Annotated in this window: 94 protein-coding genes (2 of these 94 running past the window's edge); 56 read left to right on the forward strand and 38 right to left on the reverse strand. The window is 74.4% G+C overall.

Going from position 1 to position 115343, the window contains the following annotated elements:
- Positions 1-337 carry the 3' portion of a hypothetical protein gene (locus HNR61_RS30965; RefSeq protein ID WP_182846682.1) on the forward strand. The gene continues 287 nt to the left of window position 1, outside the view, so the window shows 337 of its 624 coding nt (coding positions 288-624); its start codon lies beyond the left edge, outside the window; its stop codon occupies positions 335-337.
- 576 nt (positions 338-913) lie between these two features.
- Here HNR61_RS30965 and HNR61_RS30970 read toward each other — a convergent pair.
- On the reverse strand, positions 914-1090 hold the full coding sequence (locus HNR61_RS30970) for a DUF397 domain-containing protein (RefSeq protein ID WP_312898178.1): 177 nt from the start codon (positions 1088-1090) through the stop codon (positions 914-916).
- Positions 1087-1860, reverse strand: coding sequence for a helix-turn-helix domain-containing protein (locus HNR61_RS30975; protein ID WP_182846684.1), 774 nt, complete (start codon positions 1858-1860; stop codon positions 1087-1089). The genes HNR61_RS30970 and HNR61_RS30975 overlap by 4 nt, the downstream gene beginning before the upstream one ends.
- On the opposite strand from HNR61_RS30975, the gene HNR61_RS30980 reads away from it, so the two are divergent.
- The 4 genes from HNR61_RS30980 (at position 1859) to HNR61_RS30995 (ending at position 4683) form a co-directional block, all read left to right on the forward strand.
- Entirely contained in the window at positions 1859-2449 is a 591-nt protein-coding gene (locus tag HNR61_RS30980; protein ID WP_182846685.1) for an ATP-binding protein, read from the forward strand. The two genes, HNR61_RS30975 and HNR61_RS30980, sit on opposite strands and share 2 nt — an antisense overlap.
- Positions 2446-2658, forward strand: a complete 213-nt coding sequence (locus HNR61_RS30985) for a hypothetical protein (protein ID WP_182846686.1) — start codon at positions 2446-2448, stop codon at positions 2656-2658. Before HNR61_RS30980 ends, HNR61_RS30985 begins: the two co-directional genes overlap by 4 nt.
- 19 nt (positions 2659-2677) lie before the next feature.
- On the forward strand, positions 2678-2947 hold the full coding sequence (locus tag HNR61_RS30990; RefSeq protein ID WP_182846687.1) for a hypothetical protein: 270 nt from the start codon (positions 2678-2680) through the stop codon (positions 2945-2947).
- A 101-nt stretch (positions 2948-3048) separates the two neighbouring features.
- Entirely contained in the window at positions 3049-4683 is a 1635-nt protein-coding gene (locus tag HNR61_RS30995; RefSeq protein ID WP_182846688.1) for a carboxylesterase/lipase family protein, read from the forward strand.
- Here the strand turns inward: HNR61_RS30995 and HNR61_RS31000 are convergent.
- Positions 4674-5360, reverse strand: a complete 687-nt coding sequence (locus HNR61_RS31000) for a TetR/AcrR family transcriptional regulator (protein WP_182846689.1) — start codon at positions 5358-5360, stop codon at positions 4674-4676. The two genes, HNR61_RS30995 and HNR61_RS31000, sit on opposite strands and share 10 nt — an antisense overlap.
- A 125-nt stretch (positions 5361-5485) precedes the next feature.
- Between HNR61_RS31000 and HNR61_RS31005 the strand changes: the two genes are divergently transcribed.
- The 4 genes from HNR61_RS31005 (at position 5486) to HNR61_RS31020 (ending at position 10053) form a co-directional block, all read left to right on the forward strand.
- Positions 5486-6910 (forward strand): MFS transporter, encoded by a 1425-nt coding sequence (locus tag HNR61_RS31005; RefSeq protein WP_182846690.1) that lies wholly within the window; start codon positions 5486-5488, stop codon positions 6908-6910.
- 60 nt (positions 6911-6970) lie between these two features.
- Positions 6971-8215, forward strand: a complete 1245-nt coding sequence (locus tag HNR61_RS31010; RefSeq protein WP_312898179.1) for a serine hydrolase domain-containing protein — start codon at positions 6971-6973, stop codon at positions 8213-8215.
- 103 nt (positions 8216-8318) lie between these two features.
- The gene (locus HNR61_RS31015; RefSeq protein WP_182846691.1) at positions 8319-8876 is read left to right on the forward strand and encodes an RNA polymerase sigma factor; all 558 of its coding nucleotides are present in this window, start codon (positions 8319-8321) and stop codon (positions 8874-8876) included.
- Positions 8869-10053, forward strand: coding sequence for a CU044_5270 family protein (locus HNR61_RS31020; protein ID WP_182846692.1), 1185 nt, complete (start codon positions 8869-8871; stop codon positions 10051-10053). Before HNR61_RS31015 ends, HNR61_RS31020 begins: the two co-directional genes overlap by 8 nt.
- An 81-nt stretch (positions 10054-10134) precedes the next feature.
- Here the strand turns inward: HNR61_RS31020 and HNR61_RS31025 are convergent, their stop codons facing one another.
- The 6 genes from HNR61_RS31025 to HNR61_RS31050 all read right to left on the reverse strand — a co-directional run bounded on the left by HNR61_RS31025 (position 10135) and on the right by HNR61_RS31050 (position 17093).
- Positions 10135-11064, reverse strand: a complete 930-nt coding sequence (locus HNR61_RS31025; protein WP_182846693.1) for an RNA polymerase sigma-70 factor — start codon at positions 11062-11064, stop codon at positions 10135-10137.
- Positions 11065-11900: 836 nt separating this feature from the next.
- On the reverse strand, positions 11901-14348 hold the full coding sequence (locus HNR61_RS31030; protein ID WP_182846694.1) for a HelD family protein: 2448 nt from the start codon (positions 14346-14348) through the stop codon (positions 11901-11903).
- 95 nt (positions 14349-14443) lie between these two features.
- On the reverse strand, positions 14444-15205 hold the full coding sequence (locus HNR61_RS31035) for an SDR family NAD(P)-dependent oxidoreductase (protein WP_182846695.1): 762 nt from the start codon (positions 15203-15205) through the stop codon (positions 14444-14446).
- Positions 15202-15912, reverse strand: a complete 711-nt coding sequence (locus tag HNR61_RS31040; protein ID WP_312898180.1) for an acetoacetate decarboxylase family protein — start codon at positions 15910-15912, stop codon at positions 15202-15204. Before HNR61_RS31040 ends, HNR61_RS31035 begins: the two co-directional genes overlap by 4 nt.
- A gap of 31 nt (positions 15913-15943) precedes the next feature.
- Complete coding sequence (locus HNR61_RS31045) at positions 15944-16447, reverse strand: SRPBCC family protein (protein WP_182846696.1); 504 nt, start codon at positions 16445-16447, stop codon at positions 15944-15946.
- A 46-nt stretch (positions 16448-16493) separates the two neighbouring features.
- Positions 16494-17093: an HD domain-containing protein gene (locus tag HNR61_RS31050; RefSeq protein WP_182846697.1), complete on the reverse strand. Its 600-nt coding sequence runs from the start codon at positions 17091-17093 to the stop codon at positions 16494-16496.
- 138 nt (positions 17094-17231) lie between these two features.
- On the opposite strand from HNR61_RS31050, the gene HNR61_RS31055 reads away from it, so the two are divergent.
- Together HNR61_RS31055 and HNR61_RS31060 are read left to right on the forward strand one after the other, a co-directional pair.
- Positions 17232-22091: a DUF4132 domain-containing protein gene (locus HNR61_RS31055; RefSeq protein ID WP_182846698.1), complete on the forward strand. Its 4860-nt coding sequence runs from the start codon at positions 17232-17234 to the stop codon at positions 22089-22091.
- Positions 22092-22216: 125 nt separating this feature from the next.
- A complete protein-coding gene (locus tag HNR61_RS31060; protein WP_182846699.1) occupies positions 22217-24091 on the forward strand; it encodes an outer membrane protein assembly factor BamB family protein in 1875 nt (624 codons plus the stop codon).
- Positions 24092-24102: 11 nt separating this feature from the next.
- Here the strand turns inward: HNR61_RS31060 and HNR61_RS31065 are convergent, their stop codons facing one another.
- Both HNR61_RS31065 and HNR61_RS31070 read right to left on the reverse strand, forming a co-directional pair.
- Entirely contained in the window at positions 24103-25230 is a 1128-nt protein-coding gene (locus tag HNR61_RS31065) for a glycosyltransferase family 4 protein (protein WP_182846700.1), read from the reverse strand.
- Between the two features lie 98 nt (positions 25231-25328).
- Positions 25329-26624, reverse strand: a complete 1296-nt coding sequence (locus HNR61_RS31070; RefSeq protein WP_182846701.1) for a nucleotide sugar dehydrogenase — start codon at positions 26622-26624, stop codon at positions 25329-25331.
- A 232-nt stretch (positions 26625-26856) separates the two neighbouring features.
- Here HNR61_RS31070 and wecB point away from each other — a divergent pair, with 232 nt between their 5' ends.
- Genes wecB through HNR61_RS31085 form a run of 3 tightly spaced genes read left to right on the forward strand, consistent with a single transcriptional unit; the run spans position 26857 to position 30816 of the window.
- Positions 26857-27924 (forward strand): non-hydrolyzing UDP-N-acetylglucosamine 2-epimerase, encoded by a 1068-nt coding sequence (wecB, locus tag HNR61_RS31075; protein ID WP_182846801.1) that lies wholly within the window; start codon positions 26857-26859, stop codon positions 27922-27924.
- Positions 27917-28648, forward strand: a complete 732-nt coding sequence (locus tag HNR61_RS31080) for a hypothetical protein (RefSeq protein WP_182846702.1) — start codon at positions 27917-27919, stop codon at positions 28646-28648. The genes wecB and HNR61_RS31080 overlap by 8 nt, the downstream gene beginning before the upstream one ends.
- Before the next feature lie 29 nt (positions 28649-28677).
- A complete protein-coding gene (locus HNR61_RS31085; RefSeq protein WP_182846802.1) occupies positions 28678-30816 on the forward strand; it encodes a glycosyltransferase in 2139 nt (712 codons plus the stop codon).
- On the opposite strand, the gene HNR61_RS31090 is transcribed toward HNR61_RS31085, so the two are convergent.
- A complete protein-coding gene (locus HNR61_RS31090; protein ID WP_182846703.1) occupies positions 30806-34216 on the reverse strand; it encodes a bifunctional glycosyltransferase/CDP-glycerol:glycerophosphate glycerophosphotransferase in 3411 nt (1136 codons plus the stop codon). The two genes, HNR61_RS31085 and HNR61_RS31090, sit on opposite strands and share 11 nt — an antisense overlap.
- Positions 34217-34349: 133 nt before the next feature.
- Positions 34350-36590, reverse strand: a complete 2241-nt coding sequence (locus tag HNR61_RS31095; protein ID WP_182846704.1) for a bifunctional glycosyltransferase/CDP-glycerol:glycerophosphate glycerophosphotransferase — start codon at positions 36588-36590, stop codon at positions 34350-34352.
- 646 nt (positions 36591-37236) lie between these two features.
- Between HNR61_RS31095 and HNR61_RS31100 the strand changes: the two genes are divergently transcribed.
- Positions 37237-38811, forward strand: coding sequence for a hypothetical protein (locus HNR61_RS31100; RefSeq protein ID WP_182846705.1), 1575 nt, complete (start codon positions 37237-37239; stop codon positions 38809-38811).
- 58 nt (positions 38812-38869) lie between these two features.
- Here the strand turns inward: HNR61_RS31100 and HNR61_RS31105 are convergent, their stop codons facing one another.
- From HNR61_RS31105 to HNR61_RS31120, 4 genes are all read right to left on the reverse strand, one after another.
- The gene (locus HNR61_RS31105) at positions 38870-39880 is read right to left on the reverse strand and encodes a CDP-alcohol phosphatidyltransferase family protein (protein ID WP_182846706.1); all 1011 of its coding nucleotides are present in this window, start codon (positions 39878-39880) and stop codon (positions 38870-38872) included.
- Between the two features lie 289 nt (positions 39881-40169).
- Positions 40170-41285, reverse strand: a complete 1116-nt coding sequence (locus tag HNR61_RS31110) for an acyltransferase family protein (protein ID WP_182846707.1) — start codon at positions 41283-41285, stop codon at positions 40170-40172.
- An 85-nt stretch (positions 41286-41370) separates the two neighbouring features.
- Complete coding sequence (locus HNR61_RS31115; RefSeq protein WP_182846708.1) at positions 41371-42804, reverse strand: LCP family protein; 1434 nt, start codon at positions 42802-42804, stop codon at positions 41371-41373.
- A gap of 58 nt (positions 42805-42862) precedes the next feature.
- The gene (locus HNR61_RS31120; protein WP_182846709.1) at positions 42863-43717 is read right to left on the reverse strand and encodes a TIGR03089 family protein; all 855 of its coding nucleotides are present in this window, start codon (positions 43715-43717) and stop codon (positions 42863-42865) included.
- A gap of 118 nt (positions 43718-43835) precedes the next feature.
- Here HNR61_RS31120 and HNR61_RS31125 point away from each other — a divergent pair, with 118 nt between their 5' ends.
- The 3 genes from HNR61_RS31125 to HNR61_RS31135 are packed head-to-tail and all read left to right on the forward strand — an operon-like array spanning position 43836 to position 47990.
- Positions 43836-45854, forward strand: a complete 2019-nt coding sequence (locus HNR61_RS31125; RefSeq protein WP_182846710.1) for a hypothetical protein — start codon at positions 43836-43838, stop codon at positions 45852-45854.
- A 55-nt stretch (positions 45855-45909) separates the two neighbouring features.
- Complete coding sequence (locus tag HNR61_RS31130) at positions 45910-46818, forward strand: glycosyltransferase family 2 protein (RefSeq protein ID WP_067821273.1); 909 nt, start codon at positions 45910-45912, stop codon at positions 46816-46818.
- Positions 46818-47990 (forward strand): glycosyltransferase family 4 protein, encoded by a 1173-nt coding sequence (locus HNR61_RS31135; RefSeq protein ID WP_182846711.1) that lies wholly within the window; start codon positions 46818-46820, stop codon positions 47988-47990. The genes HNR61_RS31130 and HNR61_RS31135 overlap by 1 nt, the downstream gene beginning before the upstream one ends.
- On the opposite strand, the gene HNR61_RS31140 is transcribed toward HNR61_RS31135, so the two are convergent.
- Positions 47963-48910 carry a lysylphosphatidylglycerol synthase transmembrane domain-containing protein gene (locus HNR61_RS31140; protein WP_312898181.1) on the reverse strand — a complete coding sequence of 316 codons (948 nt, stop codon included), beginning with the start codon at positions 48908-48910 and terminating at the stop codon, positions 47963-47965. The two genes, HNR61_RS31135 and HNR61_RS31140, sit on opposite strands and share 28 nt — an antisense overlap.
- Before the next feature lie 67 nt (positions 48911-48977).
- Between HNR61_RS31140 and HNR61_RS31145 the strand changes: the two genes are divergently transcribed.
- The 8 genes from HNR61_RS31145 to HNR61_RS31180 all read left to right on the forward strand — a co-directional run bounded on the left by HNR61_RS31145 (position 48978) and on the right by HNR61_RS31180 (position 59259).
- The gene (locus HNR61_RS31145; protein ID WP_182846712.1) at positions 48978-49688 is read left to right on the forward strand and encodes a class I SAM-dependent methyltransferase; all 711 of its coding nucleotides are present in this window, start codon (positions 48978-48980) and stop codon (positions 49686-49688) included.
- 72 nt (positions 49689-49760) lie between these two features.
- Positions 49761-50933, forward strand: a complete 1173-nt coding sequence (locus tag HNR61_RS31150; protein WP_182846713.1) for a glycosyltransferase family 4 protein — start codon at positions 49761-49763, stop codon at positions 50931-50933.
- An 11-nt stretch (positions 50934-50944) separates the two neighbouring features.
- Positions 50945-52015: a mannose-1-phosphate guanylyltransferase gene (gene manB / locus HNR61_RS31155; protein WP_182846714.1), complete on the forward strand. Its 1071-nt coding sequence runs from the start codon at positions 50945-50947 to the stop codon at positions 52013-52015.
- A 65-nt stretch (positions 52016-52080) separates the two neighbouring features.
- Positions 52081-52923, forward strand: coding sequence for a DNA-3-methyladenine glycosylase family protein (locus HNR61_RS31160; RefSeq protein WP_312898182.1), 843 nt, complete (start codon positions 52081-52083; stop codon positions 52921-52923).
- A 396-nt stretch (positions 52924-53319) separates the two neighbouring features.
- A complete protein-coding gene (locus tag HNR61_RS31165; protein WP_182846715.1) occupies positions 53320-54519 on the forward strand; it encodes an RNA-guided endonuclease InsQ/TnpB family protein in 1200 nt (399 codons plus the stop codon).
- A 73-nt stretch (positions 54520-54592) separates the two neighbouring features.
- Positions 54593-55576 (forward strand): LysR family transcriptional regulator, encoded by a 984-nt coding sequence (locus tag HNR61_RS31170; protein WP_182846716.1) that lies wholly within the window; start codon positions 54593-54595, stop codon positions 55574-55576.
- Between the two features lie 89 nt (positions 55577-55665).
- A complete protein-coding gene (locus tag HNR61_RS31175; protein ID WP_182846717.1) occupies positions 55666-58227 on the forward strand; it encodes a bifunctional FO biosynthesis protein CofGH in 2562 nt (853 codons plus the stop codon).
- A 24-nt stretch (positions 58228-58251) separates the two neighbouring features.
- Positions 58252-59259 (forward strand): substrate-binding domain-containing protein, encoded by a 1008-nt coding sequence (locus tag HNR61_RS31180; RefSeq protein WP_182846718.1) that lies wholly within the window; start codon positions 58252-58254, stop codon positions 59257-59259.
- A 24-nt stretch (positions 59260-59283) separates the two neighbouring features.
- Here the strand turns inward: HNR61_RS31180 and HNR61_RS31185 are convergent, their stop codons facing one another.
- Positions 59284-60570, reverse strand: a complete 1287-nt coding sequence (locus HNR61_RS31185; protein WP_182846719.1) for a coenzyme F420-0:L-glutamate ligase — start codon at positions 60568-60570, stop codon at positions 59284-59286.
- The gene (cofD, locus tag HNR61_RS31190; RefSeq protein WP_182846720.1) at positions 60567-61520 is read right to left on the reverse strand and encodes a 2-phospho-L-lactate transferase; all 954 of its coding nucleotides are present in this window, start codon (positions 61518-61520) and stop codon (positions 60567-60569) included. Before cofD ends, HNR61_RS31185 begins: the two co-directional genes overlap by 4 nt.
- A 144-nt stretch (positions 61521-61664) precedes the next feature.
- Between cofD and HNR61_RS31195 the strand changes: the two genes are divergently transcribed.
- The gene (locus HNR61_RS31195) at positions 61665-62606 is read left to right on the forward strand and encodes a hypothetical protein (protein WP_182846721.1); all 942 of its coding nucleotides are present in this window, start codon (positions 61665-61667) and stop codon (positions 62604-62606) included.
- A gap of 226 nt (positions 62607-62832) precedes the next feature.
- Positions 62833-63096, forward strand: coding sequence for a WhiB family transcriptional regulator (locus HNR61_RS31200; RefSeq protein ID WP_067821232.1), 264 nt, complete (start codon positions 62833-62835; stop codon positions 63094-63096).
- Between the two features lie 353 nt (positions 63097-63449).
- On the opposite strand, the gene HNR61_RS31205 is transcribed toward HNR61_RS31200, so the two are convergent.
- The 3 genes from HNR61_RS31205 to HNR61_RS31215 form a co-directional block, all read right to left on the reverse strand.
- Complete coding sequence (locus tag HNR61_RS31205) at positions 63450-63917, reverse strand: hypothetical protein (protein WP_182846722.1); 468 nt, start codon at positions 63915-63917, stop codon at positions 63450-63452.
- Between the two features lie 633 nt (positions 63918-64550).
- Complete coding sequence (locus tag HNR61_RS31210; protein WP_182846723.1) at positions 64551-65435, reverse strand: esterase/lipase family protein; 885 nt, start codon at positions 65433-65435, stop codon at positions 64551-64553.
- A 137-nt stretch (positions 65436-65572) separates the two neighbouring features.
- Positions 65573-65989 (reverse strand): metallopeptidase family protein, encoded by a 417-nt coding sequence (locus tag HNR61_RS31215; protein ID WP_312898187.1) that lies wholly within the window; start codon positions 65987-65989, stop codon positions 65573-65575.
- A 354-nt stretch (positions 65990-66343) separates the two neighbouring features.
- On the opposite strand from HNR61_RS31215, the gene HNR61_RS31220 reads away from it, so the two are divergent.
- The 8 genes from HNR61_RS31220 (at position 66344) to HNR61_RS31255 (ending at position 74504) form a co-directional block, all read left to right on the forward strand.
- Positions 66344-68173, forward strand: coding sequence for a substrate-binding domain-containing protein (locus HNR61_RS31220; RefSeq protein ID WP_182846725.1), 1830 nt, complete (start codon positions 66344-66346; stop codon positions 68171-68173).
- Positions 68161-69447 carry a sensor histidine kinase gene (locus tag HNR61_RS31225; protein WP_182846726.1) on the forward strand — a complete coding sequence of 429 codons (1287 nt, stop codon included), beginning with the start codon at positions 68161-68163 and terminating at the stop codon, positions 69445-69447. Before HNR61_RS31220 ends, HNR61_RS31225 begins: the two co-directional genes overlap by 13 nt.
- Positions 69448-69508: 61 nt before the next feature.
- Positions 69509-70243 carry a response regulator gene (locus tag HNR61_RS31230; protein ID WP_182846727.1) on the forward strand — a complete coding sequence of 245 codons (735 nt, stop codon included), beginning with the start codon at positions 69509-69511 and terminating at the stop codon, positions 70241-70243.
- Between the two features lie 107 nt (positions 70244-70350).
- Positions 70351-70728, forward strand: coding sequence for a DUF3499 domain-containing protein (locus HNR61_RS31235; protein WP_067833323.1), 378 nt, complete (start codon positions 70351-70353; stop codon positions 70726-70728).
- Between the two features lie 128 nt (positions 70729-70856).
- Positions 70857-72206 (forward strand): phosphomannomutase/phosphoglucomutase, encoded by a 1350-nt coding sequence (locus tag HNR61_RS31240; protein ID WP_182846728.1) that lies wholly within the window; start codon positions 70857-70859, stop codon positions 72204-72206.
- Positions 72203-72385 (forward strand): Trm112 family protein, encoded by a 183-nt coding sequence (locus HNR61_RS31245; RefSeq protein ID WP_182846729.1) that lies wholly within the window; start codon positions 72203-72205, stop codon positions 72383-72385. The genes HNR61_RS31240 and HNR61_RS31245 overlap by 4 nt, the downstream gene beginning before the upstream one ends.
- The gene (locus HNR61_RS31250; RefSeq protein ID WP_182846730.1) at positions 72382-73527 is read left to right on the forward strand and encodes an SIS domain-containing protein; all 1146 of its coding nucleotides are present in this window, start codon (positions 72382-72384) and stop codon (positions 73525-73527) included. The genes HNR61_RS31245 and HNR61_RS31250 overlap by 4 nt, the downstream gene beginning before the upstream one ends.
- Positions 73528-73529: 2 nt before the next feature.
- Positions 73530-74504, forward strand: a complete 975-nt coding sequence (locus tag HNR61_RS31255) for a cation diffusion facilitator family transporter (protein ID WP_182846731.1) — start codon at positions 73530-73532, stop codon at positions 74502-74504.
- A 67-nt stretch (positions 74505-74571) separates the two neighbouring features.
- Here the strand turns inward: HNR61_RS31255 and HNR61_RS31260 are convergent, their stop codons facing one another.
- Positions 74572-75852: a WD40/YVTN/BNR-like repeat-containing protein gene (locus tag HNR61_RS31260; protein ID WP_182846732.1), complete on the reverse strand. Its 1281-nt coding sequence runs from the start codon at positions 75850-75852 to the stop codon at positions 74572-74574.
- A gap of 482 nt (positions 75853-76334) precedes the next feature.
- Between HNR61_RS31260 and HNR61_RS50140 the strand changes: the two genes are divergently transcribed.
- Entirely contained in the window at positions 76335-77891 is a 1557-nt protein-coding gene (locus HNR61_RS50140) for a sensor histidine kinase (protein ID WP_312898184.1), read from the forward strand.
- On the forward strand, positions 77866-78561 hold the full coding sequence (locus HNR61_RS31270; protein WP_067833520.1) for a response regulator: 696 nt from the start codon (positions 77866-77868) through the stop codon (positions 78559-78561). Before HNR61_RS50140 ends, HNR61_RS31270 begins: the two co-directional genes overlap by 26 nt.
- Here the strand turns inward: HNR61_RS31270 and HNR61_RS31275 are convergent.
- On the reverse strand, positions 78507-81671 hold the full coding sequence (locus HNR61_RS31275; RefSeq protein WP_182846733.1) for an AfsR/SARP family transcriptional regulator: 3165 nt from the start codon (positions 81669-81671) through the stop codon (positions 78507-78509). The genes HNR61_RS31270 and HNR61_RS31275 overlap by 55 nt on opposite strands.
- Positions 81672-81754: 83 nt before the next feature.
- Here HNR61_RS31275 and HNR61_RS31280 point away from each other — a divergent pair, with 83 nt between their 5' ends.
- From HNR61_RS31280 to HNR61_RS31295, 4 genes are all read left to right on the forward strand, one after another.
- Positions 81755-82339 (forward strand): SDR family NAD(P)-dependent oxidoreductase, encoded by a 585-nt coding sequence (locus HNR61_RS31280; RefSeq protein WP_182846734.1) that lies wholly within the window; start codon positions 81755-81757, stop codon positions 82337-82339.
- Complete coding sequence (locus HNR61_RS31285; RefSeq protein WP_182846735.1) at positions 82336-83532, forward strand: MFS transporter; 1197 nt, start codon at positions 82336-82338, stop codon at positions 83530-83532. The genes HNR61_RS31280 and HNR61_RS31285 overlap by 4 nt, the downstream gene beginning before the upstream one ends.
- Before the next feature lie 11 nt (positions 83533-83543).
- Complete coding sequence (locus HNR61_RS31290) at positions 83544-84632, forward strand: alkene reductase (protein WP_182846736.1); 1089 nt, start codon at positions 83544-83546, stop codon at positions 84630-84632.
- 65 nt (positions 84633-84697) lie between these two features.
- The gene (locus HNR61_RS31295) at positions 84698-85072 is read left to right on the forward strand and encodes a hypothetical protein (protein ID WP_182846737.1); all 375 of its coding nucleotides are present in this window, start codon (positions 84698-84700) and stop codon (positions 85070-85072) included.
- 15 nt (positions 85073-85087) lie between these two features.
- On the opposite strand, the gene HNR61_RS31300 is transcribed toward HNR61_RS31295, so the two are convergent.
- Positions 85088-85867, reverse strand: coding sequence for an ABC transporter permease subunit (locus HNR61_RS31300; protein ID WP_182846738.1), 780 nt, complete (start codon positions 85865-85867; stop codon positions 85088-85090).
- The gene (locus HNR61_RS31305) at positions 85864-86565 is read right to left on the reverse strand and encodes an ABC transporter ATP-binding protein (protein WP_182846739.1); all 702 of its coding nucleotides are present in this window, start codon (positions 86563-86565) and stop codon (positions 85864-85866) included. Before HNR61_RS31305 ends, HNR61_RS31300 begins: the two co-directional genes overlap by 4 nt.
- A 91-nt stretch (positions 86566-86656) precedes the next feature.
- Between HNR61_RS31305 and HNR61_RS31310 the strand changes: the two genes are divergently transcribed.
- Both HNR61_RS31310 and HNR61_RS31315 read left to right on the forward strand, forming a co-directional pair.
- On the forward strand, positions 86657-87748 hold the full coding sequence (locus HNR61_RS31310) for a sensor histidine kinase (protein WP_182846740.1): 1092 nt from the start codon (positions 86657-86659) through the stop codon (positions 87746-87748).
- A complete protein-coding gene (locus HNR61_RS31315; protein ID WP_182846741.1) occupies positions 87745-88389 on the forward strand; it encodes a response regulator in 645 nt (214 codons plus the stop codon). The genes HNR61_RS31310 and HNR61_RS31315 overlap by 4 nt, the downstream gene beginning before the upstream one ends.
- A 19-nt stretch (positions 88390-88408) precedes the next feature.
- Here HNR61_RS31315 and HNR61_RS31320 read toward each other — a convergent pair whose 3' ends face one another.
- On the reverse strand, positions 88409-88753 hold the full coding sequence (locus tag HNR61_RS31320) for a MerR family transcriptional regulator (RefSeq protein ID WP_067832665.1): 345 nt from the start codon (positions 88751-88753) through the stop codon (positions 88409-88411).
- A 156-nt stretch (positions 88754-88909) separates the two neighbouring features.
- Here HNR61_RS31320 and ahcY (HNR61_RS31325) point away from each other — a divergent pair, with 156 nt between their 5' ends.
- Positions 88910-90340: an adenosylhomocysteinase gene (ahcY, locus tag HNR61_RS31325; RefSeq protein ID WP_182846742.1), complete on the forward strand. Its 1431-nt coding sequence runs from the start codon at positions 88910-88912 to the stop codon at positions 90338-90340.
- Between the two features lie 88 nt (positions 90341-90428).
- Positions 90429-91685 (forward strand): adenosylhomocysteinase, encoded by a 1257-nt coding sequence (gene ahcY / locus HNR61_RS31330; protein WP_182846743.1) that lies wholly within the window; start codon positions 90429-90431, stop codon positions 91683-91685.
- Positions 91686-91868: 183 nt separating this feature from the next.
- Here ahcY (HNR61_RS31330) and HNR61_RS31335 read toward each other — a convergent pair whose 3' ends face one another.
- Positions 91869-92732 (reverse strand): DUF2339 domain-containing protein, encoded by an 864-nt coding sequence (locus tag HNR61_RS31335; protein WP_182846744.1) that lies wholly within the window; start codon positions 92730-92732, stop codon positions 91869-91871.
- Entirely contained in the window at positions 92729-93052 is a 324-nt protein-coding gene (locus HNR61_RS31340) for a PadR family transcriptional regulator (RefSeq protein WP_220509989.1), read from the reverse strand. Before HNR61_RS31340 ends, HNR61_RS31335 begins: the two co-directional genes overlap by 4 nt.
- A 134-nt stretch (positions 93053-93186) precedes the next feature.
- Between HNR61_RS31340 and HNR61_RS31345 the strand changes: the two genes are divergently transcribed.
- On the forward strand, positions 93187-95121 hold the full coding sequence (locus HNR61_RS31345; RefSeq protein ID WP_246444004.1) for a heavy metal translocating P-type ATPase: 1935 nt from the start codon (positions 93187-93189) through the stop codon (positions 95119-95121).
- 67 nt (positions 95122-95188) lie between these two features.
- Here HNR61_RS31345 and HNR61_RS31350 read toward each other — a convergent pair whose 3' ends face one another.
- The gene (locus tag HNR61_RS31350) at positions 95189-96850 is read right to left on the reverse strand and encodes a serine/threonine-protein kinase (RefSeq protein WP_182846747.1); all 1662 of its coding nucleotides are present in this window, start codon (positions 96848-96850) and stop codon (positions 95189-95191) included.
- A 91-nt stretch (positions 96851-96941) separates the two neighbouring features.
- On the opposite strand from HNR61_RS31350, the gene HNR61_RS31355 reads away from it, so the two are divergent.
- Positions 96942-97532: a hypothetical protein gene (locus HNR61_RS31355; protein WP_182846748.1), complete on the forward strand. Its 591-nt coding sequence runs from the start codon at positions 96942-96944 to the stop codon at positions 97530-97532.
- On the opposite strand, the gene HNR61_RS31360 is transcribed toward HNR61_RS31355, so the two are convergent.
- Together HNR61_RS31360 and HNR61_RS31365 are read right to left on the reverse strand one after the other, a co-directional pair.
- Positions 97529-98926, reverse strand: a complete 1398-nt coding sequence (locus tag HNR61_RS31360; RefSeq protein WP_182846749.1) for a cellulase family glycosylhydrolase — start codon at positions 98924-98926, stop codon at positions 97529-97531. The two genes, HNR61_RS31355 and HNR61_RS31360, sit on opposite strands and share 4 nt — an antisense overlap.
- 150 nt (positions 98927-99076) lie before the next feature.
- Positions 99077-100108: an RDD family protein gene (locus tag HNR61_RS31365; RefSeq protein WP_182846750.1), complete on the reverse strand. Its 1032-nt coding sequence runs from the start codon at positions 100106-100108 to the stop codon at positions 99077-99079.
- A gap of 100 nt (positions 100109-100208) precedes the next feature.
- On the opposite strand from HNR61_RS31365, the gene HNR61_RS31370 reads away from it, so the two are divergent.
- The gene (locus HNR61_RS31370) at positions 100209-101204 is read left to right on the forward strand and encodes a stage II sporulation protein M (RefSeq protein WP_182846751.1); all 996 of its coding nucleotides are present in this window, start codon (positions 100209-100211) and stop codon (positions 101202-101204) included.
- Between the two features lie 22 nt (positions 101205-101226).
- Here the strand turns inward: HNR61_RS31370 and HNR61_RS31375 are convergent, their stop codons facing one another.
- Genes HNR61_RS31375 through HNR61_RS48410 form a run of 5 tightly spaced genes read right to left on the reverse strand, consistent with a single transcriptional unit; the run spans position 101227 to position 106622 of the window.
- Positions 101227-102519, reverse strand: coding sequence for a DUF58 domain-containing protein (locus HNR61_RS31375; RefSeq protein ID WP_182846752.1), 1293 nt, complete (start codon positions 102517-102519; stop codon positions 101227-101229).
- Positions 102519-103520, reverse strand: coding sequence for an AAA family ATPase (locus HNR61_RS31380; RefSeq protein WP_067825528.1), 1002 nt, complete (start codon positions 103518-103520; stop codon positions 102519-102521). Before HNR61_RS31380 ends, HNR61_RS31375 begins: the two co-directional genes overlap by 1 nt.
- Positions 103517-104683, reverse strand: a complete 1167-nt coding sequence (locus HNR61_RS31385) for a DUF4350 domain-containing protein (protein WP_182846753.1) — start codon at positions 104681-104683, stop codon at positions 103517-103519. The genes HNR61_RS31380 and HNR61_RS31385 overlap by 4 nt, the downstream gene beginning before the upstream one ends.
- Positions 104677-105429 (reverse strand): DUF4129 domain-containing protein, encoded by a 753-nt coding sequence (locus tag HNR61_RS31390; RefSeq protein ID WP_182846754.1) that lies wholly within the window; start codon positions 105427-105429, stop codon positions 104677-104679. Before HNR61_RS31390 ends, HNR61_RS31385 begins: the two co-directional genes overlap by 7 nt.
- The gene (locus HNR61_RS48410; protein ID WP_182846755.1) at positions 105426-106622 is read right to left on the reverse strand and encodes a hypothetical protein; all 1197 of its coding nucleotides are present in this window, start codon (positions 106620-106622) and stop codon (positions 105426-105428) included. Before HNR61_RS48410 ends, HNR61_RS31390 begins: the two co-directional genes overlap by 4 nt.
- 347 nt (positions 106623-106969) lie before the next feature.
- Here HNR61_RS48410 and mtrA point away from each other — a divergent pair, with 347 nt between their 5' ends.
- The 7 genes from mtrA to HNR61_RS31430 all read left to right on the forward strand — a co-directional run.
- On the forward strand, positions 106970-107647 hold the full coding sequence (gene mtrA, locus HNR61_RS31400; RefSeq protein ID WP_067825520.1) for an MtrAB system response regulator MtrA: 678 nt from the start codon (positions 106970-106972) through the stop codon (positions 107645-107647).
- A 41-nt stretch (positions 107648-107688) separates the two neighbouring features.
- On the forward strand, positions 107689-109359 hold the full coding sequence (gene mtrB, locus HNR61_RS31405; RefSeq protein WP_182846756.1) for an MtrAB system histidine kinase MtrB: 1671 nt from the start codon (positions 107689-107691) through the stop codon (positions 109357-109359).
- A complete protein-coding gene (locus tag HNR61_RS31410) occupies positions 109356-111155 on the forward strand; it encodes an LpqB family beta-propeller domain-containing protein (protein WP_182846757.1) in 1800 nt (599 codons plus the stop codon). The genes mtrB and HNR61_RS31410 overlap by 4 nt, the downstream gene beginning before the upstream one ends.
- 258 nt (positions 111156-111413) lie before the next feature.
- Positions 111414-111983 (forward strand): ComF family protein, encoded by a 570-nt coding sequence (locus HNR61_RS50145; protein WP_312898185.1) that lies wholly within the window; start codon positions 111414-111416, stop codon positions 111981-111983.
- 685 nt (positions 111984-112668) lie between these two features.
- Entirely contained in the window at positions 112669-113358 is a 690-nt protein-coding gene (gene hpf, locus HNR61_RS31420) for a ribosome hibernation-promoting factor, HPF/YfiA family (RefSeq protein WP_067825510.1), read from the forward strand.
- A gap of 313 nt (positions 113359-113671) precedes the next feature.
- The gene (locus tag HNR61_RS31425) at positions 113672-114430 is read left to right on the forward strand and encodes a response regulator (RefSeq protein WP_425544520.1); all 759 of its coding nucleotides are present in this window, start codon (positions 113672-113674) and stop codon (positions 114428-114430) included.
- 74 nt (positions 114431-114504) lie between these two features.
- Positions 114505-115343 carry the 5' portion of a winged helix-turn-helix domain-containing protein gene (locus HNR61_RS31430; protein WP_182846759.1) on the forward strand. Its footprint extends 367 nt past the window's final position, so only the first 839 of its 1206 coding nucleotides appear in the window; its start codon is at positions 114505-114507; its stop codon lies off the right edge, out of view.

The raw sequence follows: 115343 nt of genomic DNA on the forward strand, positions 1-115343 counted from the left end.
CCAACTGGACATTGAGGATGTGTCCGAACGCTGGGCGGCCGGGCTGGTCCACCATCCCTTCCCGATCGCGCTGTGGTCGCTGCAGTTCAACTGGCGCTACATGAAGGACCACGGCGTCCGCGCGTTCTACGAGATGACCACCGGCTACATCGAAGCCCTGATCTCCAGCCACGACCGCTGGGCGGCCGCTTGGGAGGCCGAAGCAGCCACCGGCGCCGTCGACCGCGTCACCACCGTCGAGTGCGACCTGGTCTCCGAAGAAGCCCCGATGCACTGCGACATCTGCCAGAAGACCATCACTGCCCTGCTCTACCTGGACGACGCGCCTGCGGCATGACCCACTGGAGCAAGTTCGACAGGGGAAGCCACTTTCCTGTCGCTGGGGTCCCCGACCTGCTGACGAAGGACATCAGGACGTTCTTTCACGCTCTGCCCGACTCCACGCCGACAGACGTGTAATCCGAAACCAGCGACAACGAGCCACGGCCGGCTGCCTGAACCAAAAATCACCGACAATCACCGACACACTTCTAGCTCCGGCCGAGGAGGGAACTCCCTAGAGCGGCACGCGAACGCCGACGCAACCACCCCCGTCCCAACTCCCGTCTGACCGCTGTTGCCGCAGCTAGACTGCATCCAGGTTCGCTGTCCGACAGCCGTATTCCCACGTCGTTCGAGCAATCCGGCACCGCGCCCGATATGTCTGAACCCGCGAAAGTGCTCAAAAACCACAGCACGCCCGCACAAACCCGCAGGTCATTCAGTGTGCTCCCCGCGCACGCGGGGATGGTTTCCTGGCCCGCAGCTTCTTGGCTGGTCTCACGGCGCTCCGCGACGGATTGCGTGCGCTTGACGACGTGCTCTAGATGAGGACGTACCTCGCTCTGCCAAGCGCGGAGCGGGGGCGTTCTGCTTACGAGATGTCCTTGATGTGGTGTGACAGTGCTCGGGCTTCCTCGCGGCTGATGAGCAGCTTTTCGCCGTCAGGGTTCTTGCTGTCACGTACGCCTATGACGTCGCCGAGGTTGCAGACTTCCACACAGTCGCCACCTTGGGTGTTGCTGCGCGACGCCTTGCGCCACTTGATCACTTGAGGACCTCCATCGCGTTCTCGATCAGGCTCCGCGAAGCGTCTTCGGGAAGAGCCTGTGCGCTGATCCCGTCCCATCGGACACCGAACTGGCGAACCTCGGAGGGGGCAAGGATCAGTCTGCCTCCGCCGTGCGCCTCCGTGTACGCCACGTCCCCCTCGTCCACAGACAAGATCTTGAACGAGCCGTCCAGGCCGATCGTCGCTCCCGCCGTGCGTGGGAGCACTCGAACGATCATGTTCGGATCGCGGGCCACGGCCAGCAGATGGGCGAGCTGGGCGCGCATGACCTCCGGGCCGCCCACGGGCCAGTCGATGACACTCTGCGAGAGCACGGCCGTCATCAGGGGCCGGGACGAACGCGTCAGGGTCTCCTGTCGAGCGATGCGGGCGGTCACATACCCCTCGACGTCCTCGACACCTGCCGCCGTGAAGCAAGCACGGGCGTACTCCGGGGTCTGGAGCAGGCCGGGGATCAGCGACAACTCATAGATCTTCAGTAGGAAAGCCCGGCTCTCGTAGCTCACATGCTCCTTGAACCAATCTGGATCATGGCCGAGCTTCGCGTACGTCAGTAGGCGCAGGAAATGTCCGCCTGTTGCGAAGTGCTTGTCGAGTGCTCCGGCTTGTTTCTCATCGATCCGCAGCTCTCCCGATTCCAGCCGCGAAACAGTTGAGCGGACGACGCCGATGATCCGCCCGAACGTCTCCCCGTTCATGCGGGCACGCGTCCGGTAGAACCGCAGGTCATAGGCCAACCACGCCCACATGGAGGACATGGGATCCGGGGAGGGTTTGGCGGGCATGGGACACGCTCCGGTCGGGGGAGTGTTTCCGGATGTTGCGGTGGCTCCAGGGAACAGCGACAAGAACGAGCTGTCGACGGAAAGTGAGCTACGCGTCACAGAGTGGCATCCCGAGTCGAAGGCAGCCGCCATGATCACCGTCCCTCCGCCGTCAGCCGTCACCGAACCGTCGACGCTGATGATCACCTCTGCTCCGGAGGCGATCAAAGCCGCCCGTGATTTCGCGCGAGGGTGGTTGGAGGTGAAAGGCGTCGATCACGCTGCGGTGCAGGTCGGGCTTCTCGTGATCAATGAGCTCGTCACCAACGCCCACAAGCACGGCAGCGAGCCCGGTGAGACGATCTCGGTTCGGCTGTACCTGTCGGCGGACGGTCCGGTCGTGGAGGTTCGCGACGGCGGCGACGGCGAGCCGCGCGTGAAGCCGCTCACGCTGGACTCGTTCTCGGGGCGTGGGCTGGCGATCGTCTCGGAGCTGGCGAAGGCGTGGGGGTTTCGGCATCTCGCGTCCGGGGGCAAGGCCGTGTATGCGGTGCTGAGGGAGACGACGGCATGACGCCTGTCGACGTTCTTCTCTCGATCCTGCGGGAGTTGTTTCCGCAGTGGGACATCTGGCATGAGCGGGGCGTGTGGCGTGCGGCCGGGTTCGTGCTCGTCAGTGCCTCGTCCGTTGACGGGCTGGTCGAGCATCTGGCGGGTGCGGATCCCGATGCGTTCGGAGAGGTCGCGCGCAGGCTTGCTAAGGGCGCGCGGGGTGCGGCGTGAGTGCCGATGAGTTCTATGAGTGGGGGACGAGGAGGCCGAGACTCTTCGTCTGGTCGCACTGGTCGCGGCGCTCAAGCGGGTCGAGGCGCCGGTGTATGTCTCCCTGTTCACCCCGATGTGCGTCGCTCCGCATCTGGACGTGGCGTACGTGAGTGCTCGTGTCCACAACGCCGCGACGGTGTGCGTGTTCGGTGACTGGTTCGTCTGTTCGTTCGGCCTGGTGCCCGCGACCGATGTGGAGCGGGCCGCGTGGACGTTGGTCGAGGTGCTGTCGCCGCCTCGGTCATAAGTAGAGGGAAGTCCACCCTCGGCCTGGTGGAAGGCCCAGTGAGCCCGGGATGACGCGCCGGAATCGTTGGTGGCGAGCGACTCCGATGAGAAGAGGGCGTCATGGGTGATGGCGGGAACGGGCGGCGGGTGTTGGGGGCGGTGCCCGCCGTGGCCGCCGGGGGCGGGCTGGTCGTGGCCGGGCTGGGTGGGACGGCGTCGGCGGCGGACGGCCTGGTCGTCGCGACCGACAAGGGGGCCGTGCGGGGCAGGGGGGTCGAGGGCGTTCGGGAGTTTCAGGGGATCCCGTACGCGGCGCCGCCGGTGGGTGAGTACCGGTGGGGGTCGCCGCGTCCGGCGCGCGCGTGGGGTGGTGTGCGCGACGCGACCAGGCCCGGTGCCTCGTGCGCGCAGAACGAGGGGCTCCTCGGTGAGAGGCGCAGCGTCAGCGAGGACTGCCTGTTCCTCAACGTCACCAGCCCGCGGCGGGCCGGGCGGCTGCCGGTCATGGTGTGGATCCACGGCAGCGGGTTCCGTAACGGGTCGGGCGCGCTCTACCGGCCCTATGACCTGGCCAGGCGTGGCGACGTGGTCGTGGTGACGGTCAACTACCGGCTCGGGATCTTCGGGTTCCTCGGCCATCCGGCGCTCGACGGGGGGACGGCGCGCCACCGGTCGGGCAATTTCGGGCTGGAGGACCAGCAGGCCGCGCTCCGGTGGGTCCGGCGCAACGCCGCCGCGTTCGGCGGGGACCCGCGGAACGTCACCGTCTTCGGTGAGTCGGCGGGCGGCGTCAGCTCCTGCTCGCAGCTCACCTCGCCGGCCGCCGCCGGGCTCTTCCAGCGGGTGATCGTGCAGAGCGGGCCGTGCACCGTCATGAACTGGCCCGACTGGGACGGCACGCTGATCCCGACCGGGAGCTGGCTGCCGCGCCCGCGCGCGACGGCGGAGAGGCAGGGGCTGTCGGTCGCCGCCGACCTCGGCTGCGCCGATCCGGCCACGGCGGCGGAGTGCCTGCGCGGCCTGCCGCCCGAGAGGCTCCTGCCGAAGTCGGAGTTCGGGTTCGCGCCGGTGTACGGGGGCGGCGGTGTCCTGCCGCTGTCGCCCGCGGAGGCCATGGCCACCGGGCGGTTCAACAGGGTCCCGGTGATGCACGGCATGACGCGCCACGAGTACCGGACGTTCGAGGCCGTGCAGCAGGGCTACGGGGTGCCCCCGATCAGGGACGAGGCCGAGTACGCCAAGAGGGTCGTCGCCTACGTCGGCAGGGACCGGGCGCCGAAGGTGCTGGCCCGGTATCCGGCCGCGCGCTACGGCTCGTTCAGCGAGGCATGGTCCGCCGTGGTCACCGACGCCAGCTTCGCGCGTTCGGTGGGCGACGTCAGCCGCGCGCTCTCCCGGCAGGTGCCCACGTACGCCTACGAGTTCGCCGACGACAAGGCCCCCTGGGTGGCCACCGCCCCGCAGCCGGGGTTCCCGGTGGGCGCGTTCCACGCGGCCGAGTTGCAGTACCAGTTCGACACCGACTACTTCGCGGGACGGCGGCTCGCCCCCGCGCAGCGGCGGCTCGCCGACCAGATGACCCGCTACTGGACGCGGTTCGCCCGCACGGGCGACCCGAACGGCCCCGGCTCGCCCCGCTGGCGTCCGACCGACGGCGGCACCGCCCAGAGCCTGGCCCCCGGGAAGGGCGGCGTGCGGCCCATGGACTTCACGGGCGACCACGCCTACGGGTTCTGGCGGTCCCTCTACCGCTGAGCCGCCTGTGCGAGCAGCCCGTCGACGAACGCCCCGAGGGCCTGGGCGTAGGTGTCCTGGGCGGCGAGCTCCGGCCACTGGTCGCCCAGGGCGGCCAGGTGGGGCAGCCGGGAGGCGTCGATGCCGGTCTCGAAGAACGTGTCGCGCCCGGCGGCCGGGGACTGGTCGCCGTGCCGGTGGACGGTGTGGGCGCGGACGAGGATCTCGCCGACGGTGTAGTACCAGAGGCTCCGGAACAGGTGGACGGCCTGCGCGGGGGAGCAGCCGTGCTCGATCGCCGCGGCCACGATGGTCTCGACCACCCGCAGGGCCGGTTCGCCGAGACGGGCGAGGAAGCCGTCGGTGGTGAGGATCTCGGCGGCCCAGGGCCAGGCGGCCAGCGAGTCGTGCATGGCGACGGCGGCGGCGACGATGCGGTCGCGCGGCTCGCCGGGCGGGTCGAGCCGGAGGGTCTGCTCGGTGTGCTCGTTGAGGAGCTGGACGAGCAGGTCCTCCCGGTCCCGGACGTGGTGGTACAGGGTCGTGGTCCCGATGCCGAGCTCGGCGGCCAGCCGCCGGACGGTCAGCTTCTCCCAGCCGTCCCGCTCGATGATCCGGCGGGCGGCCACCAGGATCTCCGCGCGTGAGGTCGCCGGCGGGCGGCCGGTGCGGCCGCGGGGTCGGTGGGGTCGGGGCACCGACCCATCATGCCGTTCCCCCGCGCCGCCCGCGAAACCGGCGCCCGTGTCGACAGCGGCCGGTCTCCGCAGTACTTTAGGAACATGTTCGGAAACATGTTCCTAAAGTCGTCGCGGGGACGCCGATGACGGTGCGGGAGGCGGCCGGCGTCCGCACCGGCCCGGTCCTGGCCGTGGTGGCCGTCGTGCAGTTCATGGTGTCGCTGGACCTGTCGGTGGTGAACGTGGGGCTTCCCCGGATCGCCGCCGGGCTCGGCTTCGGCGAGGCGGGCCTGACCTGGGTGATCCACGCCTACGCCCTCACCTTCGGCGGGCTGCTCCTGCTGGGGGGCAGGGCCGCCGACCGGTACGGCCGCCGGCCGGTCCTGCTGCTCGGGCTCGGCCTGTTCGCCGTCTCCTCCCTGCTGGGCGGCTTCGCGCGGGAGCCCGGCGAGCTGGTCGCCGCCCGCGCCGCGCAGGGCGTCGGGGCCGCCGCGCTGGCCCCGGCCGCGCTGGCGCTGCTGACCGCGACCTTCCCCGCGGGCCGGGCGCGCGTGCGGGCCTTCGGCGTGTGGAGCGCGACGAACGCCGCCGGGGGCGCCCTCGGCGTCCTGATCGGCGGCCTGCTCACCCAGTACGCCGGCTGGCGCTGGGTGATGTTCGTCAACGTGCCGATGGCCGCCGGCGCGCTGGCCCTGGCCTGGCGGGGCGTGCCCCCCGGCCCGCCTCCGGCCCGCGGCGGCCGCCCGGACGTCGCCGGGGCCGTCCTGGCCACGGCGGGCATGACCCTGCTGGTGTTCGGCGTCGTCCGCACCGACCGTCACCCGTGGACCTCGCCGGTCACGCTGGCGACCCTGGCGGTCGCCGCCGCGCTGCTGGCCGCCTTCGTCGGCGTCGAGCGGACCACCGCCCGCGAGCCGCTGGTCCGGCCCGGCCTGTTCGCCAACCGCTCGGTCGCCGGCGCCAACGCCTACAACCTCCTGGTCGGCGCGGCCATGGCCTCGGCCTTCTACTTCGTCTCCCTCTACCTGCAACGCGTGCTCGGGAACGGCCCGGCGCTGACCGGGGTCGAGTTCCTGCCGTTCGCGCTCGGCGTGGTCGCCGGTTCGGTGCTGGCCATCAGGCTCGGCTACCGGCTGGCGCCGCGCACGCTCCTGGCGGGCGGCGGGGCGCTCACCGCGGCGGGGTTCGCCTGGTTCGGCCTGATCAGCCCGGACGGCGCGTTCCTCACCGACGTGCTGGGGCCCTCGATCGTGGCCGGCGTCGGCTTCGGGCTCTGCCTCGGGCCGGTCGTGTCCACCGCCACCGCCGGGGTCGCGCCGCACGAGACCGGCACCGCCTCCGGCCTGCTCAACAGCTCGCGCCAGATCGGCGCCTCCCTCGGCCTGGCCGCCCTTGGCACCGCGGCGCACGAGCGCACCGGGCGGGCCGCCACCCCCGCCGCCCTCACCGGCGGATACGCGCTCGGCCTGACCCTCGGCGCCGTCCTGCTGGCCGCCGCCGTCCTGATCGCCCTCGTCGTCCTGCCCCGGACCGGCGCGCCGCCACGAGGCGACGCCGCCCGGAACTGACCAACCCCTCTCACCGGCGCGGGGACCGTCCCCGCCGCACATGACGAAAGGACAGGTGTCGTGAAGACCCGACTAGTGGCATTGGCCGGTGCGGCCGCGCTGGGCATCGGCGCGGTCACGGCCGCGGCGGTCCCCGAGCCGCCCCGGAGCGGGACCGCGCTGACCGGCGGCACGAGCCCGTCGGCCGGCCTCGACCCCGCGAGGCTGGAATCCGGCCTGGACGCCGTCCACCGCGCCGGGACGCCGGGCGTGTTCGCCGAGGTACGCGACGGCGCCCGGGTGTGGCGCGGCGCCTCGGGGGTCGCCGACCTCAGGACCGGACGCCCCGTCACCCCCGGCATGCGGCAGCGCGTCGGCAGCATCACCAAGACCTTCATCGCCGCCGCGATCATGCAGCAGGTCGAGCGGGGACGCGTCCGGCTCGACGCGCCGATCGGCGACTACCTGCCGGCGCTGGTGCCGGGCGACCGCGGCCGGAAGATCACGGTCCGGATGCTGCTCAACCACACCAGCGGCCTGCCCGAGTACCTGCCCTACGCCTTCCCGTCCCTGCGCGACTTCCCCGCGCCGAGCGCGTCGGGCAGGAGCCTGGACGACAACCGGTTCCGGCGGTTCAGCCCGGAAGAGCTGATCGGCATGGGGCTGGACGCGCCGGCCGCGAGCCGCCCCGGAAGCGTCCCGGGCGTGTACTCCAACACCAACTACCTGCTCCTCGGCCGCCTCCTGGAGCGGGTGACCGGCACCAGGGCCGAGACCTACATCACCCGGAACGTCATCCGGCGCGCCGGGCTCGGGCACACCGCGTTCCCGGCCGGGACGCGCGTCAGGGGCCCGCACCCGCGGATGTACGAGGCCTTCCACGGCATGATCGACCCGCCGCGCGACTACAGCGTCTACGACATGTCCTGGGTGTGGATGGGCGCCGACCTGATCTCGACCACCGGGGACCTCGACCGCTTCTACCGCCGCCTGTTCACCGGCGGGATCGTCAGCCGGTCGTCGCTGGCGGAGATGCGGCGCACCGTCCCGGTCATCGGCCAGGACGGGCGGAGCCGGTTCGACTACGGCCTCGGCCTGCGCCCGTTCCCGATCCCCGGCTGCGGCACCCTGTGGGGCCACGACGGCACGGTCTGGGGAGCCCAGACCATGTCCCTGACCAGCGCCGACGGCAGGCGGCAGATGTCGCTGGCGATGAACCTCGTCCGGTGGACCAGGTTCGACGCGTCGGGGAAGCCGCGGCCCCACCCCATCGACGGCGCGCTGTCGTCGTTCTACCGGCAGGCGATGTGCGGGAACGCCCCCTGACCCCCGCCGGCCGTCTCCCGGATTAGGGAGGACGCAGGGAAAGCGGGAGGCGGGTGCGGGTGATACCTGTGTGACCGCCATCCGCGCCATGGAAAGGCATCACATGACAGGGGATCCCCCGCCCCGCCCGGCCGAGCGTTTCGACGAGGTCTTCGACCGCCACTTCGCCGAGATCCACCGGTACGCGGCCAAGCGGCTCGGTCCGGACGCCGCCGCCGACGTGGCGGCGCAGACGTTCCTGGAGGCGTTCCGGCAGCGCCGGCGCTACGACCCGGAGCGCGCCAACGTGCGCACCTGGCTGTACGGCATCGCGACCAAGGTGATCGGCAAGCACCAGCGGACCGAGACGCGGGCGCTGCGGCTGCGCGCCCGCCTCGGTCCGGGCCGCGGCGCCGAGGACCACGCCGAACGCGTCGAGTCGCGGGTCAGCGCCCAGGGGCTGCGGCCCGACCTCGCCGGGGCCATCGCGGCGCTGCCGCGCGGGCAACGCGACGTGCTGCTGCTGGTGGCCCTGGCCGACCTCAGCCACGAGGAGGTCGCGGCGGCGCTGGGGATCTCCTATGGCACGGTCGGCTCCCGGCTGAGCCGTGCCCGAACCAGACTGCGCAAGGCGCTGGGCGGGACCAATCCGGTACTCACGTTGGAGGAACAGCATGGATGAGGTGCGGATGGTCCGGGACGCCTACCCCGAGCCCGCCCCGCCCACCGCCCGGGAGATCGCCCGGGCGAAGGCGCTGCTGGACGACCCGCCGCGCCGCTCGCTGCCCCGGCTCCGCTGGCGGCTGGCCTGCGGCGTGCTGGCGACCGGCACCGCGGCGGCCGTGGCGGTCACGTTCGTCGGGGGCAACGCGCCCGCGCCGACCGGCCCCGTCATCCTGGACGACCGGGCGGCGGTCCTCGCGGCGGCCGAGAAGGCGGAGCGGCAGCCGGTCGGCCGGTACTGGCACAGCGACGTGGTCTCGGGCCAGTCCTACGTCGTGCGGTCCGGGACCGGGACCTACGCGGTCATCGGCGCGCACAACGAGTCGTTCTCCTGGCACGGCGCCGAGCGCGGCATGGGCGAGATGTACTACGGCCGCGACCTCCCGGCCCGTCCCTGGACCGCGCGGGACGAGGCCGTGTGGCGCGGGTCCGGGGCGCCGTCCGGCATCCGGGTCTGGTCGGGCGACAAGTACCTCACCCTCACCGCCAGGGCGACGAAGTGGAGTTCGAGCGGGCCGGAACGCGGCACGAACCCCGGCGGCGGCGGGGACTTCCTGGGCAAGTCGGCCGAGGAGCTGCGGAACCTGCCGACCGACCCGGCCAAGCTCACCGAGCTGTTCCTGAAGGGCGGTGGCGGCGGGCTGAACCCGGACGGCACCCCCCCGAAGGACCCCTCCGGGAAGAGGCCGCCTGGGAAGGACCCCTCCGGGGGGAGGAAGGCCGGGGGCGACCAGATCAACAGGGTGTCCAGCCTCCTGCTGAACTCCCCGATGCCGCCGAAGGTCCGGGCGGGCCTGATGCGGGCGCTGGCCGCCCAGCCGGGGATCCACGCGATCGGCCGCACCGCCGACCCGCTGGGCCGCCGGGGGATCGCGCTGGCCGACGGCGAACGCGCCACGACGGTCACCGGGGAGTGGGGCGGCCCGAAGGCCGACCGGGGGACCTACCGGTCCCGCGAGGTCGTCGTCTTCGACGAGCGCACCGGCGCGCTGCTGTCCCGGCAGAACATGCTGACCCGGCCCGGCGGACCGTACGCGCAGATGAAGCCCGGCTTCATCATCGAGTTCCAGGCCGTCCGCTCGGAAGGGTGGAGCGACACCAGGCCGGCGCCGCGGCCCGAGCTGCCCTACAGGTGACCTCCGGCCGGTGAGTCCGGCGCCCCGCGAAGGCGGCGGGGCGCCGGACGCGGCACGAGCGGGCTGGAGGACGGTTCGGTCTCACCTGCTCACGGTGGTCTCCTGGCCCACGCGTGACAGCTTCTCGGGGTTGCGCACGTGGTACAGGCCGGCGACGCGGCCGTCGTCCATGTGCACCGCCAGCACGCCGTCGATCTCCCCGTCGACCCGGACCAGCAGCCCCGGGCCGCCGTTGACCTGGACCGGCTCGACCGACCTTCGCACGCCGCGCCCGTACCAGCCGGAGGCCAGCAGGCGCGCCACCTTGCCAGCCCCCACGACGGGCCGCGGCAGGGCGTGCTTGACCCCGCCGCCGTCGCTCAGGGCCACCACGTCGGGCGCCAGCAGGTCCAGCAGGCGTTGCAGGTCACCGGTCTGCACCGCCCGCTCGAACGCCTGGAGCACCGCGCGGGTCTCGGTGGGGGAGACGGTGGCGCGGGGGCGGCGCGCCGCCACGTGCGCCCGGGCCCGGTAGGCGGTCTGGCGCACCGCGGCCGGGCTCTTGTCCACGGCCTGGGCGATCTCCTCATAGTCCAGGCCGAACACCTCGCGCAGCACGAACACCGCCCGCTCGACCGGGGCCAGGGTCTCCAGCACCAGCAGCATCGCCATCGAGACGCTCTCGGCCAGCTCCACGTCCTCGGCCACGTCCGGCGCGGTCAGCAGCGGCTCGGGCAGCCACGGCCCCACATAGGACTCCCTGCGCCGGCCCAGCACGCGCAGCCGGTCCAGCGCCTTGCGGGTGACGATCCGCACCAGGTAGGCGCGCGCCTCCCGCACGCTGCCCGGATCCACGGTCACCCAGCGCAGCCAGGTCTCCTGCAGCACATCCTCGGCGTCGGTGGCCGAGCCGAGCATCTCGTAGGCCACGGTGAACAGCAGGTTGCGGTGAGCCACGAACGCCTCGGTGGCGGCGCCCACCTGGTCCAACGGCTCGGTCCCGTCCGTGGTCGGTGCGCTGTGCTCTGTCATGCCCGGCTCCCGCCTGCTCGCTCCCAGCCCTGCCACACGCACAAGACGCCGGTCCCCATCGCTTTGTCACGCCCACGGCCGGTGGCCTGGGTCACATGGCCGTGGCCGTTACGGGGCTCCTGGCGTCGGCGTGTGGTGTTCGTCAGGGCGCCGCACGAACGGTACGGCGGCCCGCGGCACCACGAGCCGAGAGCGAAAGGGCAGATCTCACCATGTCCACGGCCACCCCGATCTGCCCGATGCCGAGTAGGCCGCCAACGGCCCCACCTTCCCGGAACGGCTAACGCCCGACCCTGACCCGGACGGCAGGGCGCCGTCCGGTCCACGCCCTGCCCTCGGAGGCTCCCGCCCCACCGATCCCGAGCACCCCACACACGGAAGGCAGCCCGACCCACGGTCGACACGGCCCCGCCCGACAACGGCCCCGAACGCCCCGGCGCCTCCCTGGGCAAGGGAGGCGACGCCCCACCGCCCCCCGATCCCCGCCGCTGGTGGGGCCTGGGGGTCATCGCCCTCGCCCAGCTGATCGTGGTGCTGGACATGACGATCGTCAACGTCGCCCTGCCGTCCGCCCAGCGGGACCTCGGCATGACCGACGGCAACCGGCAGTGGGCCATCACCGCCCACACCCTCGCCTTCGGCGGCCTGCTGCTGCTCGGCGGCCGCATCGGCGACCTGTTCGGACGCGGGCGCGGCTTCGTCGTCGGGTTCATCAACGGCAGGGCGCCCGGCCGGCCGGCCGGCGCGGCGGGCGGTGACCGGGAGGCCGCCGGGATACCGGTCCACGCGGGTCAGCCCACCGGCGGGCCCGGCCCCACCCGCCCGTTCCCGCGCGGTCAGGAGGTCAGGTTCTCCCGCCAGCCCGGTTCGGCGGTCAGGACCGTGAGGTACTGGGTCGCCCGGGACACCGCCACGTACAGCACCCGCAGGCCGCGGGGGGACTGGATGGCGATGGTCTCCGGGGCGACGATCACCGCCGCGTCGAACTCCAGGCCCTTCGCCTCCAGGACGTCCAGGGCCTGGACGCGTTCGGGGAGCCCGGCGGCCAGGCGTTCCCGGTCGGCGGGGGTCCACCGGTCGCCGCCGACCGGAAGCGGCACGATCAGCCCGATCGTGCCCTCCACCCGCGTCAGCAGCTCCTCCACGGCGGCGCGGGCGGCGGCCTCCAGGCCGGCGGACGGGACCACGTCCACGACCGGCATGATCCCGGAGGACCGGACGGCCCGGGCCGGGCGGGCCTCCGGCAGGGCCATCGCCAGGACGCGGGTCGCGACCGCCGCGATCTCGGTCGAGTTGCGGTAGTTGGTCGTCAGCTCGTACTCGTGGCGGACGCTGCGGGCGGGCCGGCGCCGGCCGCGGGACTTGCGCTCCCGCTGCTCGCCGCCCAGGGCGGCCTCCATCGCCCGGCGGGCCTCGTCCAGGTCCTCCCACGCGCTCTGCGCCGGGTCCTCCACGATCGTCCAGGACGCCTGGCGGCCCCGGCGGCCCAGCATCCGCCACTGCATCGGCGACAGGTCCTGGGCCTCGTCCACGACGATGTGCGCGTACTCGGGGCGCTCCTCGGCCACGCCGTCGTCGACGCGGCGGGACCGCTCGATGCGCTCGATGGAGGTGGTGAGCTCCTGCATCTCCGGCTCCCAGTCGTCGCCCGCGACCTCCTGGCCGGTGAGGATGTTGATCCCGTCCACCACGTACGGGTCGTCCTCGCGGGCCCGGCGGCGCGACGGGCGCGGCGGCGGGCCCAGCAGGGCGTCGAGCTCGTCGAGCAGCGCGACGTCCTGGTAGGTGACGGCGTCCGGCAGCGCCGCCCAGGAGCGCGCCAGCGCGGTCACCGCGCCGCGGTCCAGCTCGCGGCCCGCGGCGCGGCGCAGCCGGCCGGCGTCGGCGAGGGAGCCCAGCACCTCCAGCGGGCGGCGGATCGGCCACCACGCCACCAGGAAGTCGGTGAACGCGCGCTGCTCGCGGACCCGCTTGTCGAAGTCGCCGCGCTTGCCGGGGGCGTCGGCCGCCGACGTCCCCTGCCGGTCGATCTCGGCCAGGCCGTCGGCGGCGAGGATCTGGCTCCACAGCTCCAGGTTGCCGTCGGGGGACTGGGCGGCGGCGTCCGGTCCGCCGAGGTCGGTGAAGCGCCGCCACAGCGCGTCCAGCAGCGCCTCGGCCGCGCGGGCGCGGGCGGCGTTCACGCTGCCCCGGCTGCGGCGGTGCACGTCGCCGCGGATCCGGTCGAGGGCGGGACGGTCCAGCGCCACGATCACACCCCGGTAGACGACGCGCAGCTCGCCCGGCGCGCCGGGGGCCTGGTCGGCCACCGCGCGGCGCAGCACCCGCGCCATGTCCGCCGCGCCCTTCAGGCGCGCCAGCTCCGGGGTGTCGTGGCCGGTCGCCCGCACCCCGTCCACCAGGTCGCCGAGCGAGCGCAGCGCCGCCGACCCCTCGCCGAGGGACGGCAGGACGCGCTCGATGTAGGCGGTGAAGCGGCGGTTCGGGCCGACGACCAGCACGCCGCGCGACCCGAACCGGCGGCGGTGCCGGAACAGCAGGTACGCCACCCGGTGCAGCGCCACGGCGGTCTTGCCGGTGCCGGGGGCCCCGCGCACCAGCACGGTCCCGTCGGCGGGCGCGCGGATCACCTCGTCCTGCTCGCGCTGGATGGTGGCCACGATGTCGCGCATCGCGCCCTCGCGGGTGCGGGCCAGCGACGCCAGGAACGCCCCGTCGCCGACCACGGTCAGCCCGTCGGCGGCGTCGGGGTCGAGCAGGTCGTCCTCCAGGTCCACGACGGTGTGGCCGCGCGAGTGCAGCACCCGGCGGCGGATCACCCCGCGCGGGACCTCGGGCGTGGCCTGGTAGAAGTCCTCGGCGGCCGGGGCCCGCCAGTCGATCACCAGGGAGTCGTGGTCGCGGGTCCGCACGCCGATCCGGCCGATGTAGCGCACCTCGCGCCCGTCGACGATCCGCCCCGGGGCCTGGGCGCCGTCACCGTCGCCGGCCGGGGCGCCGCCGGGCAGCGGGCGCGGCGTCAGGTCCAGGCGGCCGAACACCAGGCCGTCGTCGGCGATGTCCAGCGCCTGCGCGCGCAGCGCCGCCTGGTGGACCATCGCGTCCCGGTCGACCAGCGAGCCCTTGGTCCCGGCCTGCGCCTGCCGGTACCCCTCCTTGATCATCTCCTGGGCGGCGGCGCGCATCTCCTCCAGTCGCCGGTACGCCACGTCGACGTACTCCTGTTCGGCGGCGATCTCCTGGTCCTTGACCGTGCCGCTGCGGCCGGTGGCCGGGGACGACATGCAGGCTGCTCCTCGCGACGGTGCGCCCGGGGACGGTCCCCCGGGGGAAGGAGACAGCTTATGCGGTACCGCCGACACGGGAGGCGACGCGGCGCTCAGGACCGGTGCGGGTCGGTGCGCGCGGCGATGGCGTGCCGGGTCGCGCGGGGCAGGAGGCGCTTGGCGGTGACCGTCGCGCGGGTCAGCGCGCCGGGGAACACGTACAGGTCGTCCTCGGGCCGGGCCAGCGAACGCTCGACCGCGTCCAGCACCCGTCCGGGCGGCATCCCCTTCGCGCCGCCGGTCGCGGCGGGGTGCCGGGCGGCGATGGCGCGGTACATGGGCGTGTCCACCTGCCGGGGGCACACGCAGCGGAACGTCACGCCGCTTCCCCGGTGCTCGACCGCCAGCGCCTCCACGAACGCGTTCACCGCGGCCTTCGCCGACGCGTAGGCGCTGGTCAGGTGGCCCGGCAGCCAGGCGCCCAGCGACGAGAACACGACCAGCTCGCCGCGGCCCCGCGCCAGCATCCCCGGCAGCGTCGCGCGCGCCACGACGACGGTGCCGAGGAAGTCGACGCGCAGGACGCGTTCGACCTCGGCCAGCGGCTGCTCCAGCGCCGCGCCGAGCGGGCTGATCGCGGCGGCGTGGACGACGCGGTGGACCGCGCCGCTCTCGGCGACGACGCGCGCGACGGCGTCGGGGTCGGTGACGTCGCAGACGCGGGTGTGCAGGTTGGGGGAGCGGCGGGCGGTGGCGGCGAGGCCGTCGGCGTCGACGTCCACGGCCACCACGTCCCAGGCCGCCGCCGCGAGCCGCCGCGCGGCCAGCGCCCCCAGTCCGCTGCCCGCCCCGGTGACCAGCGCCGTCCGCGTCATGACCGCACCTCCGTGGCCGCGTCGAAGACCATCTCCAGGTGCTCCACGCACGTGCCGCTCAGCGCGCGGGCGCGGTCGAGCCCCAGCCCGCGCAGCTCCGCCGCGACCGGGTGGTCGCCGAGCCGCAGGGACACCCCGCCGGGACGGGCCCGCACGCCGTGCGGGGCCATCGTCCACGGCACCCGCCGGGTGACGCCGTCCAGGCAGGAGAAGGCGTCGAACGTGGACGCGGCGGCCCGGCCGGGCATCCGCACGCCCGGCCGGATCGCCACCTCCAGGGCGGTCCGGCCGCCGACGCGGACCGCGCACCGCCTGATCCGGCCCGACAGGTCCATCGGGATGTCGGCCATCTCCTTGGGGAAGCCCCAGATGGAGCGGCCCGCCTCCAGCGTGAACGCCTGGTTCACCGGCAGCCAGTGGATGAACGCGCCGAGGCCGCGGGCCCGGCCGGGCGGGCGGACCAGGAACGCGACCGCGAACTCGTGGTAGGGCCCGAGGTCCCCGTCGGCGTAGCGGACGAACGCCAGCGAGCAGACCGCCCGTCCCGGCAGCGGCCGGGCGATCTCCAGCCCGGAGTAGCCGATCACGTCCTGGGCGGGGCCGGCGGGCACGGCGAACATCGCCGACGCCACGGACGCGTCCCGGACGCGCACCGGGAGGGCGACGGTCTCGCCCTGGATGACATGGGTGGTGGCAGTGGTCGTCACGCCATAAGTAGAACAGGTTCTTGTTTTGATGTCACGGGGTGTCCCGCCGCCGGTTCCCGCCTTCCACGGCGGTGCGAATGCGTTCCAGCGTCGCGCGCATCCCCCGGCGGTTCAGCGCGGCGCGGCGGTCGGCGGGGACGCCCGTGAAGACCCGGCCCATCAGCGACACCGGCCGCGCGCTCCGCGAGTCGCGCCGCAGGTCCTCCCAGTACTCGGTCAGCCGGGTCCGGCCGCCGCCGATGCCCTCGATCCGGTAGCCCCACAGCGCCACCGGCATGCCGAAGCTCGCCACCCGGAACGCGAACACCTCGCCCGGCACCGCCGCCGACACCCGGCAGGTGGTGAACCAGACCCGCCAGCCCAGCCGGTTGAACCCGACGAACCGGGTGCCCTCCGCCACCTCGCCGCGCACCCACACCGCGAACAGCTCGGGGCTCCACTCCGGCATCCGCCGCAGGTCCGACACCGCCGCGTAGACCTCCGCCGGTCCGGCGCCGACGGCCACGCTCTCCTCGACGACCCACTCACGCTCCATGCCGACGATCATCTCGCGACGCCCCGGGGCGGCGGGCGCGGGGCGGTCAGCGGAGCGCGGCGAAGCGGTCCCGCCAGGCGGCGTACCAGCCCGCGAACCACGGGTGCGGCTCGGCCAGCGGCAGGATGTAGGTGACGGTCTCGGCGTAGTAGCGGCGCTGGAAGTCCGGCGCCATCCGGTCGAGGGTCTGCACGTTGCTGACCCGGTCGGCCAGCTTCACCAGCACGGCCCGCTCCGGGGCGTCGCCGAGCCGCCGCAGGTAGGCGGCCTTGGCGGCGCGCTTGGCCTGCCGGTCCGCCCCGGCCGCCGGCGGCTTGGTGAGCCAGTCGACCAGCTCGGCGACGCCCTCCCCGAACACGGCCTCGACGTCGGCGACGGTCGCGTCGGTGTCCTCGACGACGTCGTGCAGCAGCGCGGCGGCCAGCATGTCGGGATCGGTGACCCCGGCCCCCCGCACCAGCACCTCCAGCGCCTCCAGCAGGTGTTCCAGGTAGGGCGCGCCGGTCGGGCGCCGCTGGTCGCCGTGCCAGCGCGCCGCCGCCTCCGCGGCGCGCTCCAGCGTCGCGACGACCCGCTCGTCCAGCCCGGCGTCCGCCAGTCCCGCGCGGGCCTCGTCCCAGGTCCGCCAGCTCGTGAACATCTCCATGCGCATCCCCGTCCCGTTCGTCTCCTGCCCGCATTCTGCCTGGTGGATCCGGCATGTCGGGCGAACGCCGGGGAGGGCCGCCGCGGGCGGGCCATCCGTTTCCCGCCGAATGTCCCAGGGGTGATCAAGAATGGCGCCATGGGATGGATCGGGATCGCGACGGGGCACGAGCTCACCGTCGAGGGGACGCGGCGGCCGGTGCTCGCCTGCCGGACGGCCGCGGGCCGCGTATCGGCCAAGGTGCCCGCCAACGTCAGGAAGGATCCGGTCGCGGTACGGCTCGCCGCCCTCTGCGACCGGCTCGGCGAGCACGCGCGGGCGGTGCACGACCAGGTCGAGTCCTGGATGGTGCGGTCGCTGCCCGTCCCCGCCGCGGTGTTCGCGGCCGTGTGGGACGACCCGGTGTGGCGCGAGACGCTCACCGGCCTGGTCATCGCCCCGATCGTCGGCGGCGCGCCCGACCTCGACCGCTGCGCGCCCCTGCGCGGGGGCGCGTGGACGGGCGCGGACGCCTTCGCGATCCCGCACCCGCTGCTGCTCGGCGACGAGCTGCCCCTCTGGCGGGGGCGGAACCCCACGCAGGTCGTCGAGCAGGTACGCCGCGAGGTGTGGACGCGTCCCGCGAGCATGGACCGCACCTTCGCCGTGGTCGACATCTTCGGTTACATGGACGCCCACTACGAGAGCGGCGCCGCGTTCGAGCGCCGCGTGCACGAGCTGGGCGGGCGGATCAAGGGGGACAGGGCGCGGTTCACCGTGCACGCGCCCGAGCCGCTCGGCGTCGAGATCGACCTGCACTGGAGCGGGCCGATGAGCCCTGCCTACATGGCGTCGCTGAACTTCACCGCGGGCGGCCGGGAGATCGGCGACATCGCCTGGTCCGAGGGCGTCCGCATCCTCATGGCCCTGTACGCGGACAGCACCGTGGACGAGACGGAGCCGGTGGTGGGGGCGGCCGAGGCGTACTCCCGCTACCGCGACGCCCACCAGGGCGAACCCGGCACCGTGGCGCCCTCCGGCACCACCGCTCCGACACGCGACGTGCTGCTGCGTGCCGGGGCGGTGCTGCCGGGCACGCCCGCCGGCTCCGACGAGGACACGTCCGTCGCCGTCCGCTACGAGCACCCCGTCCTGGACGAGCCGGTCATCGCACTCGTCCGGCGCGCGGCCGTCGACGGGGACAAGGCCGAGAAGTCGCTGTACGACCTGGTCCCGGTGGCGGAGACCGGCGTCGGCACCGTGCACGCGGGCCCGCTCGGCTTCCTGGTGTCCGCCCTGCGCCGGTACCCGGCGCACCGCGCCCGCATCCTGGCCGCGCACACCGACCTGCGGGCCGCCCGCGGCCTGGCCGCCCGCAAGCCCGGCCTCGCGCGCACCGCGCTCACCCGTACCGGCGACGACCTGGAGACGCACGCGCCCGAGCTGCTGCCGCCGTTCCACGAGGAGTGCGCGCGGATCCTGGCCGCCGCGGGCAGCGCCCGCTTCGCCGCCGCGTTCTTCGAGAAGGCCCGGGCCGCCGAGGACGCGCACGCGCTGCCGGTCGACGAGGCCGCGCTCGTCGCGGCGCACCTCGCCGCGGGACCGGACGCCGTCGGGACGGCCACGCTCAAGAAGCACGGCAAGCGGCTCGCCGCCCGCCATCCCGCCCCCGGCGCGTACCGCTGGCACCGCGCCCTGCTCACCGAGTGGTGCGAGGAGGTCCCGGACGGCGCGGACGGCGCGCTGGCCCTGGCCGACGGCTGGGCGGCGCTGGCGAAGGCCGCCGGGCACGCGCTCGGCGGGCCCGAGGACGAACGCGCCGTACGGGCCCTGCTGGAGAGCGGCTGCATGGAGTCGGCGCCGCGAGCCCTCTGGAAGTTCGTCCTTCCGCTGCTCGGCCCGATGGCGCGGGCGGACGCGGGCGTCGGCCGCGCGCTCCTCGGCGTCCTGCCGCTGCCCGCCAAGGACACCCCCCGGGCGAAGAGCGCGGCGGTGTCGCTCCTGCTCGGCAACCTCGCGGGCGCGGGCCTGACCGCCCCGTTCACCGCGTTTCCCGGGCTGGCGGGGGCGGCGGCGAAGGACTGGCTCGGCCGCTTCCTGAGGCTGTACGCGGGGCTGGCGCTCCCCGTCGCCGGTCTCGGCGACCTCCTGCACGACGCCGGTGCGCGGCTGCGCGCGGAGGGCCTCACCTGCGACGAGCATGAGGCGGTGCTCGGCGCGGACGAGGACGAGGTCAACCGCTGGGAGGAGACCGCCGCCGACCTCCCGCTCCTCGACCTCCTGCTGGACCGCGGCGTCCCGCTCGCGCGGCCCCGGCTGCTGCACACGTTCAAGCTGTACGACCGGCTCGCCTCCGGAGCGGGCACCGACCTGGCCGCCGTCGCCGCCGACCCGGACTGGGCCCCGCTGCTGCGCGACGCGATCGTGGGCAACGTGACCAACCAGCTCAACGTCACCGAGCCCGCCGTCCCGAAGCAGACCGCCCCCGAGACCGTCCGGGCCCTGACCACCACACCGGGAACGGCGCGGACCGTCGCCGCCATCCTGGCCGAGCATGCCGAGCGGGTCCCCCACCAGGGGCTTCCGGACGCGCACGCCGCCCTGTGCGACGCCGGGCGGTTCACCATCGGCGGAGTCCCCGGCCCCCTCCTGGACAGCGTCCGGACGATCGCGACCGGGACCGACCCGGCCCGCGCCCTCGCCCTCACCCTGAGCGGCGGCGTCCTCGACGAACTGGAACTGCCCGCCTTCGTCCCCGGCCACGTCAACACCATCGTCGACTACCTGGAGGAGAGCGGCACCGACCTGCTCCTGATCCAGTCCGGCCGGCTCTGGGAGCACCAGTTCCGCGCCTCCGTCGTCACACCGGAGGGGGTCGGCCCGTCCCACGGCTTCGGCACGTACGAGGTCATCTCCAGCCGGTCCCACGAACGGACCGAGGTGCGCGACCTCTACGACCGCTGCCTGATCGCCGTGAACGGCCGGGTGACCGTACTGGACCACGGCGGCCCGCACTGCCCGCACGGCAGCGCGCACCCCGCCGCCCGCCGCGTCCTACCGGCCGACGGCGAACGGGTCGTCTTCCCCGGCGGCGCCGAGGCCACCGTGTGGCGCGGCCGGGGGCGGATCATCGAGCTGCGGGACCCGGCCGGGCGGACCATCGGCCGCTACGTCCGCGGCTGGGGCCGGGTGCCCGAGCACGACGGCGCCGCGAACATCGGCACGGTCGAGCACCACCGCTACGCGTCCGGGACCCGCCTGGTCGCGCCTCCCGGCTGGTGGTCGGCGATGCGGCCGCGCGACCCCGAGGGGTCCAGGGCGCTGCGCGCCATGGACGAGAAGCAGGCGCAGGCCCTGATCGACGTCGTGGACGCCGCGCTCGCCGCCGACCTCATGCGGGCGCTGGACCCCGAGAGCAGGTACCCGGAGAGGATCGCCGTCCGCGAGGAACTGGCGGGACGGCTCCGCCCGCTCCTGCCGGAGATCACCGACGAGTCGCTCTGGACGGGCGTCACGTTCCTGGTGTGGACGGCCGCCGAATGCCGCGAGCGCGCGTTCGCCCTGCTGGAACGCCTGGCACTGGCCCCGCCGCCCCACCTGCGCCCGGCGCCCGCCTCCGCGGCGCCCGCCGTCCGGTCCGAGAAGCCCCCCGGGCCGGACGATCCGGGGCCTGAGTCCGCCTACGACAGGATCGTCCACTTCACCCGGGCCGCCGTCGACGTGCCGTACGAAAAGGAGATCGCGACATTCCACGCCCCCGCCGTCAAGGGGGTCGAGGACACGCTGGGCCGCCTCGGCGCCGCCGTCCTGGACGCCGCGTGGGGCGACGGCGGCGGGCGCGCGCGGCTTCGGGAACTGGCCGCCGTCCCCGAACTCCTCCGCACCGACGGCACCTGGCACGTCGCCCGGCTGCGCCCGGAGGACGAGCTCGGGCAGATCCGCTCGGGCCACGGCCCCATCGCGGCCGCCGCCGTCGCCGACTACGAGCAGGTGGGGCACGGGTACGCGGTCACGGCGCTCCTCTACACCCCCGGTGGCCCCGACCCGCTCCTGTTCACCCGCAACCGCGTCGTCGAGCTGCGGACCTGCCGTGGCTGGGGCGACCCGGACCGGCTCCGGCGGGCGCTCGACCTGATCGCCGAGAACGGCCCGCCGCCCGTGGACCGGGAGGCGACCGTACGGGCGTTCGCCGAGGCCACCGGCCTGTCACCGGCCCAGTGCCTGATCCTGCTGTCCACCTCGGCCCGCACGCTCTCCTGGCCGGACGGCTGGGCGCGGGGCCGCGCCGCCGCCCTCCGCGAGGGCGACGCCGCCCGCGCCCGCGAACTCGACCTGACCCCGACCGGGCTGCGCGTCGCCGCGCTCTCCCTGGAGGCGCTCACCACTGCCGACGAGGCCGTCGAGGTCGTCGAGCTGCTCATGCCCGACGACCCCGCCGACCTCTGGCGCACGGGCCCCGACCTGGACCGGGCGGTCGCGTACTGGACGGAACGCCACCCGAGGCTCACCCCGCTCACCACCGGGCAGTGGGTCACCCTCGCCTCCGGCGCCGAGGACGCACTGGAGGCGCTGATCGCCCTGCTCGGCGAGCGTCCGTCCGTACCGCCGCCGGGGCACATCGCCCGCGCCGCGAGGCTCCTGGCCGATCGCCTGCCCAAGGACCACCCCGCCCGCACGACCGCCGCCGCCCGCCTACGTGACCTGCACGAACACGTCACCGGCCCGGACACGACCCTTCCCATCGCCATCGGGGTCACCTCGGTCACCGCCCTGGAGCGAGCCGCCGGGGCGACCGCGGCCCACCTCCCGGGGAGCAGGCTCGCCATCGGCGAGGCCCTCACCCTGGAGCCCGCCGGAGACGGCTACCGCGTCCACCTCCGCCCGTCCCGCTGGCCCGACCTGGACGCGCTGGCCCCGGCCCTCCGCCGCGGCGGCGCCACCGATGCCGCCCTGGTCGTGGAGGACCTGCGCTTCCTCCGTTCGCCCGAGCCACGGGAGGCCGCGGCCCGGCTGGAGTGAGGTTCCCGGAGGGGCCGGCTCGCAGATCCCCCGCCACCGCCGAAATCCGGTCCGATCGTCCTCGAAGGCCGGTTCGTCCGCGTGCCTCTCGCCGCTCGTGTCGCGCGGGAGGCAGGAGACAGGGCATGGTGGAGTCCTTGCGGTACCGCTGGGAGAACAGGTCGGAAAGGCCGGACGGGAGGCGCACGGTCGTGGTCGGGGGCCGGCAGCGGCTGGTGCTCGGGGTGGGCGCGGGGGCGGTGGCGGCGGTCGTGTGCGCCGTGCTGGTCTCGCGGCTGGTCGTCAGCGCCGAGTGGTGGCAGGTCCGGCACGCGGTGACCGACCGCCCCGTGGCGTGGATGGAGCGGATCGGCCCGCCGCCGGGCCCGCTGGCCGTGCGGTGGCAGCGGTCGGCGCGGGTGCACAGCGGGCCCGTCGCCGGGTACGACAGCGTCTCCTACGAGGTCGTCCTCGGGCAGGTGGTGACCGCGACCGGGCGCGGGCTGGAGGTCCGCGACGCGCGGACCGGACGGGACCGGTGGAGCTACCGCCGGGCCGGCTGGACGCTGCTGGGCTGGGCCGCGACCCGCGGCCAGGTGGTCGGCTACTTCGAACGCGACGGGCGGCGCGGCGAGCACCAGATGGTCGGGTTCGACGCGCTGTCGGGCGGGATGCTGTGGCGGCGGACCGGCGACCGGCCCGCCGCGGTGGGGCGCACGACGCTGCGCTGGCCCGGCGGGTCCGGCGTGGTGATCACGGCGGACGCGCGCCGCACCGCGGTGTTCGGCAGGTCGGCCGAGAGCGGGCTGCGGCTGTGGAAGCTGCGGCTCCAGCCCGGATGCCGCCTGTTCGAGGACGCCGCCCACCCCTCCGACGGCGTGGAGGAGCTGACGGCCGTGGCGCTGGACTGCGGGCGCCGCAGCCGCCTGATGGCCCTCGAACCCGCCTCCGGCCGGGTGCGGTGGATCCGGGACCTCCGGTCGGACGTGGCCCCCGAGGTCACGGCGCTGGGCGAGGTCACGCTGGTCGCCGACGGCGCCGAGCTGCGCGCCTACGACCGGCACGGGACGCTGGTCGGCACCTGGGACGGCGACGTGTGCGGCGACGCGATGTGCCCGTCGGCGCTCACCGACAACGGGCGGCTGGTCGTGGTGCTGCGGACCGGCGAGCGCCCGGAGAGGGCGCGGATGGTGGTGGTGCGGATCGCCGACCGGCGGACCGAGTGGGACCGGGAGGTCCCCGGGTACACCGCCCTCGCGCACGCCGGGGACCGCGTGTACGCGCTGCGCCCGAGGCTCGCCGAGTGGCTGCTTCCGGCGGCGGTGGACCTGGTGGACCTGCGGGAGGGGCACGGCGGGCGGACGACGACCGTTCCGGTGCCGTTCACGCTGGACCCGGACCTGCGCGGGGTGCGGCCGTGGCTGTCGGCGGCGGGCGGCTACCTGTTCGCGGCGGTGCCCGAGGCCGCGCCCCGCCCCGAGGGTTCGGCGCGGCTGGTGTCGCTGAGCGGCGGCCCGGCCGGCCCCGGCCCCGACGAGCTGGCTGGGGTGCGCCCCCAGGAGTGGCCGGACGCCTGCGCGCTGCTGACCAAGGCGGACCTGTCGGCGGTGGGCCTGGCCGACCACGTGGCCCGTCCGGGCCGGACGAGGGTGGGCCCGGTGCCGCTCCCGCACCCGGTGACCTGCACCTACGAGCCGAGGCAGAAGCGCGGCGCCGACCGCCGCCCGGCGCGCGTCAACGAGGGCCTCGGCCGCCGCTCCCTGACGGTGACGGTCCGCTGGACGGCCTCCTCCGCACCGGCCGCCTCGGGCCTGCTCAACGCGTTGCAGGCGACCCAGGCCCAGGCCCGCCGCCGCTTCGACCTGGGCGGTGACGAGGCCTACGACATCGGCCCGACCTCGGGCACCGTCGCGCTGCGCGTGGGCCGCCGCATCGTGGTGGTGAGCGCCTCGCCCCCGGCGACGACCCCCCGCCTGGCCCGCACGGTGGCCACGGCGGTCACCCGCCACCCCGCCCCCTGACCGCCGGACGGTCAGGCGGTCCGGGGGCTCAGGGCGGGCTGCTCCCCGGGCGTGTAGGCGCCGGCCCAGGTCTCCAGGTGGTGGACGAACGGGCGGGCCTGGACCGGCCAGTGGAAGCGCTCGCGGGCCGTCTTGTAGCCCTGGCTCGCCAGCGAGTCGCGGAGGTCGGGATCCCTGCGGAGGCGGCGCATCGCCTCGGTGGCCGCCGCGGGCGCGTTGAACGGGACCACCAGGCCGCTGCCCGTGGGCTCCACGATGCCGCGGGCCGGGGCGAGCGGAGTGGTGATCACCGGGATGCCGTGGGCCATGTACTCGATGACCTTGGTCGGCATCGAGTGGCGGTAGTTCGGCTCGTCGTGCAGCAGCGACAGGCCCGCCGTCGCGCCCTCGACGATGCGCAGGGCGCGGTCGTTGGGGACGAAGCCGTACCAGCGCAGCACGCCCTCGCGCTGGGCGTCGCGCAGGGCCGGGCGGACCTCGGGGTCGGCCGCGCCGATCAGCTCGACCATGATGCCCTCGGGCGCCAGCAGCCGCGCCATCTCGATCATGTCGAACGCGCCCCGCGCCCGCGACAGGTGCCCCACGTACACCGCGCGGTTGTCGTCCGGCGGCGCGGGCGGGGCGTCGGCCACGTAGGTGGTGTTGGGGACGACCGGGTGCTCCCGCGTGAAGCGGTCGCGGTAGCCCTCCTCGGCCAGCAGCAGGTGGTGGCGCCGCTCGGCGCGCCGCTCCAGGCGGCGCACCGCCGGGCGCAGCAGCGGCGCCAGCGGCGCGGGCAGCCAGCCCTTGGCGGTGAGGGCGGCGGCGGTGTCCTCGTGGACGTCCCACACGACCGTGCGGCGGCGCACCGCCCGCGGCATCCCCACCAGCAGCTCGGGGTCGTGCAGCAGGACGATGTCGGCGTAGGCGGAGTGCTCGACCAGCGCGCGGTGCGCCGCCCGCAGGGCGTGCAGGCGGCGGCGGCCGGTGGCGCGGGGAACGTCCACGGGGCTGATGTTGCGCCACGGCGTCACGTTGCAGGCCCGGAACGGCGCGATATAGGTGACCTCGTGACCGGCGTCGAGAAGCGAACGGATCTGCCGGTGCAGAATCCGGGCGTCCTCGGGGTGGTGCACGACCGTGCAAACACAGACCCGCATTCCATTCACTCCGGAAAAGAGCCGGGAATCATCCGAGAACGATTCTTGTGGCAGGGGGGAAAGCGCCGATGACGGGCCGCTGGACGGGAGGTTAAGGATCACAGGAGTTCGACGGTCTCGGCGGCGCGGCCCCGGGTGCGGCCCCTCGTGTCGAACAGCAGGCGGGCGTGCCGGGTCAGCGTCGCGGGATCGTAGTCGCGGTGGTCGGCCAGCACGATCGTCAGGTCCGCGGCCTCCAGCGCGGCCGTCAGGTCGGTGCTGCGCGGCACCTCGGCGTCGCCGACCCGCCAGGTGTCCACGTGCGGGTCGTGGAACGTCAGCTCCGCGCCGAGCTTGGCCAGGCGGCGCGCCACCGGGCGGGCCGGGGACTCGCGCTGGTCGGCGATGTCGGCCTTGTAGGTGACGCCGAGCAGCAGCACCCGGGAGCCCTTGAGGGCGCGCCCCTCGCGGTTGAGGAGCTGCTGGGCGCGTTCGACGACGTAGCGGGGCATGCGGTCGTTGATCTCCTGGGCCAGTTCCACGAAGCGGAAGGGGTAGCCCAGGGAGCGGACCTTGTAGGACAGGTAGTTGGGGTCGATGGGGATGCAGTGGCCGCCGACGCCGGGTCCGGGGCGGAAGGCCTGGAAGCCGAAGGGTTTGGTGGCGGCGCAGTCGATGGCGTCCCACAGGTCGATGCCCAGCTCGTGGCAGAAGACCGCCATCTCGTTGACCAGGGCGATGTTGACGTGCCGGTAGGTGTTCTCCAGCAGCTTGGCCATCTCGGCCTCGCGGGTGCCCTTGGCCTGCACCACCTCCTCCACGAACTTGCCGTAGAAGGCCGCCGCCGCCGACGCGCAGTTCCCCGTCAGGCCGCCGACGATCTTCGGGGTGTTCGCCACGCCGAACACCGGGTTGCCCGGGTCGATCCGCTCCGGCGAGAACGCCAGGTGGAAGTCCCGCCCCGCGACCAGCCCGGACTCCTCCAGGATCGGCCGGACGACCTCGTCGGTGGTGCCGGGGTAGGTGGTGGACTCCAGCACCACCAGCGTCCCGGACGACAGGTGACGCGCGATCGTCGCGGCCGCGCCGCGCACCGCGGTCAGGTCCGGCCCGCCCTCGGCCGACAGCGGCGTCGGAACGCAGATCACCACCGTGCGGGCCCCGTCGAGGACCGCCTCGTCGGTCGAGGGCGTGAAGCCCGCCTCCCGCATCGCCGCGACCTCGGCGTCCGAGACGTCGTCGATGTGCGAACGGCCCGCGGACAGCCCCGCCACCACACGTTCGTCCAGGTCCAGGCCGCCGACGGCCAGGCCCGCCCGGCAGGCCTCGCGCACCAGCGGCAGCCCGACGTAGCCGAGCCCGATGACCACCAGATCCACCCGGTGGCTCCCTTCACGAGACAGTGATCCGTTCATGCCGGACGCTTTCCGGCGACGTTCGGACTGTAAGGGAGCGTCATCGGGCGAATCGCCCCTGCTTCCACCTCTTCCAGAACTGTTAACGAAGCCGTCACGTCGGGTTCCACGATTTCGGCGAGGCCACTGACATCACTTGTTATTACTGGGAGTTCATGTTTCGGCAAGAAGGGAAATCGTGCAGGAATCACCATCCGCCGCACCCGTCTCCGCGCCGGTCTCCGGCCCGGTCCTGCACGTCCTGGGGGCCCGGCCGAACTTCGTCAAGGCCGCCCCCGTGATCCGGGCGCTGGGCGAGCGCGGCGCGCGCCAGACCGTCGTGCACACCGGGCAGCACTACGACGAGCGCATGTCCGACGTCTTCTTCCGCGACCTCGGCCTGCCCGAGCCGGACGTCAACCTCGGCGTCGGCTCCGGCGGCCACGCCGAGCAGACGGCGGCGCTGCTGGTCGGCCTGGAGCGCGAGTTCCTCGACCGCGCCCCCGCGCTGGTCGTCGTCTACGGCGACGTGAACTCCACGGTCGCCGCCGCGCTGGCCGCCGCCAAGATCCACATCCCGGTGGCGCACGTGGAGGCCGGGCTGCGGTCGTTCGACATGACGATGCCCGAGGAGGTCAACCGCCGCCTCACCGACCAGCTGTCGGACCTGTGCTTCGTCACCAGCCCCGAGGCGATCGGCCACCTGGCCGGCGAGGGCGTGCCCACCGGGCGGATCCACCTGGTCGGCAACCCGATGATCGACACGCTGCTGGCCAACCTGGACCGGTTCGACGTCGCCGCCGCCCGCGCCGCCCACGGCCTGCCCGGCCGCTACGTGCTGGCGACCCTGCACCGCCCCGCCAACGTCGACGACCCCGCCACCGCCAGGGCGCTGGTCGGGCACCTGCACGGCGTCGCCGACCTGGCCGACGTCGTGATCCCCGTGCACCCGCGCGGCCGCGCGACGCTGCTGGCCGCCGGGCTCGCCGACCACCCCCGCCTGCACGTCCTGGACCCGCTCGGCTACGTGGACTTCCTCGCCGCGGTGCGCGGCGCGGCGGCCGTCGTCACCGACTCCGGCGGGCTCCAGGAGGAGACGACGATCCTCGGCGTCCCCTGCCTGACGGTCCGCCCCAACACCGAACGGCCCGTCACCATCACCCACGGCACCAACCGCCTCGTCACGTTCGAGGAGGTCGTCCCCGCCGTCCGCAAGGCGCTGGAGGCCGGGACCGCGGGCGAGCGCCGCACGCCGCCGCTGTGGGACGGCGCGGCCGGGCCCCGCATCGCCGACATCATCCTGGAGTTCCTCGGTGACTAGCTCCGACGACCCCGTGAAGGCCCACCGCCAGGCCGCGCGGCTGCGCGCCCAGCTCAAGGAGAGCCAGACGCGCGTCCAGGAGCTGGAACGCCGCCTGGAGGCGCTGGAGAACTCCACGACCGTGCAGGTCGGCAGGCTGGTCGCGGGCGCGGCCCGCAACCCCAAGCGGCGCGCCCCCCGGCTGCCCCGCGAGCTGTACCGGGTCTGGAAGCAGCGGCACGCGCCCCGGCCCGCCAAGGGCGGCCGCAACGGGGAGCACCCCGTCGAGGCCGAGCGCGTCGACCGCCCCGAGAACCGGCTGCTGGTCGCCGGGCCCCACGAGGGGCCGATCGTCGCGGGCGTCCTGGCCCCCGGCACCGCCGACGCGCTGCGCCGCCGCATCCCCGCCCTGAAGGTCGTCGAGCTGTACCCGCACGACGCGGCGACGGTCCTGCCGGGCGCCGACGTGGACGCCCTCGTCGTGGACGCCCGCGCCGGGGACCCCGGCGGCCCGTGGGCCTACCTGGGAGTGCCGGGGATGTTCGACCGCGAACGCGCCCTGCACCACCTGCGCGACCTCGCCCACCGGCGCGACCTTCCCCGCGTCCTGGTCGGCGACCCCGTGCCCCCCGTCCTGGCGTCCCTGGACTGGGACGCCACCGATCTCGCCGCCGCCCTGTCCCACCGAAAGGATCTCCTGTGCGACCTCGCGCCCTCGTCTACGGCGACGTCGATCTCAACCTGATCGACGGTTCGGCGATCTGGGCCCAGGGCATGGTGCAGGCCCTCGCCCGCGCGGGCTGCGCGGTGACGCTGGTCCTGAAGGCCCCGGTCCGGACGGGACGCCTGGTCGACCCGCTGCGCGCCCTGCCGAACGTGACCGTCCGCAGCCCGCACGCCGAGGGGCTGGTCGCGACCGACCAGGGCATGCACCCCCGCACCGCCGCCACCGTCCTCGCCCGGATCGACGCCGCCGGCCCGCACGACCTGGTCGTGGTGCGGGGCCGCCGCCTGGCCGGGCGGCTCGCCCACACCGACCTGGCCGGACGGCTCTGGACGTACCTGACCGACGTCCCGCAGTCGGCGGAGGGCTTCACCGGGCAGGTGCGGGGCGAGCTCAACCGGGTCGCCGACGCCTCCCGGCTGCTGCTGTGCCAGACCGAGGAGCTGCGGGGCTTCCTGGAGAGCGCGGTGCCCGCCGCCGCGGGCAAGAGCGTGCTGTTCCCGCCGGTCGTCGTGCTCCCCGACGGCCTGGAGCCCCGCTCCGAGGGGGCCCCGGAGGACCGCACCCTGCGCATGGTCTACACCGGCAAGTTCGCCCCGCGCTGGAACACCCTGGAGATGACCCGGCTCCCGGCGCTGCTCGGCCGGCGCGGCGTGGACGCCGAGCTCCACATGGTCGGCGACAAGGTCCACGATGACCCCGAGGACCCCGGCTACGCGCCCCGGATGCGCGCGGCGCTGGAGGGCAGCCCCGGCGTGGTCTGGCACGGCGGCCACCCGCGCGCCGAGGCGATGCGGCTGACCGCCGCCGGGGACGTCGGCGTGTCCTGGCGGCACCCGAGCATGGACGCCAGCCTGGAGCTGTCCACCAAGATCCTGGAGTGCGGGGCGCTGAACGTGCCCGTCGTGCTCAACCGCACCCCCATGCACGAACGCCTCCTCGGCGCGGACTACCCGCTGTTCGCCGCGACGGAGGACGACGTGGTGGACGCGTTGACGCTGGTCGGCAAGAGCCCCGACGCCTACGCGCTGGCCGCCCGGCGCTGCCGCGACGCCGCCGCCGACTACACCCTGGACGCCGCCGCCGAACGCCTGACCCGCTCCCTGGCGGCGGCGTTCCCCGAACCCGACCGGCGGGTGCTGCGCGCCGGGGGCCGCAAGCTGCGCGTCGGCGTCGCCTCGCACGACCTGAAGTTCTTCACGCGGCTGCTGGAGTACTTCGACTCCCGGCCCGACATGGAGGTCCGCGTCGACCACTGGTCGGCGCTGCGCGCCCACGACCCCGAGCGCGGCCAGGAGCTCATCGACTGGGCCGACGTGATCATCTGCGAGTGGTGCGGGCCCAACGCCCTCTGGTACGCCGAGCGCAAGCGCCCCGGCCAGCGCCTGGTGGTCCGGCTGCACCGCTTCGAGCTGTACGCCGACTGGCCCAAGCGGCTGAACATCGACGCCGTCGACCAGGTGATCTGCGTCAGCCCCCACTACGCCGACCTGACCCGCCAGCTGACGGGCTGGCCGCACGACAAGGTCACCGTCGTCCCCAACTGGGTGGACGACGCCGACCTCGACCGCCCCAAGCTGCCCGGCGCCGAGCACCACCTCGGCTTCATCGGCGTCGCGCCGTCCCGCAAGCGCCTGGACCTGGCCCTGGACGTGCTGGAGCGCCTGCGCCGCGACGATCCGCGCTTCACGCTGTTCGTGAAGACCAAGCTCCCCTGGGAGTACTGGTGGATCTGGCAGAAGAAGGAGGAGCGCGAGCACTACGAGGAGGCGTTCCGCCGCATCCGCCGCTCCCCGCTGCTGGCGGGCGCGGTCGTGTTCGACGACTACGGCCGGGACGTGGCGGCGTGGCTGCGGCGCGTCGGGTTCGTGCTGTCCACCAGCGACGACGAGAGCTTCCACCTGGCGCCCGCCGAGGGCATGGCGTCCGGCGCGGTCCCGGCCCTGCTGCCGTGGCCGGGAGCCGACACGATCTACGACACGCGCTGGATCCACGACGGCACCGACGCGATGGCCGACGCGATCGCCGCGACGGTCGCCGAGGGACGCTGGGACACCGAGCGCCGCCTCGCCCAGTCGCAGGTCCGCAACGCCTACGCCCTGAACGAGGTCTGCCGCCGGTGGACGGACCTCCTGGCGGCAGAGGCGACGGACGCGGCCCCGGCGGGCCCGGCGGCGGCTACAGCCTGAACACCCGGTCGACGACGCGGGAGGCGGCCTTGCCGTCGTCGAGCGGGCAGAACCGCTCCACGAACGCGTCGTACCTCTCCTTGTAGTCCCGGGCCGTGACGTCGGCGTCGCGGATCGCCCCGATCAGGGCGTCCGACGACTCGACCAGCGGCCCGGGGGCCTCGGCCTCGAAGTCGAAGTAGAAGCCGCGCAGCCGGTCCCGGTAGTCGGCCAGGTCGTAGGTGAAGAACAGCATCGGCCGCCGGGTGTTGGCGTAGTCGAACATCACCGACGAGTAGTCCGTGATCATCACGTCGGCGACCAGGTACAGCTCGGCGATGTCGGGGTACAGCGACACGTCCCGCACGAACCCCGACCCGTCCTCGGGGACGCCGTCCACGACGTTGCTGTGCAGCCGCACCAGCAGCACGTGGTCGTCGCCCAGCTCGGCCCGCGCCCGGTCCAGGTCCAGCCGCATGTCGTGCCGGTAGCGGCCCCGGCTGTAGTACTGGTCGTCCCGCCAGGTCGGCGCGTACAGCACGATCCGCTTGCCGGCGGGGATGCCCAGCCTGGCCCGCACCCCGGCGGCGATCGCGTCGGCGTCGGGGTGGTACAGCACGTCGTTGCGCGGGTACCCGGCCTCGATCAGCTCTCCCTTGAACGAGAACGCGCGCCGGAAGATCTCGGTGCTGAACGGGTTGGGCGACAGCAGGTGGGTCCACTCCGGCAGCGTCGCCGCCACCGGCGCCTCGGCGGCCTTGCCCTTGCTCGCCTGGGCGCGCAGGGCGTGCTTCATGCCCGGCGCGTAGGCGAAGTGGACCTCCTTGATGTCCTTGCCGATCTTCTTCAGCGGGGTGCCGTGCCAGGTCTGCAGCACGGTCTGGTCGGGGTGCCGCTGGAACCAGTCGCCGAGGCGGTGGTTGGCGACGATGTACCGCGCCGACGCCATCGCCTCGTGCCACTCGCGCCCGTTCAGCCGGATCGGCCGGACGGTGTCGGGCAGCTCGACCTGGCCGTCGTTGACGACCCACAGCTGCTCCAGCTCCACGCCCCGGCGCACCAGCTCCTCGTGGATCGCGCGGGTGCTGTCGGAGTACTGGCGGCCGTTGAAGCAGGAGAACACCACCGCGTCGCGCAGCCCGGTCCGGGCGACCTTGGCGCGCGCCTCGGCGCGCAGCGCGGACGCGCCGTTGCCGCGCTCCTCGGGGGCGAGGTCGCTGGTCACCGCGATCACCAGGCCGTTGCCGCGCATCTCCAGCTCGTAGCCGCGCCGCCGCACCTCGACCGCGTGCGGCTCGATCGCCCCGGCGGCCCGCACGGCCAGCGGGCGCCCGCCCCGGGGCTGGAACAGCACGTCCCAGCGGCCCTGCCGCAGCGGCAGCACGCCCGCCACGCTCGGCACGGCCGCGACCGGCACCGACGCGCGCAGCCGGTCGCCGTCGGCGGTCATCGGGAAGGAGTAGTCCTTGCTGCGGCCCCGGCTGCGCAGCACCAGCTCGCCGTCGGCGTGGACCGGGTGGGCGCCGGTGACGGTCAGGGTGCCGTCGGCGGCGAGCACGGCGTTGTCCACCTGGAACCGGGAGGTGCGCAGTTCGAGGCGCAGGTACCCGGACGCGCCGCGCCCGGCGAACGCCTCCTGCACGCCGATCAGCCTGCGGACGTCGGCGGCGTCCTCGGCGAGCACCAGCGGCTCGCCGTCCAGCAGCACCGCCCAGTCGCGGGTGTCGTCGATGGCCTTGGGGTCGGCGTTGCCGTCGCCCTCGGGCAGCGGGACGCGCGCCCGGAAGGTGTTCCCGGAGACGGTGACCGGCACGTGCGCCACGTCGTCGCCGAGCGTCAGCGTCATCTCGCGGGGCGGCGCGGCGGCGGTGCCCTCGACCTCCAGCTCGTCCCCGGCCCAGCGCAGCGCGGTCGCGCGGGCGGTGACGGTCTCCACCGAGATCCGCAGCGCGCCGTCCACGATCCGCGGCACGATCCGCACGTCGTCGGCCACGTACTGGTACGGGGGACGCGCCCCGGACCCGCCGGTCCCGCCGCGCAGCGGGGCCGAGCGCAGCACGCCCGCGTTGAAGACGGTCGCCTCCACGTCCCAGTGGCCGTCCACCCACCGGCCGCGCCGCCGCAGCTTCTTCGGGTCGATCGTGAACTCGAACCCGGTCCACGGGCCCGCCTTCTTGCCCGGCTTGGGCGTCTTGCGGGCCAGCAGCGGGATGCGGCGGCGGCCCTGCCGCAGCGTCACGCTCTTGATCGCGGTCCAGCGGCGGCTGCTGGACACCGAGTTGATGTACGCCTCGCCGGACACCACCAGCCTGCCGTCGCGCCAGGCCACCTCGTGGACGCGGCTGCGCAGCCGCACCTCGGTGCGCGCCCGGTACAGCTCCGGCGGCAGGTCCATCTTGTCGTCCTTCCAGTACGGATGGACGACGTAGCGGTGCAGGCCCTCCCGGACGATCGCCGGGGAGGGCTTGCCGCGCGCGTAGCGGACGACCTTGACCAGCTCGGTGCGGCGGCGCTGGGCGGCCAGGTGCCACTTCAGCCGGGTCACCGCCGGCACGTAGGCCAGGGCCTGCGGCTCCAGCCAGTCGGCGTGCGCGGCGACCAGCTCGATGATCTGGTCGCGTTCGGGGTCGGCGGCGTCGGGCAGGCCGTCCAGGAACGCGCGCAGCTCCTCGTTCAGCACGGCGGTCAGGAACCGGCGGCGGTCCCGGGGCCGCCACGCGCCGTCCATCCGCTCCAGCACGGCCTTGACGGCGGCGAACGAGTGCGCGGCGGCCTGCGGCTCGGCGCACGGCTGCGGGGTGAGCTCGCCGCGGCGGCGCACCACCACGTCGGCGAGGACGTCCACCCCGTCGGCCAGGTGGTGCGCGGGCACCACGACGGCCAGATCCTCGTCCCGGTCCACGTCCGGGAACGCCAGCCGGTGCCGCTCCCAGAACGCCTTCCGGAACAGCTTGCCCGACACGGTCCGGTCGGCCAGCAGGTTCGGGCGCCGCCGGATGTGCGTCCCGGAGACGGTGTCGGCGAACGCCGCGCGCAGCGCGGCCGGGCGCACCGAGCCGCCCTCGCGGCGCACCGCGACCGAACCGGCGGCGAAGTCGCAGCCGCTGGCGGCCAGCGAGGCGTGCAGGCGGCGCAGCGCGTCGGCGGGCAGCACGTCGCCGTCGTCGGCGAACGCCAGGTACTCCCCGGTCGCCTGGCCGACGCCGATCGCCCGCGCCATGCCCCGGCTCGGCGCGCCCTGCCGGATCAGCCGGAACCGCTCGTCGGGCAGCTCCACCCCGGCGACGGCTCCGGTGCCGCCGTCCACCACCAGCACTTCGAGCTCACGGTGGGTCTGCTCGGCCAACGACTGGAGGGTCTCGGCGAGGTCCGCGCCGGTGCGGCGGGCGCTGACCACGACACTGATCCGATGAGTCGCCAAAGCGGGCTCCTTAAGGCGGGCCCCGCGCCCCCTGTCAGGGGCGCGGGGAACGGCGGAACGCCGGGTGCGGGGGGTTCACCTGGAACGCCGGAGGGGTCTTGGGGGAGGGGATCAGAAGGGTAACCGACCGGGGCTACCTCTTCGGCGGACGGCCGGCGTCCTTGTCGTCGAGGAAGATCCGGCGCACCGCGCGCTCGCTGGCCTGACCGTCCTCCCACGGGCAGAACCGCTCGCGGAACGCGTCGCGGAACTTGGTGTACTGCGACTCCCACGGGGCCCCGGACGCGAACGACTGGAGCAGCTCGTCCTCGGTGTAGGCCACCAGGCCGGGCGGGAACTCGGTGATGTCGAAGTTCACGCCGCGGGTGATCTTGTAGGTCTCCCAGTCGTTGGCGAAGACCACGATGGGCCGGTCCGGCAGCACCGCGTAGTCGAACATCGCCGACGAGTAGTCCGTCAGCATCGCGTCGGAGGCGATGTAGAGGTCCTCGACGGTCGGGTACGCCGACACGTCGATGACCCGCTCGGGGTCCAGCGTGCCGGGGGCCGGGCGGTAGAAGTAGTGCGCCCGCAGCAGCAGCACGTACTCGTCGCCCAGCTCGCGCGCGAACCGCTGGATGTCGAACATCGGCTCGAACTTGTTGCGGTACTCGCGGTGCGTGGGCGTGTAGAGGACGGCCTTCTTGCCCTCGGGGATCGCCAGCCGCTCGCGGAGGCGGGCCCTCTCCTTGCCGGTGGCGCGGACCAGGCGGTCGTTGCGGGGGTAGCCGATCTCCAGCATCTCGGCGTTCACCGGGAAGCTGCGCTCCCACGCCTCGGTCGTCAGCGGGTTGGCCGAGACGTGGAAGTCCCAGCGCTCGCTGCGCTCCATCAGCTCGGTGAAGTCCATCCCCTTGGCGCCGGCGGGGAAGTACTGCTGGTCCAGGCCCATGCGCTTGAGCGGGGTGCCGTGCTGCGTCATCACGTGCACCTGCCCCTTGCGCTTGATCACGTGGTTGGGGAAGTTCACGTTGTTGACGAAGTACCTGGACCGGGCCATCGTCCGGTAGTACTCGCGGGTCCCGCTGACCACGAACGGGACGCCCTTGGGCATCCCGGCCGCCTTGGACGGCTTGACGATCCAGACGCTGCGGACGTGCGGGGCCAGCTCCCTGGCCTTCTCGTACATCGCGGCCGGGTTGCAGGCGTAGCCGCGGTACCAGTAGGAGGCGAACACCGCGGTGTCGGCCTCGATCGGGCGGCGCAGCTGCGTGTGGTAGTACGCCCGCATGCCCTTGCGCTTGGCGAAGTTGATGCCCTTGCGGACCTTCTTCTTGGCCTTGCCCGCCTTCTTGCGCAGGGCCTTGCGCGCCATGAAGCGGTCGTAGCCCTTGAGGTCGTTCTTCCGGATGAACTCGTACTTGACGGCGAGCGTCTCCAGCAGCGGCCCGGGGTTCTTGGTGGCCGAGGCGATGGAGCCCTCGGTGGGCCGGTCGTGGCCCGCCGGGCGGTACTTGTTGAACGTCTTCGACATCTCGGCGAAGAACCGGGCGCGCTCGGACGGCGGCACGCGGTCGCCACGCTCCAGGATGACCAGCAGGTGCCAGATCGTCCGGTCGAACATCATCGGGCGGAACTGGTCGGCCTCCGGGCCCATGGAGTCCATGAACGCGAAGATCCGGTCGTACTGCGCGAACGCGTCGAAGTGCTTGGTGGAGGCGGTGCGGGTGATCGCGCCCTGCCGCCGCTGCCGGTAGATGTAGCAGACCTGGTCCAGCAGGCTGATCTTCTCGGCGGCCATGAGGACCGGGTAGGTGACGTTGACGTCCTCGTAGTACCCGTGGCTGAACCGCAGGCCGAGCCCCAGCAGGAAGTCCCGGCGGATCGCGCGGTTCCAGGCGGTCATCATCAGCCGCAGCACGCTCTGCCGGTCGGCGGCGGTGAACACGTCCGGGGCCGGGGGCTCGCGGAACAGGTGGTTGATCACGCTGCGCTTGACCCGGCCGTCCCAGTACTCGCGGGCGTAGTCGAAGACCAGCACGTCGGGGCGGGTCTCGCAGAGCCGGTCGTAGACCGACCGGACGCCGTCGGAGGTGGCGTAGTCGTCGCTGTCGAAGAACCACACGTAGTCGCCGGTGGCGCGGTCGAGGCCGACGTTGCGGGCCCCGCCGAGGCCCTGGTTCTCGGTCAGGTGGATCACCTGGAGGCGCGGGTCCCGGGCGGCGTACTCGTCGAGGATCTCGCCGCTGTGGTCGGGCGAGCAGTCGTTCACCGCGATGACCTCCAGGCTGGGGAGGTCGGGGACCAGGATCGAGTCCAGGCACTGCCGCAGGTATCCCTGCACCCGGTGGACCGGGACGATGATGCTGAGCGAGAGGGCGGGGCCGGAATTCATACAGTGGGCCAATCGACTACTGGACGGGCGGGCCGAGGGGAGCAGCCTGCGGGTGAACCGGCCGTGGAGCGCCGGTGTCCCGACAGAAGCGCCCTAGGGACTTTAGCGCCAACCGTGGGAGTTGGTTCGCCACTTGCTCATGTGAGGTTAACGCTGACTTCGGGCACAAAAGGGTATCCGGCGCCGTCGGACGATCAAATTGGACACAGAGCGTGACCGGTGTCCGGCAGGCGCCGGAGCGCGCCGGACGGCGACCCCGCGCGGACGGGCCCCGCGACCGGGCGGCGGCCTCCCGCGGAGGGCCGCGCACTCCGGCTCATCGGCCGTGACCTGGGCATAAACCGTCAATGTGACCTTTGGGAAGAGGCTGAGTAGGCTTTCGGGCGACCGACGTAACCGGATGTTCACTCAGCGTACCCATGGAATCGCCGATCACGGGGAGAACACCCGGCGACACCCCCCGCGCGTCGCCGGTCAACCGGGCGTGTCCGTCGGACGTCTGGCAGAGGGGGCGACCCCACGACCGGCCCGCGTTCCGCCGCCGGTGGCGTCGGCGACCGCCCCCCGCGGCGCGACGCTGCGTAATCATGGAGGCCGTCATCGAAACGGTAACGGCCCGGCCAAGGGAAGGCAGCCCAGTTTGCGTGTGGCAGAACTCGTGAGGCGGACGGCACGGGGCACGGGACGGTTCCTGGCGGCGCACGGCCTGTTCCTCGCCGCGCTGGCCGGGGCGGTGGCGCTGCGCTGGATCGCGATCCTCGGCTTCCCGTGGATCTTCTGGTTCGGGGACTCGCGGACGTACCTGAACGCGGCGATCCAGTTCGCCCCCGACGACCTGCGGCCGAGCGGGTACTCGGTGTTCCTGTGGGCGCTGCGGCCGTTCGAGAGCTGGACCGTGGTGCTGGCGGTCCAGCACGCGCTGGGCGCGCTCACCGGCGTCATGGTCTACGCGATCGTGTGGCGGGGGCTGCGGGCCGGCCGGCCGCGCTGGCGGCCCTGGGCGCCCGGCCTGGTGGCCACGCCGGTGACGCTGCCGGTGCTCTACGACGCCTACCAGATCCAGCTCGAACACATGCTCATGTCGGACGGGCTGTTCACGTTCCTGCTGACGGCGGGCGTGACGCTGGTGCTGTGGCGGCGCCGGGTGAGCTGGTGGGCGGCCGCGCCGGCGGGGCTCGCGCTGGGCGCGGCGGCGATGGTCCGCTCGGTCGGCCTGCCGCTGATCGCCGTGGTGCTGTTCTGCATGCTGCTGCGCCGCGCGGGCTGGCGGGCGCTGGTGTCGGTGGTCGCCGGGGTCGCCGTCCCGCTGCTGCTCTACCTGCACTGGTTCCACGGGACCTGGGGGGTCCACACCTTCACCAAGAGCGACCAGATCTGGATGTACGGCCGCGTCGTCGACTTCGCCCGCTGCGACGTGATCAAGCCGAGGCCCGAGCTGGAGGTGTTCTGCATGGACCACGTGCCGCCCCGGCCCCGGGTCCCCGCCCGGGCCTACCAGGCGATGTGGACCAGCGACACGCCGTTCCGCCACTTCCCCGAGGACAAGCGCAGCGTCCGCGCCAACGAGCTCGCCGGGGAGTTCGTCAAGGAGGCCATCGCCAAGCAGCCCGGCGACTACCTGAACGTGGTGGTCCGCGACACGCTGCGCGCGTTCGAGTGGAAGCGCGAGGACTACCCGACCCCCTGGACGGTGGCCCAGTACGACTTCCCGGTCGGCGCGTCCCAGTCGGACATGCAGCGGCTCTACCTCGACTGGTACACCAACGGCAGGCCGGTCATCCACCGCGTCGTGGAGCCGCAGGGCGCCTGGATGCGCGACTACCAGCACACCTTCTACCTGCGGGGCCCGTTCCTCGGGATCTACATGCTGGTGGGCCTGGCGGGCGTGCTGCTGCGCGTCCGGCGGCTGGGCGGCCCGGTCCTGCTGCCGTGGGGCATCGCGCTGGCCCTGCTGGTGGTCCCGGCGGCCACGGCGGACTTCGACTACCGCTACCTGCTGCCGTGCATCCCGTTCGCGGTGCTGGCGGCGGGCCTCACCCTGGCCCGCGAGCCCCGCGCGGTCGCGCACGCGCCCGCCCGGTCGGGGCCCGAGGCCGCGGGGGAGCCCGAGGCCGCCGACGCCCCGGAGACCTTCGACGACCCGGAAGCCCCCGACGAGCCGGAGACCTCCGAGGGGCCCGAGGCCGCCGAGGAGTCCGAGCACGAGGGCCAGCGCGCCTGAGACGGCGCCCCGGGAACGCGGAACGCCCCCGGCCACCGGCCGGGGGCGTTCCGCCGTCTCAGGGGGTCACGCGCTGTGCGAGTAGTGGAACCTGCTCGGGCAGCTCCGCGCGCAGCGCCTCGACCTTCCCCTCCAGCTTCGCCAGGCTGCGGCTGTAGTCGCGCGTGGAGAGCCAGAACTTGTAGATGATGACCAGCTCGAACGCCAGCAGCCCCGCGCCCGCCACGACCGTCGTCGGGATGATCGCGCCGGGGGCGGCCGCCGCCAGCACCGGGGCGACGACGAACACCCCCATCTGGAACTCGATGCCGCTGAACAGGTGCGGCCGGATGCGGGTGCGGGCCAGGAACGGGCGGATCCGCGCGTACCAGGGGAACTTCTCGTGGAAGCCCTGCTGGAGCACCTGGTGGGTGGGCTGCTCGCCCAGCACCCGGTCCTCCATGTCGGCCTCCGGGTCGCCGCGCAGCGCGCTCTCGGCGGCCCGCAGCTCCTCGCTGACGGCGGTGACGTCTTCGCCCCGGAGCCGGCGGGCGGCCAGCTCCAGCTCGTGGGCCTCCAGCCGGGTCGCGTTCAGCTTGGCCCGCATCTGGGCGCGGACCTTGTAGGTCTCCAGCGCGTCCATGTAGCGGAGCATGTCCAGGAACACCACGGCCACGGCGGTCCACACGTAGGCCACGTTGCCGGTGATCAGGTACTGCCCGGCCATCAGCGCGATCGCGCAGAGCAGCACGCGGATCCGGTCGAAGATGTAGTCCAGCCAGGCGCCGAAGACCGAGCCGTTGCCCTTCAGCCGGGCGATCTTGCCGTCCATGCAGTCGAGCGTGAACGACAGGTGGTACAGCAGCGCGCCGAGCAGGAGGTAGGGCCAGGTCCCGACGAGGAAGCAGGCGCCCGCCCCGAGGCCGAGGATCAGCGCGCCGACGGTGAGCTGGTTGGGGGTGATGTTGGTCCGGTTGGCCGTGACCTTGACCAGCCGGGCGGCGAGCGGGTCGACCAGCAGTACCGTCCACCATGCGTCACGCGCTTTGTACGTTCGTTGCCGAACGTCGTCCAGCGTGAAGTTCGCCATGGGGAACTGTCCTTTCCTCTTGCGATGAGACCTTCCCGCGCTGCGGGGGGTGATACCGGCCGAAGACGGTCGCGGGGGCCTCCGTGATGGTAGCGACCCCCGGAGGTTGGTTACCCTCTGTTGCTTTTTTGTCACATGTCGGGGTGACGGCCCGGGAGCGGACCGGCCGCGCCGGGCGGAGCCGACGTCCCACGCACAGTATTTCGCGTGGAAAGACCGGTATGCGGCACGACCGGGCAAGATCACGGGATTGAGACCTGGCGGCGCGCCGGGCCCCGCGCGGGGAGGGTCAGCGTTTCGCGCCGCCGCGCGCGGGCGGGCGCAGCCTGGTGAACGCCCAGGTCATCTTGGGCTCCAGCGCCCAGCTCATCGCCTTCTTGACCGGCGGGGAGCACAGGAACGTGCCGATCACGACCGCCCCGACGATGATCACGATCGTGCCGGGCGTGGTGGCCATCCAGTCGAGCTTCCACCAGCCGAAGAACGACAGCGCCCGCGTGACGAACCCGTGCAGCAGGTAGGCGTACAGGGTGTTGGCGCCCAGCGCGGTGAACCAGGTGCGGCGGCGCGGCACCACGGCCAGGAACGCGAACACCAGCACCGTCGCGCAGACCATCATGCCCATCCGCATCGCGGTGCCGGTGACGTTGTCGACGCCCAGGTCCTCGTGCGGCGACCGCCAGTAGATCCACTCCTTGGCCATGTGGTTCATGGCCAGGTAGGCGGCGCCCAGGCCGCCCGCCAGGATCCCGAACCCGATCCACCGCGACGACGGCCGCTTGACGACCTCGAAGTGCTCGGGCCGCAGCAGCAGGCCCAGCACGTAGAACGGCAGCAGCCCGATCACCCGGTGGATGTTGAAGGTGCCGCCGAGGTCGCTCATGTACGACAGCAGCGAGAACGCCACCGCCACCGCCAGCGGCCAGCGGATCTGCTGCCACACCGGGGTGGACAGCCGCCACATGAACAGCGCGCACAGGAACCAGGTCAGGTAGTACGGCTTCAGCAGGCTGATCTCAAGGGTGTTGCGGCCGACCAGCCAGTCGTAGGTGGAGTAGGCGGTCTCGAACACCACGTACGGCACGCCGACCGTGGTGATCAGCCGCCGGGCCTTGCTGCCGGAGAACGTCCAGTTCCGCGAGAGGTAGCCGGTGACCATGATGAACAGCGGCATGTGGAACATGTAGATGTACAGGTACAGCCCCTTGGCGAGCGGCACCTTCATCAGCCCGGCGATGGCGTGGCCGACCACCACCAGGATGATCGCCAGGAACTTGGCGTTGTCGAAGAACGGGTCGCGCTCCTTGCGCCGGGGCGCGGGCGCCGCCTCCCGCCCCCCCGTCCCGGCGGCCGGGTCGGGGGGCGTCGGCGGTGTCTCCGTTGCGGGCCTGAGCGTGTACGTCATGAGGCGGGGGCGACCCTCGGGATAGGGGGACTGCTGGGATCGGGGCCGTGCGGGGCCACGGCGTCGCGGGTCGGGATGTCGCGGATCAGGGCTTCTTGCAGGGGTCCTCGTTGGCGCGGATCTCGCCCTGGACCTTGGTGGGCAGGCCCGCGCTGCGGGCCTTCACGCCCGGCCACCCGCTGCCGACGATCAGGTCCACCACGCCCGCCGCGCCGCCGGAGGTGCGGGCCTGCGGCTGCGGGGCGCCGTTGATCGCCTTGGCGAGGGTCTGGGCGTGCTGGTCGGAGCCGGGGCCGTACAGCACGCGGGTGGCGGTCTGCCGGCCCGGCGCGTTGCCGCCGACCTCGACCTGGAAGCCCTGGGCGCGCAGGTCCTCGGCCACCCGGCCGGCCTGGCCGTAGATGCCGCTGCCGTTGAAGACGCGGACCCTGACCTGGCTGGCGGGGATCTTCGGCGCGCTGCCCTTGGGCTCGGGCGCGGGCACGGTCTTGTCGTTGCGGACGGCCGCGAAGAACGGCTGGGCCGCGGCGGTGAGCGCGACCCGGTTGGGGTCGAGCGGGTCCGGGCCGGACGGGACGGTGACGAAGCGCAGCTTGCCCGAGGACATGCCCTGCATCCCCTGGGCGATCTGCATCATCGTCGAGATCTTGAGCTCGCTGTCGGTGGTCAGCGACTTGGTGACCGCGCTGAGCAGCCCGGTCAGCTTGCCGGGGTCGCTGAGCACGCCCTTGCTGAGCGCCCGGTCGGCCAGCGCGCCCATGAACTTCTGCTGGCGCTTGATGCGGTCGGTGTCGGAGCCGTCGCCGAGGCCGTACCGGTTGCGGACGTAGGCCAGCGCGGTCTCGCCGCTGATGACGTGCCGCCCGGCGGACAGCCGCAGCTTGGACTTGGGGTCGTTGACGCTCTTGCTCAGGCAGACCGGGACGCCGCCGACGGCCTGGGTGATCGTCTTGAAGCCGTTGAAGTCGACCTGCACGAAGTGGTCGATCTTGATCTGGCTGAGCTTCTCGATGGTGGCGACCACGCAGGGCGCGCCGCCGATGGTGAACGCCGAGTTGATCTGCGCCCGGGACTGCGGGGCCGACCGGCCGCCGTTGGCGGTCTTGCAGGGCGGCATCTGCACCATCAGGTCGCGGGGGAAGCTGATGCCCATCGCCTGGCCGCCGCCGGGCGACAGGTGCAGCAGGATCATGGTGTCGGAGCGGGGCGGGTCGTTCCGCATCTGCCGCCCGTACTTGCCGTTGGCGCCAGCGCGGGTGTCGGACCCGAGCAGCAGGATGTTCAGCGCGCTGTTGAGCTTCTTCGGCCGGTCCCTGCCCAGCGCGGCGTTGAGGTCCTGCTGGTTGATGTTGCCCATCACCTTCCGGTAGTAGCCGTAGAAGGTGAGCGAGGAGACCACCAGCAGGACCGACAGGCCGATCGACACCCAGCCGAGGATGCGCCAGCCGCGTCGCCGCGCCGGATCCTGGGGCGGATCGGCGTCGTCGACGTACTCCATGTACATCGGGTTGCTGTTCATCGGCTCCGTGGGTGGGGGCTTGGCCCGCTTCCTGGGGGGTCGGGAAACAGAGAGTAGGTCAGGCGAGCCGGTGTACGGACCCGGATGCGTCATTCCATCCGGACAGTCCGGCCACCGCGGTCACATGCTCCAGGGTCACGCGGCGATCTAGGGATGTTTTGTCGAAGTTTCGTTGGATTATGACGGAAGCCCCTGAGGTTAGTGGTGCAAGAAGACCGGCCTGAACCCCGAGGGGTGTGGTGTACGGCATGTCAACCAACACCCTGTCCTGGGCGTCCAGCCCCCATTTCGCCGCGTGTGCGCGGGCTTCGGCCACCAGCTGCGCCCCGGTGAATGTGGCCTTTGTCACAGATAGGGCTGGTGTGTCAGGCGTGACTCCCGGGGGCGGGGTGAACCGGTCGCCGTACGACCGCACCTCCACGGCGTAGTCGGTGATCCCGGGCGGGGCCTCGGCCAGCGGCCCGCCGAGCGCGTGCAGCGACAGCCCGACGACCTCCTCGGCGTCCGGGTCGTCCAGCACGTCCGGCAGCACCTCCTCGGCCGCCGCCAGCAGGTAGGGCTCCCCGGCCGGGCCGGCCCCGACCAGATCGGCCAGGTCGCCGCCCCGGCCGCGCACCTCCGCCGGGTCGAGCGGCCGGGCGACCAGCCCCGCCGACCAGCAGGCCAGCAGCCACACCGCCGTCTGCCAGTGCGGCGGCAGCGCCAGCGCCACGCGCGTGCCCGGCTGCGCGCCCAGCCCGTCCACCAGCAGGTTCGCGGTCTTGGCGACCCAGTTGTCGAACGTGCGCGCCGACAGCTCCACCCGCTCGCCGGTCCGGTCGTCGTAGAACGTCACGAACGGCCGGGACGGGTCGGCGGCGACCCTCCGACGCAGCAGGTCGGCCGGCGACCGGACGTCGCTCACATCGCTCATGGAGCAGAAGGGTATGGCTTGTCCCCGCTCCGGCCCGCCTCCCGGTGGGCGCGGTGGGCGAGCCGCTACGCTCCGCGACGATGGATCCACATTCCGACGGACCGGGGCGCCCGCGGGCATGACCTGGGGCCGGCTGCTCGCCCGCATGACCCTCGCCCCGGTCCTGCTGTGCACGGCGTGGCTGGCGGTGTCGTCGGCGTTGCTGCTGGCGGGGGCGTTCGGGCCGGGCCCGGCGTTCGCGCTGTTCCTGCCGGCCGCCGCGCTGGCGCTGTGGCGGGGGTGGCGGTACGCGCCCGCGCCGGACGGGGGGCCGCGCGCGCCGTGGTGGTCGCCGGCCGGGGTCGCGCTGGTGGCGGCCGGGTTCCTGGCGGCGCAGATCGCCCTGCGCTCCGAGCAGGTCATCGTGCGCCGCGACCCGGGGGCCTACGCGCAGATCGCGATCTGGCTCGGCGACCACGGCTCGCTGCCGATCCCGCAGGCGCGCTGGGCGTTCGGCGGCGCCGACCCGGCGCTGGAGTTCGGCGGCCCGGGGTTCGCCCAGGCGGGCGAGGCGGTGGTCCCGGCGTTCGCGGCCGGGCTGCCGCTGCTGCTGGCGCTCGGCGGCTGGATCGGCGGCGTGCAGGGGTCGCTGCTGACGGCCCCGCTGCTGGGGACGGGCGCGGTGCTGACGTTCGGCGGGCTGACGGCGCGGCTGGTCGGGCCCCGGTGGGCTCCGGTGGGGGCGCTGCTGCTGGCGCTGACCGCGCCGATGATCTGGGTGTCGCGGGCCGCGTTCAGCGAACTCCCCGCGCTGGTGCTGCTGCTCGGCGGGCTGTGCCTGCTGCACGACGCCCGGCCGCACGCCAGGGACGGCCGGTACCGGGGCAAGGCGCTGCTGGCCGGGCTGGCGTTCGGGCTGGTCGTGCTGGTGCGGATCGACGGGCTGCGGGACGTGCTGCCGGTCGCGGTGGCCGCCGTGCTGCTGACCGCGCGGCGGCGGCGCGCCGGGCCGATGCTGGCGGCGGGCCTGACCGCGGGCGCGGGCGCCGGGCTGGCCGCGGGGCTGCTGCTGACCCGGCCCCACCCGCGGTACCCGCACGACTCGCCGGTCCCGCTGCTGCTGGGCACGGCGCTGGCGCTGGCCGCGGCCGGAGGGCTGGCGTTCCTGCTGCGCGGCCGGCACACCGGGCCGCGGCTGAAGAACCTGACGACCCCGCTGACGCGCGGGTGGCCGCCGAACGCCGCGGCGGTCCTCCCCCTGGCGGCGGTCGCGGTGCTGGCGGCCCGGCCGCTGGCGCAGACGGTGCGGTCGGCGTCCGTCGACGGCCCGGCCGAACGGTTCGTCGCGGAGGTGCAGCGCCTCAACGGCCTGCCCGCCGACCCCGCCCGCCAGTACGCGGAGATCTCGCTGTACTGGGTCATCTGGTACGTCGGGGTGCCGGTGCTGCTGCTGGCGGCCGTCGCGGCGGGCCTGCTGCTGCGGCGGCTGCTGCTCGGCCGCGCGCCCGGCTGGGGCGTCCCCCTCGCGGTGGTGGGATGGGCGACGGCGACGGCGCTGTGGCGGCCCGCCGTCGCGCCCGACCATCCGTGGGCGTCGCGGCGGCTGGCCGACATCGTGATCCCCGGCCTGGTGCTGCTGGCGGTGTGGGGTGCGGTGTGGACGGTGCGGCGGTTCCGGTGCGCCGGATACGGGACGGTGGTCGTCGCGGCGGCGGCGTGGGTCGCGGTGACGACGCTGGCCGCGCCGGTCGCGCTGGCGTCGGCGTGGCTGTGGAACGCGCGCACCGACCAGGGCGAGGTCGCCGCCGTGCGCGGGCTGTGCGCCCGGCTGGGGCCGGGCCGTTCGGTCGTGGCGCTGGACCGGCCGACCGCCGACCGGTTCCTGCCGGTGGTGCGGTCGATGTGCGGGCTGCCCGCCGCGGCCGTCACCGCCGCCGCCACCCCCGAGGACGTGCGCCGCGTCGCCGACCGGGTCTACCGCGCCGGCCGGCGGCCGGTGCTGCTGGCCGCCGACCCGGCGCCGCTGGCGCCCCACGGGCCGGTCGCCCCCGGCCTCGCGCTGCGCACCCGGCAGGACGAGCGCACGCTGCTGGTCCCCCCGGGCGGCACGCTGCCGCTGGAGATCGACGTGTGGCTCACCTTCCCGCCGCGCCGGTGACCCCGCGCGCCGGACCGTCCGCGCCGGGCCGCCGGGGCGAGTATTCTCGCCGTGCGTGAGTACCGAGCCCAGCGAATCCGTGCACGTGACGATCGTGCTGCCCTGCTACAACGAGCAGGATCACGTGATCGACGAGGTGGAGCGCATCACCAAGGCGATGGACGCCAGCGGCAAGACCTATGAGCTGCTGGCCATCGACGACCGCTCCACCGACGAGACCCTGGCACGGCTGCGGGAGGCCGAACCGCGCTTCCCGCACCTGAGGGTGATCGCCTTCCAGCACAACAGCGGCTCGGGCACCGTCCGCCGGATCGGCACCCAGCAGGCCCGCGGCGAGATCGTCGTGTGGACCGACGCCGACATGACCTACCCCAACGAGCGCATCCCCGAGCTGGTGGAGATCCTCGACACCGACCCGGCGGTCGACCAGGTCGTCGGGGCCCGCAAGACCGAGGAGGGCACGCACAAGCTCCTGCGGGTGCCCGCCAAGTGGTTCATCCGCAAGGTCGCCGAGCGGCTCACCAACACGCGGATCCCCGACCTGAACTCGGGGCTGCGGGCGTTCCGCCGCCAGGTGTCGCTGCCCTACCTGCGGCTGCTGCCGCCCGGGTTCTCCTGCGTCACCACGATCACCATCGCGTTCCTGTCGAACCAGCACCCGGTGCACTACCTGCCGATCGACTACTACAAGCGGGCCGGCAAGTCGAAGTTCCACTTCTTCAAGGACGCCTACCGCTACATCCTCCAGGTCCTGCGGATGGTGATGTACTTCAACCCGCTCAAGGTCCTGATGCCGCCCGCGCTGTGGCTGATCGTGATCGGCCTGCTCAAGGGCGTGTTCGACATGGTCGTCCACTTCGGCTACTTCGCCAACAACACCATCATGATCTTCGTGACGGGGTTGATCATCGGATCGATGGCCCTGCTGGCGGACCTGATCGTGAGATCCCGGGGAGACGTCTAGTGCGCATCGCGATCGTCGGTCCCGCGTTCCCCTACAAGGGCGGCGGGGCGCAGCACACCACCGAGCTGGCGCACCGGCTGGCCGCCGCCGGGCACACCGTGCGGATCGAGACCTGGCGCGCCCAGTACCCGGGGTTCCTGTACCCGGGCCGGCAGACGATCGAGGAGCCGGAGGGGGAGCCGTTCCCCAACACCGGCCGCGACCTGGACTGGCGGCGTCCCGACGGCTGGTTCCGCGTCGGCCGCGCCCTGCGGTCGGCCGACCTGGTGGTGCTGTCGGTCCTCAGCCCCGTGCAGGTGCCGTCCTACCTGGGCATCCTCACCGGCATCGGCGGGAAGGCCCGGACGGTCGCGCTGTGCCACAACGTCCTGCCGCACGAGCGCAAGCCCTACGACGTCCCCCTGATGAAGAAGCTGCTGGGCCGGGTGGACGGCGTCCTGGTCCACTCCGCCCAGCAGGCGGACCTGGCCCGCGGCCTGACCGCCAGGCCGATCCGCACCGCCGAGATGCCCGCCCACCTCCCCAGGGCGGACTCCCTGCTCGCCCGAACCCCGGCCGTCAGCCGTGCGGAGCACGTGGAGGGCGCCCGGCGCCCGGAGCGGAGCGAGGACGGACACCACCGGGAGCCGGGGGGTGTGGGGGGTCGTCCCCCCACGCGGAAGCGCCTGCTCTTCTTCGGCATCGTCCGGCCCTACAAGGGGCTGGACATCCTGCTGCGGGCGCTCGCCAAGGGGCCCGAGGACGTGTCGCTGACCGTCGCGGGCGAGTTCTGGGGCGGGCTGGACGAGACCAGGGCGCTGATCGGCGAGCTGGGCCTGAACGCCCGGGTGGACCTGCGGCCGGGCTACGTCCCCGCCTCGGAGATGCCCGCCCTGTTCGCCAGCGCCGACGCCCTGGTGCTGCCGTACCGGACCGCGACGGCCTCCCAGAACGTCTGGATCGCCCACGAGCACGGCCTCCCGGTGATCGCGACGACCGTCGGCGGCTTCCCCGACCAGGTCCGCGACGGCGTGGACGGCCTGCTGGTCGGCCCCGAGGACGTGAGCTCGCTGGCCGACGCGATCCGCCGCTTCTACGCGCCGGGCGAGCCGGAGCGGCTGCGCTCCCAGGTGCGCCCGGTGGACCACGGCCCCCTCTGGGACGCCTACGTGGCCGAGCTGACCTCGTCCTGAGCCGGGGCGGGCGGCCTCGGCCGCCCGCCCAGCAGGACCGCCACCCCCGCGCCCAGCAGGTCGGCGACCGTCAGCAGCACCCGGGACGCCAGCGCCACCACGATCGGGGCCCCGGCGGGCAGCACCGGGCTCAGCACCACGACCATCGCGCCCTCGCGCGCCCCGATCCCGCCGGGCGCGATGAACACCAGGAACCCCGCGACGAACGCCAGCGCGTACGCGCCCGTCGCCACGAACGGCAGGCTCGGCCCGTCCCCGCCGACGGCCATGCACAGCAGCCACAGGTGGACGCCGAACAGCAGCCAGCCGGCCAGCGTCCACACCACCGCGACCAGCGTCGCGCCGAGCCCGACGGGGTGCTCCAGCGGGGGCCGCCGCACGATCCGCAGCGCGGTGTCCAGCCCCCACGTCACGATCCTCGGATGGAGGCAGGCCAGCAGCACCGGGGCCAGCGGGAACAGCCACCAGTAGCGCTCCCGCGCGGCGGGGGAGGACAGCGGCAGCGTCACCGCCGCGACCGCCAGCCCGCACGCGGTGGACGTGGCGATCGCCAGCATCGTCGCCGAGAAGCTGCGCGCCCGGGGCACCTGGTGCTCGCGCGCCATCTCGATCTGCGTGACCAGCGCCCACACCTTGCCCGGCACGTACTTGCCCAGCGCGGAGATCGCGGTGATCCGGAACGCGGGCCGCAGCGGCATCGGCGAGCCCAGGCCCACCAGGAACGTCCGCCACCCCAGCATCCACGCGAACAGCCCGGCCGCGCCGAACGCGAACGCCCCCAGCAGCGTCCCCGCCGACATCTGCTCGAACGCCCGCACGGTCGCGTCCCACTGCGAGACCAGGCTCCACGCGCAGAAACCCAGCGCGAGCAGCACCAACAGCACACGGACGGTCCGCACCGCGAGGGCCTTGACGTTCACCGCACCAGGGTAGGTGAACGCGCCCACCTCGCACGCACGGCGCCGTTCCCGCCGTAAAGTGGCGCCGATGAAACTCTCCGATGTGGTCGCCTTCATGGGGCACCAGGTGCATGTCTGCCGGTACCGAGAGGCCGGGACGCTGCTCGACTGGATGGGCCGGGACCTGCGCGGCAAACGCGTCCTGGACGTCGCGGGCGGCGACGGCTACTGGGCGGGTCAGACCGTCAGGCGCGGCGCGTGGGCGGTCTCGATCGACCTGGCCCGCAAGAAGATGGTCTACGGGCAGAGCCTGGCGCACCCCCCGGCGCTGATCGAGTGCGACGCGCTGAAGCTGCCGTTCCGGGACGGGTCGTTCGACGCGATCCTGTCGGTCTGCGCGATCGAGCACTTCGACGACGGCGGCAGGTCGCTGGACGAGATGGCCCGGGTGCTCGCGCCCGGCGGCGAGCTGTTCATGTCGGCCGACGTGCTGAGCCGCGCCGACGCCTGGCCGAAGCTGCGCGACGCGCACAAGGCCAAGTACCACGTGCAGCACACCTACACCCACGAGACGCTGGGCAAGCTGCTCGACGAGCGCGGCATGGACCTGGTCCGGTACAGCTACCAGTTCCGGACGGCGGCGGCCGAGCGGCTGTACCTGTCGCTGTCGGCCTACGGGGGCAGGGTGGGCTTCAACGCCGCCGCCCCCCTCACCCCGCTGGTGGCGCTCGCCGACCGCGGGGCGCCCAACGACAGGGGCAGCATCGTGCTGCTGCACGCCCGCAAAAGGTCCGCCTAGCCCCGGCGGGGGCGTAGGCTGAGGGCAAAGAGTGATCTACGCCACTCACTTCCACCGGAAGGGGTGAGCCCCGTGACGGGATCGGTCGGCACCGACCGCCGCCGGACACCTCGGGTTCTGATCGACGCCACCGCCGTCCCGGCCGACCGGGGCGGGCTGGGGCGGTACGTGGAGGGCCTGCTGGGCGCGCTGCACGCGCTCGGCGCGGACCTGGCCGTGGCCTGCCAGCGCGCCGACGAGCAGCACTTCGCCAGGCTCGCCCCGGACGCGCGGGTGGTGCCGGGCCCGGCGGCGCTCGCGCACCGGGCGTCCCGGCTCGCCTGGGAGCAGACCGGGCTGCCGCAGGTCGCCGAGCGCGTCGCGGCCGACGTCATCCACCTGCCGACCTACACGATCCCGACCCGGCCCGGCCGCCCCACGGTCGTGACGATCCACGACGTGACGCTGTTCACCGAGCCCGAGCGCCACGACCCGCTGCGCACCACCTACGTCAAGTCCGCCACCCGCACGGCCGCGCGCCGCGCGACGCGGCTGGTCGCGCCGTCCCGGGCGACGCGCGACGAGCTGGTGCGGGTGCTGGGGGCCGACCCCTCGCACATCGACGTGGCCTACCACGGCGTGGACCACCAGGTCTTCCACCGGCCGTCCGAGGACGAGGTCAAGTCGGTGTCGGACCGGCTCGGCCTGCACGGCTACCCCTACGTGGCGTACCTGGGGGCGCTGGAGCCGCGCAAGAACGTCCCCAACCTGATCCGCGGCTGGGCGCGGGCCTGCGAGCACCTGCCCGAGCCGCCCGCGCTGGTGCTGGCGGGCGGCGGCGGCTGGGACGACGAGGTGGACGCGGCGCTGGCGACCGTTCCGCTGGGGCTGCGGGTGGTGCGGCCCGGCTACCTGCCGTGGGCGGCGCTGCCGGGGTTCTTCGGCGGGGCGCTGGTGGTGGCGCTGCCCAGCCGGTGCGAGGGGTTCGGGCTGCCGGTGCTGGAGGCGATGGCGTGCGGCGCGCCGGTGCTGACCACGCGGCGCGGCCCGCTGCCGGAGGTCGGGGGCGACGCGGTCGCCTACACCGAACCCGATCCGGCGGGCATCGCGGCGGCGCTGGAGTCCCTGGTGGTGGACCCCGACCGCCGCCGGGAGCTGGCCGCCGCGGCGGTCGCGCGGTCGCGGGAGTTCAGCTGGGAGGAGTCGGCGCGGGCGCATCTGCGGTCGTATGAGCGAGCCGTCTCCCAGTACGCCGCTTCCCGGTAGTTTGGTCGCCCATGGAAGCCATCTTGCTGGTCGGGGGCCGGGGGACGCGCCTGCGGCCGTTGACGATCTCGACGCCGAAGCCGCTGCTGCCCACCGCCGGGGCTCCGTTCCTGGCGCACCAGCTCGCGCGGGCGCACGCCGCCGGGGTGACCCGCATCGTGTTCGCGACCTCCTACCGGGCGGAGATGTTCGAGGCGGCGTTCGGCACCTCCGCGCACGGCGTGGAGCTGACCTACGTCAGCGAGCGTGAGCCCCTGGGCACCGGCGGCGCGATCCGCAACGCCGCGCCCGCGCTCACCAGCGGGCCCGACGACCCCGTCCTGATCCTCAACGGCGACATCCTGTCCGGCCACGACGTGCGCGCCCAGGTGGAGCTGCACGAGAAGGCCGGGGCCGCCGCGACGCTGCACCTGACGAAGGTGGAGGACCCCTCCCGGTTCGGGTCGGTGCCGACCGACGGGCAGGGCCGGGTGACGGCGTTCCTGGAGAAGACCAACAACCCCGTCACCGACCAGATCAACGCGGGCTGCTACGTGTTCCGCCGCTCGGCGATCGACACGATCCCCGAGGGCGAGGTCGTGTCGGTGGAGCGCGAGACGTTCCCCGGACTGATCTCCTCCGGGCAGGTCGTCATGGGGCATGTCGAGGCGGGCTACTGGCTGGACGTGGGCACGCCCGAGGCGTTCGTGCAGGGCTCCCGCGACCTGGTCCTCGGCCGGATCGCCTCGCCCGCGATGCCGGGCGAGCCGGGCCAGCGGCTGCTGCTGGACGGCGCGGTCGTGTCGCCCCGCGCGGTGGTGCGCGGCGGGACGGCCGTCGGGCGCGGCGCGGAGGTCGAGGGCGGCGCGACCGTGGAGGGCAGCGTGCTCCAGGACGGCGCGTTCGTGGCCGAGGGCGCGACGGTCCGCGACTCGGTGGTCGGGCGCGGCGCGCGGGTCGGCGCGGGCGCGGTGCTGGACGGGGTGATCCTGGGCGACGGCGCGTCCGTCGGCCCCGGCAACGAGCTGCGCAACGGGCTGCGCCTGTGGCCGGGCATCGCGCTGCCGCCGACCGCCGTGCGGTTCTCGGCCGACGACTCCTGAGCGCGGGGCTCGCGAACGTGCTGACCCGGGACTGGACCGCGCCGTGGCCCCTGGATCTCAGACGGGTGCTACGGCCGGTCCGGCGCGGGCCGAACGACCCGGCGTTCCGGATCGACCGCGACGGGACGTTCTGGCGCGCCTGCCGCACGCCCGAGGGGCCGGGGACGCTGCGGCTGCGGCAGCGGGGGAGCGTCGTCCACGCCGCCGCCTGGGGTGAGGGCGCGGGCTGGCTGCTGGAGGGCCTGCCGGAGCTGCTGGGCGCCGGCGACGTCCCCGAGGAGTTCGTGGCGCGCCACCCGGCCGTCGCGGAGGCGGTGCGGCGCAGCGCCGGGCTGCGCCTGGCCCGGACCGGTCTGGTCTTCGAGGCGCTGGTGCCGTCGATCCTGGAGCAGAAGGTCCTGCTGGAGGAGGCGTGGCGGGCCTGGGGGTACCTGCTGCGCCGGTTCGGCGAGCCCGCCCCCGGCCCGGCGGAGTCGACCCGGGGGCTGCGGGTCCCGCCGCCGCCCCGGGTCTGGGCGCTGATCCCGTCGTGGGAGTGGCACCGCAGCGGGGCCGAGCCCGTCCGGGCCCGCACCATCGTCGGTGCGGCCCGGATGGCGGACCGGCTGGAGGCCGACCCCTCGATGGAGCGGCTGACCTCCCTGCCGGGCATCGGGGTCTGGACGGCCGCCGAGGCCCGCCAGCGGGCGCTGGGCGACGCCGACGCGGTCTCCGTCGGCGACTACCACCTGCCCCGGATCGTGGGCCGGGCGCTGTGCGGCCGCCCCGTGGACGACGCCGGGATGCTGGAGCTGCTGGCCCCGTACGCGGGTCACCGGCACCGCGTCATCAGACTGCTTGAAGTTCACGGCGCGCGTGCCGAGCGTCGCGCTCCGCGTCTTCCGGTGCGTGACTACCGGCGGTTCTGAAAGAGGGCTCGGTCCTCCGGCGCAGCCGGAAGTTGTTGGGGGCCCAGTCCAGCCCGTCGCGGGTGTCGGCGCCGAACAGGACGCCGAGCACACCGAACGCGGTCAGGGTCAGGACCAGTGCGATGAGGGTGAGCATGACAGGAACCGTCCTTCACACGGGTTGTGGGGGTGTGGGGGCGAGCCTTGGCCGGGGCTCTGTGGACGTTCCGCGCGGTTCGTACCTTTAGTTTGACTCCGTCCAACATGTAGGTCCAGCGATCTTTACTGGACGGTTCGTGTAAGGGGTGCTTAACGAAAGCCTCGTAAGAGGTTCCAGCCCGCGAGCGTCGGTAGCTCCATGGATCGATTTCGTTACTCTTCGTCATCTTGTTCGTCTTTTGCTTGTAGAGTCGCCTTATGTCGTCAGCGGCATCGCAGGGCATCGGGAACGCTCGGTACACCTATCGACTCCGCCTGTCGCGTCGCGCGAGCATTGCGTTGCGGCGCGAGTGGGACCGGTGTCGGTGGGTGTGGAACCAGTGTGTTGCGGAATCCCGCGCCGCCCATGCGGCGGGGGAGGAGATCGGCCCGGCTCGGCTGGACAGGATGCTGACCGGATGGCGTGCCGAACACGCCTGGCTCCGCGAAGGTGCCTCGGTGCCGCAGCAGCAGATCATCCGGGACTTCGGCCGTGCCCGTGCCAAAGCGGTCGACGACATCCGCAAGCGGGTTCCGGTGAAGCGGCGAACCGGGATGCCCCGGTTCAAGAGGAAGGGCTTGGCGCTCCCGACGTTGAACTACACCCGGCATGGGTTCCGCCTGAGAGATGGCCGCCTGGTCTTGGCGGGCGGGATAGCGGTGACGGTGGTGTGGTCGCGCGACCTTCCCGGACGGCCGTCGTCTGTACGGGTGTACCGGGATGTCCTGGGGCATTGGTACTGCTCCTTTGTGGTTCCCGCCCGGATCGAGCCGCTTCCTGCCACCGGGAAGGCGATCGGAGTGGACTGGGGAGTGCGCCAGATCGCCACCACCACCAGCGACGACCACGATCTCGCCCACCCTGCTTACGGCAGGAGAGCCGCTGCCACCGTGACCAAGTATCAACGGCAGATGGCCCGTCGACGCCGCCCCCGGGGGCAGGCCGCGTCCAGGGGGTACCAGCGCGCGGCGCGGCGCGCCGCCAAGCTGCACAGGAAAGTCAGACGGCAACGTGTCGACGATGCCCGTAAGTGGGCCAAACGGGTCGTGACCGATCACGATCGGATCGCGGTGGAGGATTTCAGACCCCGGTTCCTGGCCAAGACCACCCTGGCTCGCAAGGCAGCCGATGCCGCCATCGGCACGGCCAAGGCGGAGTTGGTCAACATGGCGCGCAAACACGGCCGCGTCGTCACGTTCGTGAACCCCAAACACACCACTACCGACTGCGCACGATGCGGAGCGAGAACCAAGCACGCGCTGCCGCTGTCGGAACGCACCTACACCTGCACCGTGTGCGGACATACTTCACCGAGGGACAAGAACTCCGCACATGTGATGCTCGTCCGGGCTGGTTTCGTCCCGGCCGGTGATGATGGCGGAAGACCTGGGAGCCCGCCGGGCTTCCAGGCGGCCTGAGCCGGAAATCCCCGAAGTACCCTGTGGCGGGAGGAATCCCTTCCTCTCGCCAACAGGGAGGGGAGGATTCAAGATGCTCGATCTGGAACGGCTCAGGGCGCTGCGTGAGCTGAAGCTGCGCGGCACGGTCGGCGCTGTCGCCGACGCCCTCGGGTACACCCCCTCGGCGGTCTCCCAGCAGCTCGCGCAGCTTCAGAGGGAGGTGGGCGTGCCGCTGGTGGAGAGGGTCGGCCGCCGGTTGCGCCTGACCCGGGCCGGGGAGGTGCTCGCCGAGGAGGCCGACGGGCTGCTGGCCGCCGCGCAGCACGCCGTCGAGGCCAGCCTGGCCGCCAGCGGGAGGGTGGCCGGGACGGTCCGCGTCGTCGGTTTCCAGACCGCGCTGCTGCACGTGCTGTCCCCCGCGCTGCCCGGCCTGGCCGCCGAGTACCCCGACCTGGTCGTGGAGATCCTGGACGAGGAGTTCCAGCGGATGCTCCAGGCGCTGGTGCTCCAGGAGATCGACGTCGTGGTCACCGACGAGTACTCCCATCTGCCGCGCCCGCGCCGTCCCGAGCTGACCGCCGAGGTGCTCATCACCGAGCCGATGCGGCTGGCGATGCCCGCCGACCACCCGCTGGCGGCCTCCGGCGACCCGGTGCGGATGGCGGACCTGGCCGACACCCCGTGGGTGACCGGCCACCCCGGCACCAACCACTCCGACCTGCTGGACCGCGCCTGCGTCGAGCTCGGCGGCTTCCGGCCCCGCATCCGCATCCGCTCCAACGACCTGCTGGTGCTGCGCGCGATGGTCGCCAACGCCGGGGCGGTGTCCCTCATGCCGGACCTCGCCCTGGCCGAACGCGAGACCGGCGTGGTGGTCCGCGATCTGGCCGACGCCCCGGTCCGCCGCCGGATGGTCATGTGGTGGCGGGTCGGCGCGGAGGTGCGGCCGTCGGTGCGCGCGGTGCTGGAGGCGTTCCGCCGGTCGGCCGACGAGCTGGTGGAACGGCGGCCCGGCCTGGTGCGCGGCATCCCGGCGGGGGAGCGGTCGCCGTTCCCGGGACCGGGCGGGGAATAGATCGCCGCGGCCCGTCGCTGTTGCGGACGTCGATCGTTCGGGGCTCCCCGCCCGCCCCGAAATTATGACGATTGGCATAGAGTGCCCGCATGGACGCTGGTGTGACCGAATCCGCCTTGCGACGGGCGTTGGCGCGAGCCCGTGACGGCAAGACCCTCGACCCCTCCGAGGCCACCACGCTGCTGCACGCCCGCGGCGCGCAGCTCGACGACCTGCTCGCCTACGCCGCCCGCACGCGCGACGCCGGACTGGAGGCCGCCGGGCGGCCGGGCGTCATCACCTACAGCAAGAAGGTCTTCATCCCGCTGACCCGGCTGTGCCGGGACCGCTGCGGGTACTGCACGTTCGCGACCGTCCCGCACAGGCTGGAGTCGCCCTACCTCAGCCCCGACGAGGTGCTGGAGATCGCCCGGCAGGGCGCGGCGATGGGCTGCAAGGAGGCGCTGTTCACCCTCGGCGACCGGCCCGAGGACCGCTGGAAGGCCGCCCGCGAGTGGCTGGACGCGCACGGCTACGACGACACCCTCTCCTACGTGCGCGCCATGGCCGTGCGGGTGCTGGAGGAGACCGGGCTGCTGCCCCACCTCAACCCCGGCGTCATGAGCTGGCGGGACCTCCAGCGGCTCAAGCCCGTGGCGCCGTCCATGGGCATGATGCTGGAGACCACCGCGACGCGGCTGTTCAGCGAGAAGGGCGGGCCGCACTTCGGGTCGCCCGACAAGGACCCGGCGGTGCGGCTGCGGGTGCTGGAGGACGCCGGGCGCGTCAACGTCCCGTTCACCACCGGCATCCTGATCGGCATCGGCGAGACGGTCGCCGAACGCGCCGACGCCCTGTTCGCGATCCGCAGGACGATGCGGGAGTACGGCGCGATCCAGGAAGTGATCATCCAGAACTTCCGCGCCAAGCCCGACACCAAGATGATGGCGATGCCGGACGCCGAGCTGGAGGAGCTGGCCGCCACCATCGCCGTCGCCCGCCTGGTCCTCGGCCCGAAGGCCCGCCTCCAGGCCCCGCCGAACCTGGTGGACGACGAGTACGCGCTGATGCTGCGCGCCGGCATCGACGACTGGGGCGGCGTCTCCCCGCTGACCCCCGACCACGTCAACCCCGAACGCCCCTGGCCGCAGATCGACGAGCTCGCCGCGCGGACCGCCGAGTCCGGCTTCACCCTCCGCGAGCGCCTGACGATCTACCCCGAGTACGTCAACCGGGGCGAGCCGTGGCTGGACCCGCGCCTGGCCGGGCACGTCGCCGCGCTCGCCGACCCGGCGACCGGGCTGGCCCGCGAGGACGCGCGTCCCGAGGGCCGCCCCTGGCAGGAGCCGGACGGCGGGTTCGCGGCGTCCGGCCGCACCGACCTGCACGTCGAGATCGACACCACCGGCCGCACGAGCGACCGCCGCGAGGACTTCGACGAGGTCTACGGCGACTGGGACGCCGCCCGGGAGCGCATCGGCGCGCCGGTCCGGTTCGACGCCGACGTCCGGGCGGCCCTCGCCGCCGCCGAGCGGGACCCGGCCGGGCTGTCCGACGACGAGGCGCTGGCGCTGCTGCACGCCGACGGCCCCGAGCTGGACGCGCTCGCCAGGATCGCCGACGACCTGCGCCGCGAGGCCGTCGGCGACGACGTCACCTACGTCGTCACCCGCAACATCAACTTCACGAACGTCTGCTACACCGGCTGCCGGTTCTGCGCGTTCGCCCAGCGCCGCACCGACGCCGACGCCTACACGCTCTCGCTGGAGCAGGTCGGCGACCGCGTGGACGAGGCGTGGGAGGCCGGGGCGACCGAGATCTGCATGCAGGGCGGCATCCACCCCGACCTGCCCGGCACCGCCTACTTCGACCTCGCCCGCGAGGTGAAGAAGCGCGCCCCGGGCATCCACCTGCACTCCTACAGCCCGATGGAGGTCGTCAACGGCGTCGCCCGCACCGACCTGTCGATCCGCGAGTGGCTGATCGCGGCGAAGGAGGCGGGCGTGGACTCGCTGCCCGGCACCGCCGCCGAGATCCTCGACGACGACGTCCGCTGGGTGCTGACCAAGGGCAAGCTGCCCACCGACCAGTGGGTCGAGGTCGTCACCACCGCCCACGAGGTCGGCCTGCCGACGACCTCGACGATGATGTACGGGCACGTGGACACCCCCGCCCACTGGGTCGCGCACATCAGGCTGCTGCGGTCGATCCAGGAGCGGACCGGCGGGTTCAGCGAGTTCGTGCTGCTGCCGTTCGTGCACCACAACTCGCCGATCTACCTGGCGGGCCTGGCCCGCCCCGGGCCCACCGTCCGGGAGAACCTCGCCGTCCACGCCCTGGCCCGGATCCTGCTGCACGGCGCGATCCCCAACATCCAGACCTCCTGGGTGAAGCTCGGCGAGGAGCTGTGCACGCGCGTGCTCCAGGGCGGGGTCAACGACCTGGGCGGCACGCTGATGGAGGAGACCATCAGCCGCATGGCCGGGTCGGAGAACGGCTCGTTCAAGGCGATCAGCGAGCTGGAGGCCATCGCCGAGCGCGCGGGCCGTCCCGCCCGCCAGCGCGACACCCTCTACGGCGAGGTCCCCGCCGAACGCGTCGAGGCCGCCCGCCGCACCGACGGCATCGGGCATTTCGGGAAGCTGCGGAACCTGCCGCTGGTGAGCTCGTGACGCCCGTGCTGTATTACTGACCCCGTGGAGGAAGAGGCGAAGCGGCGGCGGCCCGTCGTCCGGGCGGCCGCCGTCGCCGTCGCCGTCGCGGCGGCCGGGGGCGGCGTGTGGGCGTCCGGGGCGTTCGGCTCCTCGTGCGACGGCTCGCCCGTGGAGATCCGGATCGCCGCGCAGCCCGGGCTCGCGCCCGCGCTGAACGAGATCGCCTCCCGCTTCAACGCCGAGGGCCGCCGGGTCGGCGAGGACCGCTGCGCCCGCGCGGTCGTCGAGCCGGTCGAGCCCGCCGCGTACGTGCGCGCCCCGACCGGCGCGGACGTGTGGATCCCCGAGTCGGGGCTGTGGCTCGGCGCGGCCCGGAAGAGGGGGCAGCGGAACGTCCCGCCGTTCGGCCGGTCGATCGCCACGACCCCGGTCGTGCTGGCCGCGCCCCGGCCCGTCGCCGCCGAGCTGCGCGACGCCGGCGCCACCGCGAGCTGGCGGCTGCTGCTGCGCGACCGCGCCGGGGGCCTGGAGCTGGTCCGCCGCGCCGTCGACCCCGCCCGCGGCATGGCCGGAGCCGTCACGGCGCTCGGCCTGGCGCGGGCCACCGGCGGGCAGGCCCCGCCGCGCGAGGTCACCCGGGCGCTGCTGCGCGCCACCCCCAGGGCGGGGCCGTTCGACGGGATCACCGCCGCCGAACGCTTCGACCGCCATCTGCTCGCCGCCGGCGAGCAGGCCGTGGTCGCCTACAACCAGGCCCACCGGCCGAACCCCCTGGCGGCGCTCGCGCCGCGCGAGGGCACGCTCCTGCTGGACCACCCCTACACGGTCCTCACCAAGGACTGGGCGCGCGCGGACGCCGCCGAGGCGTTCCGGTCCACGCTGGGCGCGCGTGCGGCGCTGGACGTGCTGCACCGCGGCGGGTTCCGCACCCCGGAGGGCACGTTCCCCGCCGCCCACGCCCAGCGCCTCGGCCTGCCCGCGGAGATGCCGAGGATCCTGCGCCTGCCGACCCCGAAGGAGACCGAGCGGGCCATGGCGCCCTGGCGTTAGCGGACCGGCGTCAGCGGACCGGCGCTAGCGGACCTCGATGAACGCCGCCGGGTCGCGCGGCGGGCGACCGCGCGGGGGAGCGGCGGCGTGGCCGACGCCGACCGCGCCCATCGGGTCCCAGTCGTCCGGCAGGTCCAGGGACTCGCGGACCACGTCGCGGCAGAACATCGTGCTCGACACCCAGCACGAGCCCAGCCCCTCCACGGCGAGCTGCACCAGGAGGTTCTGCACGCCCGCGCCGGTCGCGACGACGAACATCTCGCGCTCGGCGGCGGCGCGCCGCTCGTCGGGGTAGTCGTGCGAGCCGTCCATCACCAGGCACGGCACGATCAGGTAGGGCGCGCGGCGCAGCACGTCGCCCCGGCGCAGCCGCCTGGCGATCGACTCCTCGGTGAAGCCGTCGCGCCGCAGGTCCGCCTCCCACGCGTCGCGCATCGCGTCCAGCAGCTCGGTCCGCGCCCGCTCCGACTCCAGCAGCACGAACCGCCACGGCGTGGTGTGGTGCGGCGCGGGCGCGGTGATCGCGGCGGCGACGGCGCGGCGCACCGCCTCCCCGTCCACCGGCTCGCCGGTGAACTCGCGGATCGTGCGGCGCGCGTACAGCACGTCGGCCGCGCCGTAGCGGAACATGTCCTCCGCCGAGGGGCGCACCAGCGCCCGCGCGCCCGGCCCGTCCTCCTCGGTCACCAGCGGGCCGAGACCCCGCACGACCGCGATCGGCACGCCGTCGAGCTTGCCCTTCACCAGCTCGGCGGCCGAGGCGATCTCGTCGGCGACGGCGGTGACGGTCGCGCTCAGCGGGTTGCCGTAGGCGTCCTCGCGGCCCCGGAAGTCGTGCAGCGGGCGCAGCCCGGCGACGCCGATCGCGTTGTCGGTCAGCCCGTTGCGCCAGGGACGGCCCATGGTGTCGGAGACGATCACGGCGACGTCGCGGCCGGTCCGCGCGCGCAGCGCGGCGCGGATGCGGTGGGCCGAGGCGTCGGGGTCCTCCGGCAGCAGCAGGACGGTGCCGGGCGCGGTGTTGGAGGCGTCCACCCCGGCGGCGGCCAGCACCAGGCCCTGGCGGGTCTCCACGATCCGCGTCTCGCCGCCGGCGTGCCGGCGCCGGGCCACGACCCGGACGGTCTCGGCGTCGATCGCCTTCTCCCGGTCGTCGGCGACCAGGACCCGGCCCTCCGCCTTGCTCACGATCTTGGAGGTGACCACCAGCACGTCGCCGTCCTCGACCAGGTCGGCCGGGACGAACGCGGCGATGTCGTCGCCCTCCCCCACCTCGGGGACATCGGGGATCCCGAACACCCGCACGTTCACGCGGCCGGCCCTCCCGACAGCTCCCGGGCCAGCCCGACGGCGGCGGCGGCGATCGCCCGGGTGGCGCCGGCGTCGCTCATCAGCAGCGGGCGCGACCGCACCGCGATCCCGTCCACCGCCACGCCGGCGTCGGCCTCGTCGACCAGCCAGCCGTCCAGCAGGTCCGGCCCGTAGTGCTCGGCGACGGCGCGGGCGGAGGTCTCCACGCCGATCGCGGTCAGGCACGCGTCGGCCATGCCGCGCACCGGGGCGCCCCCGATGATCGGGGAGACGCCGACGACGGTCTTGGCGGCGACCGCGTCGCGGATGCCGGGGATCGCCAGGATCGTGCCGACGCTCACCACCGGGTTGGACGGCGGGAGCAGCACGAAGTCGGCCGACTCGATCGCCTTCAGCACGCCCGGCGCGGGCCTGGCCTCCTCCGCGCCGACCGGGACGATCGACCGCGCCGGGAGCGCGGCGCGCAGCCGCACCCACCACTCCTGGAAGTGGATCGCGCGGCGGCCGTGCTCGGGGTCGTCGACCACGACGTGCGTCTCGACCTGGTCGTCGGTCATCGGGATCAGCCGCACGCCCGGCTTCCACCGGTCGCACAGCGCCTCGGTGACCGCCGACAGCTCGTACCCGGCCGCCAGCATCTGCGTCCGCACGATGTGGGTGGCGAAGTCCCGGTCGCCCAGCCCGAACCAGGACGGCCCGACGCCGTAGGCGAGCAGCTCCTCCTTCACCGTGAACGACTCGCCGGCGCGGCCCCAGCCCTGCTCCTCGTTGATGCCGCCGCCGAGCGTGTACATGACGGTGTCCAGGTCGGGGCAGACCCGCAGCCCGAACAGCGAGATGTCGTCGCCGGTGTTGCCGATGACGGTGATGTCGGCCTCGGGGGCGGCCGCCTGCAGTCCGCGCAGGAAGCGGGCCCCGCCGATGCCGCCCGCCAGCGCCACGATCCTCATGCCGATCAGCCTAAGGGCCGCGGCGGGCCGGGCCGGACACCGCCCGGCGATCAAGGGCGGGGCGGCGGTCAGGGCGGGGATGTGCGAAGCTTTTCGAAGAAACCGTTTGCCGTGACCGTGACAGCACCGCCGGGAGATGTCGCCGTGAACAAGGAAGCCGTCCAGCGCCTGCGCGAGCCCGCCGCCTGGGTCCTGCTGGGGGCCGCCGGACTGCAACTGCTCGCCGGACTGATCGCCCTGCTGGCGGGCGGCGTCAGCGGCGAGATCGCCGGTCAGGAGGTCGGCAGCTCGTTCAAGTCGCGCGCCCTGGCCGAGATCACCGGCGGGTTCTTCACCCACACCGGCCAGGTGCTGCTGGTGGTGCTGGCGGTCGCGCTGTCGGTGTGGGCGACCGAGACCAGGCAGGCCCGCACCGTGGTGATGGGCGCCCTCGGCGTGCTGGGCGGCGTCGCGCTGTTCGGCGTGGTCGCGTGGCTGAGCGCGATGCTGGTGCCGTCGGGCCTGGCGAGCGCCGCCGACAAGCTGGCGGTGTTCCTGTACGGCGCGGCGCGGCTGGCGGTGGTCGGGCTGGCGATCTGGTTCGTCCTGACGGTCTTCAAGGGGATGCAGCCCGCGCGCCCGCAGGCCCAGCCCGGCCAGGTGGGCCAGGGCGGCTACCCCGGTTTCGGCCAGCCGCAGGGGCAGCAGTTCGGGCAGCCCCAGCAGCAGTTCGGCCAGCCGGAGCAGCAGTTCGGCCAGCCGCAGCAGGGCCAGCAGTACGGCCAGCAGTTCGGCCAGCCCCAGCAGGGCTACGGGCAGCAGCCGCAGCAGTTCGGCCAGCCGGAGCAGCAGTACGGCCAGCCCCAGCAGCAGTACCAGCAGTACGGGCAGCAGCCGCAGCAGGGGCAGCAGCCCGCCGAGGAGGAGAACGTCGGCGAGTGGACCCGCGCCTACGGAGGGGCGGGCAGCGACACCGGGCAGCCGGGTTACGGACAGCCCGGTCAGGGGTACGGACAGCCGCAGCAGGGGCAGCAGCCGGGCCAGCAGCCCGGCGAGCAGCCGCCGAACGAGGGCGGGGACTGGTACCGCGACAACCGTCCGTCGTAGTGATCTCCTGATTACCCCAGGTGAAGCCGCGTTTATCTGATCTCTGGTCAAAGCAGATCGCGGTGCTACCCCAAAAACCCCTCTTTGTCCCTTCGGAAACTGGTTCCGCTTGACGGGGCAGGCACTACACACGTGTAATTTCGTGGGTGTAGTTCTATGCCTTCTCGGGGGATGGAGCTGGAGGGAAGGCATCGACCAGGGGGCTCCACGGGCTAGGAGGTGCGCTGTGAGCGAGGTGGTCATCCCGCTGGCGCACGGCACAGACGGCGAAGAGTTGGGCTGGCAGGAGCGCGCGTTGTGCGCGCAGACGGACCCGGAGGCGTTTTTTCCGGAGAAGGGCGGCTCCACTCGCGAGGCCAAGAAGGTGTGCCGGGCATGCGAGGTACGGGCCGAGTGCCTTGAGTACGCGTTGCAGCACGATGAACGTTTCGGAATTTGGGGGGGTCTGTCGGAGCGGGAGCGGCGGAAGCTGAAGCGTCAGGCCGGGTGACGGCCGGCCGCCGCGGGCAGGGGGCCCGCGGCGGACCGCGTTCCGACCCGCCGTCCCGGCCCCTGCCGGGGCGGCGACGGGACGCACGGCGCCGTGCGAGGGGGAGGCAGGGCATGCGCGCACGCGCGAACGCGGGTGGGCCGGCGCCGACCGGAACCGACTGACCAGGACCGACCGACGAGGACCGACCGACCGGAACCGACACCGCTACCGAACACGAAGCGACGGCCCGCGCGTCATGCGCGGGCCGTCGCGTCACCACGGGAGGGATTCCCTCCTGTCACCGGCCGGACGATCGGGGGTTTCCGCGGTCACGGAACGCCCGGCCGGAGTCTGGCGGGGGCGGTCGCGGGTCAGCGCACGCCGCGACCCGGGGTCACGACCTGGGGCTTGCCGCAGTCGTTGCCGGTGCCCTTGCACACCTTGAAGGTGATCTTCTTGATGTTGGCGGCCTTGACCTTGGTGGCCACGGTCTGCGGCTTCAGCTTCGCCCCGAACGGCACCTTCTTGACGATGTCCCTGCCGGTCTTGAGGTCGATCGTGTACTGCAGGGAGGCGCGGACCTTCAGCCGGTTGTAGCCGGAGTAGTGGATCCGCACGTTGCTCGGAACGAAGAGGACCTGGCCCTTGACGCGCACCTTGGACATGCCGGTGCACTTGGCGGCCTTCGGCAGGCACACGTCGAAGGACTTGGTGGGCTTGCCCGTGGCGTGGATGTCGGCGTGCGCGGTGGCGGTGCCGAGCATGCCCGCGCCCATGGCCAGGCCGAGGCCGCCGACGACGGCGGCGCGCTTGACGGCGATCGCAGGGGAGAAGCTCATTTTCTCATCCTTTTCGGATTGAGGGAGGGAAGGGCGGAGCAGGGATGTTCCGCCGTTCATTCCGGAAACGGGGGGTCGGGTACTCGCATTTCTGGAGGTCGTGCCCGGCTACGGGAAAACGCTGTTCACGCCCGCCCGTGGATTCCGGACGCCCTTCCGCGGCCTGCCGGCCGGCCGGGTGGGGCGCCCGCGCGAGAGGGCCGGGCGGCGGCTCGGCCACTTTCCGGTCCTGTGGGCCTCGCGATGGCGTACCCGCAGGTCCGTGAGGGAGACGCCGGGCTGCGCGACGGGTCCCGGCCGGGACGGCGGCGAGCGCCTGCGCCGTACGGTTCGACATCTGCCTTCTCCTTTCCCGCGAAGATCGGACACGACCGTGGGGAACGGTATGGAGTTCCAGGTCCCGGCCGCCAGGAACCGTGGCACTAATGCGCCTGGTGCCTGACTCCCAATTTCCGGGCGGCGGCGCGCCCACATCGCCTTTCTGCTTGTTCCGGCGTCGGCGGCGGTGACAGGATCCCGGTGAAATACGGCGCCGGATTCAGGAAACGGTGGCCGGTGAGGCGACGGGCCTCGGACCCGGCAGGGGAGGCCGGGGCCGAGGCCCGTCGTCGTGGGTGAGGGGGAGCGGGAGGATCAGGCGGAGGAGCCCGACAGCACCCGGTGGAGCAGCAGCAGCGGGCCGGCGCCCGTGCCGCTGCGCCAGGTCTTGCCGAAGTCGTTGGAACGGCTCGCCTTCCAGGTGTTGCCGGTGCCCTTGTTCTTGACCGTGCTGTGCTCCAGGCCCTGCCCGGCGGCGTACTTCACCTTGCGCTTGGCGCGCATCCCGGTCGCCGACCCGGTGGTGATCATGTCGTCGTCGGAGGCGCCGACCAGCGTCCACTCGGTGCCGCCGGAGCCCTGCGGGTTCTGGCCCGCCCAGCGCAGGAACCCGCTGTTGGGGCGGACGTCGCTGCACTGCTCCCAGCCGCGCACGGCCAGGCAGCTGGTGCCCCAGCTGGTCCCGGTGTGCGGGGTGCTGTAGGTGACGGCGTACCGGACGAGCAGGCGGTCGGGCCAGTCCTTGTTGGCCCCGTACCGCCGGGTGCCCTCCAGCGCGGCCCGGATGACCAGCCCGCCCATGGAGTGCCCGACGACCGCGACGGGCTTGCCGCTCTTGCCGTAGTGGTTGTGGATGTCCCAGGCGAGCTGCCGTCCCAGCTCCTGGATGCGCGTGTTGAGGTCGCCCTTGAACTTGCGCGTGCAGCGGGTGTCCTTGGCGTAGTACCCCCACGTGATCATGGGGGTGGTCCAGCCCTTGGCCCGCAGCGCGGAGATGGCGTTCTTCCACGTGCTGTCGCAGTTGATCCGGGCGTCCCCGGCCCGGCTGTGGTTCCAGTCGATGCCGTGCACGAAGTACACCGGCAGGGCGCCGGCGGCCGAGGCGGGGGCGGCGGTCGCGACGGCGGCGACGGCGGTGGCGGACAGCGCGGTGGACAGGACGGCGGACAGCGCGGCTGACCGCGCGGCGCGGGAGGGCATGGCGGCGTCCCTTCGGGGTGGTGCGGAACGGCCGTGATCGCCATGATCAGGGCCGTTGATCACCCTGTCGGGAGTCGGGGGAGGCCGGTAGGTACCCAGGCACTATTCACCGCCGGGCGGGCAGGGGCGCGGGCGGGTCAGTCGTCGGGGGAGTCGTAGCTCGGGTCGACCGACTCGGGGGCCAGGCCGAGGAGGTCGGCGACCTCCTCCACCAGCAGGTCGCGCACCAGCCGGGCCGTCTCGCGCTCGCCGGAGGCGCGGACCTCGACGGGGCGCCGGTAGACCACGATCCGCACCGGCCGGCCCGCGCCGCCGGACAGCGTCGCCGACAGCGGCACCGGCCCCTCGGAGCGGGGCTCCACGTCCGGGACCTCCATCACGGCGAACTCGACATGGGTCAGCTCCTGGTCCCAGCGTTCGGTCAGCCGGCGCACCTCGTCGTGGACGAGGTCGTCGAAGCGTTCCGCGCGGGTACGGGAGATCGGCGCCAACGGGGGCGTCAGGGGGCCGCGGAGGCCGCGACCGTGACGGTCACGACGCCGCACGCCAGCCACACGGGATCGCACGGTTCCCAGCTTACCGCCCGTCTCCGGAGGCCGTCCGGCCGCGCCCGGCCGGCCGGCCCCGAGGGCGCCCGGCCCGCCGCGCTGGTACTGGAGCATCAGACGACCTTAGTTTTTGATCAAATTTTTGGGCCTGGAGTACCAGGTAGAGCCACTCCAGGAGAGCATGGGGCCGCCGGAACCGCCCGGTCCGGTTCATGATCGTGGCTAAAGTGACACAACGGTGCCCCCAGGGCACCGATGGGCCGATGATTGACGAAGGGTCGCTTTCGGTTGGGTCCCTCAACGTCGGATTCGGACGCGGACGGGCCCGTCCCGTCCCCGTTCCCTTCCTGGGACGAGGCGGTGGTCGTCGAGGCGCCCGGCCGGGCGCCGGGCGCCGCGCCGAACCCGTTCACCGGACCGGGGTCGCTCCCGGGGCCGGGGGCGCTGGCCTCCCGGCGGCTGCGGCGCAGCCGGGACCGGCTCACCCTCGCCGTCGCCGCGGCGCTGGGCCTCGGCCTGCTGCTGGGCGGGGGCGGCTGGGTGGTGGCCGTCCGCGGCCCCTCCTGCGACCCGGCGGCCCTGCTGACGGTGACCGCCGACCCCGCCGTCGCGCCCGCCGTCACCGCCGTCGCCGCCTCCCTCAACCAGGCGCGCCGCAAGGCGGGACGCTGCGCGGCCGTGAAGGTCTCCGCCGGGCGGTCGGGGGAGACCGCGGCGCTGTTCCGCACCGGCCGGGGCACCCCCGACGTGTGGATCCCCGACTCCTCGCTGTGGCTGGACATGCTGCCGCGCGCGATCCGGCCCGCCGCCGGACGGCCCCCCGCCTCGGTCGCCTCCTCGCCGCTGGTGTTCGTGCTAACCACCGCGGACGCCCGGCGGCACCGCTCGGAGCTGGACCGGCGGGCCTGGGCGGCGTTCGGCCCCGGCGTCGCCGCCGACCGCGTGTTCCACGCGGCGAGGGCCGCCACGCCCCGCTACCTGCTGCGGGTCCCCGACCCGTCGCGGACCGGGACGGGGATGCTGACGCTGCTGGCCCTGGAGTCCACCGTCCACGCCACGACGGCGCGCGGCGTCACCGCCCGGTTCGCCGCGACCATGCGCACCGTCCGGACGCTCCCGGACGGGACGGACCTGGGCGCGGCGCTCACCGGCGTGGGCGAGGACGGGCCCGCCGAGGTCGCCGTGGTCCCCGAGCACCGGGCGTGGCGGCACACCGGGACGCGCGCCGTCCGGCCCGTCGAGACCGTCTACCCCGCGCGCGGGGCCCCCTACCTGGACTTCCCGTTCTTCGTCGCGGCGCGCGGCGCGGCCGACGGCCGGACCGCGGCGGCGCTGCTGGCGGAGCTGCGCGGCGCCGACGGCACCGCCCAGCTCCGGCGGGTCGGGCTGCGCAGCGCGGCCCGCACCGCCCCCGCCCCGGCCCGCCCCGGCGAGGACGCCCACCCCGTCGCCGCCGCCTGGGAACGCGCCCCGGCGCGCGCGCCGCGCGCCCTGGAGCTGGCCCGGCCCGGCGCGGCCGCCCGGGTGCGGGAGAGCTGGCGGCGCATCGGGCAGAACCTGCGGGTGCTCGCGGTGATCGACCGGGCGGGCGCCCCGCCCGGCGACGCGCGGGCGCGCGCCGAGGGACTGGAGGCGATGACCGGCGCGCTCGACACGGGCCTGACCCTGATGGCGCCGAACACGGCGTTCGGGATATGGGAGGTCACCGGGCGGCGCCGCGCCCCCCACCGGCCGCTCGTCCCGGTGCGGCGGCTCAGCGACCGGATCCCCTCCGGGGTCACCCAGTTCTACCGCCTCGACCGGGCGCTGGACAGGCTGCGGAACCGGACCCGGCCGGCGCCGTCCCGCCGGGGGCTGAACGCCGCCGTCCTGGCCGCCCACCGGCAGATGGAACGCGAATACGGAGACGGACTGAACGTCGTGCTGGTGTTCACCACCCGGGGTGGACGGGAACCCCTGGAGCCCGACCACGCCGCGGCGGTGCGGTCGCTGAGCCGGTCGTTCCGGTACGACCGGGCGGTGAGCGTCGTCGTGGTCGGCTTCGGCGACGGGGTGCCGCCCGGACTCCGGCAGCTCGCCCGCGCCACCGACGGCGGCGCGTACCACATCAGCAGCCCGGACCGGCTCCTGGACCTGTTCAAGACCTCCGACGGCCTGCGTGTCTGCGACGATCCGCGATGCTCCGACTGACCCGCGGCGGCCGGGCCGCCGAGACCCCCTCCTGCGCCGGTCCGGGCGCCGCCCGGCTGGCGGTGACGTTCCGGCTGGTGCTGGTGCTGCGCGCGCTGCTGATGGCGATGGCGCTGGTGCTGACCCCCGTCGCGGAGTGGACCCCGAACCTGCTGGGGGCCGTCGCCGTGGTGGCGGTGGCGACCGTGCTGGCCGAGGTGCGCTGGCGCACCGTGCTGGAGTGGCTGCTGCGGCATCCCGTGCTGGCCTGCCTGGACGCGGTGCTGGCGGGCTCGGTGCTGGCGATGGGCGGCGTGTTCGGGCCGTTCTTCCTGTTCACCGTGATGACGTCGGCGCTCGCCGGGGTGCTGTTCTCCTGGGGCCCGGTGCTGCTGGTCAGCGGCGCGCAGGTCGCGCTGTGCTACGTGGCGATGGCGGTGGGGCCGGGGCTGCCCGACCCGGGCGCGCCCGGCGTGCTGATCGGGCTCCCGGCGTTCTACCCGCTGACCGCCTGCGCCGGGGTGGCGCTGCGGGCGCTGTTCGACCAGTACGCCGAGGTCGAGGACTCGCGGCGGCACGTCGAGACGATGCTCGCCGCCGCCGAGGAGCGCGCCCGCCTGGCCCGCGAGATGCACGACTCCCTCGCCAAGACCCTGCACGGCATCGGGATGTCGGCGGCGGTGCTGCCGGTCTGGATCCGCCGCGACCCCGACCGCGCCGAGCGGACCGCCCGCGACATCGTCGCGGCGCTGGGGGTCGCCACCCGCGAGGCGCGCGGGCTGATCGCCGAGCTGCGCGACGACGCGCACGTGATGCCGCTGGCCGCCGCCGTCCGGCGGGTGATCGCCGAGTGGGGTCGCGAGGACGGCGTCCCGGTGCGGGTGACCGTCGCCGACGAGTCGCCCGACCGGTCCGACCCGTCGGGCGCGGGACCGCTGCCCCGCACGGTCCGCTACGAGATCGTCTCGGTGCTGAAGGAGGCGCTGGCCAACGTCCGGCGGCACGCCGCCGCCTCGGCGGTGGAGGTGCGGCTGTCCTGGCGCGACGACGCCGTGGAGCTGGCGGTGCGCGACGACGGGCGGGGCTTCGCCATGCCCGCCGGGGAACGGCTGGACCCGCTGGCCCGCGCGGGCCACTACGGCCTGGTCGGCATGGCCGAGCGCGCCCGCCGGGTGGGCGGGCGCCTGGCGGTCTGGTCGGCCCCCGGCCGCGGCACGCTGGTCACGATGACGGTGCCGGTGCCGCCCGCCGAGCTCGGTCCCCGGCCCCGACCGACCGCCCGGAGCGGCCGATGAACCGCGCCGGGACCCTGATCTCCCACCCCACCCTCATCTGAACGGAAGGGACGGAGCCGCGATGGAGACGCACCCCGCCGCCCCCGCCGCCGGGACGGCCGTCGAGCCACCGGTGCGCGTGCTGGTGGCCGACGACAACCCGATCGTCCGGGCCGGACTGGTCAGCCTGCTGGAGGCGGGCGGGCTGACCGTCGTGGGCGAGGCCGTGGACGGCGCCCACGCCATCGAGCAGGCCCGGCTGCTGCGGCCCGACCTCGTCCTGCTGGACGTGCGGATGCCGGGCACCGACGGCGTGACCGCCGCCGGGCCGATCAGCGCCCTGACCAAGGTCCTGATGCTGTCCTACGACGACGCGCCCGAGGTGGTGGGCGCGGCGATCCGCGCGGGCGCGTCCGGGTACCTGGTGCACGGCTCGTTCGACGTGACCCGGCTGGTGGAGGCCGTCCGCGACACCGTCGCGGGCGTGGACTGCCCGCTGTCCCCGGCGGCGGGCCGGGCCGTCGTGGCGGCCCTGCACCGGGACGCCCCGGCCGGTCCCGAGCCGCACCACCCGCCGCAGTACGCGCTCGCGGCGCATCCCGCACCGGCCCCCCCGTGCCCGCTGTCGCGGCGCGAGAGCGAGGTGATGCACCTCATCGCGCGCGGCCTGTCCAACGGCGAGATCGCGCGGAGCCTGGTGATCTCGGAGTACACGGTCAAGAACCACATCAACCGGATCTTCGCCAAGCTGGGCGTGCGCACCCGGGGCGCGGCCATCGCCCGCTGGCTCGGCACCGCCGGCGGTGACGGGCAGTGATCACCGATGGCGTGATTGTGATCATTGCCGGGGAAATTGACCGGTAACGGCGACACGTGCCGCGTGGTGGTGGCGGACGCGACGATGGAGGGGTACGGTCGGCCATCGTGAGCCCCGTCCGAATCTGCTCCCGCACTGCCTGCAAGGCGCCGGCAGTGTTCACGCTCACGTACGTCTACCGCGACTCCACCGCGGTCCTGGGGCCCCTCGCCACGTACGCCGAGCCGCACTGCTACGACCTGTGCGCGGAGCACTCCGAGCGGCTCACCGCGCCCATGGGCTGGGAGCTGGTCCGGCTGCCGGTGGAGACCCCGAGCGAACCGAGCGCCGACGACCTGGAGGCCCTGGCCGACGCGGTCCGCGAGGCCGCCAAGCCCGCGCCCGGCGGCGTCGAGCCGGTCGGGCAGGCCACCGAGGTCGGCCGCCGCGGGCACCTGCGGGTGCTGCGCTCCGAACCCGCCGGGACCCAGCCCACCCAGGAGTAGGCCCGCCGCCTCCCGCTCCGGTCCCGCCGGGCGTCACCGCCGTCCGCCACCGGCGGGCGGGCCCGCGTCCGGCGGGTCTCCCGGTAGGCTCGTGGCCTGTCAATCCGTCGGAAATGGGGAGCACGGGAGTGGGCGACCTCGCCAAGATCTTCAAGGCGTACGACATCCGCGGGCTGGTGCCGCAGGAGCTGGACGCCGAGACCGCCGAGGCGGTCGGCGCGGCCTTCGTGCGGGTGACCGGCGCCGCCGCGGTCGTCACCGCCCACGACATGCGCGAGTCCTCGGCGCCGCTGGCGGCGGCGTTCGCCCGCGGCGCGACCGCCCAGGGCGCGGACGTGGTCGAGGCCGGGCTGGGCTCCACCGACATGCTCTACTACGCCTCCGGCGTGCTGGACCTGCCCGGCGTGATGTTCACCGCCAGCCACAACCCGGCCCGCTACAACGGCATGAAGCTGTGCCGCGCCGGGGCCCGGCCGATCGGCCGCGACACCGGCCTGGCCGAGATCCGCGAGCTGGTCGAGCGGGGCGTCCCCGCCCACGACGGCGCGCCCGGCGAGATCACCCAGCGCGACCTGCTCAAGGGCTACGCCGACCACCTCAAGACCCTGGTGGACCTGTCCGGCATCCGCCCGCTGAGGGTCGCGGTGGACGCGGGCAACGGCATGGGCGGCCACACCGTCCCCACGGTCCTCGCCGGCCTGCCGGTCGACCTGGTGCCGCTGTACTTCGAGCTGGACGGCACCTTCCCCAACCACGAGGCCAACCCGATCGAGCCCGCGAACATGCGCGACCTCCAGGCGAAGGTCCGCGAGACCGGGGCCGACCTCGGGCTGGCGTTCGACGGCGACGCCGACCGCTGCTTCGTCGTGGACGAGCGCGGCGAGATCGTCTCCCCGTCCGCGATCACCGCGCTGGTCGCCGCCCGCGAGCTGGCCAAGTACCCCGGCGCCTCGATCGTGCACAACCTGATCACCTCCCGCACCGTGCCGGAGGTGATCGCCGAGAACGGCGGCGCCCCGGTCCGCACCCGCGTGGGGCACTCGTTCATCAAGCAGACGATGGCCGAGACCGGCGCGGTGTTCGGCGGCGAGCACTCGGCGCACTTCTACTTCCGCGACTTCTGGTTCGCCGACTCGGGGATGCTGGCCGCGCTGCACGTGCTGGCCGCCCTCGGCGAGCAGGACGGGCCGCTGTCGGAGCTGCTGACCGCCTACGACCGGTACGCCGCCTCCGGCGAGATCAACAGCGAGGTCGCCGACCAGGCGGCGGCGACCGACCGGGTCCGGGCGGCGTTCGCGGGGCGGCCCGGCGTTACGATCGACGAACTGGACGGGCTGACCGTCGGGACCGACGACTGGTGGTTCAACCTGCGGCCCTCCAACACCGAGCCGCTGCTGCGCCTCAACGCGGAGGCGGGGGACGAGGCCACCATGGCCCGCGTCCGGGACGAGGTCCTGGCGATCGTGAGGGGGAAGTGACGGTGAAGCTCGATTCCTGGCTGCTGGAGATCCTGGCCTGCCCGAACTGCGGCGGAGGGCTGGAGCCCGACGAGGCCGCCGAGGAGCTGGTCTGCACCGGCACCTGCGGGTACGCCTACGCGGTCCGCGACGGCATCCCGGTACTGCTGGTGGACGAGGGGCGGGCCCCCGCCCGATGAGCGACGCGGTTGACGAGGGACGTCTGGCGGACGCGGCCTCGATCGAGGCCGCCGACCCCGGGGGGATGCTGCGGCAGGTCGCCTCGTCGGCCGCGCAGATCCGGGAGGCCCAGCGGCTGACCGCCGAGGCGGGGATCGCCGCGCTGGCGCGGGACGGCCGGCCGCGCGCGATCGTGGTGACCGGCATGGGCGGCTCGGGCATCTCCGGGGACGTGCTGGCGGCCGTCGCCGGGGTGGGCTGCGCCGTGCCGATCGTGACGGTGCGCGGCTACCGGCTGCCCGGCTGGGTCGGCGCGGCCGACCTGGTGATCGCGGTGTCCTGCTCGGGCGGCACCGAGGAGACCCTCGCGGTGGCCGCCGAGGCGGCGCGGCGCGGGGCGCGGCTGCTGTTCGTGGGCGGCGCGGACTCGCCGCTGGCCGAGCTGGCCGAGCGCGGCCGGGGCCTGTTCGTCCCGGTCCGGTCCGCCGGCCAGCCGCGCGCGACGCTGTGGGGGCTGACCGTCCCGCTGCTGCTGGCGACCCGCGAGCTGGGGCTGCTGGACGCCCCCGACGCGGTGTTCGAGTCGGCCGCGACCCGGCTGGAGGACATGGCCAACCGGTGCCGTCCGGACAGCGAGCCGTTCGTGAACCCGGCCAAGCGGATCGCGCTGGACCTGGCGGGCGACCTCCCGCTGGTGTGGGGGACCTCGCCGCTCGCCGGGACGGCCGCCTACCGCTTCTGCTGCCAGCTCAACGAGAACGCCAAGTACCCCGGCGTCCACGGCGAGCTGCCGGAGGCCGACCACAACCAGGTGGTGGCGTTCGACGGGTTCTTCGCGCGCGCGGCGGGCGGCGGCCCGGGCGACCCGGACGACTTCTTCCGGGACCGCGCCGACGACCCCGAGCACGGCCTGCACCTGGTCGTGCTGCGCGACACCGAGGAGCACCCGCAGGTGGCCAAGCGCCGCGAGGTGTCGGTGGAGCTGGCGCGCGACCGGGGCGTCGCGGTCACCGAGATCATGGCCGAGGGCGATCATCCGCTGGAAAGAATCGCCACCCTCGTCGCGCTCGGGGACTACGTCACGGTTTACTTGGCTATCGCGCTGGGAGTCGATCCCACGCCCGTGACGGCCATCCAAGAGCTTAAAGCGAGGATTGCGTAGATATGAGTGCAGAAGGCGGTACCAAGGCGATTCTCGCCGCCCTGGTCGCGAATCTGGGCATCGCCACGGCCAAGTTCGTCGCGTTCGGCTTCACCGGTTCGTCGTCGATGCTGGCCGAGGGCATCCACTCGGTCGCCGACTCCGGGAACCAGGCGCTGCTGCTGGTGGGCCGCAAGCGCTCCGAGCGCCGCCGCACCCGCAAGCACCCGTTCGGCTACGGACGGGAGCGCTACTTCTACGCGTTCGTCGTCGCGGTGGTGCTGTTCACCGTCGGTGCGGTGTTCTCGCTGTACGAGGGCTACCACAAGATCCATGAGGCGACGACGCATCCGCACGCCAAGATGGACTCGCCGGGCTGGGCGTTCGGCGTCCTGATCGTCGCGATCATCCTGGAGACGTTCTCCTTCCGCACCGCGATCAAGGAGTCGAACCTGGTCCGGGGCGACAAGTCCTGGTGGCAGTTCATCCGCCGCGCCAAGGCCCCCGAGCTGCCGGTCGTGCTGCTGGAGGACCTGGGCGCGCTGGTCGGCCTGATCCTGGCGCTGGCGGGCGTCACGATGGCCGTGGTCACCGGCGACCTGGTCTGGGACGGCATCGGCACCGTCTGCATCGGCGTGCTGCTGGCCGCCATCGCGATCATCCTGGCGATCGAGACCAAGAGCCTGCTGATCGGCGAGGGCGCCGACCCCGAGCAGGAGGAGCGGATCATCGCGGCGCTGGAGTCGGTCGAGCAGGTCGAGCGCGTGATGCACATCCGCACCCAGTACGTGGGTCCCGAGGAGATGCTGATCGCCGCCAAGATCGCGGTGCGCCACGACCACACGGCCGCCGACGTGGCCCGGGGCATCGACGCCGCCGAGGGGAGGATCCGCGCCGACTTCCCGGAGGCGACGCTGATCTACCTGGAGCCGGCGCTGGGCGACGACGACGCGCACACCCCGCCCACGACCAAGCCCGAGGCCCCGGCCTCGTCCTGACCCGCCGCCTCGCCGTACGGGCGTCCACCCTCGGGGGTGGGCGCCCGTCGCGCGTTCCGGGGCGCGGTCAGCGGGGGCGCGGGGTGTTGGTCCAGGTGATGGCGTGGCGGAGCGGGTCGCCGGGGCGGCCGTAGGAGCCCGCCGCCGTCACCTTCGCGGTGCCCGGGAGCAGGGCCAGGGACGTGACGGAGGCCGCGCCGTCGCCGGGGTCGTCGCCGCTGGGGTCGGGGACCGCCGGGCGGGAGACGTCCCAGGCGCCGCCCGTCCGGCGGGCCAGGAGCGGGCGGCCGGTCGCGTCCTCGCCCGCGACCCAGACGCCGCCGCGGCCGTCGGGGGCCACCGCGTGGAGGCGGCCGTGCGGGACCGGGGCGGGGACGGCGGTCCAGGCGCGGCCGTCCCAGCGTTCCACCAGCGGGGTCCCGGAGGGCGTGGCGCCGACCGTCCAGGCGTCGCCCGGGCCGGTGGCGGCCACGTCGGTGAGCGTCCCCTCGCGGGCGGAGCCCGCGACGGCGCTCCACCGCCCGCCGGCCCAGCGCAGCAGCAGCGGCCGGGACCCGGCGTGGCCGGCGGCCCAGGCGTCGTCGGCGGAGCGGGCCGACACCGCCGCCAGCTCGCTCCCGGCGGGCGCGTCGACGGGGACGGGGGTCCAGCGGGAGCCGTCCCAGCGCCACAGGGCCGCGCGGTGGCCGGCGCTTCCGGCGATCCACGCGTCGGTGGGGGTGCGGGCGTCCACGGCGCGCGGGGTCCCCGCGAACGAGGCGGGCGTCCAGCGGCCGTCCGTCCAGCGGGCCAGGCGGGCGGTGCCGCCGGACGCGCCCACGGCCCAGGCGTCGCGGGCGGTGGCGGCGGAGACGCCCTCCAGCGTGGTCCCGGCGGGGACGGGCAGGGCCGTCTCGGTCCAGCGGGCCCCGTTCCAGGCCAGGGCGAACGGCGCGCCGCCCTTCTGCCCGACCGCCCAGGCGGCCCGTGCGGCCGGGGTGGTGATCCCGGTCAGGACGGCGTCCGGCGGGCGTCCCTCCGGACGGACGAAGCGCCAACAGTGACACTCGGCGTATGCCGGGACGGCGGTGAACACGGCAGTGAGCACGGTGGCGAACACGGCGGTGAACGCGGCGAGCGCGGGGGGTGCGGTGAACGTGGTGGACCCGGTGGTCACGGCGGGCCCGATGTTCACGGTGAGCTCGGTGCGCACGGTCAGCGCAGTGAGTGTGGTGGGCTCGGTGGGCTCGGTGGGTGCAGTGGTCGCGGTGGGCCCGGTGAGCCTGGTGGACGTCGTCGCGTCCCGTGGTGTCGCGTCCCGTCTCGTCTTGCGTGGCGGGGCGGCGTGGTTCCGGCGGAGAAGTGGCATGGTCGATCCCCCGCGTCTGATTCTCCGGGAGATGTGTCAACGGGCCGCCGGGCGGGCGCGTTCCGTGAGCAAAGGAACGGGTATGAGTGCCGGCCGGATGTGGCCTTGGTCACCCTGGAGTGTGCCGTGGGAGGGCCGTTCCCTCGCCGGAGCGGCCGTCCGCGTCCGGTCGACCCCAGCCCAGGACATGACCGTTCGCGCCCCGAGGGGCACTGGCACGGCCGCCCGGCGAGGGAGCCTTCCCATCGGTCCCCGCCCGGCCCCTGAATTCCGGGCGGTTCTGGTGTGACCTGGCGGTCCGCCGTACCCCCTACGTCGGCGGGACCGCCGTGCCGGTCACGATGAAGACATTACGCGGCCGCCGGAGCCCGGGGCGTCCCCCTGAAGGAGGGACCGAAGGTCGTCCTCCAGAGGGATTCCGCCTCTCCGCATAACTCCGCATGGTGAGGTGAAACGGGGCTCGGAGCGGTCACCATGGGAACGTGACCAGCGACGACCGCATCGACCGGACCACCGACCGACGCGCCCCGACCGGATTCGGCCCCGCCCTCGCCCACCACGCGTGGCGACTGTCGGGCCGCATCGTCGCGGGCGTCGGGCAACTGCTGCTGTGGGTGCTGACCGGGATCGGAACGCTGCTGCGCCCGCTCGGCCGCCGGATCGGCGCGAAGCTCACCGGGCGCGGCGGGGGCCCGGCGCCGTCGAGCACGGTCACCGCGCCGCTGCCCCGGTGGATCAACATCTGGGCGGAGGCCCACCGGTCCTGGTGGTTCGCGCCGCTGACCGGCCTGGCCCTCGCCCTGGCGGCGGTCGCCGAGCTGACGCCGCAGGTCCGGACGCCGGTGAGCGTGGCGGGCGGGTTCGCGCTCGCGGCGACGCTGCCGCTGGTGTGGCGGCGCGAGTACCTGCGGCCGGTGGCGGCGGTGGTGCTGGGGGCGTTCGCGGCGAGCCTGCTGACCGGGCAGACCCTGCTGGTGACCACCACGTTCGCGGCCCTGTACACGCTGTACTGCCTGGGACGGCAGATGCCGCGCCAGTCGGCGGGGGTGCTGGCGGTCGGCAGCGCCGCGACCGTCGCGGTGGTGTACCTGGCGACCTCCAGCCTGGACCGGGTGCCCTGGCCCGCCGCCGTGGTGGCGGTGCTGGCCGCGATCGGCCTGGGCGACGCGCGCCGCACCGTGGAGGCCGCCGACCACGCCGAGGCCGCCGCGCAGGAGCGCAACAACGAGACCCTCACCCGGCTGACCGCCGTGCAGCGCGAGCAGGCCGTGATGCGCGAGCGCGCCCGCATCGCGCGCGAGCTGCACGACGTCGTCGCCCACTCCGTCTCCATGATCGCCGTGCAGGCGGAGACCGCGCCCTACACCATGGACGGCCTGTCGCCGCAGGCCCGCGAGGGCTATGCGGAGATCGCGAAGACGGCGCGGGAGGCGCTGGTGGAGATGCGGCGGCTGCTGAGCGTGCTGCGCGCCGACGCCCGGCCCGAGCCGGACTCGGCCCCGCAGCCGCGGCTGGACCGGCTGCCGGAGCTGATCGAGCAGCACCGGGGCGCGGGCGGCCGGGTGGACCTGGAGGTGCGCGGCGACCCGCGCGCGCTGTCCACGACGGTGGAGCTGTCGGCGTACCGGATCGTCCAGGAGGCGCTGACGAACGCCCGGCGGCACGCGCCCGGCTCGGAGGTCCACGTCGAGCTGACGTACCTGCCCGACCGGCTGGCGGTGCGGGTCCTCGACGACGGGGCGCACGCTCCCACGATGGTGTTGAACCGGGAGGCGTTCGGCTCCCGTACCGCCGTACTGGACCCGCAGGCCACCGTTCCCGACCCGGACCGGACCCGCGTGCAGCCCGCCGCTCCTCCGCCGGAGGGGTCCGGCGGGCACGGTCTCGTGGGGATGCGGGAACGTGCGACCATGCTGGGCGGGCGCTTCTCCGCCGGACCGGTCACCGAGGGCGGGTTCGCGGTGGAGGCCGAGCTTCCGCTGGCCCCGCAGTCGAGGGAGGAACCGGCTCGTAATGATCAAGGTGCTGATCGTCGATGACCAGACCATCGTGCGGGCCGGGTTCGCGGCGCTGCTGAACGCCCAGCCCGACATCACCGTCGTCGGCGAGGGCGCCGACGGCCGCGACGCAGTCCGGCTGGCCGAGGCGCACCGCCCCGACGTGGTCGTCATGGACATCCGGATGCCGGGGATGGACGGCATCGAGGCGACCCGGCGGATCCTGGCGCAGCCGTGGGCGTCCTCGGTGGACGGCGGGGCGCGGGTGCTGGTGCTGACGACGTTCGACGTGGACGAGTACGTCTACGAGGCGCTGGCGGTCGGGGCGAGCGGCTTCCTGCTGAAGGACGCCACCGCCGAGGAGCTGGTGTCGGCGGTGCGGGTGGTGGCGCGCGGGGACTCGCTGCTGGCCCCGCAGGTGACGGGCCGCCTGATCCGCGAGTTCACCCGGCAGCGGCGGCGGCGCCCGCAGGCCCCGGCGGAGCTGTCGACGCTGACGGCCCGGGAGACCGAGGTGCTGACGCTGATCGCGGGCGGCCTGTCCAACGGCGAGATCGCCCGGAAGCTGGTGGTCAGCGAGCACACGGTGAAGACGCACGTGGCGCGCGTGTTCACGAAGCTGGGGCTGCGGGACCGCGCGCAGGCGGTGATGCTGGCCTACGAGTCCGGCGTGGTGGTGCCGGGCGGCGGCCACGAGCCCGCCGACCAGTAGCCGCCCTCCCGGAACGCCGCCGCGAACGCCGCCGCGCCGAGGGCCCGGGTCGCGGCCGCCGTGATCCGGTCGACGTCGAGGCGTTCGCCGGGCGGCAGCGGGGCGCCCACCGACCGGCGCGCCGCGTCGGCCGCGCCCAGCAGCAGCGCGGCGCGCCCGGGCTCCCCGGCGAGGACCGCCGCGCCCGCCAGGCCCTCCAGGGACAGGGCGACGGCGCGGGGCTCGGCGACCGACCGGGCGATCCTCAGGCCGCGCCGGTGGTGCTCGGCGGCCTCGGCGGCGTTCCCGCGCATCTCGGCGAGGAACCCGAACTCGGCCGCCAGCAGGTGCTCGCCGATCTCCGAGGACGTGTGCTCGTCGCGGATGCGGGTCAGGTGCCGTTCGGCGGCGGCCAGGTCGCCGGAGCGGCGCGCGCCCAGCGCCAGGCCCATCAGCGCGTGCAGCTCGCCGTAGATGTACCCCTGCTCGGCGGCCTGGCGCAGGGCGCGTTCGTGCAGGTCGCGGGCGCGGTCCCAGTCGTGGGCGAGCAGCGCCAGCCGTCCCAGCCCGGAGGTGCGGGCCGAGACCTCGGCGGCCAGGTCCAGCTCGCGGGCGATGCTCAGGCCCTCGCGCTGGAGGCGCTCGGTCTCGGCGTAGTCGCCCCGGATCTCGGCGAGGGAGGCCAGCGGGGTGACGGACTGGAGTTCGCCCCACCGGTCGCCGAGCGCGCGGAACATCCCGGCGCTGCGGCGGCCGTCGCGTTCGACGGCGTCGAGGTCGCCCCGGACGAGCGCGTGCATGGCGCGCAGGCCGAGCGCGGCGGCGGTGGTCCACTCGTCGTCGGAGGCGTCCAGGACGCGGGCGACCAGGTCCTCGCTGGCGGCGAGCGCGCCGGCGTGGAACAGCCCGAACGCGTGCAGCCACGCCGCCCGCGCGGACTCCGCGCCGGCGGGGACCGGCGGCGGCGCCGCTTCCCCGTCCCCGTCCTCGTCCGCGGCCCGCGGGTCGCCGGTCAGCAGCCGGAACGCCCGGTGCAGCTCCCGGACCTCCGGGTCCGGGGGACAGTCCCGTAGCGCCGACGCCAGATGGGCGCGGCCCTCGGCGAGGCGGCCCCGCAGCAGCCACCACCAGCACAGGGCCTTCACCAGGCGGGCGGCCTCGGGACCCCGCCGCGCGATCGCCTCGCCCAGCGCGGCCCGCAGGTTGGCGGCCTCGGCGTCCAGGCGGCCGAGCTCCTCGCGCTGCCCGGCGCCCCGGAGCCGGGGTTCGGCGCGTTCGGCGAGGTCCAGGTGGTACCGCAGGTGGCGGTGGCGGGTGGCGTGGTGGTCCTCCATCTCCCGCAGGCGCTCGCCCGCGTACGCCGCCACCGACTCCAGCAGCCGGTAGCGCGGCCCCGCCGGGCCGTCCACCATGACGACCAGGGACCGGTCCACCAGCCGGGTCACCAGGTCGAGGACCTCCCCGGGGGCCACGCCGTCCCCGGCGCACACCGCCTCGGCGGCCTCCAGGGTGCAGCCGTCGCGGTGCACCGACAGGCGGCGCAGCACGATCCGCTCGGGCGCGCCCAGCAGCTCCCAGCTCCAGTCGATCACCGCGCGCAGGGTCTGCTGGCGTTCCGGCGCGCCGCGCCGCCCCGAGGTCAGCACCCGGAACCGGTTCTCCAGCCGCGCCGCCAGCTCCCGCACGCCCAGCCCGCGCACCCGCGTCGCGGCCAGCTCCAGCGCCAGCGGGATGCCGTCGAGGCGCTCGCAGATCTCGGTGACGGCGCCGGCGTCGAGGGCGACGCCGGGGGCCGAGGCGCGGGCGCGTTCGGTGAACAGCCGCACCGCGTCGGCGGTCGGCAGCGGCTCCACCGGCACGACGGTCTCGCCCGCCACGTCGAGGGGCTCGCGGCCGGTGGCGAGGATCCGCAGCCCCGGGACGGCGCGCAGCAGCCGGTCGGCCAGCGCGGCGGCCGACCGGACGACGTGCTCGCAGTTGTCCAGCACCAGCAGCGGGCGGCGGTCGCGCAGGGCGGCGGCGAGCCGTTCGGCGAGCGGGGCGGCGTCCGGCGCGTCGTCGCGGACGCCGAGGACGGCGGCGACGGCCCGCGCGACGTCGTCGCCGGCGCCCAGCCCGGCCAGCTCGACCAGCCACACGCCGTCGGGGGAGCCGGGGGAGAGCCGGTGGGCGGCCTCGACCGCCAGCCGCGTCTTGCCGACCCCGCCCGGCCCGGTCAGCGTGACCAGCCGGGCGCCGTCCAGGAGCCGTTCCACCTCCGCCAGGGCATGGTCCCGGCCGATCAGCGGGGTGAGCGGCGCGGGCAGCGGCGGGGCCTGGAGGCCCGCGCGCGCCGACGCGACGGACGCGGTGGGCGCGGTGGGCCCGGCGGGGGTGGTGTGGTCGTGGGCGGGCGCGGAACGCGGCAGGAGCGTGGCGTCCTGCCGCAGGATCGCCTGGTGCAGGGCCGTCAGCTTCGGGCCGGGATCGACGCCCAGCTCGTCGGCCAGCCGCTCGCGCAGCGCCGTGTAGGACTCCAGGGCCTCGCCCTGGCGGCCCGCCAGGTACAGGGCGCGCATGTGGGCGGCGCGCAGGCGTTCGCGCAGCGGGTGCCGGGCCACCAGGTCGGTCAGCTCCCCGACCAGCAGCAGGTGGTCGCCCGCCGCGAGCAGGGCCTCGGCGCGCTCCTCCACGACGGCCAGGCGCTGTTCGTTCAGCCGGTCGGCCGCCGCCCGCGCGAACTCCGCGTCGGCGAAGTCCGCGAACGCCGGGCCCCGCCACAGCCCCAGGGCCTCGGTGAGCGGCGCGACCGGGTCGGCGGCGTCCCGGGCCCGTTCCGCCAGGGCCCGGAACCGTCCCGCGTCCACGTCCCCGGGGTCGTCGATCCGCAGCCGGTACCCGGCGGCCTCGTGGACCACCCGGTCGCGGCCGAGCGTGCGGCGCAGCTGGGACACCTTGGCCTGGAGGGCGTTGGCGGGGTTGCCGGGCGGGGCGTCGCCCCACAGGTCGTCGATCAGCCGGTCGGCCGCCACCGGCCGTCCCTCGTGGACGAGCAGGTCGGCCAGCAGCGCCCGGACCTTGGCCTCGGGGACGTGGACGGGCTCGTCCCGGTCGTCCCACACCGCGAGCTGACCCAGCACCCCGAAACGCATGGTCCGCACGGTACACAGCGCTGAGGAACGGCCGTCAGCCGGGCGTCAGCCGGTCCGAAGCGCCCGGCGGCACAGTTCTCGCCATGACGAAGTACGCGGAACGCAGGGCCGTCGTCGCCGGTGTGACCGGCGTGGGCGTGGCGATCGCCAAGCTGCTGGTGGAGGGCGGCGCGCGGGTCCTGCTGGCCGGGACCGGCGCCGGGGGAGCGGCCGCGGAGGTCGGCTCCGCCGTCCACCTGCTCCGGGCTGCCGGGCCCGGCGCCGTCGCGACCGCCCTCGGCGGCGTGGACCTGCTGTTCGTGGCCGAGCCGACCCCCGTCCGCGGGCTGCTGCCGCTCCTGGCGGACGGCGGCGCGGTCGTCTTCGTCAGCCCCCCGGCCGACCCGGACGAGCCCCGCGCGCTGGCCGCCGAGCTGGCCGGTCGCGGCGTCCGCGTCAACGCCGTCGCGCCCGGCTTCCTCGACCCCGACCCCGGCGTCCCCCTCGACCGGTACGCGGACCTGCGGGAACGCTGCGACGCCCGGACCCCGCTGCGGCGGCTCGGCACGCCCGGCGAGGTGGCCCGCGCGGCGCTGTTCCTGGCCGTGGAGGCGACGTTCACGACCGGGGCGCGGCTGCCCGTCGACGGCGGCCTCACCCTGCACCGAGACCTGGAGAACCGATCATGACGATGACCGCGCGGCGGCCCGCCGGGGCCGCCTCCGACCGGCTGCCGATGTCGGCGCTGCTGGCGCTGGCCACGGCGGTGTTCATCACGAGCCTGACCGAGACGCTGCCCGCCGGGGTGCTGCCGCAGATGAGCGCGGCGCTGCGGGTGGGCGAGTCCACGGCGGGCCAGACGGTGACGATCTACGCGATCGGCACGGCGCTGCTGGCGATCCCGCTGACGGCGGCCACGGCGGGCTGGCGGCGCAGGCGGCTGCTGCTGACGGCGGTGGCGGCGTTCGCGGTCGCCAACACCGTCACCGCCCTGTCGTCGGTCTACGTGCTGACGATGGCGGCCCGGTTCGCCGCCGGGGTGGCGGCCGGTGTGGCGTGGGCGCTGCTGGCGGGCTACGCCCGCCGGATGGCCCCGCCGCACCTCCAGGGCCGGGCCATGGCGATCGCGATGGCGGGGATCCCGGTGGCGCTGTCGCTGGGCGTCCCGGCCGGGACCTTCGTCGGGCAGGCGTTCGGGTGGCGGTCGGCGTTCCTGGCGATGACCGCGCTCACCGTCGCCCTGTTCTTCTGGATCATCGCGTCGGTGCCCGACTTCCCCGGCCAGGAGCGCGGGGAGCGCACGCCGATGCGGCACGCCCTGCGCGAACCCGGCGTCGTGGCGGTCCTGTTCGTCACGCTGGTCTTCGTCCTGGCCCACACGATCCTGTACGCCTACATCGCGACGTTCCTCGACGACCTGGGCATGGGCGGGGACACCGACCTGGTCCTGCTGGTCTTCGGCGTCGCGTCGCTGGTGAGCATCTGGGCGGTCGGCTCGCACATCAACCGCCGCCTCCGCGCCCTCACGATCGGCGGCACGCTGCTGGTGGCCGTCGCCGCCGGGCTGCTGGCGGCCTTCGCCGACCACCACGCCCTCGTCTACCTGGCGGCGGTCCTGTGGGGCCTCGGCTGGGGCGGCGTCCCGACCCTGCTCCAGACCGCCGTGGGCGACGCCGGGGGCGAGCACGCCGACGCCGCGCAGGCGATGCTCGTCACCCTCTGGAACGTCGCGATGGCCGGGGGCGGCGTCCTCGGCGGCGCGCTGCTCGACCTGGCCGGGACCGACGCGTTCCCCCGGTCCGTCCTGATCCTGCTGGCCCCGGTCCTGGCCGTGGTCCTGCTGTCCCGCGCGCACGGCTTCCCCGCCAAGCGCCCGAACTGAGGAGACCTTCGATGACCACCCTGTTCACCCCCGCCCGCCTCGGCTCGCTGACCCTGCCGAACCGCCTGGTGATGGCCCCGATGACCCGCAACCGCGCGACCGCCGACGGCGTCCCGACGCCGCTGATGGCCGAGTACTACGCCCAGCGCGCCACCGCCGGGCTGATCATCGCCGAGGCCACCACGCCCGACCGGGTGGGCCAGACCTACCCCGACATCCCCGCGATCTTCAACGCGGCGCAGACCGAGGGCTGGCGGCGGGTCACCGGCGCGGTCTCCGCCGCCGGGGGCCGGGCGTTCCTGCAACTCCAGCACGGCGGGCGGATCGGCCACCCCGACAACAGCGGGCTGGTGCCGGTCGCGCCGTCCCCGGTCGCGTTCCCCGACGCGATCCACACCCCGAACGGCCCGCGGCCCGCCCCGGTGCCGCGCGAGATGACCGCCGACGACATCGGCGCGACCGTCGCGGCCTTCGCCGCGGCCGCCCGCAACGCGATCACCGCGGGCTTCGCCGGGGTGGAGGTCCACGCCGCGAACGGCTACCTGCTGCACCAGTTCCTGTCCACCCACACCAACCGCCGCACCGACGCCTACGGCGGCCCGGTCGAGAACCGCATCCGCTTCGTCCTGGAGGTGGTGGACGCGGTGGTGGACGCCGTCGGCCCCGACCGCGTGGGGATTCGTATCGCGCCCGGCGTCACCGCCAACGCGATGCGCGAGACCGACGTCGAGGACGTCTACCCGGCCCTGGCCCGGGAGCTGGCCGCCCGGAACCCGGCCTACTTGCACGTCGTCTTCGCCGACCCGGAGAGCCCCCTGTTCCACGGGCTCCGCCGCCTGTGGCCGACCGCCCTGATCGCCAACCCGGCGCTGCCGTGGCCGACCCCGTTCCCCGCCGACGGCGGCCGGGCGGAGGCCGAACGCCTCCTGGCGGCGGGCGCGGACCTGGTCTCGCTGGGCCGGGCGTTCCTGGCCAACCCCGACCTGGTCGACCGCCTCCGCCGGAACGCGCCCCTGAACGGCAACCGCCCCGAGCACTGGTACGGGGGCACGGCGGAGGGCTACACCGACTACCCGGAGCTGGCCCCCGTCCCGGCCTGATCCGCCGGGGCCGGTTACCCGCGAGGTAATCGATCCCGGCGCCGCGGGGAGGCAGGGTCGGCGGCATGGAACGCGTACTGGAGGCGGCGGCGGGCGGCCGCATCGCCTGGGGAGCGCTGGCACTGGCCGCGCCCGGCCTCAACGTGAGACTGGCGGGCGCGGCCGACCGGGACACCCCCGAGATCAGATACCTGATCCGGGTCTTCGGGAGCAGGGCCCTCGCGCTCGGCCTCGGCTACCTGCTGAGCGACCCGCGGGCGCGGCGGCGGTGGCGCAGGATCTGCCTGGCGGTGGATCTCTGCGACACCGCCGCCGGGGCCGTCCACCTGGTCCGCGGGGACGTGCCGCGCGCCTCGGCGGCGGGCCTGACGGCGTTCACCGGCGGCTACGCGGCCCTCGGGCTGCTGGCCCTGCGGGCGGAGGGCCGGGAGCCCCGCTGACGGCCGCCGCCCGGGTCAGGCGTCGCGGCGCTCCAGGGTCAGCAGGCCGCCGGCCAGGGCGGCGGCCGTCCAGGCCAGCAGGATCGCCAGCGCCGTCCACGGCCCGAAGTCGGAGGGGCCGAACATCCCCCCTTCCGGTCTCGTGCCCATCATCACGTAGCCCGCCTGGTCCGGCAGGTACTGCGTGAACCTCCGGACGGCCGGGATGCTCGCCAGGCCCTGGCCGTTCAGGAACAGCAGGGGGATCATGATCCCCAGGGTCAGGGCCGTGCCGCGCAGCATCGCCGCGACGCCCGTCGCCAGCGCGCACATCAGCACCATGTACAGGAAGGCCCCGGCGATCGCGCGCGGCACGCCGGGATCGCCCGGGTCCGCGCCGTGCGGGCCCAGCCCCCACTGCGCCACCGCGAAGAGAACCGGCACCGTGACCAGCGAGAACGCCGCCGCCACCGCCGTCACCGCGAGGACCTTCGCCGCCAGGAACCGGCCCCGCCGCGGGATGGCGACCAGCGACATGCGGATCGTCCCGCCGGAGTACTCGCCGGTCACCGCCAGCACCCCGAACACCACCAGCGCGAGCTGCCCGAACGCCAGCCCGTAGAAGCCGAACACCGTCGGGTCGAAGTCCGCCTGCCGGTCCGGGGGCATGCGGTCGAAGCCGCCGCGCATCGAGAGGGACGCCAGCGCCCCCAGCCCGAGGCTCAGCGCGAACGCCGCCGCCAGCGTCCAGTACGTGGACCGCAGCGACCGGAGCTTGGTGAGTTCCGCCCGGAACGCGCTCCCGGACGCGCTCACGCGACCGCCTCCGTCCGGCGCATGAACGCCTCCTCCAGCGAGCCGAACCCGGCCGTGAACTCCGCCAGCCCGCAGTCGGCCACCAGCCGCCCCCGCGCGATCACGACCAGGTGGTCGGCGGTCAGCGCCATCTCGCTCATCAGGTGGCTGGAGACCAGGACCGTGCGGCCCTCGGCGGCCAGGGCGCGCATCAGGCCGCGGATCCAGCGGATGCCCTCGGGGTCCAGGCCGTTCACCGGCTCGTCGAGGATCAGCACGCCGGGGTCGCCCAGCAGCGCGGCGGCCACGCCGAGCCGCTGCCGCATCCCCAGCGAGAACCCGCCGACCCTCCGGCGCGCCGCCTCCGCCAGCCCCACCCGCTCCAGCACCTCCGGGATCCGCCGGGCGGGCAGCCCGCCCGCGTGCGCCAGCCACCGCAGATGGCCGTGCGCGGTGCGCCCGCCGTGCAGGGTGGACGTCTCCAGCAGCGCGCCCACCGACCGCAGCGGCGCGGGGGAGCGCCGGTGCTCGACGCCGTCGATCAGCGCCCGTCCCCGCGTGGGCCGGTCCAGCCCGAGGACCATCCGGACGGTGGTGGACTTGCCCGCCCCGTTGGGCCCGAGGAACCCCGTCACCCTCCCGGGCCGCACCGTGAACGTCAGCCCGTCCACGGCGACCCGCCTGCCGTACCGTTTGCTCAGGTCATGTACTTCGATCACGGGATCCGACGCTAGGGACGGGCCGCCGCCGCGCGCCGTCCCCGAAAGTCGCCGATCCCCGCGACGAACGTTGACGAACTACGCTCCGGGCATGGCCCGAGTCGTCGCGATCGTCCTCGCCGTGCTGCTGGACATGGCCAGGCTCCTGCCCGATCCGTCCCCTCCGGCGGCGCTGTTCGCCCTGGCGGTCCCCGCCGCCGCGGCCGTGGCCTGGCGCGCCCCGCTGCCGGGCCTGGTCCTGGTCGCCGCCCTGGCGGCGCTGCCGGACGGCCCGGCGGCCCTGCTGGTCTGGGCGGCGTTCCACGCGGGCCACCACGCCCGCACCCGCCGCGACGCGGTCCTGGCCGGGGCGGCGGCCGTCGCCCACGCGGCGGGGCAGGCGTTCACGGTCCCCGCACAGATCCTCCCGCGCCTGCTCATGTTCGTCGCGCTGCCCCTGCTGGTCGGCCACCACCTGGCCCGCCACCGCCGCCTGGTCGAGGCGCTGACCGAGAGCAACCGCCGCCTGCGCGCCGCCCACGACCTGCTCGCCGCCCGGGAGCGCCTGCGCATCGCCCGCGACGTGCACGACTCGCTGGGGCACCAGCTCAGCCTGCTCACCCTCCGCGCGGCGGCCCTGGAGACCCGCACGCCCGAGGCGCGCGACCTGGCCGTCACCGCCCGCCGCGCCGTGGACCAGCTCCACGACCTGGTCGGCTCCCTGCGCGCCCCGGACGCGCCGTCGCCGACCCTGGCCGACCTGGACGCCCTCACCGCGCGCGCCGGGGCGGCCGGGCTGGCCCTGGCGGTGCGCCACGCCGGGGACCGCCGCGACCTCGACCCGCAGGCGTCCCGGGCGGCCTACCGCGTGGTCGAGGAGGGCCTCACCAACGTCGCCAAGCACGCCCCCGGGGCCCCGGTCACGGTCACGTTCGACTGGGAGCCCGACGCCCTGCTGATCACGGTCGCCAACCCCGCCGGCGCGTCCGGCGCCCCCGAGGGCCACGGGCTCACCGGCCTGCGCGAACGCCTCGCCGAGGCCGGGGGAACGCTGCACGTCGCCGCCGGCGACGGGTTCCGCCTGGCCGCGATGCTGCCCTACCCCGCCCCCGAGCCGGACCCGGCCCGCTCCCGCGCCCTCACCACCGCCCTGGCGGTCGGCGCGCTGGTGCTGGCCCTGCTGCCCGTGACGGGGGTCCGATGATCCGCGTCCTGGTCGCCGACGACGAGCCGCTGATCGTCGAGGGCGTCCGCGCCGTGCTGGAGGCCCAGCCCGACCTGCGCGTGGTCGCCACCGCCGCCGACGGCCGCCAGGCCGTGGAGCGGGCCCGCCGCCACCGCCCCGACGTGGCGGTGCTGGACGTGACGATGCCGGTGATGGACGGCCTCACCGCGCTGGAGCACCTGGCGGTCCCGGCGGTGATGCTGACGGCGTTCGGCGACGAGCCCAACGTGGTGCGCGCCCTGGAGCGCCGCGCGGCGGGCTTCGTCCTGAAGAACCACGCCCCCGACGAGCTGGTGCGGGCGGTCCGCGCGGCCCACGCGGGCGAGGCCTACCTCTCCCCGGCGATCACCCGGATGGTGCTGTCGCTGGTGGACCCGGCCGCCGCCCGCCGCCGCGCCGGGGCCCGCGCCCGCCTGGCGGCGCTCAGCCCCCGCGAGACCGAGGTCCTGCGCCTGCTGGCCGAGGGTCACCCGAACGCCGCGATCGGCCGGCGCCTGCACATGACCGAGGCGTCCATCAAGACCTACGTCAGCCGCATCCTGGCCAAGCTCTCCTGCGAGAACCGCGTCCAGGCCGCGATGCTCCTGCGCGACGCCGAGGACCCCGTCCACGGCGGCTGATCCACGGTCGCGGCGGAGGTCAGCGGCGGCGTTGCAGCAGCCGCAGCGCCTTCTCCTTCTCGAAGTCGAGGTAGCGCGCGGGCGGCGCGGACAGGCGGCCGATGCGCTCGCCCAGCTCGCGCACCCGCGCCTGCACCTCCGGCTCGGCCAGCACCCGCAGCCCGAACGCCAGCTCGGCCGGTCCGATGTCGTAGCGTTTCTCCAGCGCCAGCACCAGCGCGACCGCGCGCAGCTCGGCGTCGTCGAAGCGGCGGTGGCCGCCCGGACCGGTGTCGCGGGTCGCGGGCAGCAGGCCCAGGCTCTCCCGGTACCGGAGCATGCGGGGCGAGGTGCCGAGCCGCCGGGCGGCCTCCGTGATGCGCATGGGACCGATTCTGACAAATCACTGTCAGAAACGGGCGGACGACCGTGCCTCCCGCTCCGGTCCCGCCCTAGACTTCCGAGCAGACCCCGGCCCCGCCGAACGGGATCAACGGGACAGGGCGCCGAACCCCACGTGATACCAAGGAGCACCGAAACCATGGACTACAAGGTCGCCGACCTCTCGTTGGCCGACTTCGGGCGCCGGGAGATCCGGCTCGCCGAGCACGAGATGCCGGGCCTGATGGCCGTCCGCAAGGAGTACGCGGACTCCAAGCCGCTGCGCGGCGCCAGGATCATGGGCTCGCTGCACATGACCATCCAGACCGCGGTGCTGATCGAGACCCTGGTCGAGCTGGGCGCGGACGTCCGCTGGGTCTCCTGCAACATCTTCTCCACCCAGGACCACGCGGCCGCCGCGGTCGTCGTCGGGCCGAACGGCACCGTCGAGGAGCCCAGGGGCGTGCCGGTCTTCGCCTGGAAGGGCGAGACCCTGGAGGAGTACTGGTGGTGCACCGACCAGGCCCTCCAGTGGCCCGACGGCTCCTACCCGAACATGATCCTGGACGACGGCGGCGACGCCACCCTGCTGGTCCACAAGGGCGCCGAGTACGAGAAGGCCGGGGCCGTCCCGACCGCCTCCGAGGACGACCCGGAGGAGTGGGGCATCATCCTGGACACCCTGCGCCGCACCATCGCCGAGAAGCCGGGCCGCTGGACCGCGACCGCCGCCGAGGTCAAGGGCGTCACCGAGGAGACCACCACCGGCGTGCACCGTCTCTACGAGATGCACAAGAACGGCACCCTGGCGTTCCCGGCGATCAACGTCAACGACTCGGTCACCAAGTCCAAGTTCGACAACAAGTACGGCTGCCGCCACTCGGTGATCGACGGCCTGAACCGCGCCACCGACGTGCTGATCGGCGGCAAGGTCGCCGTCGTGTGCGGCTACGGCGACGTCGGCAAGGGCTGCGCCGAGGCGCTGCGCGGCCAGGGCGCCCGCGTGATCGTCACCGAGATCGACCCGATCTGCGCGCTCCAGGCCGCGATGGACGGCTACCAGGTCACCACCCTGGAGGACGTCGTCGAGATCGCCGACATCTTCGTCACCACCACCGGCAACTTCAACATCATCCGCGCCGACCACATGGAGCGGATGAAGCACCAGGCCATCGTCAGCAACATCGGCCACTTCGACAACGAGATCGACATGGCCGGGCTGGCCCGCGTCCCCGGCGTCGAGAAGATCGAGATCAAGCCGCAGGTCCACGAGTGGCGCTTCCCCGACGGCCACTCCATCATCGTGCTGGCCGAGGGCCGCCTGATGAACCTGGGCTGCGCGACCGGCCACCCCTCGTTCGTGATGTCCAACTCCTTCACCAACCAGGTGATCGCGCAGATCGAGCTGTTCACGAAGACCGAGGAGTACCCGGTCGGCGTGTACGTCCTGCCCAAGCACCTGGACGAGAAGGTCGCCCGCCTGCACCTGAGCGCCCTGGGCGTCAAGCTGACCGAGCTCACCAAGGAGCAGGCCGAGTACATCGGCGTCGACGTCGAGGGCCCGTACAAGCCGGACCACTACCGCTACTGATCCGGTTCTGATCGGATAGCGCGCACAGCCGCCGCACGGCCCGCACCGGCCGTGCGGCGGCTCTCGTTCACGTAAGGGGAGGGCGGAGATGAGCGACGTCGCGGACGCCTCGCTGGCCTACGCGGGGGTCCGGAGGATCGAGTGGGCCGACCGGAGCATGCCGGTGCTGGCGCAGATCCGGGAGCGGTTCGCCGCCGAACGCCCCCTCGACGGCCTGCGGATCGCGGCGTGCATGCACGTCACCACCGAGACCGCGAACCTGATCCGCACCCTCCAGGCGGGCGGCGCGCGCGTGGCGCTGGCCGCCTCCAACCCGCTGTCCACCCAGGACGACACGGCCGCCGCCCTCGCCCACGAGTACGGCGCGGAGGTCTACGCCCGCGCCGGGACCGACCGCGAGGGCTACTACCGGCACATCCACCAGGCGCTGGAGATCGACCCGGACCTGGTGCTGGACGACGGCTGCGACCTGGTCAACATCCTGCACACCGAGCGCACCGACCTGCTCGACACCGTCCGGGCGGGCTGCGAGCAGACGACCACCGGCGTCATCCGCCTGCACCAGATGGCCCGCGAGGGCGCGCTGCGGTTCCCGGTGGTGGCGGTGAACGACACCGACACCAAGCACATGTTCGACAACCGCTACGGCACGGGCCAGTCCACCCTGGACGGCATCATCCGCGCGACCAACACGCTGCTGGCCGGGAAGACGGTGGTCATCGCGGGGTTCGGCTACTGCGGCCGGGGCCTGGCCGAACGCGCCCGCGGCATGGGCGCGCGCGTCGTGGTCACCGAGATCGACCCGGTGAAGGCGCTGGACGCGACGCTCCAGGGCTTCGAGGTCCGGCCGATGGCCGAGGCGGCGCGGCGCGGCGACGTGTTCATCACGGTCACCGGCAACCGCGACGTGATCGACGGCGTCCATCTGGCGATGATGAAGGACGGCGCGATCCTCGCCAATTCCGGACATTTCGATGTTGAGATCGACGTCCGGGCGCTGGAGGAGCTGGCGGTGACGGTGCACCGCGGCGTCCGCCCCCAGGCCGACGAGTACGTGCTGGCCGACGGCCGCCGCCTGGTCCTGCTCGCCGAGGGGCGGCTGGTGAACCTGGCGGCGGCCGAGGGGCACCCGGCGGCGGTGATGGACATGTCGTTCGCCGACCAGGCCCTGACCTGCGCGTGGCTGGCCGAGGCCCACGCGACCCTGGCGGCCGGCGTCCACGACGTCCCCCAGGAGATCGACACCGAGGTGGCCCGGCTGAAGCTGGCCTCGATGTCGGTCGAGATCGACGTCCTGACCCCCGAGCAGGACGACTACCTGCGCTCCTGGCGCCTCGGCTCCTGACCTCCTAGGCCGTGTTTCAAAGCCCTGGCCCACGGCGCTCGCCTGGCGGCTCGCACCTCACCAGGGCTCGGCGAGCGCGACATCGCTTCGCGATCTGACCTGCGGGCCCTCGCCTCCGGCGTCGGGCCCGCAGGTCAGGTAACGCGCTCGCGTGCGCGGCTGAGGCCCACTTTGAAACAGGCCCTAGGTCCCGGCGCCCTCGGACCCGGCCGCGGGCCTCCGCGCCGTGACGGCCATGGTCAGCAGCAGGGCCGTGAGGGTCAGCCAGTAGGCGATGTACCGCGCGCTCATCGGCGGGTACGTCAGGGCCGAGACCACGCCCGGCAGGACGTAGAGCGCCGCGGCCAGCGCCCAGCGCGGGCTGCGCGCCACGGCGGTCGCGGCGATCCCGGCCAGCAGCACGACGCCCTCCGTGCCCATCTTGACGGCCTGCCAGACCTCGCCGTATCTCCAGCCGCCGGGCGCCCAGGCGAGGACGAGGGCGAGCGCCGGGATCGCCAGCCACCACCACGGCCGGACGCGCAGGTCCCGCGACCGGCGGGCCGCCAGGACCACGGCCCCGCCCGCCAGCGCCCCGTAGGGGATCAGCGACACCCAGTTGTGGTAGGCCGGTCCGAGGAGGGGCGACCAGCTCGCGGCCCCGATCCCGAACAGCATGACCCGGCCGGTCGAGAGCGCCACGACCAGGGCCAGCGGCAGCACCGCCGGCGCCCAGCCGCGCAGGAGCGCGACCACCAGCGCGGCCGAGACCGCCAGCCACCCCGGGGAGACGCGGTCGGACACGTTGTAGGACAGGTTCGCCAGGGCGATCACCAGCAGGCCCAGGTGCAGGCCGTCGGCCCACCACGGCACGGGACGCCCGGCGGCCTCGCGGGCGCGGGCGGTCAGGCCCGCCGTGACGAGCCCGGCCGTTTCCCTCGGCGAGGGGCGGCGCGGGGCGTCGTTCATCAGCGTGCCGAGGATCTCGGCTCCGTACTCGGCGCGGTGCCGGGACGGGAAGGCCCGCAGGAAGACCCGGTACCAGCGCTCGGCGACCACCGCGCTCATGCCGGCGCCGCCCCGGTGGCCGGGGCGATCCGCGTGGTGACGACCCGGGCGGCCTGCTCCATCCGCGCCGCCTCGCGGACGACGGCGGCGCGCCCGTCCCCGGTCAGCCGGTAGTAGCGGCGGGGACGGCCCTGGACCGTCTCCTCGCGGTCCACGGCGACCAGCCCGTCGCCCGCCAGCCGGTCCAGGGCCCCGTACAGGGTGCCGACGGCCAGCCGCACCCGCCCGCCGGACTGCTCCTCGGCCCGCTTGATGATCCCGTAGCCGTGCGACGGCCCGTCCAGCAGGGCGGCCAGCACGAAGTACGTGGGCTCGCTCATCGTTGGTGATCGTTTGACCATACGGGGGACGATATATCAGCAGGCGAAGTATGGGAAGCGTTCGCCGCCGATCCCTTGCCGCCTCACGGGCCCCGCTTTGCCGCGCCACGGACCGCGCGGGGCACACCGATCACATGGGGCACGACGGGCACGGGGACCGCGCGGCGCGGTTCCGGGATCGGCTGTGGGGGAGCCTGGCGCTGTCGGCGCCGGTGCTGGTCTACGGCGACACGCTCCAGCACTGGTTCGGGTACGCCGCGCCCCGCTTCCCCGGCTCCCACTGGATCGCGCCGGTGTTCGGAACGCTGGTCCTCCTGCACGGCGGGCGCCCGTTCCTGAGCGGGGCCGTCGACGAGGCCGCGGCGCGGCGGCCCGGGACGATGCTGCTGATCACGCAGGCGCTCGCCCTCATGTACGCGGCGGGCCTGGCGGCCGCGCTCGGGCTGCTCGACCTGGACCTGTGGGGGGAGCTGGCGCTGCTGGTCGACGTCCTGCTGCTCGGCCACTGGCTGGAGGCGCGGGCGTTCGGGCAGGCGCCGGACGCGCCGCCGCCCGACGTGGCCGAACGCGTCGAGGACGGCACGCCCGTCACCGTCGCGGCGGGGGAGCTGCGGGTCGGGGACACCGTGCTCGTGCGGCCCGGCGCGCGCGTCCCGGCCGACGCGACGGTCACCGAGGGGACGGCGGCGTTCGACGAGGCGCCGCTGACCGGGCGGGCCCGGCCGGTCGAACGCGGCCCCGGCTCGGCGATCGCCGCCGGGACGGTCGCGACCGACGCGGCCGTCCACGCCCGCGTCACCGCCGTCGGCGAGGACACCGCCCTGGCGGGGATCCACCGCCTGGTGGACGAGGCGCGGCGGGCGTCGGCCGACCGCGCGGCGGGCCGCCTGTACTCCGCCGCGACGGGGGCGGCGGTCGCGGCGGTCGCGGTGTGGCTGCTGCTGGGCGAGCCGGAGCGGGCGGTGCGCGGGGCCGTGTCGGTGCTGGTCGTCGCGTGCCCGCACGCGCTGGGCCTGGCGGCGCCGCTGGTCGTGGCGGTCTGCGCGGCGGCCGGCGCGCGGGCCGGGATCCTGGTCCGCGACCGGAGGGCGCTGGACCGGATGCGCGCCGTCGACACCGTCCTGTTCGGCAAGACCGGGACCCTCACCACCGGCCGCCCCGAGGTCGCCGGCACGACGGCCGACGGCGACGCCGGAACGCTGCTCGCGCTGGCCGCCGCGGCCGAGTCCGCCAGCGGGCACCCCCTGGCCCGCGCGATCGTCCGCGCGGCCGGGGACGGACGCGCGTCGGCGGCGACGGGGTTCCGGTCGCTGCCCGGGATCGGCGTGGAGACGCGGGTGGACGGCCGCCGCGTCGCCGTCGGCGGCCCGGCGCTGCTGCGGTCGGCGGACGCGCCCGCCGGGCCGTTCGCCCGGACCGCCGCGCGCTGGGGCGGGGAGGGCGCGACCGTGGTGTACGTGCTGGTGGACGGCGCGGTCGCCGGGGCGCTGGCGGTCCACGACCCGGTCCGTCCCGAGGCCGCCGAGGCGGTCGCCGCGCTGCGCGCGGCGGGCCGCCGGGTCGCGATGGTCACCGGGGACGCGCGGCCGGCCGCCGAGGCCGCGGCGCGGCGGGTCGGCATCGAGGAGATCTACGCCGGGGTGCTGCCCGTCGACAAGGGCCGCCGGGTGCGGGCGCTGCGGGAGGGCGGCCGCGCGGTCGCCATGGTCGGCGACGGCGTCGCCGACGCCCCCGCGCTGGCCATGGCCGACGTCGGCGTCGCGATCGGCGCGGGCGCCGCGGCCCGGTCCGCCGACGTGGTGCTGGCCTCCGCCGACCCGCGCGCCGTCGCCTCGGTGCTCAGGCTGTCGGAGGCGGCCCACCGCACGACGGCCCGGAACCTGGCCTGGGTCGTGGGCTACCACGCCGTGGCGGTCCCGCCGGCCGCCGGGGCGCTGGCGTGGGCGGGCGTGCCGCCGTCCCCCGTGGCCGCCGCGGCCGCGGCGGGCCTGGCCACCCTGGTCGTGGCCCTCAACACGCGGCTGCCGCGCCGCCTGGACCTGACCCGCCGGACCGGCCCGGCGAAGTGACCGGCCTCCCACGCCCCGCGCCGGGCCCGGCCGTACGCCACCCGGCCACCTCGGGCCCGGGGGTGGGTCAGGTGTCGAGGGCGCGCAGGTTGCGGCGGGCGGCGGGGGCGACGACGGGGTGGTCGGTGGCGGCGGCGCGCTCCCACCAGGACCGGGCCTCGACCGGGTCGCCCTCGTCCTGGGCGATGAAGCCGCGGTTGTGCATGGCGCGCGGCGCGATCTCGGGGTCGCCGCTGGCGGCGGCCCGCTCGTACCAGGACCGGGCCTCCTCCAGGTCGCCGAGCTTCTCGGCGATGACGCCCAGGTCGTTCATCGCGATCGGCGCGACGGCCGGATGGTCGCTGGCGACGGCGCGCTCGTACCAGGACCGGGCGCGGGCCAGCTCGTCGTCCTCCTGGGCGAGCAGGCCGAGGCTGCGCATGGCGCGCGGCGCGACCTCCTCGTGCTCGGTCGCGGCGGCCCGCTCGTACCAGCGGCGGACCCCGGCGCGGTCGCCCTCCTCGCGGGCCAGCAGCGCCAGGTCCCGCATCGCCTTGGGCGCGGCCTCGGGGTGCCCGCTGGCGGCGGCCCGCTCGTACCAGAGGCGCGCGCCGTCGGCCCCCGAGCGCCGCCGCTCGATGAGCGCCAGCCGCCGCATGGCGCGCGGCGCGACGTCGGGGTCCTCGGAGGACACCGCCTGCTCCAGCCACAGCCGCGCCTCGTTCAGCTCGCCCCGCTCGATCGCCTGCTCGCCGCGTTCCAGCAGCGTGCCGGGGGCGAACGCGGGCAGCGTCCCGGTCGGGACGGCGGCCGGGGCGGAGGCGGGGGCGCGGGTCGCGGGGTGGCCGGGCGCCGACCGCTCCTCGATCATCGTGGCGACCTCGCCGGGCAGCCAGTGGGCGTCGGCGCCGCGCGGCAGCCGCAGCCGCCGCAGGATCTCGCGCGGCTCCGGCCGGGCGGCCGGGTCCTTGGCCAGGCACGCCGCGACCACGTCCCGCAGCTCCGCGGGGACCCCGCCCAGCCGCGGCTCCTCCGCGCAGATCCGGTAGATCAGCGCGTGCGGCTGCCCGCTGCCGAACGGCCCCTCGCCGGTCGCCGCGAACGTCAGCACCCCGCCCAGCGCGAACACGTCCGACCGCCAGTCGATCTCGGCGTCGCCGCGCGCCTGCTCGGGCGACATGTAGCCGGGCGTGCCGAGCGGGCCCCCGGCGACGGTGTGCATGGTGGTGTCGGCGGCCAGCGCGATCCCGAAGTCGATGATGCGCGGGCCGTCGGCGGCCAGGATCACGTTGCCGGGCTTGAGGTCGCGGTGGACCAGGCCCTTCTTGTGGATGGCGGCCAGCCCCTCGGCCAGGTGCGCGCCCAGCAGCCGCACCGTGTCCGGCGGCAGCGGGCCGTGCCCGTCCACGGCGGCGGTCAGCGTCGGGCCGGGGATGTAGGCGGTGACCAGCCACGGCGGGTCGCCCTCGGGGTCGGCGTCCACGACGGCGGCGGTGTAGAACGCGTTGACGTTCATCGCCGCCCGCACCTCGGCCGCGAACCGCTTGCGCAGCTGCGGCAGCCCCGCGAAGTCCGCCCGGATGATCTTCACGGCGACGGCCCGGCCGCTGGGCGTCCGGCCGAGGTAGACGGTGCCCATCCCGCCCTGCCCGAGCCGCCCGACCAGCTCGTACTCGCCGACCAGCCGCGGGTCGCCCGGCTGCAACGGCTGGCCCCCGAACCCGGCGTCCTCCCCGCTGCCCCCTGACATGGTCCGGAGTATTGCGTATTCCACCATTCTTCGAACAGGCGTCGAAACCCGATTGTCATCAGCCGTCATGCCCTGGGATAGCGTCGGCGGAATGCCGCGTGGAACATACCTGCACCTGGACGAGGGGATCGAGGAGCGTTTCCAGTGCGCTCCGGGCCCGGGGGGCTGGCGCTATGTCGGGGAACGCGCCGACGGCGTCCGGCTGGATCTGGTCGTCGACTCGCGCTGGCGGCAGATCCGCGTCGAGATCGTCACCCCGTCCCGCTGGACGCGCGGCGGCGTCACGGGCCCGGCGGTCGCGTGGGTGCGCGGGGCGGGCGAGGAGGCCACCGAGCACGACGCGCCCGCGGCGGGTTTCACGGGGGAGTCCCCGGGGTTCCTGGTCGCGGTGGCGCGTTCGCTGGCGCTGGCCGGGGAAGAACGGCGCGACGTCCGCCTGGTCCGTTTCTCGGGCACGACGCTGTCCCCGTTGACGATCGCCGAACGGTGGCGTCTGGCCGACGTGGAGACCCACGAAACGGATACGGGCCCTCTCCCCGTCGAACGTTATGAAATAGCCGACCTGGCGACCGGGGAGATTCGCTTCGTGTATCTGGCGGGGGACGTGGTGGTCGCCGCCGAGGGAATCGAACTGACGGAACTGGATTCCCCGCCCAATCTGGGTTCGCTCGGCATCTCCTAGCGAACGGTGACGGTGTGGGCGGGCGTCGCGGGGTCGTGCCAGACCGACAGGACCTTGCGCGCCGGGTCCCAGCGCCAGGACCAGCGTCCCGCCGGGTCGCTGCCGGTCACCTTCGGGGCCGCCGCCGAGGGCAGCCAGATCTCCGTCGGGCCGCTCACCCCCGGCCGGTTGCGCCAGGCCACCGTCAGCGCGCCGGACCGGTGGGAGATCCTCGTCGGGGTGCCCGCGATCGCGCGGGGCCGGGGCCGGGCCAGCAGACGGCCGAAGACCGTCGGGTTGCCGTTCGCGTCGGTCACGCCGGTCGCGCCCGGGTCGTTCGACCAGTACGCCCAGCCGATCCGCAGGTCGTCGGCGAGCGTCAGCCAGTCGGCCGTGAAGTCCCCGGCCCCGGCCGCGTCGGCGTTCATCCCGCCGACCTCGCCGATCCACAGCGGCGTCCCCAGCCGCCGGGCCGCCGCCGGGAGGTTGGTCCGCCACAGCGCGAGCTGCGCCCGCGCCAGCGCCCTGGTCGGCCCGCTGTAGGACCCGCCGAGATCGATGCCGAGCGGGTACAGGTGCGGCGCCAGCACCAGCCGGGGCCCGCCGGGGCGCGGGTCGCGGACCGGGTCCAGGAACGTCGGCCCGCCCTCGTTGGGCCCGACCGGCTGCGGCTCCAGGAAGATCCAGTTGTCCCGGTCCACCTCCCGGATCGCGTTGACGACCCGCTGGTAGAACGGCGTCAGCGTCGGCTTCTCGAAGAACCCGAGCTGCCGCGTCCCCCCGAACGGCTCGTTGATCAGGTCGTAGCCCAGCACCGCCGGGTCGCCCGCGAACCGCCGCGCCACGTGCCGCCACATCGCCACGTACCGCCGCATCAGCTCCGGATGCGCGCCGGTGTGGTTCCAGAAGTTGTCGAACGCCCGGACCACCCCCGGTTGCAGGTAGGTCAGCACCCACGGGGTCTGCGGCGTGCACGGCAGCCCGTCGGTGATCGTCGCCCACGCGGGGGCGCCGTTGCCCGCGCCGGAGCAGGCGGCCGGGCCGTAGATGTCCTGGTGCATGTCCAGGATCACGTGCATGCCCTGCTCGCGGTACCAGGAGACGCGCCGCGCGACCGCGTCCAGGTAGCCCTCGTCGTAGCGGCCCGGCCGCGGCTCGACGTTCTTCCACTGGACGAGGTAGCGGACCGAGTTGGTGCCGAGGTCGCGGGCCTCGCGGACGACGTCCTCCCGCGTGATCCAGGGGAGCCCGTCGGCGTTCTTGGCGCGGCTGGCGGTGTTGAGCCCGTGCAGGATCAGCGCCCGCCCCCGGTCGTCGGTGACGTGGCGCTGGTCGGCGGACGCCCGCGCGGTGCCGGGAACGGTCAGCGCCGCTCCCGCCAGCACGGCGACGGCGGTGAGGCGAGCGAGCCGCATGGCGGCCTCCTGTCCAAAACGTGAAACTTATTCGGACAGTAGGTCGTCGGCGGCGCGCGTCCTAGCCGGAGAACCGCACAACGACGGCGGTCGTTTGTGGCGGGTGTTGCCACTTCCGCCCGAGCGGTTTTCGTGCCGGTGCCAAAGGGCTCAGCGGTACGGCGGAGGCGGCGGTGGCTGCTGCGGTGGCTGCTGCGGCTGCTGCTGCGGGCTCAGGACCTGCTGGTACGGCCCGGCCTGGTAGTTCCGCGGCGGCAGGAACGTCGGCTGCCCCGGCCCCGCCGGGCTGAACGGCGGCGGCGCGGGCGGCCCCTGGCGCGGCGCGCCCACCGGCACCGGCGCGAACCCCGGCCCCCGCGCCCACGGCGGAACGGGCACCGGCTGCGGCCGCGGCTCGGGCGGCAGGCCCAGACGGCGCCGGCGGGCGGCGCGGCGTTCGGCCAGGCGGCGCTCCTCGCGCATGCGGCGTTCGGCCAGCACCGCCGACAGCAGCACCTCCGGCCGCACGCCCGGCGGCGGGGGCGGGCTGACCACGGCGGTGACCTGGTCGGCGATCCGCTGCCCGAGATCGTCGCGGACCTCCGGCAGCAGCTCCCAGAACCGCGACAGGTACTGCCGGGCGGCCATCGCCAGCTCGTCCGACACCTGCGACAGCTCCAGCCGCTGGGCCCACCACACGAGCTGCGGCGGCATCACCGCGACCGGGCCGAACATCCCCGAGGTCGGCACGCGCTCCTGGATGACGATCGTCCCGGCGAACAGGTCGCCCAGCCGCTTGCCGCGCCGGCTCCCCAGCGACGTCAGCAGCGCCGGGGCCCCGTACAGCATCCAGAACTCGACCACCCCGGCCAGCGCCCGCACCAGCGCCTGCCGGAACCGGATCGGCCCGCCGTCGTCGGCGACCACCCGCAGCCCGACCGCCATCTTGCCCAGCGACCGGCCCCGCGACAGCGTCTCGAACGCGCACGGGTACCCCACCAGCACCAGCACGCTGGTGAGGATGACCAGGCCGACCGTCCACGCCTCGTCGGCGACCAGCGACGTCATCGCCACGACGTAGACCGCGAAGTTGAGCACCGCGAGCTGGAAGATCAGATCCAGCAGGAGGGCGCACCCCCGGCTGGCCAGGCGCGCCACCCGGATGTCGAGCGCGACGGCCTCGCCGGTGACGAGTTCGGCCATGACCCTCCTTCGGTTGGAGGTCCATTCTGCCCGGAACGCGCGCGGTGTGGCGATCAGGGGTGAACCGCGGCCCCGGCGCGTTCCGGGATAGTCTCCCCGGGTGGACGTCGACGCTTACGTGGCAGCGCACAACGCCGAGTGGGTCCGGCTGGAGCAGCTGATCAACTCCGGCCGGAGACTGTCCGGAGCGGAGATCGACGAACTGGTCGAGCTGTACCAGCGCACCGCCACCCACCTGTCGGTGGTGCGCTCCTCCTCGCCCGACCCGATGCTGGTGGCGCGGCTGTCGTCGCTGGTGGCGCGGGGCCGGGCGGCGGTCGCCGGGGCGCGGGCGCCGCTGTGGCGCGACGTGTCGCGGCTGGCCACGGTGTCGTTCCCGGCGGTGGCCTACCGGCTGCGCTGGTGGTGGCTCGGCAACGCCCTGCTCGGCAACCTGCTCGCCCTGGCGCTCGGGATCTGGGTGGCCCGCAACCCCGAGGTGCAGGCCGCGATCGTCACCCCGTACCAGGCCCGCGAGCTGGTCGAACGCGACTTCGCCAACTACTACACCGAGCACTCGGCGGCGTCGTTCGCGTTCCAGGTGTGGATCAACAACGCGTGGGTGTCCGCGCAGGCGCTGATCTTCGGCATCCTGCTCGGCATCCCGGCGGTCTACGTCCTGGTGCAGAACCAGCTCAACCTGGGCATCGTCGGCGGCCTGATGTTCGCCCACGACAAGGGCGACGTGTTCTTCGGCCTGATCCTGCCGCACGGCCTGCTGGAGCTGACCGCCGTGTACCTGGCCGTCGCCGCCGGGCTGAAGCTCGGCTGGACGGTGATCGACCCCGGTCCGCGCCGCCGCGGCCAGGCGCTCGCCGAGGAGGGCCGGGCCGCGATGAGCGTCGCGCTCGGGCTGGTCGCGGTGCTGCTGGTGTCCGGGCTGATCGAGGGGTTCGTGACCGGCTGGGTCCACACCACCTGGCTGCGGATCGGGATCGGCGTGGTGGCCGAGGCCGCGTTCCTCGCCTACGTGATCGTGCTGGGGCGGCGGGCGGTGCGCCGGGGCGAGACCGGCGACGCCGACATCCGCCCCGACCTGGCCCCCACCAGCGGCTGAGCCCCGCCGGCGGGGGCGGCGGTCACAGCCTCCCGGCCGCCTTGAGCGCCAGGTAGGCGTCGGCCAGCGCGGGAGCGATCCCGTCCGGCGGCGCGTCCACGACCTCCACGCCGAACGACCGCAGCTCGGCCGTCAGCCGCCGCCGGTCCGCGCGGGCCCGCTCGGCGGCCGCGGCGTCGTACACGGCCGCCAGGTCCCCGCGCGCCCCGGCCATCTCGCCCACCCGGGGGTCGGCCACGGCCGCGACCATCACCAGGTGCCGGGCGGTGAGCTGCGGCAGCAACGGCAGCAGCCCCTCCTCGATCGCCGCCGGGTTCAGCTCGGTCAGCAGCACCACCAGGCACCGCTGCCGCACCCGCGACAGCAGCGCCGACACCATCCCGGCCGCGTCGCTCTCGATCAGCTCCGGCTCCAGCGGCGCCATGGCCTGCACCATCGACGGCAGCAGGTCGGTCCGCGAGGCGCCCTCCACCCGCGCCCGCACCCGCCGGTCGTAGGCCAGCAGGTCCACGCGGTCCCCGGCGCGCGACGCCAGCGCGCCCAGCAGCAGCGCCGCGTCCATCGAGCAGTCCAGCCGGGGGATGTCCCCGACCCGCCCGGCCGCGGTCCGGCCGGTGTCCAGCACCAGGTAGATGCGGCGGTCGCGCTCGGGCCGCCAGGTCCGCACCACCACGTCGCGCCGCCGCGCCGTGGCCCGCCAGTCGATCGACCGGACGTCGTCGCCGTCCACGTACTCGCGCAGCGAGTCGAACTCGGTGCCCTGCCCCCGGATCAGCGCCACGTGCGCCCCGGTCAGCTCGCGCAGCTTGGCCAGCTTGCCCGGCAGGTGGCGGCGCGAGGGGAACGCGGGCAGCACCCGCACCCGCCAGGGCGCGGGCCGCGACAGCTGCCGCGCCGCCAGCCCGAGCGGCCCCACCGACCGCACCACGACGCCCACGGCCTCCCGGTCGCCGCGCCGCGTCGGCACCAGCGCGGTCTCCACGCGCCGCGCCTCCCCGGCCGGGACGTCGATCCGCGTCGTGCGCGGCGACGCCCCGGCGCTGGGCGGCCACACGTCGCGCAGCACGGCCTTCACCCGCCGCCGACCCCGGTTCTCCACGGTGAGCGCGACGGCGGCGCGCTCGCCCAGCCGCACGTTCGTGTCGCCCGACCGGTGGTAGGCGAGCGCCCGCACGTTCCCGGCCAGCGCCAGGTCGACGGCCACCCCGGCCAGCAGCGCGCCCCAGAACGCCAGCAGCGTCCACCAGCTCGGCAGCGCCAGCGGCAGCAGCGCGCCCAGCCCCGCCAGCAGCCCCAGCCGTCCCGTCAGCGCCATCAGCGGGGCGCGGGGACGTGGGCGAGGATGCCCTCCAGCACACCGTCGGCGGTCGCGCCCTCCAGCTCGGCCTCGGGCTTGAGCTGCACCCGGTGCCGCAGCGTCGGCCGCGCCAGCGCCTTCACGTCGTCCGGCGTCACGTAGTCGCGCCCGGACAGCCACGCCCACGCCCGCGACGTCGCCAGCAGCGCCGTCGCGCCGCGCGGCGACACCCCCAGCGCCAGCGACGGCGACTGCCGCGTCGCCCGGCACAGGTCCACCACGTACGCGGCGACCTTCGGGTCCAGGTGGACGGTCCGCACCGCCGCCTGCCCCGCCGCCAGGTCCGCCGCGCCCGCGACCGGCCGCACCTGCGACAGGTCGCGCGGGTCGAACCCGGCCGCGTGCCGCTGGAGCATCGCGATCTCCTCGTCCCGGGTGGGGACGGGCACCGTCAGCTTCACCAGGAACCGGTCGAGCTGCGCCTCCGGCAGCGGGTAGGTCCCCTCGTACTCGACGGGGTTCTGCGTCGCGCACACCACGAACGGGTTCGGCAGGGCGCGCGCCGCGCCCTCCACCGACACCTGCCGCTCCTCCATCGCCTCCAGCAGCGACGCCTGCGTCTTGGGCGGCGTCCGGTTGATCTCGTCGGCGAGCAGCAGGTTCGTGAACACCGGGCCCTCGCGGAACTCGAACTCCGCGGTCCGGTTGTCGTAGATCAGCGATCCGGTCACGTCGCCGGGCATCAGGTCCGGGGTGAACTGCACCCGCTTGAAGTCCAGGTCCAGCGCCCGCGACAACGTCTTGACCAGCAGCGTCTTGGCGGTGCCCGGCACCCCCTCCAGCAGCACGTGCCCCCGGCACAGCAACGCGATGACCAGCCCGGTCACCACCGCGTCCTGGCCGACGACCGTCTTGGCGACCTCGCCGCGCAGCGCGGTCAGCGCCGCCCGCGCGCCGTCGGCCGCGGCCGGGGTGTCGTGCCCGGCGGCGTCCTTGTCCAGGTCCACAGGTTGGTTCAAGACTGTCGTACCTGCCTTTCCAGGTCGTCGAGAAGATCGGTGAGCCGGACCAGCGCGGCGTCGTCGACGGGCTCGGGACCGTACAGCGCCTCGCCGACGGACGGCTCGTCGCGTCCGGTGCGGGCGGCGACCGCCGCGACGATCTGCGGCGCCGCCTCCGGGTCGGCGGCGGCCCCGCGCGGCAGCCCCAGCAGCGCCACCAGGCGCTCCCGGGCCCCGGCGCGCAGCGCCTCGGCGGCGCGGTCGCGGGCCCGGTGCGCCCGGTACAGCCGGGAGCGGCCCTCCACGGTCTCGGCGGACCGCACCACCACCGGCAGCGCCTCGGCCACCACCGGGCCGAGCCGCCGCGACCGCCACAGCGCGGCCAGCGCCACCGCGACGATCAGTTCCAGGAAGAACAGCTTCACCCCGAACGGCAGCAGGTCGCCCAGCGACCGCTCGCCGCCCTCCGCGCCCGGCTCGGGCAGGTCGGGGATCAGCCACACCACGTGCGGGCGGGCGCCGACCAGGTTCATCGCCAGCGCGGCGTTGCCCTCCTCGGCGAGCGACCGGTTGACCAGCGGGGCCGCCGAGCCCAGCACGGTCACCGTCCGCCCGCCGTCGGCGACCTCCACCAGCCGGGGGAAGCGGTCCCCGACGTAGCAGCGGGTCGCGCCGGAGGGGACCTCGTAGGTCTGGGCCTGCCCGAACTCCACCCGCCCGGCGGCGACGGCGGCGGGCAGCGCGCAGCCGGGGACGTCGGTCTCCTCGAACGACGGCTCGGCGCGCCGCACGCCCGGCGCCAGCGACTCCAGCGCGTGGCGGTCGGGCGCGACCAGCACCAGGTTCGCGGTGGTCTCCTGGAGGGTCCCGAGGTCGGTGGGGGTGAGGCGGTCGGTGCGGGTCACCACCAGCGTGCCGCCCGGGGTCGCGCGGGCGGCGGCGTCCCCGGCACGCCGCGCCACGTCCAGCCGGACGCCGCGCTGCTTGAGGATCTCGGCCAGCGCCCGCGTGCCGCCGTCCGACGGCGAGGTCGGGTCGAGGTCCTGCGCGGTCCCGCCGGGCCGCAGCGCCGCCAGCGCCAGCGCCAGGGCCGCCAGCGCCAGCACGACCAGCAGCACGCCCCGCGAGGACCGCCACCGGCGCCCGGCGACCTGCCGCGCGGTCGTCTCGGAGATCACCACCGGAGCCCCCCGTCGGTGTCGTCACCCGGCCGGTCCGGCACCACCCAGGCCCCGGCCGGGACGGGCGCGGCGGCGTTCGTGGAGTCCGCGGCGTCCGCGGACTCCACGGACTCCCCGGTCTCCGCGGTGACCTTGGGCCTGGCCGCGGTGACCCGCTCGTCCAACGTCTTGACCTGCGCGTACGCCTCGGCGCTGCCGGGCCGGTCGCCGTACCAGACGTCGTCGAAGATCCGCACGCCCGCGCGCAGCTCCTCCGCCAGTTCCGGCAGCGCCGCGCCCGCCTCGGCCGCCAGCTCGTCGGCGGTGCGGCCGGGGCGCGGCGCCAGCACGGCGCGCTCCTCCAGGTCGCGGGCCAGGGCGCGGAGCCGTTCGCGGATCGCCTCGGGCCAACTCCCGGCGGCGGCCAGCCGGTCGGCCTCGGCCCGGTGGTCGCGGGCGGTGGAGGGGGTGTCCTCCAGCAGCGGGTCGCGGTCGGAGCGCACGTTGCGCCGGTCCCGCATGACCCATGCCACCAGCGCCACCGCCGCCACCAGCACCAGGATGATCACGACCCAGGAGATCCAGCCCGCGCCGTTGCCGTGCGCGTTCGGGTCGGCGGTGCGCTGGAACAGCTCGCGCAGCCAGTCGGCGAACCGGTCCCAGGCCCGCTCCAGCCAGGACGGCCGGTCCCGGTGGTAGATCGGCTTCTCCAGCTCCCGCCGGGCCAGCTCGCGCGCCTCGTCCCGGCCGATGGGCTCAAGGATCACGGCGCGCCTCCGCCCGACGGCGTGTGCGACTGGTGTTGCGCATGGGGTTCTCGGGGCATCTGTCGAGGGTGGGGAGCGGGCGGGGGGAACGGCGCGGGGGCCGGGCGGGGGCTCGGCCAGGCGGGACGCCACAGGGTGAAGAAACCGTCGTCGCCCGGGGCGTCCCCGTCCGGGTCGTCACGGTGCGGGTCGTCACGGTGCGGGGCGTCACGGTGCGGGTCGTCCCCGGTCGGGGCGTCGCGGCGGGTGCGCAGGTCCAGGTCCAGGCCCTCGCGGCGCATCCGGCGGTCCATGTAGAGCAGCGCGATCACGCCCGCGTCGAACGGCAGCACCACTGACCAGCTCACGATCCGCCCGAACGTGTCCAGCGCCAGCGCCCCCAGCGCCCGGCCGCCCTCGGGCTCGGTCCCGAAGAACACGAGCTGCGCCACCAGGAACGGGATGCGCAGCGCGAAGAACCCCATGAACACGGTGATCAGCAGGGCCAGCAGCAGCGTGCCGCAGGTGCGCCACCAGCGGCCCCGCGACAGCCGCCGGGCCCGCGCCAGCGCCCCGCCGACCGACTCGCGCTCCAGCACCACGGCGGGCGCGGCCAGCACCAGCAGCACGTACAGCCACACCATCAGCGCGATCCCGGCCGGGAAGCCGAGCAGCCCGGCCAGCACGCACAGCGACACCGGGGCCTCGGCCGCGACCAGCAGCAGGAACGGCGTGACCGGCAGCAGCAGCCCCAGCAGCGCCGCCCCCATGATCACCAGGGCGACGGCGGCGAGCCGTCCCAGCCGCGGCCGGGCGTCCCGCCACACCTGCCAGGACTCCGCCGGCAGCCCGAACAGGGACCGTCCCAGCACCGGGGCCAGCAGCCCCGACAGCAGCACGATCCCGTAGGCCGACAGCACCAGCCCGATCAGCGCGAGCGAGACCTGCGACCCCAGCGAGCGCAGCAGCACGCCCGGGGTGACCTCGTCGCGGGCCTGCTCGCCGACGAAGTAGTAGGCGGCCACCGTCCCGGCGACCTGGATGACGGCGCTGACGGCGACCGACACGCCGAGCACGGTGCGCGGCGCGCGGCGGATCCCGGCGATGGCGCCGTCCAGCATCTCCGACATCGACAGCGGCCGGAACGGGACATCCCCCTCGGGCGACCCCGGCGGCGGACCCGCGAGCCGCGGCGCGTCGTTCGGTGTGGACATCCCCGCTCCCGTCGGTGCTCGAAGTGGGGCCATCCTGTCACGGACGCCGGACGGAACGCCCTTCCCGTCCCGCGCAACCCACGGCAGTATGTCCCCGGCCCTGTCTACGATCCGGGGTGCGCGGCGGTCGAAGAAGGGTCAGCGGACGGTTTCCGGGTATCGGAGGGAGTCACGGACAAGGCAAACGCAGGTAACCTTGCGTGCCGAGGCATATCTCTCCCTGGCGAGGTGGGGCCGGGTTCCGGCCCCGAGGGCGGTGGCGACACCGCGACCACGGGAATCGCGGGCACCTCCGTGCCCTCACTGCTTTCCCAACCCCACCGGACCCCGACTTTGCGATGAGGGCCATGAGAGGACGTGTACTGGTCGTCGACGACGATCTCGCTCTCGCCGAGATGCTCGGCATCGTGCTGAGGGGCGAGGGTTTCGAGCCGTCGTTCGTCCACGACGGAGACAAGGCGCTGGAGGCGTTCCGGGAGACCCGGCCCGACCTGGTGCTGCTGGACCTGATGCTGCCCGGCGCCGACGGCATCGACGTCTGCCGCCAGATCCGGTCGGAGTCGGGCATCCCGATCGTCATGCTGACGGCCAAGAGCGACACCGTGGACGTGGTGCTCGGCCTGGAGTCGGGCGCCGACGACTACATCGTCAAGCCGTTCAAGCCCAAGGAGCTGGTGGCGCGGGTGCGCGCGCGGCTGCGCCGCACCGACGAGCCCGCCCCCGAGACCCTGCAGATCGGCGACATCACCATCGACGTCGCCGGGCACTCGGTCAAGCGCGGCGACAAGCACATCCCGCTCACCCCGCTGGAGTTCGACCTGCTGGTGGCGCTGGCCCGCAAGCCGCGCCAGGTCTTCACCCGCGAGGTGCTGCTGGAGCAGGTGTGGGGTTACCGGCACGCCGCCGACACCCGCCTGGTCAACGTGCACGTGCAGCGCCTCCGCGCCAAGATCGAGAAGGATCCGGAGCGGCCCGAGATCGTGGTGACGGTGCGCGGCGTCGGCTACAAGGCCGGCCCGGCCTGACCGGCCGGCCCCGCCGCGCCGCCCCGACCGGCCCGCCCGTCATGACCCGGCTCACCGAGACGTCGCCGCCGCGCCCGGCCGTCCCTCGCCGCCTGCCGCTGCCCCGGCCGGTGCGGCGGGGGTTGTCGGTGCTGCGCCGGGCGGCCCGCCGCGCGGCGCGGTCGGGGTACTCGCACTGGCGGCGGTCGATCCAGCTTCGGGTGGTCACCACCACCCTGGTGCTGTCGGCGATCGTGGTGGCGATCCTGGGGGTGTTCCTCACCCAGCAGATGTCGACCGCGCTGATGGAGGGCAAGACCAAGGCCGCCCTGCTCCAGCTGGAGGAGGGCCTAGCGCAGGTCCAGCGGGACCTGAACGGGCAGAGCGACAGCGACCAGCGCCTCAAGGAGGTCGCCGACCGGCTGAAGACCCGTAGCGGGCCCTCGGGGCTGTACGAGGTCTACATCCGCGACACCACCGAGGAGAGCTACGATGGCCTCGCCACCACCGACCTGCGCAGCGAGAGCGTTCCGGGCCGGATGCGCGAGGAGCTGCGCCGCGAGCCGCCCGGCGCCCGCCTCTACACCTACGGCACGCTGACCTACAAGTGGCGCCAGCCCGCGCCCGGCCTGATCGTGGGCGGCACCACCACCCGGTACGAGCTGTACTACCTGTTCCCGCTGACGCAGGAGCAGCACACACTGACGTTGATCAGCCGTTCGCTGGTCGGGGTCGGCGTGGTGCTGGTGCTGCTGCTGGCCGCCATCGCCTCGCTGGTGACCCGGCAGGTCGTCATCCCCGTCCGGCTCGCCGCCCAGGGCGCCCAGCGCCTGGCCGCCGGGCGCCTGGAGGAGCGCATGCGGGTGCGCGGCGAGGACGACCTCGCCAAGCTGGCGCGGTCGTTCAACGAGATGGCCGCCAACCTCCAGGAGAAGATCCAGGAGCTGGAGGACCTGTCGCAGGTGCAGCGGCAGTTCGTGTCGGACGTCTCGCACGAGCTGCGCACGCCGCTCACCACGATCCGGATCGCCGCCGACATGCTCTACGAGCACCGCGACACCTTCGACGACCCGGCGGTGGGGCGGTCGGCGGAGCTGCTGCAGAGCCAGCTCGAACGGTTCGAGTCGCTGCTGGCGGACCTGCTGGAGATCAGCCGCCACGACGCGGGCGCGGCCACGCTGGACGCCGAGTCGCTCGACATGCGGGACCTGGTGCTGCGCTGCGTCGGCGACATCCAGGACCTCGCCGAGCGCAAGGGAAGCAAGATCGTCCTTCAGCTTCCGGGCGAGCCGTGCACGGCCGAGGTGGACCGCCGCCGCGTCGAGCGCATCCTGCGGAACCTGCTGGTCAACGCCGTCGAGCACGGGGAGGGCGAGGACATCGTGGTGTCGGTGGCCGCCGACCGCGACGCCGTCGCCGTCGCGGTCCGCGACCACGGGGTGGGCCTCAAGCCGGGGGAGGGCCAGATGGTCTTCGACCGGTTCTGGCGCGCCGACCCGGCCCGCGCCCGCACCACCGGCGGCACCGGGCTGGGCCTGGCGATCTCGAAGGAGGACGCGCAGCTGCACGGCGGCTGGTTGCAGGCGTGGGGCGAGCCCGGCGCGGGCTCGCAGTTCCGGCTGTCGCTGCCGCGCGTGGCGGGGGACGAGCTGCGCGGCTCGCCGCTGCCGCTGGTCCCGCCGGGGGCGGGCGGTCCCCGGCAGTTGTACGCCGAATTGGAGGCGGGGGAGTGAACGGACGGGAGGGGCGGATCCGGCGGGTCCCGGCGGCGCTCGCGGCGGCCGCGGCGTTCGCCGTCGGCGTCACGGGCTGCGCGAACGTGCCCAGCGGCGGCCGGGTGGTGTCCGGCAAGCCCGCCGAACGCGACCAGCAGGCCGACGACCCCTACGTCCGGCTGATCCCGGCGCCGCCGCGCAACGACTGGACGCCCGCGCAGACCGTCGCGGGGTTCCTGGCGGCGGCCACCAGCTTCGACGACGACCACCGGGTGGCCCGGTCCTACCTGGTCCGCCCCACCTCCTGGCAGCCCGGCGAGCGCCCGGCCGTGACCGTCGTGCGGGACCGGCGCGCCCCCGAGCCCGTCCGGCAGAACACGGCCGGCACCCAGGCCACCGTGAAGGTCGCCGGCAGCCAGCTCGGCGTGATCGGCATGGACGGCCAGTACGTCGCCTCGCCCAAGCAGGTCGCGGTGACGTTCGAGCTGGTCCGCCAGCCCCAGGGCGGCTGGCGGATCACCGAGCTGCCCGGCGAGCTCAGCGCGGGCCTGCTGCTCACCAAGAGCGACCTGGAACGCACCTTCCGCACCCTGAACCTGTACTTCTACGCGCCCGACCGGCGCACCCTCGTGCCCAACGGGATCTTCCTGCCGCTGGTGAACCGCCAGCAGCTGCCCGCCCAGCTCGTGCGGGCGCTGCTCGGCGGGCCGACGTCCTGGCTGAACGGCGCGGTGCACAGCGCGTTCCCGCGGGGCACCGCGCTGCGCTCGCTGACGCTCGACAAGGGCGTCGCCACCGTGGACCTGTCCCGGCAGGCGCGCGGTGGCGACCCGAAGATGATGTCGGCGCAGCTCGGCTGGACGCTGCGGCGGCTGGCGGAGGTCCGCCGGCTGCGGCTGACGATCGAGGGCCGGGCCGTCGTCCCGGCGGGCGGCGACGAGCTCCAGCCGGTGGACGCCTGGCCCGAGAACGACCCCGACGGCCCCGCGGTCGACCGGGCCCCCTACGCGGTGGGCTCCGCCGGGCACCTCAGCCGCCTCAACGGCGACCTGCCGCAGACGGTCGCCGCCAACGCCGCCCACGAGCTGACCGTGCCCGCCGTGTCCTCCGACTTCCAGGAGGTCGCCGGGCTGAACGCCGACCGCGACCGGCTCCTGGTCGGCGGGCTGGTCGGCAACGCCGTCAACCTGCGCACCCTGCTGACCCCGGGCGACCGGGGCAGGCGGTTCACGCCGCCGGTGTTCGACCGCAACGGCACGCTGTGGACGGTCCAGAACACCAAGGACGGCTCGGTGCTGTGGTCCCGGCCGCGCGGCCAGGGCCCGGCCCGGGTCCGGCACTGGGGGCTGGCCGGGCGCGAGGTGCTGGCGTTCGAGGTGGCCCGCGACGGCGTGCGCGCCGCCGCGATCGTCAAGGTGGACGGCGACGCCCAGGTGCAGCTCGGCCGCATCCTGCGCAACCCCGACGGCTCGCTGGACGTGGGCTCGTTCCTGCCGCTCAGCTCCGAGATCCCGACCGCCGAGGACCTGGCCTGGCGCAACGCCGACCAGCTGGCGGTGCTGGGCCGCAAGGAGCCCGACGAGACGGTCATGCCCTACCTGGTGCCGGTCGGCGGCGCCCCGGTGATCTCCCTGGGCACCGGCACCCTGCTGGGCCAGACCCGCCGCATCGCGGCGGCCCCCGGCATGCCCATCCTGATCGGCACGCGGACGCCCGACGGCAAGGACCGCATCTGCCGCCAGCGCAACCCGCGCGAGCAGTACAGCGAGTGGTTCTGCTCCATCCCCGGGACGGACCCGACCTACCCGCCGTGACCGGGTTCCCACGTGACGGGGGCCCCACCCGGGTTTTCCACAGCCCGCCGGTTCGCCGGGCGGGGCCGGGCCGCCCCGTGACACGGTCGTCCCATGAACGTGCTGGCGGAGGTTCTCGATCTGCTCCTGCCGCAGTCCTGCGCGGGCTGTGGACGGGGCTCAGCGGCCCTGTGCGGCGATTGCGGCCGTCCCCTGGGGTCCCACCCCGTCCGGGCCCGCCCGAGCCCGGTGCCGCCCGATCTGCCGCCCGTCTGGACCGTGACGCCCTATGACGGGACGACCCGCGAGCTGATCACGGCGCACAAGGAGCGCGGCCGCCTCTGCCTGGCCCGCCCCCTCGGGCTGTCGCTGGCCCGCGCGCTCGTCCCGGCCCTCGCCGAGACGGGCGCGTGCGGCGCGTGCGGCGGAGGGAGCGACGGAGGGGACGGGCGAGGGGGCAGCCGAGGGGGCGAGGTGCTGGTCGTGCCGGTCCCGTCGGCCCGGCGGGCGGTGCGGCGGCGAGGGCACGACCCGACGCGGCGGATGGTCGCGGTGGCCGTGCGGGAGCTGCGGCGGCAGGGGTTCGCCGTCGTCGCGGCCCCGGTGCTGCGGCACCGCCGCGGGGTCGCCGACCAGGCCGGGCTGACCAGGACGGAACGGGCCGCCAACGTCTCGGGCGCGCTGGCGCTCCGGCGCGGGGCCCAGGTCGCCGGGCGGGGCGTCGTGCTGGCCGACGACGTCGTCACCTCGGGCGCCAGCCTGGCGGAGGCGGCGCGGGTGGTGCGCGCCGCCGGAGCCGCGGCGGTGGCCGCCGGGACGGTCGCGGCGGCGGCGCGGCGGCGAGGGTGACTTTCTTCACGACGACACGCCCGGACGGCAGTTACCTACTGTCACAGCGGACGGTCCCGGGGCCGCGCGGCACCGGAAGTCCCGCCCACGCCCCGTGCCCGGCGTGTTCCGGGGAGTTAGAGATATCGCAAACTCGCACGTCCGGCCCGTCCTTGTGACCTGCGCCGCTTTGGGGCGTGTAACCCCTGCGGAACGGGGGATACACGGCACGTGATTGACCGATGGGGGTGCCTCTGAGGAGGCTCGCGGAGCGTCTCGATGACGGTCAGTGAGTTTTTCCTCTCCGCACCCCCCTGACATTCGTGGCGTAAGGGGTTAGCGTTCCTGACATGGCACCCGCCCGGGTCCGTGGTTGCGTCGGATCGCCGTGCTCGTCGCGAGCACGAGAGGCGGTCCGGCTAGCCGATGCCAGGCGCAGGCGAAACGGCCCACGTAAGGCGACTTCTCGTCGACCGATCACGGTGCGCCTTAGAGGTAAGTCCTGCCCCGCCGGAGGATCAGACATCCTCCGAAACGGGAGAAGGGTAGTAGTGGCGACTGAGCCGCGAGCCCCTCGGCAGGCGGATGTGGGGACGAAGACCAGGTCGGCCGGGCGGGTGCGACCCATCCAGCCGTGGCGTCCGACCGGGGCCGGATGCGGTCCCGGTGCGGGCGGACAACGCAACCGGGAGAAGGGGGGTCCCGCGTGGACATCATCGTGAGGGGCCGGCACACCGAGGTCAACGACAGGTTCCGACGTCACGTCGACGCCAAGTTGGCCAAGATCGAGCGACTCAACTCCAAGGTCATCCGTGTCGACGTGGAAGTGTCGGAGGAGCGGAACCCACGACTGGCCGACCAGCGCGAGCGGGTCGAGCTCACCATCCGCTCACGCGGCCCGGTGATCCGGGCCGAGGCCGCCGCCGACGACCGGTACGGAGCGCTGGACATGGCGCTCGACAAGCTGGAGGCGCGGCTGCGGCGCGACGCCGATCGACGCAAGCCCCATCACGGCAGTCGCGGCACCGCCAAGCTCGCGACCATGGAGACCCTGCCGGAGATGATGGCCGGCGGGGACACGACCGCGTCCGCCACCGGAACGGCGGTCGCCGACACCCAGGAGGCCCGGGACGAGGCCGCCGCCCGCGCCGCCGAGCAGGCCACCGCCGACTCGGACGCGAGCCTGGTGCCCATCCCGATGGACGGCGACGGGCCCCTCGTCGTCCGCGAGAAGTTCCACAAGGCCGAGCCCATGGGCATCGAGCAGGCCCTTTTCGAGATGGAGCTGGTGGGACACGACTTCTACCTGTTCCGGGACAAGGAGTCCGGACACCCCTCGGTGGTGTACCGCCGCCGGGGCTGGGATTACGGCGTCATCCGGCTCGTCGAGGAGTGACCGCGGGCGGGCCGCGCCTTACAGTGGCAGAGGGCGACCGTGGCGAAGGCCGTCACACGGCGAGGACACACGACGACGACACGACGACACACGGGACGACCGCGTGGCGACCGTACGACGTCGGCCCCCGCGTCCGCGGGGATGCTCCGTGATACGGCACTTGCGCTACGTCACGACCCGAAGCATGTCATGATCTAGAAATGCGCCGCCGGTGAGGCCTTGACGCGGCCTCACCGGCGGCATCCGCACAGAGCCAAGCCCGATCACCGACAGCGAAGGGGGGAAGCGGCGTCCCCTCCACGCCGCGACTCAGGTGAGCGAGAATCCCGAGGCTCGCGGCGCCGCGGCGGTGCCCCGCCAGGCCGGCGCCCCCTCTCCCGGCGGCCCGTCCGGAGGGTCCGGCGCGGGCGACCCCATCCGCGTGCTGATCGTCGACGACCACGCGCTGTTCCGCCGGGGTCTGGAGATGGTCCTGCAGGGCGAGGACGACATCGAGGTCATCGGCGAGGGCGGCGACGGGCACGAGGCCGTGCAGATGGCCGGCGACCTGCTGCCCGACGTGGTGCTGATGGACATCCGGATGCCGCGGCGCAGCGGCATCGAGGCGTGCAGCGCGATGAAGGAGGCCGCCCCCAGCGCGAAGATCGTCATGCTGACCATCAGCGACGAGGAGGAGGACCTCTTCGAGGCGATCAAGGCCGGGGCCAGCGGTTACCTGCTCAAGGAGATCTCCATCGACGAGGTCCCGCAGGCGGTGCGCGCGGTGCACGGCGGCCAGTCGCTGATCAGCCCGTCGATGGCCTCCAAGCTGATCACCGAGTTCGCGGCGCTGGCCAAGCGCTCCTCCGAGCGCACCCAGCAGGTCCCCGCGCCCCGCCTCACCGAGCGGGAGATGGAGGTCCTGCGCCTGGTCGCCCGCGGCCTGGGCAACCGGGAGATCGCCAAGGAGCTGTTCATCTCCGAGAACACGGTGAAGAACCACGTCCGCAACATCCTGGAGAAGCTCCAGCTCCACTCCCGGATGGAGGCCGTGGTCTACGCCGTCCGCGAGAAGCTGCTGGAGATCACCTGACCGGTCGGCGGCGCCGGTGGCGCTGCCGACACCGGCGAAAGCGTTTTGTCGGTGTTGTGGCATAGCATCGCGGCGTGCCTGACCTCGACCTGACCCCCGACGAGGCGCGCCGCCTGCAACTGCGCGCGCAAGGACTGATCGGCGCGGACGCCCGCCGCCGCGGCGTGCCCGGCGTCCTGGACCGCCTGGGCGCGGTCCAGCTCGACACGATCTCCGTGCTGGCCCGCTCGCACGAGCTGGTGCCCTACGCCCGGCTCGGCGCGACCGGCCGCGCCGCCGTCGAGACCGCCTACTGGGGCGGGACGGACGGCGCGCTGGACGGTCCCCGCCCGCCCCGCACCTTCGAGTACTGGGCGCACGCCGCCTCGATCATCCCGGTCCGGGACTGGCCGCTGTTCGCCTTCCGCCGCCGCCACTACGCCGAACGCGGCCACCGCTGGCACCAGGTCTCCGCGGAGGCGGTGGCCGACGTCCGCGCCCGGCTGGCGGCCGAGGGCCCGCTGACCACCCGCGAGCTGGGCGGCGCCCGCTCCGGGACCGGCGACGGCACCATGACCGACTCCTGGCGGTGGAGCGAGCACAAGATCGCCGTGGAGTGGCTGCTGGACCTCGGCGAGGTCGTCTGCGTCCGCCGGATCGGCTGGCGGCGCGTCTACGACCTGGCCGACCGGGCGATCCCCGCCGACCTGCGGGACGCCGACCCCGACGACGCGACCTGCCTGACCGAGCTGGTCCGCCGGGCCGGGCGGGCGCTGGGCGTCGCGACCCGCGCCGACCTGGCCGACTACTACCGCCTCAGACGCGACCAGGTGGAGGCCGCCCTCCCGGCGACCGGCCTGGTCCCGGTGAACGTCGCGGGCTGGCGCGACGCCGCGTTCGCCGACCCCGACGCGCTGGCCGAGCCCGTCCGGGG

Source organism: Actinomadura kijaniata (genome assembly GCF_014138665.1).
GTDB lineage: Bacteria > Actinomycetota > Actinomycetes > Streptosporangiales > Streptosporangiaceae > Spirillospora > Spirillospora kijaniata.

What these genes read in the sequence shown, in the direction of transcription:
- HNR61_RS30980 (WP_182846685.1), top strand. Translation starts at nt 1,859, where the DNA reads ATGGAGGACATGGGATCCGGGGAGGGTTTGGCGGGCATGGGACACGCT.
- HNR61_RS30975 (WP_182846684.1), bottom strand. Translation starts at nt 1,860, where the DNA reads ATGTGGGCGTGGTTGGCCTATGACCTGCGGTTCTACCGGACGCGTGCC.
- HNR61_RS30985 (WP_182846686.1), top strand. Translation starts at nt 2,446, where the DNA reads ATGACGCCTGTCGACGTTCTTCTCTCGATCCTGCGGGAGTTGTTTCCG.
- HNR61_RS30995 (WP_182846688.1), top strand. Translation starts at nt 3,049, where the DNA reads ATGGGTGATGGCGGGAACGGGCGGCGGGTGTTGGGGGCGGTGCCCGCC.
- HNR61_RS31005 (WP_182846690.1), top strand. Translation starts at nt 5,486, where the DNA reads ATGACGGTGCGGGAGGCGGCCGGCGTCCGCACCGGCCCGGTCCTGGCC.
- HNR61_RS31015 (WP_182846691.1), top strand. Translation starts at nt 8,319, where the DNA reads ATGACAGGGGATCCCCCGCCCCGCCCGGCCGAGCGTTTCGACGAGGTC.
- HNR61_RS31020 (WP_182846692.1), top strand. Translation starts at nt 8,869, where the DNA reads ATGGATGAGGTGCGGATGGTCCGGGACGCCTACCCCGAGCCCGCCCCG.
- HNR61_RS31025 (WP_182846693.1), bottom strand. Translation starts at nt 11,064, where the DNA reads ATGACAGAGCACAGCGCACCGACCACGGACGGGACCGAGCCGTTGGAC.
- HNR61_RS31030 (WP_182846694.1), bottom strand. Translation starts at nt 14,348, where the DNA reads ATGTCGTCCCCGGCCACCGGCCGCAGCGGCACGGTCAAGGACCAGGAG.
- HNR61_RS31035 (WP_182846695.1), bottom strand. Translation starts at nt 15,205, where the DNA reads ATGACGCGGACGGCGCTGGTCACCGGGGCGGGCAGCGGACTGGGGGCG.
- HNR61_RS31045 (WP_182846696.1), bottom strand. Translation starts at nt 16,447, where the DNA reads ATGGAGCGTGAGTGGGTCGTCGAGGAGAGCGTGGCCGTCGGCGCCGGA.
- HNR61_RS31050 (WP_182846697.1), bottom strand. Translation starts at nt 17,093, where the DNA reads ATGGAGATGTTCACGAGCTGGCGGACCTGGGACGAGGCCCGCGCGGGA.
- HNR61_RS31055 (WP_182846698.1), top strand. Translation starts at nt 17,232, where the DNA reads ATGGGATGGATCGGGATCGCGACGGGGCACGAGCTCACCGTCGAGGGG.
- HNR61_RS31060 (WP_182846699.1), top strand. Translation starts at nt 22,217, where the DNA reads ATGGTGGAGTCCTTGCGGTACCGCTGGGAGAACAGGTCGGAAAGGCCG.
- HNR61_RS31065 (WP_182846700.1), bottom strand. Translation starts at nt 25,230, where the DNA reads ATGCGGGTCTGTGTTTGCACGGTCGTGCACCACCCCGAGGACGCCCGG.
- HNR61_RS31070 (WP_182846701.1), bottom strand. Translation starts at nt 26,624, where the DNA reads ATGAACGGATCACTGTCTCGTGAAGGGAGCCACCGGGTGGATCTGGTG.
- HNR61_RS31085 (WP_182846802.1), top strand. Translation starts at nt 28,678, where the DNA reads ATGGTGCAGGCCCTCGCCCGCGCGGGCTGCGCGGTGACGCTGGTCCTG.
- HNR61_RS31095 (WP_182846704.1), bottom strand. Translation starts at nt 36,590, where the DNA reads ATGAATTCCGGCCCCGCCCTCTCGCTCAGCATCATCGTCCCGGTCCAC.
- HNR61_RS31105 (WP_182846706.1), bottom strand. Translation starts at nt 39,880, where the DNA reads ATGGCGAACTTCACGCTGGACGACGTTCGGCAACGAACGTACAAAGCG.
- HNR61_RS31110 (WP_182846707.1), bottom strand. Translation starts at nt 41,285, where the DNA reads ATGACGTACACGCTCAGGCCCGCAACGGAGACACCGCCGACGCCCCCC.
- HNR61_RS31115 (WP_182846708.1), bottom strand. Translation starts at nt 42,804, where the DNA reads ATGAACAGCAACCCGATGTACATGGAGTACGTCGACGACGCCGATCCG.
- HNR61_RS31120 (WP_182846709.1), bottom strand. Translation starts at nt 43,717, where the DNA reads ATGAGCGATGTGAGCGACGTCCGGTCGCCGGCCGACCTGCTGCGTCGG.
- HNR61_RS31125 (WP_182846710.1), top strand. Translation starts at nt 43,836, where the DNA reads ATGACCTGGGGCCGGCTGCTCGCCCGCATGACCCTCGCCCCGGTCCTG.
- HNR61_RS31145 (WP_182846712.1), top strand. Translation starts at nt 48,978, where the DNA reads ATGAAACTCTCCGATGTGGTCGCCTTCATGGGGCACCAGGTGCATGTC.
- manB (WP_182846714.1), top strand. Translation starts at nt 50,945, where the DNA reads ATGGAAGCCATCTTGCTGGTCGGGGGCCGGGGGACGCGCCTGCGGCCG.
- HNR61_RS31165 (WP_182846715.1), top strand. Translation starts at nt 53,320, where the DNA reads ATGTCGTCAGCGGCATCGCAGGGCATCGGGAACGCTCGGTACACCTAT.
- HNR61_RS31170 (WP_182846716.1), top strand. Translation starts at nt 54,593, where the DNA reads ATGCTCGATCTGGAACGGCTCAGGGCGCTGCGTGAGCTGAAGCTGCGC.
- HNR61_RS31175 (WP_182846717.1), top strand. Translation starts at nt 55,666, where the DNA reads ATGGACGCTGGTGTGACCGAATCCGCCTTGCGACGGGCGTTGGCGCGA.
- cofD (WP_182846720.1), bottom strand. Translation starts at nt 61,520, where the DNA reads ATGAGGATCGTGGCGCTGGCGGGCGGCATCGGCGGGGCCCGCTTCCTG.
- HNR61_RS31205 (WP_182846722.1), bottom strand. Translation starts at nt 63,917, where the DNA reads ATGAGCTTCTCCCCTGCGATCGCCGTCAAGCGCGCCGCCGTCGTCGGC.
- HNR61_RS31210 (WP_182846723.1), bottom strand. Translation starts at nt 65,435, where the DNA reads ATGCCCTCCCGCGCCGCGCGGTCAGCCGCGCTGTCCGCCGTCCTGTCC.
- HNR61_RS31225 (WP_182846726.1), top strand. Translation starts at nt 68,161, where the DNA reads ATGCTCCGACTGACCCGCGGCGGCCGGGCCGCCGAGACCCCCTCCTGC.
- HNR61_RS31230 (WP_182846727.1), top strand. Translation starts at nt 69,509, where the DNA reads ATGGAGACGCACCCCGCCGCCCCCGCCGCCGGGACGGCCGTCGAGCCA.
- HNR61_RS31250 (WP_182846730.1), top strand. Translation starts at nt 72,382, where the DNA reads ATGAGCGACGCGGTTGACGAGGGACGTCTGGCGGACGCGGCCTCGATC.
- HNR61_RS31255 (WP_182846731.1), top strand. Translation starts at nt 73,530, where the DNA reads ATGAGTGCAGAAGGCGGTACCAAGGCGATTCTCGCCGCCCTGGTCGCG.
- HNR61_RS31260 (WP_182846732.1), bottom strand. Translation starts at nt 75,852, where the DNA reads ATGCCACTTCTCCGCCGGAACCACGCCGCCCCGCCACGCAAGACGAGA.
- HNR61_RS31270 (WP_067833520.1), top strand. Translation starts at nt 77,866, where the DNA reads ATGATCAAGGTGCTGATCGTCGATGACCAGACCATCGTGCGGGCCGGG.
- HNR61_RS31275 (WP_182846733.1), bottom strand. Translation starts at nt 81,671, where the DNA reads ATGCGTTTCGGGGTGCTGGGTCAGCTCGCGGTGTGGGACGACCGGGAC.
- HNR61_RS31280 (WP_182846734.1), top strand. Translation starts at nt 81,755, where the DNA reads ATGACGAAGTACGCGGAACGCAGGGCCGTCGTCGCCGGTGTGACCGGC.
- HNR61_RS31285 (WP_182846735.1), top strand. Translation starts at nt 82,336, where the DNA reads ATGACGATGACCGCGCGGCGGCCCGCCGGGGCCGCCTCCGACCGGCTG.
- HNR61_RS31290 (WP_182846736.1), top strand. Translation starts at nt 83,544, where the DNA reads ATGACCACCCTGTTCACCCCCGCCCGCCTCGGCTCGCTGACCCTGCCG.
- HNR61_RS31295 (WP_182846737.1), top strand. Translation starts at nt 84,698, where the DNA reads ATGGAACGCGTACTGGAGGCGGCGGCGGGCGGCCGCATCGCCTGGGGA.
- HNR61_RS31310 (WP_182846740.1), top strand. Translation starts at nt 86,657, where the DNA reads ATGGCCCGAGTCGTCGCGATCGTCCTCGCCGTGCTGCTGGACATGGCC.
- HNR61_RS31315 (WP_182846741.1), top strand. Translation starts at nt 87,745, where the DNA reads ATGATCCGCGTCCTGGTCGCCGACGACGAGCCGCTGATCGTCGAGGGC.
- HNR61_RS31320 (WP_067832665.1), bottom strand. Translation starts at nt 88,753, where the DNA reads ATGCGCATCACGGAGGCCGCCCGGCGGCTCGGCACCTCGCCCCGCATG.
- ahcY (WP_182846742.1), top strand. Translation starts at nt 88,910, where the DNA reads ATGGACTACAAGGTCGCCGACCTCTCGTTGGCCGACTTCGGGCGCCGG.
- ahcY (WP_182846743.1), top strand. Translation starts at nt 90,429, where the DNA reads ATGAGCGACGTCGCGGACGCCTCGCTGGCCTACGCGGGGGTCCGGAGG.
- HNR61_RS31335 (WP_182846744.1), bottom strand. Translation starts at nt 92,732, where the DNA reads ATGAGCGCGGTGGTCGCCGAGCGCTGGTACCGGGTCTTCCTGCGGGCC.
- HNR61_RS31340 (WP_220509989.1), bottom strand. Translation starts at nt 93,052, where the DNA reads ATGAGCGAGCCCACGTACTTCGTGCTGGCCGCCCTGCTGGACGGGCCG.
- HNR61_RS31345 (WP_246444004.1), top strand. Translation starts at nt 93,187, where the DNA reads ATGGGGCACGACGGGCACGGGGACCGCGCGGCGCGGTTCCGGGATCGG.
- HNR61_RS31350 (WP_182846747.1), bottom strand. Translation starts at nt 96,850, where the DNA reads ATGTCAGGGGGCAGCGGGGAGGACGCCGGGTTCGGGGGCCAGCCGTTG.
- HNR61_RS31355 (WP_182846748.1), top strand. Translation starts at nt 96,942, where the DNA reads ATGCCGCGTGGAACATACCTGCACCTGGACGAGGGGATCGAGGAGCGT.
- HNR61_RS31360 (WP_182846749.1), bottom strand. Translation starts at nt 98,926, where the DNA reads ATGCGGCTCGCTCGCCTCACCGCCGTCGCCGTGCTGGCGGGAGCGGCG.
- HNR61_RS31365 (WP_182846750.1), bottom strand. Translation starts at nt 100,108, where the DNA reads ATGGCCGAACTCGTCACCGGCGAGGCCGTCGCGCTCGACATCCGGGTG.
- HNR61_RS31375 (WP_182846752.1), bottom strand. Translation starts at nt 102,519, where the DNA reads ATGGCGCTGACGGGACGGCTGGGGCTGCTGGCGGGGCTGGGCGCGCTG.
- HNR61_RS48410 (WP_182846755.1), bottom strand. Translation starts at nt 106,622, where the DNA reads ATGTCCACACCGAACGACGCGCCGCGGCTCGCGGGTCCGCCGCCGGGG.
- mtrA (WP_067825520.1), top strand. Translation starts at nt 106,970, where the DNA reads ATGAGAGGACGTGTACTGGTCGTCGACGACGATCTCGCTCTCGCCGAG.
- mtrB (WP_182846756.1), top strand. Translation starts at nt 107,689, where the DNA reads ATGACCCGGCTCACCGAGACGTCGCCGCCGCGCCCGGCCGTCCCTCGC.